General features: G+C 70.8%; 120 protein-coding genes, 4 tRNA genes and 2 pseudogenes (1 of these 126 only partly in view). 83 read left to right on the top strand and 43 right to left on the bottom strand.

The annotated features are described in order from the left end of the window. The 23 genes from ACLBX8_RS08105 to ACLBX8_RS07995 form a co-directional block, all read left to right on the top strand. Positions 1 to 61, top strand: the final stretch of a protein-coding gene (locus ACLBX8_RS08105; RefSeq protein ID WP_447714903.1) for a hypothetical protein. It extends 185 nt beyond the left edge of the window; the window shows 61 of its 246 coding nt (coding positions 186–246); the start codon falls outside the window, past its left edge; the stop codon is at positions 59 to 61. 11 nt (positions 62 to 72) lie between these two features. After that, on the top strand, positions 73 to 261 hold the full coding sequence (locus tag ACLBX8_RS08100) for a hypothetical protein (protein ID WP_091927472.1): 189 nt from the start codon (positions 73 to 75) through the stop codon (positions 259 to 261). Further along, entirely contained in the window at positions 258 to 401 is a 144-nt protein-coding gene (locus ACLBX8_RS08095) for a hypothetical protein (RefSeq protein ID WP_447714902.1), read from the top strand. The genes ACLBX8_RS08100 and ACLBX8_RS08095 overlap by 4 nt, the downstream gene beginning before the upstream one ends. 1 nt (position 402) lies before the next feature. Further along, positions 403 to 576 carry a hypothetical protein gene (locus ACLBX8_RS08090; protein WP_447714901.1) on the top strand — a complete coding sequence of 58 codons (174 nt, stop codon included), beginning with the start codon at positions 403 to 405 and terminating at the stop codon, positions 574 to 576. Beyond that, complete coding sequence (locus ACLBX8_RS08085) at positions 573 to 782, top strand: hypothetical protein (RefSeq protein ID WP_447714900.1); 210 nt, start codon at positions 573 to 575, stop codon at positions 780 to 782. Before ACLBX8_RS08090 ends, ACLBX8_RS08085 begins: the two co-directional genes overlap by 4 nt. A gap of 61 nt (positions 783 to 843) precedes the next feature. Next, on the top strand, positions 844 to 975 hold the full coding sequence (locus tag ACLBX8_RS08080) for a hypothetical protein (RefSeq protein ID WP_280141967.1): 132 nt from the start codon (positions 844 to 846) through the stop codon (positions 973 to 975). A 66-nt stretch (positions 976 to 1,041) separates the two neighbouring features. Next, a complete protein-coding gene (locus ACLBX8_RS08075; RefSeq protein ID WP_091927474.1) occupies positions 1,042 to 1,332 on the top strand; it encodes a hypothetical protein in 291 nt (96 codons plus the stop codon). 78 nt (positions 1,333 to 1,410) lie between these two features. Then, a complete protein-coding gene (locus ACLBX8_RS08070) occupies positions 1,411 to 2,136 on the top strand; it encodes a hypothetical protein (protein WP_447682681.1) in 726 nt (241 codons plus the stop codon). 166 nt (positions 2,137 to 2,302) lie between these two features. Beyond that, complete coding sequence (locus ACLBX8_RS08065) at positions 2,303 to 2,881, top strand: terminase small subunit (protein ID WP_447714899.1); 579 nt, start codon at positions 2,303 to 2,305, stop codon at positions 2,879 to 2,881. Then, positions 2,841 to 4,898 (top strand): phage terminase large subunit family protein, encoded by a 2,058-nt coding sequence (locus ACLBX8_RS08060; RefSeq protein ID WP_447714898.1) that lies wholly within the window; start codon positions 2,841 to 2,843, stop codon positions 4,896 to 4,898. The genes ACLBX8_RS08065 and ACLBX8_RS08060 overlap by 41 nt, the downstream gene beginning before the upstream one ends. Next, positions 4,889 to 5,128, top strand: a complete 240-nt coding sequence (locus ACLBX8_RS08055; protein ID WP_447682678.1) for a phage head-tail joining protein — start codon at positions 4,889 to 4,891, stop codon at positions 5,126 to 5,128. Before ACLBX8_RS08060 ends, ACLBX8_RS08055 begins: the two co-directional genes overlap by 10 nt. Positions 5,129 to 5,174: 46 nt before the next feature. Continuing rightward, the gene (locus tag ACLBX8_RS08050) at positions 5,175 to 6,701 is read left to right on the top strand and encodes a phage portal protein (RefSeq protein WP_447714897.1); all 1,527 of its coding nucleotides are present in this window, start codon (positions 5,175 to 5,177) and stop codon (positions 6,699 to 6,701) included. Then, positions 6,658 to 7,929 (top strand): HK97 family phage prohead protease, encoded by a 1,272-nt coding sequence (locus tag ACLBX8_RS08045; RefSeq protein ID WP_447714896.1) that lies wholly within the window; start codon positions 6,658 to 6,660, stop codon positions 7,927 to 7,929. Before ACLBX8_RS08050 ends, ACLBX8_RS08045 begins: the two co-directional genes overlap by 44 nt. A gap of 82 nt (positions 7,930 to 8,011) precedes the next feature. Beyond that, positions 8,012 to 8,395, top strand: a complete 384-nt coding sequence (locus ACLBX8_RS08040; protein ID WP_447714895.1) for a head decoration protein — start codon at positions 8,012 to 8,014, stop codon at positions 8,393 to 8,395. A gap of 75 nt (positions 8,396 to 8,470) precedes the next feature. Then, positions 8,471 to 9,517: a major capsid protein gene (locus tag ACLBX8_RS08035; protein WP_447714894.1), complete on the top strand. Its 1,047-nt coding sequence runs from the start codon at positions 8,471 to 8,473 to the stop codon at positions 9,515 to 9,517. A 59-nt stretch (positions 9,518 to 9,576) separates the two neighbouring features. Then, positions 9,577 to 9,855: a hypothetical protein gene (locus ACLBX8_RS08030; protein ID WP_447714893.1), complete on the top strand. Its 279-nt coding sequence runs from the start codon at positions 9,577 to 9,579 to the stop codon at positions 9,853 to 9,855. After that, the gene (locus ACLBX8_RS08025) at positions 9,852 to 10,208 is read left to right on the top strand and encodes a head-tail joining protein (RefSeq protein WP_447714892.1); all 357 of its coding nucleotides are present in this window, start codon (positions 9,852 to 9,854) and stop codon (positions 10,206 to 10,208) included. The genes ACLBX8_RS08030 and ACLBX8_RS08025 overlap by 4 nt, the downstream gene beginning before the upstream one ends. Continuing rightward, positions 10,208 to 10,798 carry a hypothetical protein gene (locus ACLBX8_RS08020; protein ID WP_447714891.1) on the top strand — a complete coding sequence of 197 codons (591 nt, stop codon included), beginning with the start codon at positions 10,208 to 10,210 and terminating at the stop codon, positions 10,796 to 10,798. The genes ACLBX8_RS08025 and ACLBX8_RS08020 overlap by 1 nt, the downstream gene beginning before the upstream one ends. A 36-nt stretch (positions 10,799 to 10,834) precedes the next feature. Continuing rightward, positions 10,835 to 11,098, top strand: a complete 264-nt coding sequence (locus tag ACLBX8_RS08015; RefSeq protein ID WP_447714890.1) for a hypothetical protein — start codon at positions 10,835 to 10,837, stop codon at positions 11,096 to 11,098. Positions 11,099 to 11,104: 6 nt separating this feature from the next. Next, entirely contained in the window at positions 11,105 to 12,631 is a 1,527-nt protein-coding gene (locus ACLBX8_RS08010; RefSeq protein ID WP_447714889.1) for a phage tail sheath subtilisin-like domain-containing protein, read from the top strand. A gap of 68 nt (positions 12,632 to 12,699) precedes the next feature. Then, positions 12,700 to 13,059, top strand: a complete 360-nt coding sequence (locus ACLBX8_RS08005; RefSeq protein WP_447714888.1) for a phage tail tube protein — start codon at positions 12,700 to 12,702, stop codon at positions 13,057 to 13,059. Positions 13,060 to 13,061: 2 nt separating this feature from the next. Beyond that, a complete protein-coding gene (locus tag ACLBX8_RS08000) occupies positions 13,062 to 13,394 on the top strand; it encodes a phage tail assembly protein (protein WP_447714887.1) in 333 nt (110 codons plus the stop codon). A gap of 123 nt (positions 13,395 to 13,517) precedes the next feature. Next, entirely contained in the window at positions 13,518 to 16,094 is a 2,577-nt protein-coding gene (locus ACLBX8_RS07995) for a M15 family metallopeptidase (protein ID WP_447714886.1), read from the top strand. Position 16,095: 1 nt separating this feature from the next. Here ACLBX8_RS07995 and ACLBX8_RS07990 read toward each other — a convergent pair whose 3' ends face one another. Next, positions 16,096 to 16,431, bottom strand: a complete 336-nt coding sequence (locus ACLBX8_RS07990) for a hypothetical protein (protein ID WP_447714885.1) — start codon at positions 16,429 to 16,431, stop codon at positions 16,096 to 16,098. 44 nt (positions 16,432 to 16,475) lie between these two features. Here ACLBX8_RS07990 and ACLBX8_RS07985 point away from each other — a divergent pair, with 44 nt between their 5' ends. From ACLBX8_RS07985 to ACLBX8_RS07925, 13 genes are all read left to right on the top strand, one after another. Further along, positions 16,476 to 16,949: a DNA circularization N-terminal domain-containing protein gene (locus ACLBX8_RS07985; RefSeq protein ID WP_447714884.1), complete on the top strand. Its 474-nt coding sequence runs from the start codon at positions 16,476 to 16,478 to the stop codon at positions 16,947 to 16,949. Between the two features lie 6 nt (positions 16,950 to 16,955). Beyond that, entirely contained in the window at positions 16,956 to 17,630 is a 675-nt protein-coding gene (locus ACLBX8_RS07980) for a hypothetical protein (RefSeq protein WP_447714883.1), read from the top strand. 3 nt (positions 17,631 to 17,633) lie between these two features. After that, positions 17,634 to 18,743: a phage baseplate assembly protein gene (locus tag ACLBX8_RS07975; protein ID WP_447714882.1), complete on the top strand. Its 1,110-nt coding sequence runs from the start codon at positions 17,634 to 17,636 to the stop codon at positions 18,741 to 18,743. After that, the gene (locus ACLBX8_RS07970) at positions 18,740 to 19,378 is read left to right on the top strand and encodes a phage baseplate assembly protein domain-containing protein (protein ID WP_447714881.1); all 639 of its coding nucleotides are present in this window, start codon (positions 18,740 to 18,742) and stop codon (positions 19,376 to 19,378) included. Before ACLBX8_RS07975 ends, ACLBX8_RS07970 begins: the two co-directional genes overlap by 4 nt. A gap of 17 nt (positions 19,379 to 19,395) precedes the next feature. Next, positions 19,396 to 19,629, top strand: coding sequence for a hypothetical protein (locus ACLBX8_RS07965; protein ID WP_447714880.1), 234 nt, complete (start codon positions 19,396 to 19,398; stop codon positions 19,627 to 19,629). Next, complete coding sequence (locus ACLBX8_RS07960) at positions 19,626 to 20,150, top strand: phage GP46 family protein (protein ID WP_447714879.1); 525 nt, start codon at positions 19,626 to 19,628, stop codon at positions 20,148 to 20,150. Before ACLBX8_RS07965 ends, ACLBX8_RS07960 begins: the two co-directional genes overlap by 4 nt. A 74-nt stretch (positions 20,151 to 20,224) precedes the next feature. Next, positions 20,225 to 21,298, top strand: a complete 1,074-nt coding sequence (locus ACLBX8_RS07955; RefSeq protein WP_447714878.1) for a baseplate J/gp47 family protein — start codon at positions 20,225 to 20,227, stop codon at positions 21,296 to 21,298. Continuing rightward, positions 21,295 to 22,005: a YmfQ family protein gene (locus ACLBX8_RS07950; protein WP_447714877.1), complete on the top strand. Its 711-nt coding sequence runs from the start codon at positions 21,295 to 21,297 to the stop codon at positions 22,003 to 22,005. Before ACLBX8_RS07955 ends, ACLBX8_RS07950 begins: the two co-directional genes overlap by 4 nt. A gap of 79 nt (positions 22,006 to 22,084) precedes the next feature. Beyond that, entirely contained in the window at positions 22,085 to 23,086 is a 1,002-nt protein-coding gene (locus ACLBX8_RS07945; protein ID WP_447714876.1) for a hypothetical protein, read from the top strand. Beyond that, positions 23,086 to 23,607 (top strand): DUF4376 domain-containing protein, encoded by a 522-nt coding sequence (locus ACLBX8_RS07940; protein ID WP_447714875.1) that lies wholly within the window; start codon positions 23,086 to 23,088, stop codon positions 23,605 to 23,607. The genes ACLBX8_RS07945 and ACLBX8_RS07940 overlap by 1 nt, the downstream gene beginning before the upstream one ends. Positions 23,608 to 23,683: 76 nt before the next feature. Continuing rightward, on the top strand, positions 23,684 to 24,355 hold the full coding sequence (locus ACLBX8_RS07935; RefSeq protein WP_447714874.1) for a hypothetical protein: 672 nt from the start codon (positions 23,684 to 23,686) through the stop codon (positions 24,353 to 24,355). Positions 24,356 to 24,359: 4 nt separating this feature from the next. After that, positions 24,360 to 26,330: a hypothetical protein gene (locus tag ACLBX8_RS07930; protein WP_447714873.1), complete on the top strand. Its 1,971-nt coding sequence runs from the start codon at positions 24,360 to 24,362 to the stop codon at positions 26,328 to 26,330. A gap of 20 nt (positions 26,331 to 26,350) precedes the next feature. Beyond that, the gene (locus tag ACLBX8_RS07925) at positions 26,351 to 26,539 is read left to right on the top strand and encodes a hypothetical protein (RefSeq protein ID WP_447714872.1); all 189 of its coding nucleotides are present in this window, start codon (positions 26,351 to 26,353) and stop codon (positions 26,537 to 26,539) included. Positions 26,540 to 26,594: 55 nt separating this feature from the next. On the opposite strand, the gene ACLBX8_RS07920 is transcribed toward ACLBX8_RS07925, so the two are convergent. Further along, positions 26,595 to 26,762 carry a hypothetical protein gene (locus ACLBX8_RS07920; RefSeq protein ID WP_447714871.1) on the bottom strand — a complete coding sequence of 56 codons (168 nt, stop codon included), beginning with the start codon at positions 26,760 to 26,762 and terminating at the stop codon, positions 26,595 to 26,597. A gap of 107 nt (positions 26,763 to 26,869) precedes the next feature. Here ACLBX8_RS07920 and ACLBX8_RS07915 point away from each other — a divergent pair, with 107 nt between their 5' ends. The 6 genes from ACLBX8_RS07915 (at position 26,870) to ACLBX8_RS07890 (ending at position 30,041) form a co-directional block, all read left to right on the top strand. Further along, complete coding sequence (locus ACLBX8_RS07915) at positions 26,870 to 27,265, top strand: septal ring lytic transglycosylase RlpA family protein (protein ID WP_447714870.1); 396 nt, start codon at positions 26,870 to 26,872, stop codon at positions 27,263 to 27,265. A gap of 14 nt (positions 27,266 to 27,279) precedes the next feature. Further along, positions 27,280 to 27,498 (top strand): hypothetical protein, encoded by a 219-nt coding sequence (locus ACLBX8_RS07910; RefSeq protein ID WP_447714869.1) that lies wholly within the window; start codon positions 27,280 to 27,282, stop codon positions 27,496 to 27,498. A gap of 11 nt (positions 27,499 to 27,509) precedes the next feature. Then, positions 27,510 to 28,565, top strand: a complete 1,056-nt coding sequence (locus ACLBX8_RS07905) for a peptidoglycan-binding protein (RefSeq protein WP_447714868.1) — start codon at positions 27,510 to 27,512, stop codon at positions 28,563 to 28,565. A gap of 29 nt (positions 28,566 to 28,594) precedes the next feature. Then, the gene (locus tag ACLBX8_RS07900; RefSeq protein WP_447714867.1) at positions 28,595 to 29,014 is read left to right on the top strand and encodes a hypothetical protein; all 420 of its coding nucleotides are present in this window, start codon (positions 28,595 to 28,597) and stop codon (positions 29,012 to 29,014) included. Continuing rightward, complete coding sequence (locus ACLBX8_RS07895) at positions 28,950 to 29,261, top strand: hypothetical protein (RefSeq protein WP_447714866.1); 312 nt, start codon at positions 28,950 to 28,952, stop codon at positions 29,259 to 29,261. Before ACLBX8_RS07900 ends, ACLBX8_RS07895 begins: the two co-directional genes overlap by 65 nt. A gap of 141 nt (positions 29,262 to 29,402) precedes the next feature. Beyond that, on the top strand, positions 29,403 to 30,041 hold the full coding sequence (locus ACLBX8_RS07890; protein WP_447714865.1) for a hypothetical protein: 639 nt from the start codon (positions 29,403 to 29,405) through the stop codon (positions 30,039 to 30,041). Between the two features lie 126 nt (positions 30,042 to 30,167). On the opposite strand, the gene ACLBX8_RS07885 is transcribed toward ACLBX8_RS07890, so the two are convergent. After that, positions 30,168 to 30,890, bottom strand: coding sequence for a hypothetical protein (locus ACLBX8_RS07885; RefSeq protein ID WP_447714864.1), 723 nt, complete (start codon positions 30,888 to 30,890; stop codon positions 30,168 to 30,170). Between the two features lie 117 nt (positions 30,891 to 31,007). Then, positions 31,008 to 31,808, bottom strand: coding sequence for a hypothetical protein (locus ACLBX8_RS07880; RefSeq protein ID WP_447714863.1), 801 nt, complete (start codon positions 31,806 to 31,808; stop codon positions 31,008 to 31,010). Positions 31,809 to 32,085: 277 nt separating this feature from the next. Between ACLBX8_RS07880 and ACLBX8_RS07875 the strand changes: the two genes are divergently transcribed. Then, a complete protein-coding gene (locus ACLBX8_RS07875; protein WP_447714862.1) occupies positions 32,086 to 32,457 on the top strand; it encodes a hypothetical protein in 372 nt (123 codons plus the stop codon). 140 nt (positions 32,458 to 32,597) lie between these two features. After that, positions 32,598 to 32,795: a hypothetical protein gene (locus ACLBX8_RS07870; protein WP_447714861.1), complete on the top strand. Its 198-nt coding sequence runs from the start codon at positions 32,598 to 32,600 to the stop codon at positions 32,793 to 32,795. Positions 32,796 to 32,810: 15 nt separating this feature from the next. On the opposite strand, the gene ACLBX8_RS07865 is transcribed toward ACLBX8_RS07870, so the two are convergent. Beyond that, entirely contained in the window at positions 32,811 to 33,065 is a 255-nt protein-coding gene (locus ACLBX8_RS07865) for a hypothetical protein (protein WP_447714860.1), read from the bottom strand. Positions 33,066 to 33,262: 197 nt separating this feature from the next. On the opposite strand from ACLBX8_RS07865, the gene ACLBX8_RS07860 reads away from it, so the two are divergent. Further along, complete coding sequence (locus tag ACLBX8_RS07860) at positions 33,263 to 33,715, top strand: LexA family protein (RefSeq protein WP_447714859.1); 453 nt, start codon at positions 33,263 to 33,265, stop codon at positions 33,713 to 33,715. Beyond that, on the top strand, positions 33,712 to 35,040 hold the full coding sequence (locus ACLBX8_RS07855; RefSeq protein WP_447714858.1) for a Y-family DNA polymerase: 1,329 nt from the start codon (positions 33,712 to 33,714) through the stop codon (positions 35,038 to 35,040). Before ACLBX8_RS07860 ends, ACLBX8_RS07855 begins: the two co-directional genes overlap by 4 nt. A 250-nt stretch (positions 35,041 to 35,290) precedes the next feature. On the opposite strand, the gene ACLBX8_RS07850 is transcribed toward ACLBX8_RS07855, so the two are convergent. The 6 genes from ACLBX8_RS07850 to ACLBX8_RS07825 all read right to left on the bottom strand — a co-directional run bounded on the left by ACLBX8_RS07850 (position 35,291) and on the right by ACLBX8_RS07825 (position 36,567). Continuing rightward, positions 35,291 to 35,494 carry a hypothetical protein gene (locus ACLBX8_RS07850; protein ID WP_447714857.1) on the bottom strand — a complete coding sequence of 68 codons (204 nt, stop codon included), beginning with the start codon at positions 35,492 to 35,494 and terminating at the stop codon, positions 35,291 to 35,293. After that, on the bottom strand, positions 35,491 to 35,679 hold the full coding sequence (locus ACLBX8_RS07845; protein ID WP_447714856.1) for a hypothetical protein: 189 nt from the start codon (positions 35,677 to 35,679) through the stop codon (positions 35,491 to 35,493). The genes ACLBX8_RS07850 and ACLBX8_RS07845 overlap by 4 nt, the downstream gene beginning before the upstream one ends. A 9-nt stretch (positions 35,680 to 35,688) precedes the next feature. Continuing rightward, entirely contained in the window at positions 35,689 to 35,871 is a 183-nt protein-coding gene (locus tag ACLBX8_RS07840) for a hypothetical protein (RefSeq protein WP_447714855.1), read from the bottom strand. 4 nt (positions 35,872 to 35,875) lie between these two features. Then, the gene (locus ACLBX8_RS07835; protein ID WP_447687938.1) at positions 35,876 to 36,025 is read right to left on the bottom strand and encodes a hypothetical protein; all 150 of its coding nucleotides are present in this window, start codon (positions 36,023 to 36,025) and stop codon (positions 35,876 to 35,878) included. Between the two features lie 30 nt (positions 36,026 to 36,055). Then, on the bottom strand, positions 36,056 to 36,316 hold the full coding sequence (locus ACLBX8_RS07830) for a hypothetical protein (protein WP_447714854.1): 261 nt from the start codon (positions 36,314 to 36,316) through the stop codon (positions 36,056 to 36,058). A gap of 173 nt (positions 36,317 to 36,489) precedes the next feature. Continuing rightward, a tRNA-Pro gene (locus ACLBX8_RS07825) sits at positions 36,490 to 36,567 on the bottom strand. A gap of 141 nt (positions 36,568 to 36,708) precedes the next feature. Here ACLBX8_RS07825 and ACLBX8_RS07820 point away from each other — a divergent pair. The 9 genes from ACLBX8_RS07820 to ACLBX8_RS07780 all read left to right on the top strand — a co-directional run bounded on the left by ACLBX8_RS07820 (position 36,709) and on the right by ACLBX8_RS07780 (position 47,148). Then, positions 36,709 to 37,989 (top strand): glycosyltransferase family 4 protein, encoded by a 1,281-nt coding sequence (locus ACLBX8_RS07820; protein ID WP_447714853.1) that lies wholly within the window; start codon positions 36,709 to 36,711, stop codon positions 37,987 to 37,989. A 166-nt stretch (positions 37,990 to 38,155) separates the two neighbouring features. Further along, positions 38,156 to 38,476: a rhodanese-like domain-containing protein gene (locus ACLBX8_RS07815; RefSeq protein WP_427509070.1), complete on the top strand. Its 321-nt coding sequence runs from the start codon at positions 38,156 to 38,158 to the stop codon at positions 38,474 to 38,476. A gap of 145 nt (positions 38,477 to 38,621) precedes the next feature. Continuing rightward, positions 38,622 to 39,776 carry an efflux RND transporter periplasmic adaptor subunit gene (locus ACLBX8_RS07810; protein WP_447714852.1) on the top strand — a complete coding sequence of 385 codons (1,155 nt, stop codon included), beginning with the start codon at positions 38,622 to 38,624 and terminating at the stop codon, positions 39,774 to 39,776. Positions 39,777 to 39,883: 107 nt separating this feature from the next. Further along, on the top strand, positions 39,884 to 43,081 hold the full coding sequence (locus ACLBX8_RS07805; protein WP_447714851.1) for an efflux RND transporter permease subunit: 3,198 nt from the start codon (positions 39,884 to 39,886) through the stop codon (positions 43,079 to 43,081). A gap of 102 nt (positions 43,082 to 43,183) precedes the next feature. Then, complete coding sequence (locus ACLBX8_RS07800) at positions 43,184 to 43,699, top strand: hypothetical protein (protein WP_447714850.1); 516 nt, start codon at positions 43,184 to 43,186, stop codon at positions 43,697 to 43,699. Between the two features lie 74 nt (positions 43,700 to 43,773). Further along, positions 43,774 to 44,553 (top strand): lysophospholipid acyltransferase family protein, encoded by a 780-nt coding sequence (locus tag ACLBX8_RS07795; RefSeq protein ID WP_447714849.1) that lies wholly within the window; start codon positions 43,774 to 43,776, stop codon positions 44,551 to 44,553. A gap of 132 nt (positions 44,554 to 44,685) precedes the next feature. Next, positions 44,686 to 45,132, top strand: a complete 447-nt coding sequence (locus ACLBX8_RS07790; RefSeq protein WP_447714848.1) for a hypothetical protein — start codon at positions 44,686 to 44,688, stop codon at positions 45,130 to 45,132. Positions 45,133 to 45,268: 136 nt separating this feature from the next. Next, positions 45,269 to 46,375, top strand: coding sequence for a DUF2125 domain-containing protein (locus ACLBX8_RS07785; RefSeq protein ID WP_447714847.1), 1,107 nt, complete (start codon positions 45,269 to 45,271; stop codon positions 46,373 to 46,375). A gap of 113 nt (positions 46,376 to 46,488) precedes the next feature. Beyond that, positions 46,489 to 47,148 (top strand): phosphoribosylanthranilate isomerase, encoded by a 660-nt coding sequence (locus tag ACLBX8_RS07780; RefSeq protein ID WP_447698609.1) that lies wholly within the window; start codon positions 46,489 to 46,491, stop codon positions 47,146 to 47,148. Positions 47,149 to 47,158: 10 nt separating this feature from the next. Here ACLBX8_RS07780 and ACLBX8_RS07775 read toward each other — a convergent pair whose 3' ends face one another. From ACLBX8_RS07775 to rpsA, 4 genes are all read right to left on the bottom strand, one after another. Further along, complete coding sequence (locus tag ACLBX8_RS07775; protein ID WP_026604778.1) at positions 47,159 to 47,527, bottom strand: LapA family protein; 369 nt, start codon at positions 47,525 to 47,527, stop codon at positions 47,159 to 47,161. A gap of 18 nt (positions 47,528 to 47,545) precedes the next feature. Further along, the gene (locus tag ACLBX8_RS07770) at positions 47,546 to 47,857 is read right to left on the bottom strand and encodes an integration host factor subunit beta (RefSeq protein ID WP_012319412.1); all 312 of its coding nucleotides are present in this window, start codon (positions 47,855 to 47,857) and stop codon (positions 47,546 to 47,548) included. Between the two features lie 50 nt (positions 47,858 to 47,907). Further along, positions 47,908 to 48,870 (bottom strand): signal peptide peptidase SppA, encoded by a 963-nt coding sequence (gene sppA, locus ACLBX8_RS07765; RefSeq protein WP_020092171.1) that lies wholly within the window; start codon positions 48,868 to 48,870, stop codon positions 47,908 to 47,910. 342 nt (positions 48,871 to 49,212) lie between these two features. Further along, the gene (gene rpsA, locus ACLBX8_RS07760; protein ID WP_010683172.1) at positions 49,213 to 50,925 is read right to left on the bottom strand and encodes a 30S ribosomal protein S1; all 1,713 of its coding nucleotides are present in this window, start codon (positions 50,923 to 50,925) and stop codon (positions 49,213 to 49,215) included. Between the two features lie 543 nt (positions 50,926 to 51,468). On the opposite strand from rpsA, the gene ACLBX8_RS07755 reads away from it, so the two are divergent. After that, positions 51,469 to 52,236 carry a Crp/Fnr family transcriptional regulator gene (locus ACLBX8_RS07755; protein WP_447714846.1) on the top strand — a complete coding sequence of 256 codons (768 nt, stop codon included), beginning with the start codon at positions 51,469 to 51,471 and terminating at the stop codon, positions 52,234 to 52,236. Positions 52,237 to 52,270: 34 nt separating this feature from the next. Here ACLBX8_RS07755 and ACLBX8_RS07750 read toward each other — a convergent pair whose 3' ends face one another. After that, positions 52,271 to 53,119: a transglutaminase-like domain-containing protein gene (locus tag ACLBX8_RS07750; protein ID WP_042671664.1), complete on the bottom strand. Its 849-nt coding sequence runs from the start codon at positions 53,117 to 53,119 to the stop codon at positions 52,271 to 52,273. 361 nt (positions 53,120 to 53,480) lie between these two features. Here ACLBX8_RS07750 and serA point away from each other — a divergent pair, with 361 nt between their 5' ends. Together serA and ACLBX8_RS07740 are read left to right on the top strand one after the other, a co-directional pair. Further along, on the top strand, positions 53,481 to 54,731 hold the full coding sequence (gene serA, locus ACLBX8_RS07745; RefSeq protein WP_447714845.1) for a phosphoglycerate dehydrogenase: 1,251 nt from the start codon (positions 53,481 to 53,483) through the stop codon (positions 54,729 to 54,731). A 154-nt stretch (positions 54,732 to 54,885) separates the two neighbouring features. Continuing rightward, entirely contained in the window at positions 54,886 to 55,365 is a 480-nt protein-coding gene (locus ACLBX8_RS07740) for a hypothetical protein (protein ID WP_056530092.1), read from the top strand. A 3-nt stretch (positions 55,366 to 55,368) separates the two neighbouring features. On the opposite strand, the gene ACLBX8_RS07735 is transcribed toward ACLBX8_RS07740, so the two are convergent. Next, positions 55,369 to 55,521, bottom strand: a complete 153-nt coding sequence (locus tag ACLBX8_RS07735) for a hypothetical protein (RefSeq protein WP_447714844.1) — start codon at positions 55,519 to 55,521, stop codon at positions 55,369 to 55,371. A gap of 305 nt (positions 55,522 to 55,826) precedes the next feature. Between ACLBX8_RS07735 and ACLBX8_RS07730 the strand changes: the two genes are divergently transcribed. Continuing rightward, on the top strand, positions 55,827 to 56,042 hold the full coding sequence (locus tag ACLBX8_RS07730; protein ID WP_020092165.1) for a hypothetical protein: 216 nt from the start codon (positions 55,827 to 55,829) through the stop codon (positions 56,040 to 56,042). A 322-nt stretch (positions 56,043 to 56,364) separates the two neighbouring features. Here the strand turns inward: ACLBX8_RS07730 and ACLBX8_RS07725 are convergent, their stop codons facing one another. From ACLBX8_RS07725 to ACLBX8_RS07715, 3 genes are all read right to left on the bottom strand, one after another. Then, complete coding sequence (locus tag ACLBX8_RS07725) at positions 56,365 to 56,697, bottom strand: hypothetical protein (RefSeq protein ID WP_447698614.1); 333 nt, start codon at positions 56,695 to 56,697, stop codon at positions 56,365 to 56,367. 345 nt (positions 56,698 to 57,042) lie between these two features. Further along, on the bottom strand, positions 57,043 to 57,621 hold the full coding sequence (locus tag ACLBX8_RS07720) for an NADPH-dependent FMN reductase (protein WP_091676658.1): 579 nt from the start codon (positions 57,619 to 57,621) through the stop codon (positions 57,043 to 57,045). Positions 57,622 to 57,693: 72 nt separating this feature from the next. Further along, the gene (locus ACLBX8_RS07715; protein WP_447714843.1) at positions 57,694 to 58,323 is read right to left on the bottom strand and encodes a cell wall anchor protein; all 630 of its coding nucleotides are present in this window, start codon (positions 58,321 to 58,323) and stop codon (positions 57,694 to 57,696) included. 472 nt (positions 58,324 to 58,795) lie between these two features. Here ACLBX8_RS07715 and ACLBX8_RS07710 point away from each other — a divergent pair, with 472 nt between their 5' ends. The 3 genes from ACLBX8_RS07710 to ACLBX8_RS07700 all read left to right on the top strand — a co-directional run bounded on the left by ACLBX8_RS07710 (position 58,796) and on the right by ACLBX8_RS07700 (position 60,171). Further along, a complete protein-coding gene (locus ACLBX8_RS07710) occupies positions 58,796 to 58,978 on the top strand; it encodes a hypothetical protein (protein WP_012319429.1) in 183 nt (60 codons plus the stop codon). A gap of 69 nt (positions 58,979 to 59,047) precedes the next feature. Next, the gene (locus tag ACLBX8_RS07705) at positions 59,048 to 59,365 is read left to right on the top strand and encodes a hypothetical protein (RefSeq protein WP_447698617.1); all 318 of its coding nucleotides are present in this window, start codon (positions 59,048 to 59,050) and stop codon (positions 59,363 to 59,365) included. A gap of 125 nt (positions 59,366 to 59,490) precedes the next feature. Further along, the gene (locus ACLBX8_RS07700) at positions 59,491 to 60,171 is read left to right on the top strand and encodes a BA14K family protein (protein ID WP_447698618.1); all 681 of its coding nucleotides are present in this window, start codon (positions 59,491 to 59,493) and stop codon (positions 60,169 to 60,171) included. 122 nt (positions 60,172 to 60,293) lie between these two features. Here the strand turns inward: ACLBX8_RS07700 and ACLBX8_RS07695 are convergent, their stop codons facing one another. The 3 genes from ACLBX8_RS07695 to ACLBX8_RS07685 form a co-directional block, all read right to left on the bottom strand. After that, the gene (locus ACLBX8_RS07695) at positions 60,294 to 60,536 is read right to left on the bottom strand and encodes a hypothetical protein (protein ID WP_056530108.1); all 243 of its coding nucleotides are present in this window, start codon (positions 60,534 to 60,536) and stop codon (positions 60,294 to 60,296) included. Between the two features lie 126 nt (positions 60,537 to 60,662). Next, positions 60,663 to 60,887: a hypothetical protein gene (locus ACLBX8_RS07690; protein WP_244526756.1), complete on the bottom strand. Its 225-nt coding sequence runs from the start codon at positions 60,885 to 60,887 to the stop codon at positions 60,663 to 60,665. 344 nt (positions 60,888 to 61,231) lie between these two features. Continuing rightward, a tRNA-Asn gene (locus ACLBX8_RS07685) sits at positions 61,232 to 61,307 on the bottom strand. 268 nt (positions 61,308 to 61,575) lie between these two features. Here ACLBX8_RS07685 and ACLBX8_RS07680 point away from each other — a divergent pair. Next, positions 61,576 to 61,812, top strand: coding sequence for a hypothetical protein (locus ACLBX8_RS07680; protein WP_056527886.1), 237 nt, complete (start codon positions 61,576 to 61,578; stop codon positions 61,810 to 61,812). A gap of 318 nt (positions 61,813 to 62,130) precedes the next feature. Next, on the top strand, positions 62,131 to 63,810 hold the full coding sequence (locus tag ACLBX8_RS07675; protein ID WP_447698619.1) for a methyl-accepting chemotaxis protein: 1,680 nt from the start codon (positions 62,131 to 62,133) through the stop codon (positions 63,808 to 63,810). 48 nt (positions 63,811 to 63,858) lie between these two features. On the opposite strand, the gene ACLBX8_RS07670 is transcribed toward ACLBX8_RS07675, so the two are convergent. From ACLBX8_RS07670 to rocF, 3 genes are all read right to left on the bottom strand, one after another. Next, positions 63,859 to 63,932: transfer RNA gene (locus ACLBX8_RS07670), tRNA-Cys, on the bottom strand. A 117-nt stretch (positions 63,933 to 64,049) separates the two neighbouring features. Then, positions 64,050 to 64,910 carry an urease accessory protein UreD gene (locus ACLBX8_RS07665; RefSeq protein ID WP_447714842.1) on the bottom strand — a complete coding sequence of 287 codons (861 nt, stop codon included), beginning with the start codon at positions 64,908 to 64,910 and terminating at the stop codon, positions 64,050 to 64,052. Beyond that, positions 64,910 to 65,878, bottom strand: a complete 969-nt coding sequence (gene rocF / locus ACLBX8_RS07660) for an arginase (RefSeq protein WP_056527896.1) — start codon at positions 65,876 to 65,878, stop codon at positions 64,910 to 64,912. The genes ACLBX8_RS07665 and rocF overlap by 1 nt, the downstream gene beginning before the upstream one ends. Before the next feature lie 415 nt (positions 65,879 to 66,293). On the opposite strand from rocF, the gene ACLBX8_RS07655 reads away from it, so the two are divergent. Further along, positions 66,294 to 68,450, top strand: coding sequence for a methyl-accepting chemotaxis protein (locus ACLBX8_RS07655; protein WP_447714841.1), 2,157 nt, complete (start codon positions 66,294 to 66,296; stop codon positions 68,448 to 68,450). 24 nt (positions 68,451 to 68,474) lie between these two features. On the opposite strand, the gene ACLBX8_RS07650 is transcribed toward ACLBX8_RS07655, so the two are convergent. Beyond that, positions 68,475 to 69,884: an ATP-binding protein gene (locus tag ACLBX8_RS07650; protein ID WP_447681437.1), complete on the bottom strand. Its 1,410-nt coding sequence runs from the start codon at positions 69,882 to 69,884 to the stop codon at positions 68,475 to 68,477. Continuing rightward, the gene (locus ACLBX8_RS07645; RefSeq protein ID WP_020092151.1) at positions 69,881 to 70,636 is read right to left on the bottom strand and encodes a response regulator; all 756 of its coding nucleotides are present in this window, start codon (positions 70,634 to 70,636) and stop codon (positions 69,881 to 69,883) included. The genes ACLBX8_RS07650 and ACLBX8_RS07645 overlap by 4 nt, the downstream gene beginning before the upstream one ends. Before the next feature lie 124 nt (positions 70,637 to 70,760). Here ACLBX8_RS07645 and ACLBX8_RS07640 point away from each other — a divergent pair, with 124 nt between their 5' ends. The 5 genes and pseudogenes from ACLBX8_RS07640 (at position 70,761) to ACLBX8_RS07620 (ending at position 76,395) form a co-directional block, all read left to right on the top strand. Beyond that, a complete protein-coding gene (locus ACLBX8_RS07640; RefSeq protein ID WP_447698622.1) occupies positions 70,761 to 72,005 on the top strand; it encodes an acyl-CoA dehydrogenase family protein in 1,245 nt (414 codons plus the stop codon). Positions 72,006 to 72,131: 126 nt separating this feature from the next. Beyond that, the gene (locus tag ACLBX8_RS07635) at positions 72,132 to 73,997 is read left to right on the top strand and encodes a glycoside hydrolase family 15 protein (protein WP_447698623.1); all 1,866 of its coding nucleotides are present in this window, start codon (positions 72,132 to 72,134) and stop codon (positions 73,995 to 73,997) included. A 130-nt stretch (positions 73,998 to 74,127) separates the two neighbouring features. After that, positions 74,128 to 75,144 (top strand): FAD-binding protein, encoded by a 1,017-nt coding sequence (locus ACLBX8_RS07630; RefSeq protein WP_447698624.1) that lies wholly within the window; start codon positions 74,128 to 74,130, stop codon positions 75,142 to 75,144. Then, positions 75,141 to 75,874 (top strand): annotated as a pseudogene (locus ACLBX8_RS07625) (electron transfer flavoprotein subunit beta). Before ACLBX8_RS07630 ends, ACLBX8_RS07625 begins: the two are co-directional and overlap by 4 nt. Positions 75,875 to 75,882: 8 nt before the next feature. Beyond that, entirely contained in the window at positions 75,883 to 76,395 is a 513-nt protein-coding gene (locus ACLBX8_RS07620) for a prolyl-tRNA synthetase associated domain-containing protein (protein ID WP_447698625.1), read from the top strand. Positions 76,396 to 76,430: 35 nt separating this feature from the next. Here the strand turns inward: ACLBX8_RS07620 and ACLBX8_RS07615 are convergent, their stop codons facing one another. The 3 genes and pseudogenes from ACLBX8_RS07615 to ACLBX8_RS07605 form a co-directional block, all read right to left on the bottom strand. Continuing rightward, positions 76,431 to 77,783 (bottom strand): L-serine ammonia-lyase, encoded by a 1,353-nt coding sequence (locus ACLBX8_RS07615; protein WP_447698626.1) that lies wholly within the window; start codon positions 77,781 to 77,783, stop codon positions 76,431 to 76,433. Further along, entirely contained in the window at positions 77,780 to 78,373 is a 594-nt protein-coding gene (locus ACLBX8_RS07610; protein ID WP_447698627.1) for a sarcosine oxidase subunit gamma, read from the bottom strand. Before ACLBX8_RS07610 ends, ACLBX8_RS07615 begins: the two co-directional genes overlap by 4 nt. Next, positions 78,366 to 78,827, bottom strand: a pseudogene (locus ACLBX8_RS07605) (glycine cleavage T C-terminal barrel domain-containing protein); the annotation flags it as partial. The pseudogene ACLBX8_RS07605 and the gene ACLBX8_RS07610, both read right to left, overlap by 8 nt. 590 nt (positions 78,828 to 79,417) lie before the next feature. On the opposite strand from ACLBX8_RS07605, the gene ACLBX8_RS07600 reads away from it, so the two are divergent. Then, positions 79,418 to 79,930, top strand: a complete 513-nt coding sequence (locus ACLBX8_RS07600) for a CYTH domain-containing protein (RefSeq protein ID WP_091677196.1) — start codon at positions 79,418 to 79,420, stop codon at positions 79,928 to 79,930. 14 nt (positions 79,931 to 79,944) lie between these two features. On the opposite strand, the gene ACLBX8_RS07595 is transcribed toward ACLBX8_RS07600, so the two are convergent. Next, complete coding sequence (locus tag ACLBX8_RS07595) at positions 79,945 to 80,760, bottom strand: dienelactone hydrolase family protein (RefSeq protein WP_447698628.1); 816 nt, start codon at positions 80,758 to 80,760, stop codon at positions 79,945 to 79,947. Between the two features lie 298 nt (positions 80,761 to 81,058). Between ACLBX8_RS07595 and ACLBX8_RS07590 the strand changes: the two genes are divergently transcribed. Together ACLBX8_RS07590 and ACLBX8_RS07585 are read left to right on the top strand one after the other, a co-directional pair. After that, positions 81,059 to 83,734, top strand: a complete 2,676-nt coding sequence (locus ACLBX8_RS07590) for an excinuclease ABC subunit A (protein ID WP_447698629.1) — start codon at positions 81,059 to 81,061, stop codon at positions 83,732 to 83,734. Between the two features lie 231 nt (positions 83,735 to 83,965). Beyond that, positions 83,966 to 84,259 carry a hypothetical protein gene (locus tag ACLBX8_RS07585; RefSeq protein WP_056527929.1) on the top strand — a complete coding sequence of 98 codons (294 nt, stop codon included), beginning with the start codon at positions 83,966 to 83,968 and terminating at the stop codon, positions 84,257 to 84,259. Positions 84,260 to 84,433: 174 nt separating this feature from the next. On the opposite strand, the gene ACLBX8_RS07580 is transcribed toward ACLBX8_RS07585, so the two are convergent. Beyond that, positions 84,434 to 84,706, bottom strand: a complete 273-nt coding sequence (locus ACLBX8_RS07580) for a hypothetical protein (RefSeq protein ID WP_020092139.1) — start codon at positions 84,704 to 84,706, stop codon at positions 84,434 to 84,436. Between the two features lie 508 nt (positions 84,707 to 85,214). On the opposite strand from ACLBX8_RS07580, the gene ACLBX8_RS07575 reads away from it, so the two are divergent. After that, positions 85,215 to 85,394, top strand: a complete 180-nt coding sequence (locus tag ACLBX8_RS07575) for a hypothetical protein (protein ID WP_447698630.1) — start codon at positions 85,215 to 85,217, stop codon at positions 85,392 to 85,394. Positions 85,395 to 86,107: 713 nt separating this feature from the next. Then, positions 86,108 to 88,582 carry a Hint domain-containing protein gene (locus tag ACLBX8_RS07570; RefSeq protein WP_447714840.1) on the top strand — a complete coding sequence of 825 codons (2,475 nt, stop codon included), beginning with the start codon at positions 86,108 to 86,110 and terminating at the stop codon, positions 88,580 to 88,582. A gap of 374 nt (positions 88,583 to 88,956) precedes the next feature. Here ACLBX8_RS07570 and ACLBX8_RS07565 read toward each other — a convergent pair. From ACLBX8_RS07565 to ACLBX8_RS07555, 3 genes are all read right to left on the bottom strand, one after another. After that, positions 88,957 to 89,032, bottom strand: a tRNA-Lys gene (locus ACLBX8_RS07565). A 100-nt stretch (positions 89,033 to 89,132) separates the two neighbouring features. Then, the gene (locus ACLBX8_RS07560; protein ID WP_091676703.1) at positions 89,133 to 90,698 is read right to left on the bottom strand and encodes a 2-isopropylmalate synthase; all 1,566 of its coding nucleotides are present in this window, start codon (positions 90,696 to 90,698) and stop codon (positions 89,133 to 89,135) included. 269 nt (positions 90,699 to 90,967) lie between these two features. Then, on the bottom strand, positions 90,968 to 91,822 hold the full coding sequence (locus ACLBX8_RS07555) for a hypothetical protein (RefSeq protein WP_447714839.1): 855 nt from the start codon (positions 91,820 to 91,822) through the stop codon (positions 90,968 to 90,970). Positions 91,823 to 92,082: 260 nt separating this feature from the next. Here ACLBX8_RS07555 and ACLBX8_RS07550 point away from each other — a divergent pair, with 260 nt between their 5' ends. The 4 genes from ACLBX8_RS07550 to ubiB all read left to right on the top strand — a co-directional run bounded on the left by ACLBX8_RS07550 (position 92,083) and on the right by ubiB (position 96,538). Next, positions 92,083 to 92,820, top strand: a complete 738-nt coding sequence (locus tag ACLBX8_RS07550) for a carbonic anhydrase (RefSeq protein WP_447714838.1) — start codon at positions 92,083 to 92,085, stop codon at positions 92,818 to 92,820. A gap of 115 nt (positions 92,821 to 92,935) precedes the next feature. Continuing rightward, positions 92,936 to 94,045: a 3-isopropylmalate dehydrogenase gene (gene leuB / locus ACLBX8_RS07545; RefSeq protein ID WP_447681422.1), complete on the top strand. Its 1,110-nt coding sequence runs from the start codon at positions 92,936 to 92,938 to the stop codon at positions 94,043 to 94,045. A gap of 113 nt (positions 94,046 to 94,158) precedes the next feature. Next, a complete protein-coding gene (gene ubiE / locus ACLBX8_RS07540) occupies positions 94,159 to 94,944 on the top strand; it encodes a bifunctional demethylmenaquinone methyltransferase/2-methoxy-6-polyprenyl-1,4-benzoquinol methylase UbiE (protein WP_447714837.1) in 786 nt (261 codons plus the stop codon). 31 nt (positions 94,945 to 94,975) lie between these two features. Beyond that, positions 94,976 to 96,538 carry a 2-polyprenylphenol 6-hydroxylase gene (gene ubiB, locus ACLBX8_RS07535; protein WP_132366688.1) on the top strand — a complete coding sequence of 521 codons (1,563 nt, stop codon included), beginning with the start codon at positions 94,976 to 94,978 and terminating at the stop codon, positions 96,536 to 96,538. Positions 96,539 to 96,589: 51 nt separating this feature from the next. Here the strand turns inward: ubiB and ACLBX8_RS07530 are convergent, their stop codons facing one another. Together ACLBX8_RS07530 and zapE are read right to left on the bottom strand one after the other, a co-directional pair. Further along, positions 96,590 to 99,565 (bottom strand): response regulator, encoded by a 2,976-nt coding sequence (locus tag ACLBX8_RS07530; protein WP_447698637.1) that lies wholly within the window; start codon positions 99,563 to 99,565, stop codon positions 96,590 to 96,592. Next, the gene (gene zapE / locus ACLBX8_RS07525; protein ID WP_447698638.1) at positions 99,562 to 100,794 is read right to left on the bottom strand and encodes a cell division protein ZapE; all 1,233 of its coding nucleotides are present in this window, start codon (positions 100,792 to 100,794) and stop codon (positions 99,562 to 99,564) included. The genes ACLBX8_RS07530 and zapE overlap by 4 nt, the downstream gene beginning before the upstream one ends. A 426-nt stretch (positions 100,795 to 101,220) precedes the next feature. Here zapE and ACLBX8_RS07520 point away from each other — a divergent pair, with 426 nt between their 5' ends. Next, positions 101,221 to 101,814: a GNAT family N-acetyltransferase gene (locus ACLBX8_RS07520; protein ID WP_020092128.1), complete on the top strand. Its 594-nt coding sequence runs from the start codon at positions 101,221 to 101,223 to the stop codon at positions 101,812 to 101,814. A gap of 9 nt (positions 101,815 to 101,823) precedes the next feature. Here ACLBX8_RS07520 and ACLBX8_RS07515 read toward each other — a convergent pair whose 3' ends face one another. Both ACLBX8_RS07515 and ACLBX8_RS07510 read right to left on the bottom strand, forming a co-directional pair. Continuing rightward, positions 101,824 to 102,585 (bottom strand): ComF family protein, encoded by a 762-nt coding sequence (locus tag ACLBX8_RS07515; protein ID WP_020092127.1) that lies wholly within the window; start codon positions 102,583 to 102,585, stop codon positions 101,824 to 101,826. Between the two features lie 28 nt (positions 102,586 to 102,613). Continuing rightward, positions 102,614 to 102,859: a hypothetical protein gene (locus tag ACLBX8_RS07510; protein WP_020092126.1), complete on the bottom strand. Its 246-nt coding sequence runs from the start codon at positions 102,857 to 102,859 to the stop codon at positions 102,614 to 102,616. Between the two features lie 149 nt (positions 102,860 to 103,008). Between ACLBX8_RS07510 and ACLBX8_RS07505 the strand changes: the two genes are divergently transcribed. Next, positions 103,009 to 103,899: a methyltransferase domain-containing protein gene (locus ACLBX8_RS07505; RefSeq protein WP_056528928.1), complete on the top strand. Its 891-nt coding sequence runs from the start codon at positions 103,009 to 103,011 to the stop codon at positions 103,897 to 103,899. Next, positions 103,896 to 104,258 carry a DUF427 domain-containing protein gene (locus ACLBX8_RS07500; protein ID WP_020092124.1) on the top strand — a complete coding sequence of 121 codons (363 nt, stop codon included), beginning with the start codon at positions 103,896 to 103,898 and terminating at the stop codon, positions 104,256 to 104,258. The genes ACLBX8_RS07505 and ACLBX8_RS07500 overlap by 4 nt, the downstream gene beginning before the upstream one ends. A gap of 18 nt (positions 104,259 to 104,276) precedes the next feature. Here ACLBX8_RS07500 and ACLBX8_RS07495 read toward each other — a convergent pair whose 3' ends face one another. Together ACLBX8_RS07495 and ACLBX8_RS07490 are read right to left on the bottom strand one after the other, a co-directional pair. After that, on the bottom strand, positions 104,277 to 105,788 hold the full coding sequence (locus tag ACLBX8_RS07495) for a DUF6880 family protein (RefSeq protein WP_447714836.1): 1,512 nt from the start codon (positions 105,786 to 105,788) through the stop codon (positions 104,277 to 104,279). A 52-nt stretch (positions 105,789 to 105,840) separates the two neighbouring features. Then, positions 105,841 to 106,080 (bottom strand): hypothetical protein, encoded by a 240-nt coding sequence (locus ACLBX8_RS07490; protein WP_020092122.1) that lies wholly within the window; start codon positions 106,078 to 106,080, stop codon positions 105,841 to 105,843. Positions 106,081 to 106,217: 137 nt separating this feature from the next. Between ACLBX8_RS07490 and ACLBX8_RS07485 the strand changes: the two genes are divergently transcribed. Next, positions 106,218 to 106,469, top strand: coding sequence for a hypothetical protein (locus tag ACLBX8_RS07485; protein ID WP_042672450.1), 252 nt, complete (start codon positions 106,218 to 106,220; stop codon positions 106,467 to 106,469). A 6-nt stretch (positions 106,470 to 106,475) separates the two neighbouring features. Here ACLBX8_RS07485 and fabI read toward each other — a convergent pair whose 3' ends face one another. Further along, on the bottom strand, positions 106,476 to 107,306 hold the full coding sequence (gene fabI / locus ACLBX8_RS07480; protein WP_091926719.1) for an enoyl-ACP reductase FabI: 831 nt from the start codon (positions 107,304 to 107,306) through the stop codon (positions 106,476 to 106,478). Positions 107,307 to 107,611: the final 305 nt, after the last annotated feature.

Here is a 107,611-nt window from a genome sequence, read left to right as displayed (position 1 = left end):
CGCCGCGTGGGACCTCGTCCACGCCGAGCAACTCGCCGAATCCGTCCGCGTCACCTGCTGAGGCCTGACCGCATGATCGCTGCCGCGCGCGCCGTTTCGCCCGAGCGCACCGTACGGCCGCGCGCCGATGCGCGGTCGGAGCGTCTCATCGAACGCATCCAGGCCGCCCGCGCCGACATCCTCGAGGCGACGCCGACCGAGGAAGTCGTGGACGCGGAGCGCGAGATCCGCCGCGCCGTCATGCAGAGGTTCCGGCTGTGAAGCAGGTGGTGAAGCGCCTCGCCGTGCTGCTGCGCCTCGCCGCGCCGGCCCCGACGCCGTCCTGGCGCGATGCCCGGCCGGTCCTGGTCGGCGCGCCGCTCGTGCTCGGCGCTCCGTTGTCTCGCGGGGAGGCTCCCTGACATGGACGAGCCGTTCCTCGGCGACATCGACACCCAGGTCGCCGCGACCGCACGCGCCGTCGCGCCAGTGCTGATCTCGCCGCCCACCGCGACGCTGATCATGATCGCGCTCGGCATCCTCGCCGTCGTTCTCGCGTTCGACGCGCTGGCGCCGGCCAAGGGCCCGCGCCGATGAATCCGCTGCTCGCCGTCGTCCTCGTCTGCGCGCTGAACACGGCGCCCGACGCCTGCACCCGCGAGACCGCGCTCGACATCGTCGTCGCGCCGGCCTCGACGCCCTTCAACTGCATGATGACCGGGCAGGCCTCGGCGGCCCACGCCGGGCTTCCGGGCGATGGCCGCTTCGCCGTCGTGCGCTGCGAGCGCCGGAGGGCTTCCTGATGGCCGAGCGCATGCAACAGCAGGCACCGCGGCCCCTGCCCCAACCGCAGCAGGTGCAGTGATGCCGCGTCACCGGCTCGACCTCTGGGCGCTTCTCGACGTCTACCGCTGCACGTTCGAGGTTCTGCACGAAGCCGCGCTTCAGTGGCCCTTCGCGGTCGCCGCCGAGGCGGCGCGCTGGTCGAGGGCCTGAACGTGTTCCGCGCCGGCTTCATGCGTTTCGCCCGGGCGCTGATCCGCGCGTTGAAGGACTGATCCGATGTTCCGTTCGACGCTGGCCGCTGTGCTCGCCGCCGCGATGGGCGCGATCGCCGTGCGTCCGGTCGAAGTTGCCTGTGCCGACGCGCTGCTGCCGCGGCCCGAGCTGGTCGCGGTTGGACTGGTCTCGGTCGTCGCCGGTCTGCTCTGGCTGTTCGTGATGCTCTGCCGAGAGCCGAAGCCGGCCCGGCGCGTATCGCTGACCTGCCCGCGCGGCCGGCCGGCGCCGCCGAGCGCCGCCTCGGGCGTGAAGCCTCCGCGCGATGCGGCCGGCCGGTTCAAGGGACGCTGACCATGGCCGCGCAGACGCTGACGATCCTCGATCCGGTCTCGGGTGAGCTGAAGACCATCACCGTCGGGCGCTGATCCCATGCTGGTCCTCGACGCCAGCGAGTTCGGCCTCAAGGCCGAGGCCGTCGGGCGCGCCGCCAAGCAGGTCCCGTTCGTCACCGCCGTCGCGCTGACCAACGCGATGAAGGATGCTCGCGAGGCCGAACGCGAGACCATGCGGTCCGTGTTCGACCGGCCCACGCCCTACACGCTCAACGCGCTGCAGGTGCGGCCGGCCACGAAGCAACGGCTCCAGGCGGAGCTCGGCTTCAAGGAAGGCTTCGGCGGCACGCCCGCCTGGAAGTACCTCGGGCCCCAGGTCGCCGGCGGCGAGCGGAAGCGGAAGCGCTTCGAGATCGCGCTGACCCGGGCCGGCATCCTGCGCTCGAACGAGTACTGCGTGCCCGGCCGCGGCGCCCAGCTCGACGGCTACGGCAACATGAACCGCGGGCAGATCGTCCGCATCCTGTCCGCCCTCGGGGCCGCGTCCGACGCGGCGCAGAACACGATCCGCCGGCCGAAGCGGTCGACCCGCAGGCGCAACCTGGATTACTTCGTCCTGCGCGGGACGCGGGCGCCCGACGGCGTCTACCTGCGCGAGGGGCGCGCCGCGGTACCGATCCTGATCTTCGTGAAGGGGACGAGCTACACCAAGCGCTTCCCCTATTACGAGAAGGGGCGCACAGTGGTGCCGGTCGCCTATCGGAAGCATTTCCGGGCGGCCTGGGAGCGCTTCGTCGTCAACGACGTGCGCCGGAAGGGCTGACCGCGCCGAGGCCGCCAGCGGCACGCGCAGGGCACGGGCGGGGCCGACCAGGCCCCCACCCCCCCAGCCAAATCCAGGGTCCTTCCCGGGAGGGGGTGCCGGTGAGGGGAATTCGGACCCCACCGGTTCACCCTCTAAGAAATTTTGAAATCGGGGGTTGTTGTTGATGTCCGGCGCCATCGACGGCCGGCTCGTGAACCGGGCTGACCTCGCCGGGATCTTCGGCGTCAGCGTCAACACGGTGACGAACTGGATCGAGAAGGGCTGCCCCTACGTCGAGCGCGGCAGCAACGGCGTCGAGTGGCAGTTCGACACCGCCGCCGTGATCGACTGGAAGATCCAGCGCGCCGTCGAGAACGTGGCGATGAGCGCCGGCGACGACGGCACGAAGGACAGCAGCAAGGCCCGGCGCGAAGATGCGGACTGCCGCCGGGCGGTGGCCAACGCCATCGTCGCCGAGATCGGCGCCGATGAGGCGCTGAAGGCGGTCGTGTCCCGACACGACGCGGTCGCCGACATGGCGACCTTCTGCCAGGTCCTCCGGACCGGCCTCTCGAACATGGCCTCCAAGGTCGCCGGGCGGGCGGCCACGATGACCAACGCCTCCGAGATCGAGGCGATGGCCAAGGCCGAGATGAACCGAGCCTTCACGGCCGCTCGCGAGGAGATCGCGCGGCGGTGGTTTGCAGGACGCGACCCCGACGATGACGCTGGCGGAGCGGATCGGAGCCCACCGGCGGGGTGAGTACCCGGCTGGCCGCCACGCGACGCGTACCGAGCTGGACCGGCTCTTCGACGAGGCTCTGGTCTTCAAGCCGCATATGTCCGGCTCGCAGTGGGCCGAGGAGCACGGCCGGATCCCGAAGAGCACCGGATCCGAGAGCGGGCCGGTGACCCTCTACGGGTACCAGCGCGGCCTCATGGACGCGATGTGCGATCCGACGCTGCCGCTGGTGACGGTGCTGAAGGCCGCCCGCGTCGGCTACACCCGGCTCGCCACGCTGGCGATCGGCTACCACCTCCATCAGGACCCGACGCTCTGCGCGGTCGCGCAGCCGGTCGAGGACGATGCGGAGGAATTCGGCGCCACCGAGATCGCGCCGATGCTGCGCGAGACGCCGGTGCTCGCGACGATGCTGCGGCCCGTCCGGAAGGGCGAAAAGCAGGACTCGGCGACCTTCTACCAGCTGTCGAACGGCGCCCTCGTGCGCGTCGTCGGCGCCGCCTCGGACGACGCCTTTCGGCGCTACTCCGCCCGGTTCCTGTTCGCCGACGAGATCGACGGCGACGGCTGGACGCCCGGCGCCAAGACGCAGGGCGACAAGCTCAAGCTGTTCTGGACCCGCGGCGAGACCTTCTACAACCGGAAGCAGGTCAGAGGCTCGACCCCGCTCCTCGAGGAGACCAGCCGGGTCTGGAAGCTCTGGCTGGCCTCGGACCAGCGGCGGTACTTCGTGCCCTGCCCGCAGTGCTCGGAGACCGCCGGCGAGCTCGACGGCTGGCAGTATTTGGACTGGGGCGGCAAAGACACGCCGCACGGTCTGAAGTGGGATCTGAACGAGGACCGGTCGCTCAAGTCCGTCTGGTACCAGGGAACCTGCGGCTGCATCATCGACGAGGGCAGCAAGGCCTGGATGGACGCCCACGGCGAGTGGCGGGCGACCGCGACGCCGAAGACGCCCGGGCACGCCGGCTTCCACCTCTGGACCGGCATGTCGCTCAATGCGAACGCCGCGTGGCCGGTGATCGTGCAGGAGTGGCTGGAGGCCCAGGACGACCCGGCGAACCTCGTCCAGCCGTTCGTCAACCTGCGCCTTGGCCGGCCGTACCGGCAGACCTACGGGCAGGAGATCAAGCCGACGGCGTTCGTGGAGCGCTGCGAGGAATACGGCGCCGAGGTCCCGGATTTCGTCACCACCCTGACGCTGGGCGGCGACGTCCAGTCCGGCGCCAACGCCCGCATCGAGGGCGCCATCTGGGGCTGGGGCCCGGGCCTGGAGAGCGCCCTGATCGGCCATTTCGTCCTGATGGGCGACCCGGCCGAGCCGGGCGTCTGGCAGTCCCTGGACGCCCTGCTGAAGCGGACCTTCCGCAAGGCCGACGGCACCGAGCTACGCGTGAGAGCGGCCGCCATCGACTCCGGCGGCCACCACACGGCCGAGACCTACGCCTTCTGCACCGAGCGCCGGAAGCGCAAGGTCTGGGCGATCAAGGGCAAGTCCGAGGCGCGCGGCGCGCGCACGAAGGTGTGGCCGCGGCTCGCATCCACGAAGCTCGGCTCGTCCTGGTACATGATCGGCGGCAACGCCGCCCGCGACTTCGCCTACGGCTCGCTGCCGCTGGTCGATCCCGGCCCGCGCTACGTCCACTTCCCGTTGGTGCCGGCGCGCGGCTCCCGGCCGATCGACGCCGAGTACTTCGAACAGCTGACCCGCGAGAAGCTCGTGGTACGGCGCCAGGGCTTCACCGAGTGGGAGAAGCCCAAGGCCGCCCACGAGGCAGGGGTGTGCTTCGTCTACGCGTACGTCGCGATGTGCGGGCTCCAGAGCCTGTCCCGCCGCTACGTGGCGCTGGGCAAGATGCCCGACGCGCCCGACCCCTCCGACACGGCCGTGGCCGCCGAGGAGCCCGACGAGGCGCCTCCAGTCGCCGCGTCCGCTCCGGAGGCACCCGCAGCTCCGGCGCCGCGGCCCGCCCCGCCACCACCGCCGCCGGCACCTGCCGCGGCCACACCCCGGATCAGGCGTTCGTCATGGCTGTAGACCACACGGCGCAGATCGTGGCGATGGAGGCCGCGCTCGCGCAGGGCGTCCTGTCGGTGGCCTACGAGGGCAAGTCCGCCTCGTACCGCTCCTTCAAGGAGATGATCCAGGTCATCGCCTACCTGAAGCGGCAGCAGGCCAAGGCCAACGGCCAGGGCCGCGCCGTCGCCGGCGTGGCGGGCTTCTCGAACGGCTACCGGACCCGCGGGTCGGGCTACGGCGGGTACTAGCATGGCCGCCCCCAGGAAGGTGGCCCCCGGACCAGCGCCGCGCCCCGTGCGTGGCGTCCCGGGCAAGATGGCCCGCAGCTACGATGCCGCAGCCTCTACGCGCCTGCGCGAGCCGTGGCTGACGCGGTTCGCCTCGGCGGACACCGAGATCTTCGGGAGCGCGCGCACGCTGCGCGACCGCTCCCGCTACCTCGTCCGGAACAACCCGTACGCGGCCAAGGCGGTCGCATCCCTCGTGTCGAACATCGTCGGCGAGGGCATCGTCCCCCGCCCGGTGACCGGCAACAAGGCGAAGGACAAGCGGCTCCGCGAAGCCTTCGAACGCTGGTCGTTCCGATGCGACGCGGCCGGCCAGCTCGACTTCTACGGCCTGCAGACGCTGCTTTGCCGCGAGATGATCGAGGGCGGTGAGGTTCTGGTCCGCAAGCGGCTGCGCAAGAAGATCGGCGCCGGCGACGTGCCGTTGGAGCTGCAGCTCCTTGAGGCCGACTTCCTCGACCCGGCCCGCAACGGAATGCTGACGCCCGGGACGATCGCGATCCAGGGCGTCGAGGTCGACATCAAGACCCGCAAGCGGGCGGCCTACTGGCTCTACCCGCAGCACCCGGGCAACCTCTGGATCAACACCGGCGAGCCGACCGTCTCGGCGCCGGTGCCGGCCGACGAGGTGCTGCACGTCTACGAGCTGCAGCGGACCCAGACGCGCGGCGTCCCGTGGGGCACGCCGGCGATCGAGAACCTGCAGCTGCTCGCCGATTACGAGCTCGCGGAGATCACCCGCAAGCGGACCGAGGCCTGCATCGCCGGCTTCGTCGTCGACGCCGAGGACGCCGAGGACGAGTCGATCGCGCCCCAGGTCCTGGCGGCCGACGGCTCGGTCTACGAGAAGTTCGAGCCGGGCATGATCGCCCGCCTGCGCGGCGGCAAGGACATCAAGTTCAACGCCCCGAACGCGGTCGGCGGCTACGGCGAGTACAAGGTCAGCCAGCTGCAGACGATCGCGGCCGGCTACCGCGTCCCCTACGAGCTGGTCTCCAACGACCTCTCGAAGGTCAATTTCAGCTCCATGCGCGGCGGCCTCGTAGAGTTCCGCCGCCTGCTGCGCACCATCCAGTGGCACATCCTGATCCAGCTGGCCCTCCAGCCGATCTGGGAGTGGTGGTGCGAGATCGCGTTCCTCGCGGGCGTGATCGACGAGCCCGTGATCCCCGTGCAGTGGGCGCCCCCGAAATTCGAGTGGGTCGACCCGATGGCGGACGCCCAGGCAGCCCAGCTCGCGATGCGTACCGGCATCCGCTCCTACCAGGACGTGGTGTCGGAGACCGGGCGCAACCCGGACGACGTGCTCGACGAGATCAACGACTGGAACACCAAGTGCGATGACCTCGGCATTGTCCTCGACTCCGACCCGCGCGTCACGAACGTCGCCGGCCTTCAGCAGCCGGACCGAGAGATCAGCCCGGGGGACGAGCCGGAGCTCTCCCGCCCGAACCGAGCGGCGCTCGTCCGACTCGAGCGACGACAACGTGGTGCGCCTGCCGCCCGTGCACCGGGACGCCAGCGTTCGGCCTGAGAGCTTCGACGCCAAGGCCAACACGGTCGAGATCGTCTGGAGCACGGGGTCGAGCGTTCGCCGTTACTCGTGGTGGGATGGTGAGGAATACGACGAGGTCCTCTCGATGGAGCCGGGCGCGGTCCGGCTCGATCGCCTGAACGCCGGCGCGGCCTTCGTCGACACCCACGCGACCCACTGCCTCGACAACGTCATCGGCGCGGTGGTGCCCGGCACCGCCAAGATCGAGGACGGGCGCGGCATCGCGACGATCCTGCTCTCGGCCGCCCCCGGCGTCGCCGACACCGTGCAGAAGATCCGCGAGGGCGTGATCCGCAACATCTCGGTCGGGTACTGGCTGCACAAGGTGGTCAAGACCGAGGCCGACGACGGCAGCGTCGCCCGCCACGACGTCGTCGATTGGGAGCCGCTGGAGATCAGCGCCGTCCCAGTGCCGGCCGATGCCGGCTCACAGATCCGGTCCGCTGGGGGTGACGAGGGCGAGGCGATCGCCCGCTCCTCCTGCCTCATCGTGACCCGAACCCCGGCCTCCGGGCCGTCCCCGCAGAGCCGTGGAGACCAATCCATGACCACCCGCACGCCCGCCAAGCCGAAGTCCCAGCGCAACAAGACCCCCGCCCAGATCGAGGCTGAGAAGAAGCGCCAGGCCGAGGCCCGCCGCGCCGCCGCCGAGCGCGCCAAGCGCGACGAGGACGAGGACGAGGACGAGGACGAGTCCGAGCGCGACGAGGAGATGGACGAGGCGCGCGACGGCGACGAGGGCAAGAAGGACGACGACGCGGATGCCGACGACCAGCGCGATGGCGACGACGACGCCGAGGACGACGAGGATCGTGACGGCGACGACGACGAGGACGAGCCCAAGAAGGACGACGAGCGCGCCGCCGGCGTCGCCGCCGCCAAGCGGGCCGCCGAGGCCGCGGTGAAGGCCGAGCGCGTCCGCTCCGCCAAGATCACCGAGATGGCCGAGCGCGCCGGCCTGCCCAAGCTCGGACGCAAGCACCTCGACGCCGGGACCTCGGTCAAGCGCTTCGGCGAGCTCGTGCTTGAGCGGATGCTGAAGAAGCAGGAGGCCCGCGGCAACGAGACCCTCGCCGGTAACGGCACCGAGGAAGTCGGCCGCGACGTCGCCCGCTCCGGCTCGAAGGCCGCCTTCCAGCGCGAGGTCGAGGAGGGCGCGGCCTTCTTCCGCCGTCTCAGCGGCAAGCCCGACCCGAAGAAGAACTGATCCTGCCGGGCGCGCGGGCAACCGCGCGCCGCCCATCCCGACGCGGCCGGCCTGAAGGCGGCCATCCAGGAGACCCGCCCGAATGACCGTCTTCACGAATTTCCACCCGACCGCGCTCTACGCCGGCGACTTCCCGCGCGCGACCCGCTCGCTCGTGATCGCCTCGGGCGCCAACGCCGCCGGCGTGCCCCTGAAGCGCGGCACCCCGCTCGGCCGTGTCACCGCCACCGACAAGTACATCCCGAGCGTGAAGACCGCCTCGGATGGCTCCCAGGTCCCGACGCACATCCTGACCTTCGAGGTCGACGCCAGCGCCGCCGACGTCCGCGTGAAGGCCTACGAGACCGGCGAGTTCGCCGGCGAGGTCATGCCGATCGACGCCTCCTGGTCGATCCAGACGCTGGACGACGCCTTCCGCATCGCCGGCCGGGACATCTTCATCCGCTCCGTCGGCGCGGTCGCCTGACCGCACGCCGCTCCCCGCAACAATCCGGACTGACACAGGGCGCCTCGGGCGCCCTTCTCTTTTGGAGAGCCGCCCGTGCCCCTCGACAACACCTCCGTCTACTCCACCGCGTTCCTGCTTGGCGCCTACGGCGTCATCGACCGGCCGAACCCGTTCCTGTGGAACCTCGCATTCGGCATGGAGCAGCAGTTCGAGACCGAGGAGGTCTACTTCGACAAGGTCGAGCGCGCCCGTCGCCTCGCGCCCCTGGTCCATCCCGGTGACGTCGGCCAGCCCGAGCGCCTGCGCGGCTTCAACGCCGCGAGCCTCGTGCCCGGCTACGTGAAGCCCAAGCACGTGATCGAGCCGAACCGCATGCTGCGGCGCCGACCCGGCGAGCGGCTGCTCGGCGAGTTCTCCCCCGAGGAGCGCCGCGCCATGATCGTCATGGACACGCTCAAGATCCAGGACGACCAGATCACCCGCCGCGAGGAGCTGATGGCCTGTCAGCTCATCCAGACGGGCGGCCTGGTCCTCTCCGGACCGAACTATCCGCAGCGCACCGCGGTCGACCTGCAGCGCAATCCCAACCACACCGTCGCGCTGACCGGCGGCGCGCGCTGGGGTGAGACCGGCGTCGACGCGCTCGACTTCCTGCGCACGTCCGCCGCCACGGTGCAGAAGAATTCGGGCTTCCATCCGAGCGTCGTGGTGCTGGATCCGCTCGCCGGCAACTTGCTGGTGAAGTCGCCCGGCATCCAGCAGATCATGAACTCGTTCCGCCAGACCAAGGGCAACGTCGATCTCGGCGGTGTCGTGGTCGGCGGCGTCGGCCGCGAGGCGAAGTACCTTGGCGACACCGGCGAGTTCGAGTTCTGGGTCTACCAGCAGTACTTCACCGACGATCAGGGCAACGTGACCCAGTTCATGCCGGACTACACCTGCATGATGCTGGATCCGGTCGGCGCGCAGGGCACCCGCCTCTACGGCGCTATCCAGGACGTCCGTGCGCTGCGCGCGATGCCGCGCTTCCCGAAGAATTGGATCAGCGAGGACCCCTCCGCGGAGTACCTCATGACCCAGTCGGCGCCGCTGCCGGTCCTGGGCTGGGTCGACGCGACCTTCTGCGCGACCGTCCGCTGATCCCGCCGGCGCCGCTCCGGCGGCGCCTCTCGCTCCCGCTGAGGTGAGGCCCGGCGTCCATGCCGAAGAAGACCATCGTCACCAAGATCGCCCTCGGCGTCGAGGATCCGGATCACGACGTCGTTGAGGTGCGCGACACCACCGGTACCGTGCTCGTGCCCGCCTCGCGCGGGATCGCGCACAAGAAGGCCGGCGAGGCCGTGACCCTGGACGCCGACGAGGCCGACCGGATCATCGCCCGCTTCGGCGGCGAGGTCCTTGAGGAGATCCCGGACGAGGGGCCGGCCGCCGACGCCAAGCCGGCCGGCAAGGCCGCCGCGAAGCCGGCCGCCGCGTGATCGACCTCGCCGCCCTGGCGCTCGGGCCCGGCATCACCGCGTTCGGGCGCCCGGTCACGGTGACGCCACTGGCCTCATCGCCGGCCCGCCAGCCGTTCGACGCCACCGGCATCTGGACGGTGAAGAACACCAGCATCCAGCTCGAGGGCGACCAGAGCCTGAACACCACGGTGCTGACGCTCGGGATCCGCCTCTCCGACTGGAAGTACGAGCCCGAGCAGTTCGCCCTCGTGCGCATGCCCGCCGCCGGCTTCTACCCAGACGAGGGCACGTTCTGGATCGACGACATCGATCCGGACGGCCAGGGCGGCGCCACCCTCACCCTGAAGCGCGGGAAGCCGCCGGAGCTGTGATGCCGTCACCGTCGACGCTGATCCGCGAGGCGATCATCGAGCGCCTAACGGGTCAGGACTGGCTGGCGGTCAAGGCGCTCCGCCGGCAGCCGCGGCCGCAGATCCAGCCCAACAACCTACCCGCGCTCCTGGTCATCCTCGTCGACGAGCTGGAGACGCCGGAAGACGAGGCCAACACCGGGCCGCCGCGCTTCATCAGCGAGGTGACGATCGGCATCTCGGTCGTGATCGGCCAGCAGCCGCCCGAGCAGCTCGACGCCGACCTCGACGACATCGTCGACCGGATCCGGTCGCACCTCCTGACCGACCCGACCTTCGTGCGCGGGGTCGACCCAAGCAAGGACGAGGACGATCCGGAGCGCTACCCGCTGTTCGAAGCGGTAAGCAAGGTCCGCCGCGGCCGCCTCTTCCCGCAGGAGGGGGAGACGTACTTCGCGGAAGGGCGCCTGGAGATCACCTTCCTGGCGCGCACGAACTACGAGCCGGTGATCCCGGACGTCCTCGAGCACGTCGTCGTCACCGCCCGCCCGGCCGGCGCCGGCCCGGGTACGCCCCCGATCGGGCTCACGATCGACCTTCCCACGACCTGAGCCGGCCCGCGCCGCTCCCATCCAGAGGACATCGCCATGGCCGGATCAGCCACGGTCGCCGTCAGGGCGACCGAGGAGCGCTACCGCGCGCTCAAGCACATGCCGTCGCAGACCGGCTTCGAGGCGGACGGCACCGCCCGCTGGCCGGCCGACCAGTTCACGTTCCGCTTGCGGGACGAGGGCGCCATCGAGGTCCTGGAGGATCTGCACGACGCCGGCGGCCCCGCCGCCGCGCCGACCTCCGCCAAGCCCGCCACCAGCGCGAGCGCCGCCGCGCCCGCCGCCGCTTCGCAGGAGTAAGCCGCGATGGGCATCACGCGCGTTCCGGACAACTACAAGATCCCGGGTCCCAACACCCAGATCGACCCCTCGCGGGCCGGCACCCCGACCTCGCTGAAGTGGGCGCTGCTCGCGGGGGTCCTGACCTCGGCCGGGTCAGCCACGCCGAACCAGGTCGTCGCCTGCGGCACGAACGCGGACGCCGACGCCCTGTTCGGCCCGGGCTCGATGCTCGCGCGCATGTTCAAGACGTTCTTCAAGGGCGTCACGAGCGTGCCGATCTACTGCCTGCCGGTGCCGGAGCCGGCCGCCGGCGTCGCGGCCACGGGCACGATCACCGTCACGGCCGCGCCGACCGTCGCCGGCACCTATCCGCTCTACATCGCGGGTCAGCTCGTGCCGATCGCCATCGTCTCGGCGGACACTACGTCGACGGTGGCCGCCAAGATCGCGGCCGCGATCACCGCGACCCCGGACCTGCCTGTCACGGCTTCCGCGGCCGCCGCTGTCGTCACCCTGACGGCCAAGTGGAAGGGTCTGACCGGCAACGACATCAACGTCCAGGACTGCTACCTCGGCCGCTACGGCGGCGAGCAGCTGCCGGCCGGCCTCGCAGTGACCTATCCGACCGGCAATCAGCTCTCGGGCGGCACCGGCACGCCGGACTTCACCTCGGCGATCGCGGGGCTCGGCGATGCACCCTACAAGTTCGTCGCCCTGCCGGTGAACGACTCGGGCTCCTACAGCGTCTGGGACGCCGAGTACGGCTTCACGGACAGCGGTCGCTGGGGTCCGTACCGCCAGAGCTACGGCCAGATCTTCTCGGCGCGCCGCGGCGCCTACGCCGATCAGGCCACCTGGGGCCCGTCGAACAACTCGGCGGTCATCTCCCCGATGGCCTTCGAGCCGCAGAGCCCGTCGCCGGTCTGGGAGTGGGCCGCCGCCTACACCGCCGCCGCGGCGTTCTCGATCAACGCCTACGCGGCCCAGCCGCTGCAGACGCTGCCGCTCGTCGGCGTGCTGCCGGCGCAGAAGGCCTACCGCTGGAACAAGACCCAGCTGAACGCCCTCGCGCAGGTCGGCCTCGCGATCCAGGGCACGGACCTCTACGGCGGCACGACCAATCAGCCGGTGATCCTGCGCGAGCAGACCTCCTACCAGAAGAACGCCTACGGTCAGGCGGACAATGCGTTCGAACTGGTGACCACGCTCGCCACCCTCGACGAGCGCTACACCCGCGTCCGGCAGCGGCTCACCAACGCCTTCCCGCGGATGGCGCTGGCCAACGACGGGACCAAGTTCGCCACCGGCAAGCCGATCGTCACGCCGCTGATGATCAAGGCCGAGATGGTCTCTGAGTATCGGGACATGGAGTACGACGGTCTCGTCGAGAACGCCGCGCTCTACATCGCGAACCTCTCGGTGACGCGCTCCAATACGGAGCCGAACACCGTCGAGATCCTCGACCCGCCGGACATCGTCAATCAGCTGCGCCGGCTGAACATCCTGGCGCAGTTCCGCCTGCAGTTCCCGCTCAGCGCCTCCGGAACCTGATCGGTCCTCCACGCCTTCCCGTAATCCAACCTGCCCTCTGAGGCGGGTTTTTCTTTGGAGCACCGGCCATGGGCCAGAGGATCGCCGGCACCGCCTTCGTGAAGGCCGGCAACAAGCAGTATGACCTGCGTGGATCGTTTGTCGTGTCGCCCTCGCCGTCGAAGCGTGAGGGCGTGGCCGGTCAGGACGGCGTGCACGGCTTCATCGAGACCCCGCGCGTGCCCTTCATCAAGGGCGACCTCTCGACCACGGCCGGTCTGACCATCTCCGAGCTCGACGCCATGACGGACATCACCGTCACCGCCGAGCTTGCGAACGGCAAGACCTACGTCCTGTCAGGCGCCTGGACCGAGTCCGCCCACGAGATCGATACCGGCGCCGGCAAGGTGTCGGTGAACTGGATGGGCCTCACCTGCGACGAGATCTGATCATGGCAGACCCCACCGAGGCCCCGGCGCGGGACCCGCGCGAGATCACATGGCCGTACGAGCACCAGCTGGCGGCCGCAGTCCGTGCGCACGACGAGATGGTCAAGGTGCTCGTGTTGCGCGAGCCGACCGGCGAGGAGGTGATCGAGTTCGGTCTCCTCGAGGGCCTGTCGGCCGACCAGTTCTTCCCGCTGGTGAGCAAGCTCGCGAGCGTGCCGACCTCGACGCTGAAGAAGATCGGCGCGCGCGACATCCTCTCATTGGGGACCATCCTCAGCCGTTTTTTCGTGTGGGCGGCCCTGCCGCCGGCGCCGTCGACGACTGCCTCCGCCTAGGCCTCGACTTCCACGCGTGGCCGTTCAGCCGGCCGATCGGCACCTTGCCGCCGGCGACCGTGGCTCACCTGATGGGCCGTACCCTGGCGCTTAGGCCACCTCCCGCCCCGCCCGAGGACGACGATGGCTGACGACAAGCTCAAGATCGTCGCCACCGTCGAGGATCAGTTCACCGGGCCGCTCTCGAAGCTCCAGAAGGGGTTGAAGAGCGTCGGCGACGAGACGGCTAAGCAGGGCGCTGCCTGGAAGAAGGACTGGGAGGGCGCGCGCACCGAGGTCGCCAAGTTCCAGGGCGTGCTCGGCGGCTTCACGCCGATCCTGTCGGCGGTGGGCGTGGGCAGCTTCGGCGCGGTGATGTCGATCACCGGCCTCACGTCCGCGATGAAGGCCTTCACCGGCAACACGCAGGGACTGTCGATCATGGCCCGGGAGACCGGCGTCACGATCGACAAATTGCGCGCCTTCGGCGAACTCGGCGAGCGCTTCGGTGTCTCCGCCGACGCGATGAAGAGCTCGATCGGGTCATTCGCGACGACCATGTTCGACCTGCGCCGCCGCTGGGGCGAGGCCTACTCCGGCCTGCAGGCGATGAACCTCGGCAAGCTCGCCGAGGATCTCGTCAACGCGCCGAACATGGAGGCCGCGCTCAAGCGGGCCATGGACGGCCTCCAGAAGATCCCGGAGCCGGAGGTCCGCCGCCGCGTCTCCCGGATGCTGTTCGGCACCGAGGATGTCGGCCGGGTCGCGGCCTCGATCGGCGGCGACATCGGCGCGACGCTCGACGAGATCGCCCACAAGATGGGGCGCACGACCCAGTCGCAGGTTGAGGCCGCGCAGCGCTTCGAGCGGTCGATGTCCGACCTGCGCGCCAATATGGAGGGGCTGAAGACCGGCGCCCTCACGCCCCTGATCGACGAGTTCAACCGCCTCGTCACCTATCTGAACCGGCCTGAGTCGGTCTCGTTTTTCAAGGGCGAGCTCGACCGCGTCGGTCAGGGTTTGAAGGACACCGCGACCGAAGCGCAGCAGCTGATGCAGCTGTGGGAGCGCTTCAAGGGCGTGTTCAGCGACGACGCGCATGCACCGCCGGCGTTCGCCAAGAAGGCGGCCCCCGGCGAGGCGCCGGCCGCTCCGAGCGAGGCCGAGGCGCGTCGCGCTCAGCTCGAAGGCCGCAGGGCCTCCGTCGAGCGCCAGAAGCAGCTCTTGGAGCGGAACCCGGACGCGGCCGACTACCAGCGCAAGCACGACCGGATGGTCGAGGAGCTGAAGCGGGTTGGCGACGAGCTGCAGCGCCTGCGCGAACAGGGCGGTGCGACCGTCAGCCCGTCGAGCTACGGTGGACTGGGTGCGCCCGGCGGGTCGCTAATCCAGAAAGCAGCGTGGGGCGGCGGTGGCCTCGGTGTCGGGGGTGGTTTCGGCGGCGCAGGCATCTACGGCGGCCCAGGCGGCGGTTCGGTCGGCGGCTCTGGTGGCGTGCGTGATGCCCCGGCTGGCGCCGATCTTGGTGACGGCATTCGGGGTCGGCCGTTTGGGAGCAACGGACCGGCCGCCGCATCCGGTCCTATCCGAACCGGCGAAGGTGCGAGCCGGAGTGGCCGTGCGACGATCGGAAATTGGTGGACCTCAGAGCGGCAGCGACATGCGATCGACACCCTCGTGAAGGGCGGTGTCTCTGATCTCGGCGCTCGGGCGCTTGTCGCCCGTTGGTCGGCTGTCGAGGCGCGCGGCGGACCGGGCTCGGTGAACCCCAAAAGCGGCGCGTTCGGTATTGCGCAGTGGCTGGGCCGAGACCGGCTTCCCGGGATCAAGGGTAACACCAACTTCGATGCGCAACTCGCCTACGCGCTGAAGGAACTGCACACCACCGAGCGGAAGTCGCTGGCGCAACTCAACCGGGCGCGAAACCCGATGGAGGCGGCGACCGGCGCATCAATGTTCGAGCGGGCAGAAGGCTACAACGGCCGAACCGGCGTCGATAATTTCACCGGCCAAACTGCCAATGCCATGGGACTTCTCGACGGGGCCAATGCCGCGTCAGGCGCCAACAGGGGCCCGCTTTCGGATCCGGCTGGGCCGCTGTCTGACGGTGGGACCGGCACTCAGGGTGATGGTGCGCCAGAGCCGACCGACGGCCGAGGTGTGAATGCCGACCTGATCAAGGTTCTCAAGCGGGCCCAGCAGCTGAGCAAGGTCAAGTTCCACATCCACGAGGGCCTTCGCACCCTGGAGCGCCAGCGCGAGATGGTACGACGCGGCTGGTCCAAGACCATGGACAGCGAGCACCTCAAGGGGCGCGCCGTCGACGTCCGAGCCGATGGCGACCCGGCAGTCGGCGCCCTAGACCGCAAGAAGTACGAGGAGATCAACCGCGCGATGCGGCAGGCCTCCGACGAGGCCGGTGTCCCCGTCGAGTGGGGCGGCGACTGGAAGCGGTTCAAGGACGTCCCGCACTTCCAGTTCCCGAAGGCCTACAAGGCTCGACCGGAGGCCTACGCGGGCGACGCTCCGGCCTCCAAGTCGCGGGCAGAGGATGCTCCCGGGCCGCGGGCGCCGGGTGGCGGCGCAGGCAAGAGCGGCACCCTGCACATCAAGTTCGAGAACGCGCCGCCTGGGATGCGCACCAAGCACGACATGGACGGGCTGTTCCGTGAGACATCCATCTCTCACGGGCGGTCTCAGATGGACATGAACCGAGCTTGAGCTACGGACCGACGCGCCCACGCAAGGCGTAGCAAAAGGCCTGCTTCAGGTCGTCGGTCCACCCGCAGTAGCGTTCGCGGTTGAATTCATACGCCGCCGCGGGTTTGCCGTTGATCTTCCAGCGATGGAACTGACCCTGATGGTCGGGCCAGTCGATCGTTATGCGCCGCCCTTTAAGCGTGAATACTTGCTCGTACGCGCCGCCAATCTGGGGCTCGGACATGCTGCAGCTGCCCTGCTCAAAGATGTTCGCATCGTAATCGTCGAAGCTGCACTGCACCGCCATGGCCGGCGCGGTGGAGATCAGCAGGGTCGCGAGGATCAGAGCGGGGCGCATGCCGCCAACCTATCCATACCGCTCAGGTTGTCGAGGCCGACCGAATGTCCTGGCGTGACGATCTCCGCCCTGCTTCGTTCCGGGGCGTGCCGTTCTACGTGGCGGCCAACTCCCGGACCAACGGGCGGCGCGGCTTCACCTACGAGTTCGCGAAGGGCGACCGATCGCTCGACGAGGACCTCGGCCGCCGCGTCACCCGCGTTGCGGTCTCGGGCTACGTCATCGGCGACGACTACGATCTGCAGGCCGACGCTCTTGAGGCGGCGCTCAACCGCGAGGGCGGCGGCACGCTGATCCTGCCGACCCTCGGGCGCATGTTCATGCGCTGCGAGTTCGGCCCGCGCGCTGAGCGCAAGGAAGAGGGCGGCATCGCCTACTTCGAGATGGCCTTCGTGGACGCCAGCGGCGGGACGGCGGCGCTGTTCGGCGAGAACACACAGGCGGTCTCGGCCAACTTCGCGACGCAGCTCGCCGACGCCTCGGAACTCTCCGCCGGCACCGACGACGACTGGAGCTAGGACCGCATGACCTTCGCCCAGCGCCGCATCGCCGTCGCGGCGCTGAAGGCCGTGCTCGACGCCCTTCTAGCGTCCGGCGCGAGCGCAGCAGATCAGAACGGGGCGGCGCTCCGTCAGCTCTGCGGCGCGCTCTCGGCCGACGGCGTCGGCCAGGTTCAGGCCGGCACCTTCGGGCCGCCGCTGCGCGCGTGCTTCGCGGCTGCCACCGCGGCCGGCGCCACCTTCGCGGGTATGGATCAGGTCCGGCAGGAAGCGCAGGCCGTCACGGCCCAGGATCTGCCGGTGCAGCGCGTCGCCCAGACCGCGGCGCGGTTTGCTCTCGTCGAGATGTCCCGGATCATCGCGGCGACGACGTTCACGAGCCGCCAGGACGTGGACGCAACGCTCGCGCGGGTTAACGCCGCCTTCGTGCCGGCCGAGGACTTCGCTGCCGGCCAGTTCAACAACACCGTCTGGCGGGCGCTCATCGCTCTCCACGGCGCGGTCGTGCGCGATCTGGGCGCCAGATCCCGGCCACTGCCGCGGATTGTCTCCTACGGCTTCGGCACGCGCATGCCGCTGCTGACGCTCGCCAACCGCCTCTATGGCGATGCGGGCCATGCAGACGAGCTGCTCGCGGAGAACCGCGACACCGTCCACCCGCTGTTTATGCCGGCCGCCGGCCGCGCGCTGTCAGCCTGAGCAATGCCCAGCCCCGACCTGATCTGCGAGGTCCGCACCGAGAGCGGCACCTACCGCGACTGGCTGACGGTCTCGGTGAGCCAGTCCTTCGACGCCGCATGGCAGCGGACTTTCCGTTTGACTTGCGCGGAGCCGAGCCGGAGCTTGGTCCAGCGGCTGTTGCCGGGCGCTCGGGTCGACATCGCCCTCGCCGGGCAGGTTGTGATCCAGGAAGGCTACATCGGCCACCGGCAGGCCGCCTACGACGCCAACCGCCATGGCGTGCAGGTCGACGGCTTCTCAAAGGCCGAGATCACGAGGCGCGCCTCGGCCGACGCCGGCACCGGGCAGTTCCGGGGCTACAAGGTCGACGCGATCGCCAACCGGCTGCTGAAGCCGCACGGGCTGAAGTTCCGGGTAGAGAATGGCCCGGACGGATGGGACACGCCATTCCCGAACGTCATCATCCGGCACGGCGAGACGCCGTTCGATGCCATCTCGCGCCTATGCAATCAGCGCGGGCTCTGGCTCAGAGCCGACGCCAACGGTGACTTCGTTGGTGGCGCCAAGCAGGGCGGCGCCACGGCGATGTTCGAGGAGGGGCTGAACATTCTTTCCGCCAACTGCTCGATCGCCATGCCGTCCGTGCAGGACATCGTGGCGCGGTCGCAGCAGCCGGGGTCGGACAGCCTATTCGGCCGCAAGGCCGCGGAGATCTCGGCCAAGGCGCAGATGTCAGATGGCATCCCGGGGCTGTCCCGGAAGGTGCTTGCGGAGATGCCGCTCTCCCAGAAGGAGCTGCAGCTGCGCACCAACATGGAGGCGCAAGCCCTCGAGGCCGACCTTCTCCGGGTGACCTTGGTCTACCAGGGCTGGCTGAACCCGAACGGCGAGCTGTGGTCGCTCTCCGACTTCGTCACGGTGAAGTCGCCCATGCTGTTCCCGACGGCAGACGGCCTGATGAACCTCAAGCTCTGGGGCTACACCTACACCCAGACGCCCGAGGGGCAGACCACGACCGCGATCGAGCTCGTGAACGCCAAGGCGTTCCAGCAGAAGAACCCCGACGGCCAGGCGTCCGACGGCTTCTACAACCGGCCGGTGACCCCGGCGCAGCCCGAGGCAAGCACGTGAGCACGCTCCGATCCGGCGGCGACGACTCCGCGCGCCGCTCCTACCTTGGCGTGTCCCGGGCCACGATCATCGAGGCCGACGACAAGCCGAAGATGCAGGAGGTCACGGTCCGGGCCCGGTTCGGCGAGCAGTTCTCGAACGTCGAGGCCTGGGGTCACTACGGCATCAGCTACGTGCCGTTGCCGCCGGACAAGGACGGCGAGGCCGAGGTGCTGATTGCCTACCTCGGCGGCAGCCCTGACCACCCGGTCGTGATCGGCGTCGCCGACCGCCGCCATCGCCCGAAGGACATGAAGCCCGGCGATGTCGCCTTCCACGATCACCGCGGCTCGCTCTCGACCTTCACGAAGGACGGGATCACCCATCGCACGCCGCTGACGATCACCCACAACACCGTCGACAAGGACGGCAAGGTGACCTCGTCCGTGGTGCAGGATCCCTCGGGCAAGGTGACGATCACCAACAAGGACGGCGCCACCATCGTGATGGATGGCCCGAACCTGACCACCAAGCCCGGCGCGGGCGGCAAGCACATCATGGACGGCGACGTGTCCGTGAAAGGCGCTCTGGACGCCAGCAAGGCGATCACCGCGCTGTCGATGCTCGCCGGCGGTCTGCCGGTGAAGACGTCCTGAGATCATCGGAGCCGACCATGGGCCTGCGCTACACCCCGCCCGCGCCCTCGTGCGCGAGCTGCCGCCACTTCGCGCTCAACCCGCACCCGGCCGAGTTCGGCGCCTGCCGGCGCCATGCCCCGCGCCCGGCCGAAGGCGGGAGGGTGAAGGCCGCGATCTGGCCTGGCGTGCTGGGCACCGACCGGTGCGGCGAGTACGAGTTCGATCGGGCCCGCGCCAGCGACTACGTGGTCGGCGAGAGCCGCGCGTGAGCGACGTCCGGATCGCGCCGAAGGGCACAGGCCCGGGCCAGCCCTTCCAGGCCGTCGACCTCGACCTGCTGCTCACGCCGGCGGGCCAGCTCGACACCTCGGACGAGCTCGCCACGGCCGTCGTCGTCGCCCTGATGACCGACGCGCTCGCCGGTCCGGACGACGCGCTGCCGGACTCGCGCGACACCGACCGCCGCGGCTGGTGGGGCGACGTCGACGCCGCCGAGATCTGGGACGGCTGGCCGATCGGCTCGAAGCTCTGGCTCCTGTCCCGGACCACGATCACCGGGGCGGCCGCCCGCAAGGGCGCCACGACCGTCCAGGTCGAGGACTACATCCGCGAGGCGCTCCAGCCGTTCCTCGACCGGAAGATCGCGACCCGCCTCGACGTCACGGTGGTCCGCGCCGGCGTCGAGCGGATCGAGGCGCGGATCGTCATGTTCCGCGGCGACGAGCTGCTGCTCGACCTGCGCTTCTCCGACCTGTGGGCCGGGGTCGTCGTCTCCGCGCCGACCGGCTGACCGGCCGCCCACCAATGCCACCGCCCGAGCCGACCCGCTGGAAGCCGCTGCCGCGGCGCGCCTGAGGCTGCCCCATGCCCTTCGCCCTGCCGGACCTGCCGACCGTCCGGCGGCAGAACCGCGACTTCCTGGCCGCCTTCCTGGAGGGCGCCGACGCCTCGGTGCCGAATAGCGCGCTGCGCGTGCTCTCGGATCAGAACGCCGGCGGCGCGTTCCTGAACCTCAAATACCTCCAGTGGCTCGCCAAGAACTTCCTGCCGGACCTGGCGGAGAAGGGCTGGCTCGACCGTTGGGCCAACATCCTGTTCGGCGGCCGCAAGGCCGCGACCTTCGCCTCGGGCACGGTCACGGTGACCGGCACGCCGGGGACGAAGCTCGCGGCCGGCTCGGTCCTGGCGACCTCGGACGGCGTCCAGTACCAGACCGCGACCGACGTCTACCTCTCGGCCGCCGCGACGCCGGTCACTGTGACCTGCCTCACCGCCGGCGCGATCGGCAACCGCGACCCGGGCGCGCCGCTCTCGCTCACGGTCGCGGTCTCCAGCGTCGACGCGCAGGCGACCGTCGTCCTGATCGACGGCGGCGCCGACACCGAGAGCGACGACGACCTGCGCGTCCGGATCCTGCTGCGGATCCGCAACCCGCCGATGGGCGGGTGCGCCACCGATTACGAGCAGTGGACCCTGTCCCTGCCCGGCGTCTCCCGCGTCTGGGTCGCGCCCATGGAGATGGGCATCGGCACGGTCACGGTGCGCTTCGCCTGCGACGTGCTGCGGGCCTCGAACGACGGCCTGCCGACGCTCGACGACTGCGCGATGGCCAAGGCCTACCTCGACACGGTCCGGCCCGTGACGGTCGCGGACCTGTTCGTGGTCGCCGCGCTCCCGCAGGGGATCGTCCCGCGGATCCTCAACCTGTCGAACGACACGCCCTCGACGCGGCTGGCGATCGCGGCCGGCCTCCAGGCGATGCTCCTGGAGAAGGCCGCGCCCGGGCAGACGATCTTCGCCTGTTGGATCTCGGACGCGATCACCGAGGCCGTGGGTGACGCGACCTTCGACCTCGCCACCGGGGACTTCGCGATGGCCAACGCCGGCTCGATCGCCTCGCTCCGGCAGCAGTTCGGCGGCGGGATCGCGTTCACATGAGCGACGCCTTCATCCGGCGCGACGGCGAGGACTACGCGGAGGCGTTCGCGCGGCTCCTGCCCACCGGTGAGGCGTGGTCGCGCGATCCGGCCTCGACCCTGATGCAGCTTGTGCGCGGCCAGGCCGAGATCTGGGGCGCCGTGGTCGACCCACGCGCGGCCGATCTCCTGGAGATCGAGACCGACCCGCGCTTCACGCTGGAGCTGCTCACGGACTGGGAGCGGGCCTACGGCCTGCCGGATCCGTGCGTACCGGTGGTGCAGACGCTGCCCGAGCGCCGTCAGCGCCTCGCGCAGAAGATCGCCATGCAGGGCGGCCAGAGCCGCGCCTTCTTCATCGGCGTCGCGGCCTCGCTCGGCTACGCGATCACGATCAAGGAATACGTGCCCTTCCAGTTCGGGCTGTCGTCGTTCGGGGGCAGCCACGGCCGGCTCAACCCGCCCGGCTTCCGGTACTGCTGGTCGGTCACGGTCTCCGGCGCGCGCCTGACGCGCTTCCAGTTCGGCGTCTCCTCGTTCGGGCGCGATCCGCTCCTGTCGATCCGCAAGGCCGAGGACTTGGAGTGCATCCTCTCGCGCCTCAAGCCGGCGCACACGCTCCTGTTCTTCAACTATGGCGCCCCCGCCCCGACGGTGCGCCAGCAGCGCTTCTCGTTCGGCACCTCGACCTTCGGCGGCGATCCGCTCCTGCGCCTGATCGCGAGCTGACGCGCGCCCGCGCCAACCACCCGCTCACCTGACCCGGCCGCCCGCGCGGCCTCAACCGGCTCCCACCGGAGGCCTCGCCTTGCGCAAGCATTTCCCGCTCAACAGCAACGGCGCCGAGGATGCCGGGCAGCTGCCCTGGAAGGACGGTGTGCCGTCGACCGGCGTCGAGGGCTCCTACCCGGGACAGGCGCTGTTCACCGACTGCGAGGCCGAGATCCTGTCGGCAATCGACGCCGCCGGCCTCGTGCGCAGCGGCCTGGATCTGACACAGCTGATCCAGGCGTTCTCCCGCGGCATCTGGCTCGGCTTGTTCGGGGGCACCGCGACCGCGCTGACGGCGGCGCTGCCGAACTCGGTGGTGTTGCCCTCGCTGCAGGTGGGCATGCGGGTGCGGGGCATCGCGGCCTCCGACTACACCGGGCCCGGCGGTACGCTCGCGATCACCGGCATCAACGCCGCCGGCACGACGGTGAGCTACCCGATCGTCGCCTCGGACGGGACCGCGCTGCCGGCCGGCGCATGGAAGGCTGGGCAGTTCCTGACCTTCGACATCGATGCCTCCAGCAACGCGCGGCTGTCGGGCGGCGCCTCGACAAGCGGGAGCATCTCGCAGGCGCAGGCCGCGAAATCGCTCTTCAACGTCATTCCGTTTCAGAACACGACGCGCACGTCGATGAACGCCACCGGCGCGAACGTGCTGGTCACGCCGTGGAACGGCTTCATCTACAATAAGAAGTCGCCGACCTCGAATATCCTGATCATCGGCAACTTCCAGACCTTCACCCCGGGCAGTTTCGGCTGCACCCGCGTCCGGTTCACGGTCGGAAACCAGATCTTCGATACCGGCCTGTCGAACGGCGTCCTCCAGTCCGCGAGCGGCGCTGCCGGTTCTCTGGCCTTCGGCAACTCTCCCGTCATCCCGATCCGAAATCTGCCGGTGGGCGCGCAGAGCTGCGCGATGTCGTTCTTCCGCACCGATGGTGCGACTTGGACGACGGTCTTCAACCCGACGGCATCCGACGTCGCCGATTACCCGCCGACCAACACGGTGACGCTGCTCCTCATGGAGGTCGAGCCCTGATGACCACGCGCACGCCACTCCCCGCCCTGGATCCGGCGGGCAAGCCCTGGGATGAGGCCGTTCTGCACGGGATCGGGTCGGGCATGATCTTCACCGGACCGGATATCACCGGCGTCGAGATCGAAAATGCCATTGACCTGTCCGGCTACGCCGCCGCCTTGGCGGTCAAGGTCCAGGCCGATCTCGTCGCCTACGCGGCGACCAAGCGCTACGCGGTCGAAACCGGCGGCATCGTGGTCGGCGGCGCCAAGGTCGCCACCGACCGTGACAGCCAGGGCATGATCGGCAACGCCTTCGCCTACGTCACGGCCTCGGGCGCGGCATCCGTGCGGTTCAAGGCGGCGTCCGGCTGGATCGCGCTGTCGGCCGATCAGGTGAAGGCCTTGGCGCTCGCCGTCGGCGCCCACGTCCAGGCGGCGTTCGCGGCCGAGGACGATCTCGACGCCGCGATCAACGCCAATCCGCCCACCGTCACGACGTTCGCGCAGATCGACGCCGCGCCCTGGCCGGCCAACGCCTGACCCCGGCCTCCCAGACCCGTCCGCCCCGCGCCGCCTCCGGGCGGCTTTTTCGTGCCCGTCGCCCTGAGGTGCGCGCGTGTCGAACCTCGCCCTGATCCGACCGCAGCGGGTCGATTTCGACACGCAGCAGGCGTTCGACTGGCTCGACGGCCTGCCGCTGATCGGCACGCCCGGGCCCGGGGGGATCCTGGCCGGCGCAGCCAATGCCGGGAACGGTACGGCCGCACTGGCGACTATCGCCGCCGGCACCGCCTATGGGGCGCACACCGTCGCCGTGACAGCGCTGGCGGGCGGTTTGACTTACCTCAGCGTCACCGATCCGACGGGCTTGGTGACAGGTCAGGGCGTGGTCGGCCTGCCGCTCTACGCGGCCGGGATCTCGTTGACCGTCACGTCGGGCAGCACGCCCTTCGCGGTCGGCGACAGCTTCGCGGTCGCGGTCGTGCCGACGGCCCTCGACGTCACCGGCCTGCAGTTCGACCTCGACGCGCGCGACACCACGGATGCCGCGTCGATCGCCCTCCAGGCCACGAGCGCGGGCGCGAGCCCGACGATCGTCAGCGGCGGAGCAGCGGGCACGATCGCCATGGCGGTGCCGCGCGCGACCATGGCTGCGCTCCCGGCCAAGGCCGATGGCTACCCGTACGTGATCAGCGCCACCGACCCGGCCACGGGTCTGAAGGTGCCGGCCTTCTTCGGCCTCCTCCACCACACCGCCATCGTCGCGCAGATCGGACAGGGAGCCTGAGAGCATGGCCATCCGAGGCTCGTCGCTCGCCGGCGCGATCATCCCTGTCGGCGGTCCTGCTGGCCTTCCCGGCAAGGATGGCAAGGACGGCGTCACTCCCGACGTCTCCGGGCTTCTGCCCCGAACCGGTGACGGCACCGGGCTCTCGGTCACCGTCGGCGGCACCGCGCAGGCGCTTCCGGTTGCGATCGGCGCCCGGGTGCTGTCCACGCTCGTGGCCGCCTCCATTGTCATCGGCCCCGCACCGGCCGCCTTCCTGACCGTGCAGGCGGCCCTGGCGAGCCTCGACGGCCAGATCGTGGGGCGCACCGGGCAGATCGTAATCCAGCCGACCGAGGGGTTCCTCGAGCACGCCTCCACAGTCGCGCTCGATCGCTTCGACGCCGACCGCATCCGGATCCAGGGTCCGGCCCCGACCGTCACCACGCTGACCGGCGTCACCTCGGTGACCGGGGGGGCGGGCGCGTGGGCAGTTACCGCGACCTTCGGCTCGACCACCGGCATGGCGATCGGCGGCTTGGTGCAGATCACCCAGACGGTCGGGGCCTCGCCGCTGCACGTCCTGCACCGCGGTGCCTGGCGGGTCGCATCGATCACGAACGGCACCACCGCGGTCCTGACCAACACGGCCTACAATCAGACGCCGCCGACTGGCGTGACCGGCACGGCGACCATCAACAAGGCCCGCCTGCGGTTCGCCGTGGGCGTCAACGCCTTCGACATGACCAAGCTCGGCGGCCTCAGCAACGTCGACGTGCTCGGTCAGTTCACCAATGACGGCACGATCGGCGTCTGGAACAAGTCGAACGCCAACGGCTCGCACGGCACGCTGATCCTGGGTCCGAGCCTGGCAGTGGCCGGCTTCGGCGCCGATGGCGTGCGGGGGAACTACGGCGGCTCGGTCACCGCGACCAGCGTCATCGCCTCCTCGTGCGGCAACAACGGCTTCATGGCCCGCGACAGCGGCCAAGGCGCCCTGATCGGGTGCATCGGCTCTGGCAACGGCGCCTACAATCCCGGCGGCGGCGGCAATGGCCTGCTCTCGCAGAATGCGTCCTCGGTCTACGCGGGCAACTTCGAGGGCTACGGAAATGCCGGCGCCGGGCAGTTTGCGCGTACCGGCGCGAGCATCCTGAACCAGAACGGCCAGTCCGCCCGGGTCGTCGGCAACGCGGTCGGGTTCAGCGTCGTCTGGGGCTACCTCCAGGACGAGACCGGGATCGCTGCCTACAACGGCACCGACTATTACAACGACAACGGGCGCCTGTTCGTCCCGGCCGCATCGTCCTCGAATGCCCAGGGCAACGCGGTCTCGACGATCAACAATGGCGTGACGACGGCCAATGGCGGCTTCACCGTCACTGCGCCCCTCTACAACGCCTTCATCGCCAGCACGGGCGGTCGGGTCGACGCCTCGGGCTCGAACGTGGTGAGCGTGGGCGGCACGCCCTACTACGAGGATCTCGGCGGGACGATCGTCTCGACCGGCGCCGTAGGGATGTCCGGTCGCTTCAGCGTCGAGGCCGGTCGCATCATCAAGTCGGTTAGCGCCACGCCTTACACCACCAACGTCGACCTAACCGCGACCATCCCGCTCGACGACACGGTCCCTCAGTCGAACGAGGGGACGCAGATCCTCACCCTGACGATCACGCCGACCTCCGCGTCCAGCAAGATCCGGCTGCGGTTCCGCGGTGAGGGCTCGAAGTCGGCCGCCGGCGCCTTCATCGGCGCGATCTTCCGTAGCGGGCAGGCCGGCGCGATCCGACCGGGCTACGTGCAGATCCCCGGGGCGAACGCGACCGCCTCGCTGACGCTGGAGGTCGACGATGCGCCCGCGACCACGTCGCCCGTGACCTACACGGTCAATGTCGGGGCGGACAGCGGGGCGCTGCGGCTCAACGGCAGCGCGACCCAGCGGTTCTTCGGCGGCACGGCGGGCGCGACGCTCGTCGCCGAGGAGATCAAGGTCTGAACGTCGGCGCCACCTACCTCGTGCCGGTCGCCGATCCCGACGGCACCCGGCCCGGCCATACGGGCGTGACCGCCGCGTGGCGGGTCGGCGCGGTGCCGGCGGGGCTGTACCAGCACGAGGTCTGGGTCACTGAGGTCGGAAAAGCGCCGTACCCGGTGACGATCGGGCCGGTCGTGATCCGTGGCACCGTGAAGGGCGCCGCCGCCTGACGCCCGACCGTTCCCGAAGATTTCGGGAACGGAGGCGGCCCGCCGCGCCCCGCGCTCAGCGAAGCCAGGCGATGATAAACAGGAGCGCGCGGGCGAGCTCGGTCACGGCGAACCACGTGCCGAACACGATCCACGCCGCGGTGGCACCGAGACCGACCACGAACAGAACCACCGCGAGCAGCTCGCGCAGCAGCCCCCACTGACGCGTGATCCATCCCGCCATCGCCGTCTCCCGGTGAACGGCATCGCGTGGCCCGAGGCCTGAGGCATCGCTTCTAGCGGTCGATCGGTCGCCCGCCGCCTACCCCTTTCGATCCATCGGAGACCACCATGATCCTCCAGCGCCTCGCGCTGCGGGCGGCGATCGCCTGCGCGCTGCTGCTCGTGCCCGGCCACGTCCGGGCCATGGACGGCATCGCGTCGACCTATGGCCACGAGATCTTCCGCATCAACCCGAAGGGGCTGACCGCCAACGGCGAGCGGTTCCAGCCGATGGGCCTGACCGCGGCGATGTGGGACGTCCCGTTCAACACGCGGCTCCGGGTCACGCATCTCGCCACCGGCCGGAGCATCGTGGTCCGGATCAACGACCGCGGCCCGCATCGTCGGCTCCGCCGGCTGATCGACCTGTCGACCGGCTCCTGCCGGGCGCTCGGCGCGTGCGGCCTCGCCCGGGTGCGGGTCGAGGTCCTGCCGCACGGACGGCGCGTGGCGGACGCGCGCTGAGGCGGGCCCGACGCATGGCGGCGATCGTCGCCGCCCTGGTGGCCGGCGCGCCGGCCGCGGCCGTCGCCCGCCCGCGCATCCCGCACCTGCCGGCCCGGCTCAGTGCCGCGAGCCCCCTGGCCGCGGCGCCGATCGCGCCGAACGGCCTGCTCATCCACGACGCCGGCCGGCTGCGCACCCTCGAGCTCGACGAGCTCGCGCCGCTGCGCCTGCGCCTCTCGACTCCGTTCTGAGGACCTGACCGATGACCGACTGGAAGCGGATCCTCCCCGCCGTGGCGCCGCGCGCGCGCGCCGACGTCATCGCGGCGTTCGTGGCCGCCGACGACCGGATTGCGGCCGCCGAGATCACCACGCCCCTGCGCATCGCCCACTTCCTCGCGCAGCTCGCCACGGAATCGGGCGGGATGACGCGCCTCGAGGAGAACCTGTTCTACACGGCCGAGCGGCTGTGCGTGGTGTGGAAGAAGCGATTCCCGACGCTCGCGTCCGCGCGGCCGTACGCCGGCAACCCGAAGGCGCTCGCCGAGAAGGTCTACGGCGGGCGGCTCGGCAACGTGAAGCCCGGCGACGGCTGGCGCTACCGCGGCGGTGGCCTGATTCAGAACACCGGTCGGGCGAACTACCGCGACGCCGGGTTCGAGGCCGATCCCGACCGGCTGCGCACACCCGCCGGGGCGATCTCGGCCGCGCTGACCTACTGGACGGACCACGACTGCAACGCGCTCGCCGATGCCGACGACGTCGCGGCCCTGCGCCGCCGCGTGAACGGTGGGGACATCGGCCTGCCCGAGTGCCGCGCCTACCTCGGCAAGGCGAAGGCGGCGCTACGGGTCATCCCGGCCCAGGCGAAGCTGAAGGCGCTCCGCTACCCCGTCGGTGCGGTCGACGGCGAGCACGGCGACCGGACGACGGCGTCCGTGCAGCTGCTGCAGAAGAAGGCCGGTCTGCCCGTCACGGGCGAGCTCGACGACGACACGCTCGCCGCGCTCGACACCGCCGAGCCGCTGGCCGCGCCGGCGAAGGACGCGAACCTCGCGCGTAGCCGCACCATCCAGGGCGGCGCGGTCGCGGCCTCCTCCGGCACCGGCCTGACGATCGACAACGCGATCGAGCTCAAGGAGCAGCTGGAGCAGGCCAACAGCCAGATCCAGGCCGGCACCGTGCTGGGGCTGATCGTCGGCGTCGTGATCGTCGCCGGCGCGCTCTACGCCCTCTACGCGCGCTGGGACGATGCCGGCCGGCCCGTGCCGGGCTTCCTGGCGCGCCGCTTCCCCCGTCTCACCGGAGCGCGCGCCTGATGTTCGACTTCTCCTGGACCGGCATCCTCATGGCGGTCGCGTCCTTGCTGTGGGCCGCAATCTCGCCGGTGACGCTGAAAATTCTCAGCGCCGCCCTCGCCCTCCTGGTGATCGGGCGGATCGTTCTGCCCGCGCGCCTGCGCATCGTCACCCAGACGGCCGCCGCCGGCGTCGCGGCCTTCGCCTTCTGCTGGCAGGTCGCCGTGAACGACGGCGCGCGCCGCATGCTCGGGCACGATCACGCCGTGGCGCTGAAGGCCGAGCAGCTGCGCGCGGAGAAGGCCGAGGCGATCACCCGCGAGGCGGTCGAGCTGCGCGCCCGCGACCAAGCTGACCGCCAAGCCGACCTCTCCAAGATCAAGGAACTGACCGATGCGCTCGCCCGTGATCCGCGCCGCGATGGCGTCTGCCTGCCTCGGCTTTGGTCTCAGCGGCTGCGCAAGCTTTAGGGCCGCGCCGCCCGCGATCGATCCGCTCGCGCCGGCCGACATCCGGGTCACGCTGCCCGAGGCACCCGAGGGCGTGACCGACTGCCTGCGCCAATCCTTCCCGGAGATCCCGGATCGATCGCTGACCCGGGGCGACGTCGTGCGCATCATCGGCCGAGCCAAGTTGCTCGACCGGGCGAAGGCGGCGTGCGGCGGGCGGGCGCTTGCCTGGATCAACGCGGTCCAGCGCGACTTCGCCAAGCCCTGACCGGCGCGGCCTGTCCGGCCGTCCGTTGCCTCTCATCCACCGAACGCAAGCCGGTTTGTCTCTCACGAGAGGCCGGTCCGCTTAACACAACGCGCGACCGGAACACCGGCGCGCGGCTCTCCGGCCTTGGGGGCCAGGATTATGACCGCACAGCTCCAACAGCAGCAGATGCTGGGTCAGCAGCAGCCTGTGATGGGCAACCTGGAGGCGCGGCTGGAACGGCAGGAGACGCGCCTCGACGGCTTCGGCCTGACCCTGGACAACGTCGGCAAGGCCGTCGGCGCCCTGAGCGACAAGCTCGATCGCCGCAGCGCCACCCCCTGGGCCGTGATCTGGGGCGCGATGGGAACCTGCGTCACCGTCGCCGCGCTGATCGGCGGCCTCGCGTTCTACCCGCTGAAGGACGGGCAGGCCGACCTCAAGAGCTCGCTCCTGCTCATCCAGGACAAGGCCGACAAGCGCATCGAGGGGCTGGCCGCGAACCAGGTCACCCGGGCCGAGCACGAGGTGCACTGGCGCAGCCAGGACCGGGACTACGACTTCATGCGCGACCGCATCGGCCGGGTGGAGAACCGGGCCGTGAAGGGCCTCGACGAGATGAAGGCGCGGCTCGATCGAATGGAGGATCGCGTCGTCTCCCGCAGCGAGGTGCTTGCGCGCAACGACGCGCAGGATCGGGTCACCAGCATGCTGCGCGGCGAGGTCGACGAGCACGTCCGGGCCTTCAACGACCGGCAGCAGCGCCGGATCGACACGCTGGAGGCCGCGCCGCGGCGGTAGCGCTGATTTCTGTCACGGGCCGTCGATTTTCGTCACGGCGGCCCGGCGGCCATCGGAATTTATCACGGGCGCCCTGGCTTCGGCCGGGGCGCCTTTCGTCGTTTCTGAGCTAAGCACGCAGTTCTATCAACGAGCCTCCGGCTCCTTGAGCTGACTGCTCTTGAGTTCATTCAATTGCAATCTGAATGCAGCCAGAAAAGTTGTGCATAGTTCGTCAAATTCTTCCGCATCATTGTCGCTCAAAGCCTTTTCGTCAGCAAAATGCGCCATGTGGCTTAGATCTCGTATAGTCGAATAAACCTTGTACAGTGGATACGAGCTCTCGAACCTTTTAAGATCATGAAAGATAATATCTGCGGGTATCTTGCGTTTTTCCAGGGGCAATTGCGCAATCATCAACGACATTTGATTTTCAAGTTCGGTGTATCTGTCGCGGATTTTATCTCTCGGCGTATCTATCCGTGGTTTAGGCGCTATAAGCACGGTCGCGCCCTCTTCCTTCTCAACGATAGTGTCCAACTTGATTTGCGCCTCGCGTACCTCGTCACGAAATTTGGCGCCTCCGCCTCCAGGTAGTGATATTTCCTGCAGGCGCTTCGCGAGCGCGCTCAATTGGTGTCGAAGCAAATACAAAAGATAGATCACGACTAGAGGCCAAGCTAAAGATCCTACGATGGCTGATATAAATTGAAGAATATCCACAACACGCTCGCTCTTATAATCAAAACGCTGCCCGCCCGGTCCGCCGGCGCGGGCTATTTCGTGCTTGGTATCCCGGCGCGGAACAGCTCGCTCGCCGGCATCCGCACGGTCCGGTAACCGCGGGACGCCATCCTGACGCCGAGCCAAGTTGCGTATCGGCTCGGCTCACACGCTGGTGAGATCGGACGCTCCCCCGCCCCGTGATCAGATCGGGGCGGGGCCGAGTTGTTTATTGGCGCATTGAAAGTGCGAAGCCAAGTGCATTCAGTCGATCTTCCGGCCAGCCATTATATGGATCACTCCCCTATCCAAATCACTTCCGCCTTCTGCAAGCCCTTTCCAATCTTCAATTTCAAGTATTGTCTTTATGCCGTGCGCATTAAGCGCTTGCGTTAGGGATTCTGCTGGCTGTTTTAGAGTTTCCACTGAGGACGAGTGAATAATGATAACTACATTCTTGGATGAAGTTGTGCCTACGTATTTCCCATTGCCTGCTTTGTAGCGCATCGTATTGCCGCTAAAATCTTCCATTACCCACTGGCCGCCTATTAGTGCGCCGCCAATAGATAATATGAGATCTTCTGTCTCGGGATCACCATAGGTGTAAGCTAGATCAAATTTCGTTCCAGGATATGCTTGTGCCCAAGAGGCGACAGATAACTTTTGTTCCTGATCGAGAGTTCTAGGTGCTTTGATGCGGGCAATCTCTAAGTTCAGCTCGCCTACTCTCACTTCCAACGCAGCGGCGCGCTCACGCGCTTCTGCCGCATCTTTCTCGAGTTGACCGGCTCGTTCATTGCCACGCGCAGCTTCCTTGTTCGCTTCGCCCGCGCGCTCGTCAGCTCGGGAGGCACCCTCTCTAGCCCTCTCCGCTTCAGCGTTGGCACTCGCCGCCTTTGCCTCGTTTGCGGCAATGCGCTCGTCGCTGTACCGTTCTTTGACCGAGCCCATCCAAACTACGCCTAAGGTGCCCAGCAGGACCGCGGCAGCACCCACGCTGAGCACGACGTTTGCGATGTCAAAAAGGAAGTTGGCGAGAGGGGAGGAGATAGTCGGCATGGACATCTTCAACCTCATCAGCATCTTCCTCGTGATGCTTCTAGGGCTTGGGGCGATCGCAACGTCCATCGCCGTAAGCGTGCGTTCTTGGCGGCGCTGGAGACGCAGCGAATTGGCCCAGCGCAGTCGGGATGGAGCCTACTAGGCTTCACATTCCAGTAGAAAAACCCGATCATTACATCATCCATCGGCTGAGTCGCATCTCCGAGGATGACCGGGCCGGGCCGCTGTCACAAGCGCCCGGCCCAGCTTTTATTAACCTCAGGTGCGTACCGCGGCGGTCATGTCCGACCTCCCGCCCGCCGTCGCCTCCTGGCGCGACCAGATCGAGCGCCTGTCCGAGCACGCCTCGCCGTGCCGCTATCTCCTGCCCACAAAGTGGCCGCCCATGCGGGCGAACGCGTTGGCTTTCATCGACGAGTTCGGCGCCGAGGCGCACCGGCTCGGCTGGACCGCGCCGCAGTTGTTTGGCGTTCATCCGGAGCACGGCTTCCTGCGTGTGGAGTATGCCGGCGCCCTGATGGTCAACGACCGGCCGGTGGTCGGCGTCGAGCCGGACCGGATCGTGTTCGATCGCTTCTCCGGCTACCGGACGAAGCCGGGCCAGACCTGGGGGCCGCCGCTCTGGGAATTTGCTGCGAAGGGGCGCGGCTGATCGCGCCTGTGATCTGCGAGGATGTCGGGGGCAACCGCGATGTGAGCCGGCGCAGGATGTTGCGCTGGGCAAGCCATTAACGCCTCAGGCCTTTCCCGAGCGCAAGGTGCCGGCATGTCCACTTGCATACCGAGCCGACCATGCATTTCGAAATCCGATCGACCGGCCGCCACCTTTGGACCTGGGTGCTGCTTGACGCGACGCATCTGACGGTGATGGAATCGGACCGGACATTCCCGTCCGAGGCACAGGCATCCGCCGCCGCGCTGGCCTTCTCGAAGCTCGTGACCCGAGCCGGGAAGACGCTGACCGCGCCGACATCGGGTGGCCTGCTCTAGTCGCTGCGCCGGCCGTCAGCCGCCCTGCAGGCTTTCAGCGAAGTCGTCTGGGATCTCGCCCCACTGGCCGAGGATCGTGACGCCCTCCAGCTCGCCGGTCTCGTCGTCGGCCACCACCTTCAGCGCCGCCGCCCCCGGCATCCGCTTCGCGAGGTTCTCGGCCTTCTTGAGTGCGCCGCTCTCGGTCTGCGCGGGTTCCTGCCGGGCCGGCCGCAGCCGCTTCCGGTGGACCTCGAAAGGCTGCACCACGAACGCCGTCTTCATCGCCATCTTCGTCCCCCGTTCGTCCCGACCCTTCAAACGCTCTTCGCCGACCGCGATGGCCGCTTAAAGTTATGCCACGACAGGCGTTTTCGACCCGAGTTCACATTCGTCCACCGCTCGGAAAGAAACATCTCGCCCGCGGATTGAACCCGGCCGGCCCATCAGCTTTGTTCCGTATTCGTTCTAACACGGCGGAGCCGCGGGTGCACCTCAACCGGATCGACGAGCTGCTGATCCACAGCCCTGAAGCCGTCCGCGTGCCGCTGATCGGGCAGGCGCTGTGCGCCGGCTTTCCGTCCCCCGCCGACGACTTCCTCGAGGGCGCGTTGGAGTTGCCCCGCTGGCTCGTGCCGAACCCGCCGGCCACCTTCCTGTGGCGGATCAGTGGCTCGTCCATGGAGGGCGCCGGCATCTACGACCGAGACCTCGCCTGCGTCGACCGCAGCCTCAAAGCGGGCCACGGCAGCATCGTCGTCGCGGCGGTCGACGGCCAGATGAGCTGCAAGCGCCTCGTGATCGACGGCAACGTCGCCCGGCTCGCCTTCTGCAATCCGGACCTCCCCGCTTTCGCGGTCGACGAACTCGGCGAGGGCGTGATCTGGGGCGTGGTCCGCTTCTCGATCCGCTGGCACGTCGCCCGCGGGCAGCTGTCGTGAGCACCCCCGAGGCCCGGCTGCGCGACCGGATCGGCGGCGGCCGCGCCGTGGCGCTGATCGACGGCAACAGCTTCTACTGCTCGTGCGAGCGCGTCTTCGACCCGAAACTCGCCGCCGTCCCGGTGATCGTGCTCTCGAACAACGACGGCTGCGCCATCGCCCGCACCAGCGAGGCCAAGGCGCTCGGCATCAAGATGGGCGACCCGTACTTCAAGATCCGCGAGATGTGCCGGGCGCAGGGCGTGCGGGTGTTCTCGTCGAACTACACCCTCTACGGCGACATGAGCGGTCGCACCAACGCGGTCTACCGGCAGTTCAGCCCGCAGGTGGAGATCTACTCCATCGACGAGAGCTTCCTGAACCTCTCGGACGTGGCGCCGGCCTTGAGGGTTGAGCTCGCGCGGGACCTGCGCGCCACGGTGCGGACCTGGACCGGGATCCCGACCTGCGTCGGCATCGGCCCGACCAAGACGCTGGCCAAGCTCGCCAACCACATCGCCAAGAGCGTGCCGGTGCTGGACGGCGTGTGCGATCTGACCGATCCCGCGGCCTACGCGCACTGGCTGTGCCGGATCGATGTCGGCGAGGTCTGGGGCATCGGCCGGGCCTCGCTCGTCAAGCTCCAGGCTATGGGCGTCGAGAGCGTGGCGGACCTGCGCGACCTCGATCCGCGGCCGGTGCGCAAGGGCCTGACCGTGGTGGGCGAGCGGATCATCTACGAGCTGCGCGGAGCGGCCTGCCTGCCGCTGGAGATGGTGCCGGCGCGGCGGAAGGGCTGCGCGGTCACACGCTCGTTCTCCAGCCGGATCACCGAGCGGGCGGTGCTGGAGGAAGCGGTAGCCGCGCACGCGACGCGGCTTGGCGAGAAGCTGCGGCGCGAGGGGCTGGGCACCAACCACGTCACGGTCTTCTACCACACGAGCGAGCACGACCGGGGGGAGCCAATGCGGTCGGTCTCGACCACGGTGCAGTTGCCGGAGCACAGCTCGGACACGCTGGCGCTGATCAAGGCGGCGCGGCACGGCGTGGCGCGGACCTGGCGCGAGCCGGACGCGCGCCCGTGGCGGTACAGCAAGGCCGGGATCGTCACGAACGACCTCGTGCCGCTGTCGCACAGCCCGCGGGCGCTGATCGGCGCGCTGGACCGGGCACGCTCGGGCCCGCTGATGGCGGCGATGGATGCATGCAACGCGCGCTGGGGCCGGGGCGCGGTGGTGCCGGCGCGCGCGGGGCTGGTGAGCCGGCGCGACTGGAACACGAAGTTCGAAATGCGCACGCCGCGCTACACGACGCAGGTGGGCGAGTTGCCGGTCGCCTATGCCTGAGGGGACGCGTCGCCGGCTCTCCGCCACCGGGTGACGTTCCGGCGCAGCTCGCTCACCGCGAGACCGTCGGCCTCTAGGCGCGCGAGCGTGCGGGCGGCGTGCATGCCACGCTCCCGGCCAGGGATCCCGGCACGCTCAGCGATCTCGGTAGCGGTCGACGGCTCGGATGTGAGCGCCGCCAGCACGCGCGGGCGGAGATCCTGGCGCGGCCGCGCGCCTCGCGGCGATGGGACTTTCGGCACCAGCCGGCCTACGCTGATGCTACGATCATGCGCTGGCGGGCCGCGTCGAGCTGGTCCTCATCGTCGCGGTCCGGCAGATCAGCGGCGATCTGCTCGACAATCTCCCACGTGGCGGCTTCGTCGAGACCGAGCCCACGGGCGAACCCGCCGAGCCGGCGCATCATGCGCTGGGTAGTGGCCTGATGTCGTAGAAGCTCGGCCTCGTCGCTCAAGGCTTTGTCACCCGGCGGCGCCGCTTCGGCGGCAGGGCCTTATCGACGATTTGTTGGATCATCTGGATGATCGGCTCGGCCCGTGTCCCGTAAGTCGTCTCGCACGAGCCCTCGATGAGCGCCCTGATGCGCTTGAGCGCTTCGACCGGATCTATCGGCGGCGGGGGATCGGTCTCTGCTGACATGGATCAGACCTATTGCCGGTCGCTCGGCGAGTCGATGAGGCCGAGCCGCGCTGCCATCGCGAGCAGCTCCCTGCCGCTCAACCCCTTGCCATCGACGATTGAGAACGCGAAGCCGGCGCCCATAGGCTCGACCGAGTGACCGGCAGCGATCAGCGCCTCTGCGGCCTTCGTGGTCGGATCGGTCTCGCTCATCCCCTCAGCGACTGAGGCGACGCCGGCTCGGCCACCAGAAGCGCGGGTTAACGAGGACAACCAGCGCCAGGATGTACAGGCCAAGCCCGGCCAATGCTCCGAGCCTGAAGGCCTCGAAGCCGAGCGCCAGTCCGGCCACCAGGATCGCGATCATCCATCCGAGAGCAGTTGGGTTCATCCTCGCTCATCCCTTCACCGGATGCGCCAGCAAGATCGCGGTCCGAACCATGTTGCGCTTCCAGGCAGGCTTGTCGGTGGTCAGCGCCTCGGCCGCGCGGGTGTTCGTCCGGAGCGTCTCGATGAGGTCGAGGGTCCAGCCCTTCGCGAGTGGGTAGGTCTCCGTCGCCAGATCGGCGAGCACGGCGTCGACAGCGGCGTCGATCTCCTGGTCGGTGATCTCGGCGGCCTTGCGCAGCTCGGAGACGGTCGCGGGGTCCTTGGCCATCGGCTCGGGCTACCCTCCATCGCGAGCGGCGCACCAACCGAGAACAGACCGTGGGGGATTCCGTGGGTGGTTTTCGCACCCCATGGTCCCCACGTGCACCGTCCGTTCCGCTTCGGCTTACCGGCGTCCGGTCGGTCGATTGTAGAAAAAGCCTTTCAGCCCAAAGGCTTTAATGGTCGGAGTGGCGGGATTCGAACCCACGACCCCTAGTCCCCCAGACTAGTGCGCTAACCGGGCTGCGCTACACTCCGACGCCGCTAGGGCTCGCGGCTCTTAGCCTCCGCGCCGCGCCCGCGCAAGCCCTTCGGCGCGCGCGGGCCGCGCGGATGTGCTGGCTCTCGCGGGTCAGGCCCGCTACGGGGAGGCCTCGCCCCCGCGATTGCCAGAGGATCATGACGGACCGACCGATCGCCTTCGATCTCACGCGCCTCGTCACGCGGCTGCGCCACGCGAGCCCGTCGGGCATCGACCGCGTCGACCTCGCCTACGCGCGCGCCTATCTCGGCCGGGCGGAGACGGGCGTCGGCGTCGTCTCCACGGCGTTCGGGCCGCGCATCCTCGACCGCGCGCAGGCGCTGGAGATCGTCGAGGCCGTGGCGGCCGGCTGGGTCGAGGATCGGGACGCCGCGTCGGACCCGGTCTACCGGCGGCTCGCGTCCCGCTGCGGCGATCCCGCCGCCGCGCCGCCGCCCGTCACCGCACCACAGGCCGGGTCCACCGACCGGCGGCGGATCCAGGCGCGCAAGACCGTCGACATCGCGCTGCGCGGCCGGTCGGTCGCGATCCTGCCCCGGGACGCGCTCTATTTGCACACCTCGCACCTGCGCCTCGACGACCCGCGGCGGTTCGACTGGCTCTATACCCGGCGGGACGTCCGGGCGGCGTTCTTCGTCCACGACCTCATCCCGATCACCCACCCGGAATACGGCCGGTCCGGTGAGGCCGACCGGCACCGGGCGCGCCTGCGCACGATCGGGCGGCACGCCTCCGCCATCCTGGTGAATTCGGAGGATACCGGCCGGCGCACCCTCGCGCATCTCGCCGCCGAGGGGTTCGGGCGGCCGCCGGTGGCCGTGGGCCATCTCGGGGTCGAGACCGCCTTCGGCCACACCGGGCCCCGATTCACCCCCGACCGGCCGACCTTCCTGGTCTGCGGCACCATCGAGTCGCGCAAGAACCACCTGCTGCTGTTCCAGATCTGGCGGCTCCTGGCCGAGCGCCACGGGGCGGCGGCACCCCGACTCGTCGTGGTCGGGCGCCGGGGCTGGGAGGCGGAGAGCGCCATCGACATGCTGGAGCGCTGCCCCGGCGTGCGCGCCCACGTCATCGAGGCCTCGGGATTGTCGACCCACGGTCTGGCGGCGCTGATGCGCAGCTGCACCGCCCTGCTGATGCCGTCCTTCACCGAGGGCTACGGCATCCCCGTCGTCGAGGCCGCGGCCTCGGGGCTGCCGGTGATCGCCTCCGACATCGCCGTCCACCGCGAGATCGCCGACGGCTTCGCGCTGTTCCGCGATCCCCTGGACGGTCCGGGCTGGATCGAGGCGATCGAGGCGCTCGCGCGGCCCGACGGGTCGCTCCGCGCCGAACTGGCCGGCCGTCTGGCCGGGTACCGGCCGCCGGACTGGCCCGCGCATTTCGCGGCCGTGGCGCCGACCCTCGCGGCGCTCTGACGGCGACCGCCGATCCGCGCCGGACCCAGACGCCTGCCCGCCGGCCGACGGTCGCGGCCCGCGACCGCGGGACGACGACGCACGTTGCGCCGCCGGAGTCTGACGAATAAGGAAAAGCGTCAGTCAGCCAGCCTGGCCGAGAGCGGGCGGAACGGAGATCCTGCCGATGCGGGTGGTCGACCTCGATCGCGAGACGGTCAAGCAGGGGCTCGATGACGGCTCGATGCTGATCATCGACGTCCGTGAGCCGCACGAGTACGAGGCCGGGCACATCCCGGGCGCCGTCTCGCACCCGCTCTCCGGCTTCGACCCACAGGCGGTCGCGGCCCTCGTAGCGGAGGACGGCCGGCGGGCGGTGTTCTCGTGCGCCTCGGGCGTCCGCTCGGTTCACGCGCTCATGGCGGCGCAGAATGCCGGGCTCGACCTCGCCGAACACTACAAGGGCGGTTTCAAGGACTGGTACAGCGCGGGCGAAACGGTCGCCTGATCTGCCGTTTCAATCCGGCTCGCGGGACCGTGATGTGCGTTCGCGCACAAGCAACACCGTCGACCGCGGGTTACGGCGCACCCGCGGCGGAACAATCGTCAAGCTCGGCGCGACCGGACGGTCGGCCAACGGACAGCAGGACCCGATGCGCAGCCGGCTTCCCAGCCTACTCACCGTCTTGTCAGGCCTGATCGCGGCTCTCGCGGCAGGCCCCCTCGCGACTCCGGCCCGCGCGCAGGCGCCGGGCGGCCCGCCGCCCAAGGTCACCGTGGCCAAGCCCGTGGTGCGCCAGATCGTCGAGCAGGATCAGTATACCGGCCGCTTCGACGCGATCGATTACGTCGAGGTTCGCGCCCGCGTCACCGGCTACCTCGAGAAGATCAACTTCGTCGACGGCCAGACGGTGAAGAAGGGCGACGTCCTGTTCGTGATCGACCGGCGCCCCTACAAGGCGGCGCTGGAGCAGGCCCAGGCGGCCCTGGCCTCCGCCAAGGCGCGCCAGTCCTTCTCGCAGACGGACCTGGAGCGCGCGCAGACCCTGTCCCGCAGCGGCAACATCTCCGAGCAGGTCACCGACCAGCGCCGGCAGGCCTCGCAGACCGCCCAGGCCGACGTCGACAGCGCCCAGGCCGCCCTCAACAACGCCCAGCTGAACTACGACTTCAGCGAGGTGAAGGCACCGATCAACGGCCGCATCAGCCGCCGCCTGGTGACCGAGGGCAACATCGTCAGCGCCGACCAGACCATGCTGACGACGATCGTGTCCCTCGACCCGATCTATTTCAGCTACACCGTCGATGAGAAGTCGTTCCTCAAGTACCAGAACAGCCTCGGCATCGGCATGGGCCAGACCCAGCAGGGCAAGGGCGTGCCGATCCTGATCGCCCTGTCCGGCGAGGCGAAGCCCACCCGCAAGGGCACGCTCGACTTCGTCGACAACCGCGTCGACAACGCCACCGGCACGATCCTGCTGCGCGCGACCGTCCCGAACCCCGACCTGTTCATCAAGCCCGGCCTGTTCGGCATCGTCTCGATGCCGGCGACCAAGCCGTTCCAGGGCATCCTGCTGCCCGACGACGCCGTGGCGGCCAACCAGGACAAGCGGATCGTCTACATCGTCGGGCCCGAGAACGTGATCCAGCAGAAGGACGTCGTGCTGGGACCGAAGGTCGACGGCTACCGGGTGATCCAGTCAGGGCTGAAGGGCGACGAGACCGTGGTGGTCAACGGCCTGTCCCGTGTCCGTCCGGGCGCGAAGGTCACCCCCGAGAAGATCGAATTGCCCCCGAGCAAGACCTGAGCCCCCGGGGCTCGACACGAACGCCTTCGTGCGCGCCGCGCGGCGCGCCCCGCACCGACGACGCAGGGCCCCGTCCGGGAGACCGGCGGGCCTCAGAGGTTTGACCGATGCGTTTCGCCCATTTCTTCGTCGACAGACCGATCTTCGCGTCCGTCACGTCGATCGTCTTCCTGATCCTCGGCTTCGTGGCCTACGAGAGCCTGCCGGTCTCGCAGTACCCCGAGATCGTGCCGCCGACCGTGACGGTGCGCGCCTCCTATCCGGGTGCCAACGCCGAGACCGTGGCCGCCACGATCGCGACGCCGATCGAGCAGGAGGTCAACGGCGTCGACAACATGCTCTACATGACGTCGTTGTCGACCAACGACGGCAACATGCTGCTGACCGTGACCTTCAAGGTCGGCACCAACCTCGATATCGCGAACGTGCTGGTGCAGAACCGGCTGTCGGTGGCGCAGCCGCGCCTGCCGCCGGACGTGCGCAACCTCGGCGTCACGGTCCGCAAGGCCTCGCCCGACCTGATGCTGGTCGTGCACCTGCTCTCGCCGAACAAGACCTATGACCAGAACTACCTCGCCAACTACATCTACCTGAACATCCGCGACGAGCTGCTGCGCCTCGACGGCGTCGGCGACATCACGATCTTCGGCGGTAACGAGTACGCCGAGCGCGTCTGGGTCGACCCGAACAAGCTCGCCGCCTACGGCCTCTCGGTCACCGACGTCACCGCGGCCCTGCAGGAGCAGAACGTGCAGGTGGCCGCCGGCCAGCTGAACGGTCCGCCAGCCGCCAAGGGCGAGGCGTTCCAGCTCGTCGTGCAGTCGCAGGCGCGGTTCAAGACGCCCGAGCAGTTCGCCGAGGTCATCATCAAGGCGCAGGACGGGCGCCTCGTCCGGGTCAAGGACATCGCCCGCGTCGAGATGGGCCAGAAGGACTACACGACCAACTCGTTCCTCAACGACACGCCCGCGGTCGGCATCGGCGCCTTCCAGCGGCCAGGCACCAACGCCCTCGACGCGGCGGCGTCGGTCAAGAAGGTGATGGAGGAGGTCAAGAAGAACTTCCCGCCGGACGTCGAGTACCGCATCGCCTACAACCCGACGGAGTTCATCGAGGAGTCGATCCACGAGGTCTACAAGACCCTGTTCGAGGCGGTCGGCCTCGTCGTCATCGTGGTCCTGGTGTTCTTGCAGAGCTGGCGCACCGCGATCATCCCGGTGATCGCGATTCCGGTCTCGCTGATCGGCACCTTCGCGGCGATGGCGGCCTTCGGCTTCTCGCTGAACAACCTGACCCTGTTCGGGCTCGTGCTCGCCATCGGCATCGTGGTCGACGACGCCATCGTGGTGGTGGAGAACGTCGAGCGCAACATGGCCGAGGGCCTGTCGCCGGGCGACGCCGCCCACAAGACCATGGACGAGGTCGGCGGCGCGGTCATCGCCATCGCGCTGGTGCTCGCCGCGGTGTTCGTGCCGACGGCGTTCATCCCGGGCATCTCGGGACAGTTCTACAAGCAGTTCGCGCTCACCATCGCGGCCTCGACCCTGATCTCGGCCTTCAACTCGCTGACCCTGTCGCCGGCGCTCTGCAAGCTGCTGCTGGTGCCCCACCACGCCCGCAAGGAGCCGAAGTTCTTCCTGACCCGGTTCGTGAACTGGCTGGCGAACGGCTTCAATCGCGCCTTCGACGCCACGTCGAACGCCTACGGCCGGACGATCCGGGTGCTCACCGGCGGGATCGTGGGCTTGGGCGTGATGCTGCTGGTCTACGCCGCGGTGATCGCTGGCACGCTCCACCTCGCGCAGACGACCCCCACGGGCTTCATCCCGGACCAGGACCAGGGCTACCTGATCGGCGTCGTCCAGCTCCCCTCCGGCTCCTCCCTCGACCGCACCACGGAGGTGTGCCTGCGCGCCGCCAAGCAGGCCCGGACTGTCGACGGCGTGGCCAACGCGGTGATCATCGCGGGCTTCGACGGCGCGACCTTCACCAACACGACCAATGCCGGCGTGATGTTCCTGACCCTCAAGGGGGCGAAGGAGCGCGCGGAAGTGGGTCGGAGCGCGGCCGTCATCACCGGCGACGTGCTGAAGGCGACCTCGGACATCCAGGAGGCGCGGGTCATCGTCATCCCGCCCCCGCCCGTCCGCGGTCTCGGCAACGGCGGCGGCTTCAAGATGCAGATCGAGAGCCGCCAGTCCTCGGATATCGGCCCGCTCATGGCCGCCGCCGGCGAGGTGATCGCCCAGGCGAACCAGAGCGCGGACGTGCAGCGCGTGTTCACGACCTTCGACAACTCGACGCCGCAGCTCTTCCTCGACATCGACCGCACCATCGCGCGGATGCTCAACGTGCCGCTGGCCAACGTGTTCTCGTCGGTCCAGGCGGATCTCGGCGGTACCTACGTCAACGACTTCAACACCCTGGGCCGCATCTACCAGGTGCGCCTGCAGGGCGACGCGGCGTTCCGCACGTCGGTGCAGGACATCTCGCAGATCAAGGTGCGCTCCTCCACCGGCGCCCTGGTGCCGATGGGCACCCTCGCCTCGGTGCGGGACGTGACCGGTCCGCAGATCGTGCAGCGATTCAACCTGTACTACTCGGTCCCGGTGCAGGGCGTGGCCAAGCCCGGCGTCTCCACCGGACAGGCGCTCACCGCCATGGAGGAGATCGCCAAGAAGGCGCTGCCCGACGGCTACTCGTACGACTGGACCGAGATCGCCTACCAGCAGAAGGCGGCGAGCGGCACGGCCGGCGCGGTCTTCGCCCTCGGCGTGTTGCTGGTCTTCCTCGTGCTCGCCGCGCAGTACGAATCCTGGGCGCTGCCGCTCGCGATCCTGCTGGTGGTGCCGACCGGCGTGCTCGCCGCGCTCGCGGGCGTGCAGTTCCGGGGGCAGGACAACAACATCCTGACGCAGATCGGCCTGATCGTGCTCATCGGCCTCGCGGCGAAGAACGCGATCCTGATCGTCGAGTTCGCGCACGACATCGAGCAGCGGGAGCATCGCGGCCCGGTCGAGGCGGCGGTGGAGGCGTGCCGTCTGCGCCTGCGCCCGATCCTGATGACCGCCTTCGCGTTCATCCTCGGCACCCTGCCGCTGGTCGTGGCGACCGGCCCCGGCGCCGAGATGCGCCAGGCGCTCGGCACCGCGGTGTTCTTCGGGATGATCGGCGCGACCTTCTTCGGCCTGTTCCTGACCCCGGTCTTCTACGTGGTGATCCGCCACTTCTCGATCTGGCTGGGCCGGTTCCGGAAGAAGCACACGCACGGCGATCCCGGCGGCGCGGCCCCGGCCCACGGCTGACGGCACACGCCCCCCGGAACATTGGAAGCCGCGCCGGATCCGCGAGGATCGGGCGCGGCTTCCGCGCGACGGGCGGGGGCGCCCGATGTAGAGGCTCGCGGCATGCACGCCCTCGGTCGCCTGATTCTCGGGGCCTTCGCCCTCCTGCTCGCCGTCCCCACGGGCCTCGCGGTCCTGGTCCTGGCGCTGCTCGTCGACCCGGCCGCGCAGGCGTGGCTGACCGGCGGGGCGCTCGCCGGACTCGACATGGCCCTGTCGGACCTCTCGGCCGGGCTGCCGCCGGAGGGGCTCGCCCTGCTCCTCGCCGGCCTCGCCAAGGCGCTGTTCGCGCTGCTGTTCGTGCCCCCGGCCGTGATCGGCCTCGGCGGTGAGATCCTCGGGCGCCGCGGGCTGCTGTGGTACGGCGCCGGCTGCGGGCTGCTCACCGCCGCCCTCCCCTGGCTGACGCGCGGCGCGCTCCGGTCCGGCGGCGCCCGCGACGCCGCCCTCCTCGCGGGCGAGGCGCGCCTGACGCTGATCCTGTTCGCGGTCGGTGCCAGCGCCGGCCTGGTCTACTGGCTGGTCGCCGGGCGCGGCGCGGGGCTCCTCCGGGACGGGCATTGCCCCGAGGGGACCTGACGCCGCCCGGCACGTCGCCCTTGGCCGCGGACACGCGGGCGCGCTACAGGGGAGCCGCCACGACACGGTTCCCGATGCTCGCCCTCCGCTCTCTCGCCTTCAACGTCTGCTTCTACGCCGTCACGACGGTCCTGGCCTTCGCCGGCCTGCCCATGCTGGTCTCCGGCCGGTCGGTGCTGCGGCTCGCCCGCGCCTGGGGGCGGATCACCCTGTGGCTCCTGCGGGTCGTCGCGGGAACGCGGGTCGAGTTCCGCGGGCTGGAGAACATCCCGGCTGGCCCCCTGCTGGTGGCGGCCAAGCACCAGTCGGCCCTGGAGACGCTGGCCCTCTGCACGGTGCTGCCGAACTTCGCCTACATCCTGAAGAAGGAGCTGCTGCTCATTCCGCTGATCGGCTGGTACCTGTCGCGCAGTGGCATGGTGGCGATCGACCGGTCGAAGGGCAGCCGGGCCATGAGCCTGATGAACGCCGCCGCCGGCGCGGCGATCCGGGACGGCCGCCAGCTCATCATCTTCCCCGAGGGCACCCGGCGTCCGGTCGGGGCGCCGCCCGCCTACAAGCAGGGGCTCTCGCACCTCTACACCGCCCTGAACGTCCCCTGCCTGCCCGTGGCGCTGAACACCGGCCTGTTCTGGTCGCGCAACAGCCTCGTGCGCCGGCCGGGCCGGGCGGTGATCGAGTTCCTGCCGCCCATCCCGCCGGGCCTGCCCCGCCAGGAGTTCCAGGCTCTGGCCCAGGAGCGGCTCGAGACGGCCTCGAACGCCCTCGTCGAGGGCGGCCACCAGGGCCTCGCGGGCGAGGGGCACGCCGTGCCGGCCGACGAGGCGCCGGCCGCCGCAGACGCCCGACGCTGAGCCGTTCGCGAGCGCGGTTTTCCGCGTCGGACCGGCGCCCGGCGGCTTGTGGATAACGGGCATCGTCCCCACATCTCGCTCTAGGAACGTCGCCCTTGACGCCTGTGGATATCGCGCGTTAGGTTGGAACAAATGGCGAACAAAAGAGCCCTGTCCTGGTCGGCCGCGCTCCGCGACCTGAAGGACGATCGCACCCGGAGGCAGGATGTGCGTGAAGAACGCCTCAAGACGACCGCGGGTCTGCGCGGCTCCCCAGCGCTCCCGCTCTCGGCCTGGCGCGGCCGCTCCGGCCGGCGCTACGTGGTCGGTGTCCACCCGGCCGGCGGCTTCGACCTCGACGAGATGGCGCAGGCCGTGGTGATCGCCGTCCGCCGGGACAACGCCGGCATCGCCGAGATGGTCTCGGTGGCGAGTTCCAGCGAGAGCCCGCGCGACCATCTGCGCCGGACCTGGCTCGACCGTGTCCGCCGCCGGGGCGCCACCGAGATGCACGTCCACCGCCTCGCCGAGAACGAGGCCGAGCGGACGGCGATCGTCGAGGATCTGCAGGTCGACACCGTCGAGCCGGCGCAGGTCTGACCGGGAACGCGCCGCGCGCGGACGGATCGCGTCCGCGGCGGTCGACCCGCGGTGGTGCTGCCCCAGTTTCGCCCCTTGCGTGGCCACAAGCCGGGGTCACGATGTCCCCGCGGGGACGGGTCGGGGAGCGGAACGCATGGTGCAGGATCGGACGCGGCCGGAGGGTGCCGCTGAGACAGCTTCGGTACGGGGCGCGCGGCGATCCCGGCGGGGGCTGTTCCTGCCCTACATCCTGCTCGCCCTCGTGGTCGTGGGCTGGTCGGCCGGCTGGCTGTGGATGCGGGAGCGCGCGGCCAGCGAGATCGACGGCTGGATCGCCCGCGAGGCGACCGCCGGACGCACCTGGACCTGCGCGGACCGATCCCTCGGCGGCTACCCGTTCCGCCTGGAGCTGCGCTGCAGCGCCGTGACCCTTGAGCGCGCCGACGGGCGCTTCCGGCTCGGCCCGAGCACGGCGGTGGCGCAGATCTACCAGCCCCGCCTGGTCGTCTTCGAGAGCGCGGGCCCGTTCCACGTCGAGCAGGGCCCGCTGACCGGCGACGCGTCCTGGACCGCGTTCCAGGGCAGCTTCCACGGCGCCGCGGGGGGCTTCAGCCGCGCGTCCCTGGTCGTCGACAAGCCCGACATCACCGTGAAGGGCGCCGAGCCCGGCCCGATCGCGGTCTCGGGGCGGCATCTCGAGCTGCATGCCCGGCCGAGCCCGGGCCGCTTCGACTCCGACGGCGCCGTGGATGTCAGCCTGCGCCTGAACCAGGCGGCGGTACCGCAGCTCGACGCCGTCACTGGAACGCAGGATCCGGCCGATCTGGCCCTGGACGCGACCCTGACGCAGGCGACCGTGCTGCGCACCGGGACGGTGGCGCGCGAGCTGGAGCGCTGGCGTCAGGCGGGCGGCGCCCTGGACCTGACGGCCCTGTCGCTGGCCAAGGGGGCGCAGCGCGTCCAGGCGAAGGGCAGGCTCGCCCTCGACGCCGCCCACCGGCCCGCCGGGCAGATCGACCTGCGGGCGGCCGGCGTCGACGCGCTGGTCGGCAGCATCGTCGGCCAGCGCTTCGGCTCGGACCGGGGCGCCCTGGTAGGCCAGCTGGTCGGCGGGCTCCTGGGGCTGGCCCAGCGCCCCGGCCCGGACGCGCCGGCCGACGGGACGCCGCTGAAGGCGCTCCCGCCCCTGCGGCTCGTCGACGGCAAGCTCGTCTTCAGCGGCTTCCCGATCCCGAACGTCTACGTGCCGGCCCTGTACTAGGCGAGCGGCCCTGCCGGCCGGCACTGCCGGGTGGGCGGTGCGGGCGCGACCGGTATGACCGCTCGGCGCGCCGCGGGCCTGCTCGTCGGTGCGGGATCGGCTATAGGAGGCCGATGGCCTCCTCCCCGTCCCCGACCCGCGTGAAGATCTGCGGGCTCAGCACCGAAGCGACCCTGACCGCCGCTCTGGAGGCCGGGGCGGACTGGATCGGCCTCGTGCACTTCCCCCGCAGTCCCCGGCACGTGGCGCTGGCGGGGGCCGCCGCGCTGTCGGCCCTGGCCCGCGGCCGGGCCGAGCGGGTCATCCTGCTCGTCGATCCGGACGACGCGCTTCTCGCCGCGTCCGTCGAGGCGGTGGATCCGGATCTGGTCCAGCTCCACGGCCGGGAGAGCCCGGAGCGCGTCGCGGCGATCCGTGCCCGGACCGGGCGGCCGGTGATGAAGGCGCTCGGCATCGCGACGTCGGCGGATCTCGCGGCCCTGCCGGCCTACGCGGCGGTCGCCGACCGGATCCTGCTGGACGCCAAGGCGCCGCCGGACGCCGCCCTGCCGGGCGGCAACGGCCGGCGCTTCGATTGGGAGATCCTGCGCGGCGCCGCGCTCCCGCCCGGGACCATGCTGTCGGGCGGACTGGATGCCGGAAACGTGGCCGACGCCCTCGCACGCACGGGGATCGGCGCCGTCGACGTCTCGTCGGGGGTCGAGACGGCGCCCGGGGTGAAGGATCCGGCGAAGATCGCGGCCTTCGTGGCGGCCGCGCGCGGCCGGCGCTGAGGGGGCCGCCTCAGCGCGGGGCCGGCAGGGCCGTCCGGCCGGTATTCGGGACCGTGTAGACGCCCGAGGTCTCGGTCTCCGGCGCGTAGGCCCGCAGGCGGGTCGCCTCGCGCTCGTGCCGGACGGCCTCGCGGCGGTGATAGCGCGCCCGCGCGCGGGTCTTGCCCTGGCCGAGCCACGTGAAGATGCCGCCCACCACGATGCCCAGGGCCACCGCGCCGAACAGGATCGCGTAGAGCGGGAGATCGACGCTGAAGACCGGCGCGTCCACGTTGAACGGATCGAAGGAGAGCCGCACCGGCGCGCGATTGGCCACCGCCAGGAGGATCACCAGGGCGGCGATCGGCAGCAGCACGAGGCTCTTCAGGAAACGGATCATCGCGCTCACAGGTCCTTCCTACTCGGCGGCCGAGGCATTCTCGCCGATCCCGGCGGCGTTCAGGCGCTGGCGCATCTCCTTGCCGGTCTTGAACACGGGGATCGCCTTCTCGGACACGGCAACGGCGGCACCCGTGCGCGGGTTGCGTCCCCGGCGCGCCTCCCGGCGCTTGACCGAGAAGGCGCCGAAGCCGCGCAACTCGACCCGGTCGCCGCGGGCCAGCGCGTCGGAAATGGTGTCGAGGATCGCGTTGACCAGGATCTCCACGTCGCGCTGGTAGAGATGCGGGTTCTGCTCGGCGATCTTGAGGACGAGCTCCGACTTGATCATGGCGTGGGATCTTCTCGCGGGATCGGGGCGGGCTGCGCGGCGGCGGTCGTTCAGGGTTCCGGGCGCCAGAGGGCGAGCATCCCGCCCCGGGCGGCCTCGGCCTCGGCGCCGACGGACCGCAGCCGCGCCGCGAGGCCTTCCAGGCCGAGGAGGTCGGCGCCGATCCCGGCGGCCGACCACAGGGAGAACCGGCTCTCCGAGGCGGGCTTCCAGTCCTTGATCGGCAGGTTCGTCTGGACGCCGCGGGCGCTCTCCAGCCACGCCACCGCCTGCCGCTCGCCGCCGAGCTCGTCGACGAGCTTCAGCGGCACGCTCTGGCGCCCGCTGAACACCCGTCCGTCCGAGACGGTGCTGAGCTGGGCCGGATCCATGCCGCGGCGCTCAGCGACGAGGCCCTTGAACCACGCGTAGGTGTCGCCCACCACGGAGGCCAGCGCGGCGCGCGCCTCCGGCGAGGTCGGGGTGAAGCCCGAGGGCTCGGCCTTGAGCGGCGACGACTTCACCGACTCGACCTTGACGCCGACCTTGTCCAGCAGGCCCGAGAAGTCGGGGTACTGGAACAGCACGCCGATCGAGCCGACCAGGCTGGTCTCGCGCGCGACGATGTGATCGGCCGCGATCGCGGTGATGTAGGCGCCGGACGCGGCGGTGCCGTCCACGAAGGCCACGATCGGCTTCTTGGCGGCGAGCGCTCGGAGGTTGCGGAAGATCTCCTCCGAGCCCGTAGTCGTGCCGCCCGGCGAGTTGATCGAGACGATCACGCCCTTCACGGCGTCCGAATCGCCGACCCGCTTCATCAGCTTGGCGGTGGCCTCGCTCCCGGCGATGAAGCCCGAGACGGAGATGCGGGCGATCTGGGGCTGCACCGCGAAGGCGCCGTCCGCGCCCGTCCGCACCCGGTACCCGAGGGCCCCGACCGCCACGATGAGGCCGCCGACGCCGAGCACGCGCCAGAGGGACAACCTGCGGCGCAGGCGCCGCCGGTCAATCAGCAGTTCGGCATCGGCTGCCATGCTGTCGCTTCCCCTAAAGCACCCCGACCGGCCCCTCGACGGGGTGCGGGAGGCGTACCCCCGCGCCGGGCAAGTCCTTGGTTTCCTTCGGCTCGCCCGGCCCGAGCCGAGCGAGGCCGGTGTTCTAGAGCATTTTCCGCGGGCCTGGATACGGGGCGCGCGAAGAAAATGACGGGGCCGCCCGTCGCTGTCGCGTCGGGCGGCACGACCGGACCGGCCGCGCGCTCCTGGCAACCTTGGATTGCCGGCGCCCAAAGAAAAACCCGCGCGGGACCGGGGTCCCGCGCGGGTCTCAACCGTCGGCTCCGCCGCCCGGACAGGCTGGGCGGCAGAGCCGGTGTCTCACTCGTCGTCGGAGCGCTTCTTGTTGAAGGCGGCACCGAGGATGTCGCCGAGGGAGGCACCCGAATCGGCGGAGCCGAACTGGGCCATGGCCTCCTTCTCCTCGGCGACCTCGAGGGCCTTGATCGAGACCTGCACGCGGCGGGCCTTCCGGTCGAACTGGACGACGCGGGCGTCGAACTTCTCGCCGGTGGCGAAGCGCTCGGGGCGCTGGTCGCCGCGGTCGCGGGCGAGTTCAGCCCGGCGGATGAAGGTCTGCATGTCGGTGTCGACGATCTTCACCTCGACGCCGGCATCCTTCACCTCGACCACCTCACAGGTGACGATCTGACCCTTCTTGATCTCGCCGGCCTCGGCGAAGGGGTCACCGCCGAGCTGCTTCACGCCCAGCGAGATCCGCTCCTTCTCGACGTCGACGTCGAGAACCTGGGCGCGGACCATGTCGCCCTTCTTGAACTCCTCGATGACCTGCTCGCCGGGACGGTTCCAGTCGAGATCCGACAGGTGGACCATGCCGTCGACGTCGCCCTCGAGGCCGATGAACAGGCCGAACTCGGTCTTGTTCTTGACCTCGCCCTCGACCTCGGAACCGACCGGGTGCTTCTCGGCGAAGGCCTCCCAGGGGTTCTGCAGGGTCTGCTTGAGGCCCAGCGAGATGCGGCGCTTGACCGGATCGACCTCCAGGATCTGAACCTCGACCTCCTGGGAGGTGGAGACGATCTTGCCCGGATGGACGTTCTTCTTGGTCCAGCTCATCTCGGAGACGTGGATCAGGCCCTCGATCCCCGGCTCCAGCTCCACGAAGGCGCCGTAATCGGTGATGTTGGTCACGCGGCCCTTGAGCTTGGCGCCCTCCGGGTAGCGGGCGGCGATGCCCTCCCACGGATCGGCGAGCAGCTGCTTGATGCCGAGCGAGATGCGGTGCGTCTCGTGGTTGATCTTGATGATCTTGACCTTCACGGTCTGACCGATCGTGACCACCTCGGACGGGTGGTTCACGCGGCGCCACGCCATGTCGGTGACGTGCAGCAGGCCGTCGATCCCGCCGAGGTCGACGAACGCGCCGTACTCGGTGATGTTCTTGACGACGCCGTCGATGACCTGACCTTCCTCGAGGTTGGCCACCAGCTCGGAGCGCTGCTCGGCGCGGCTCTCCTCGAGGACGGTCCGGCGCGACACGACGATGTTGCCGCGGCGGCGATCCATCTTGAGGATCTGGAACGGCTGCGGGGTGCCCAGCAGCGGGGTGACGTCGCGGACCGGGCGGATGTCGACCTGCGAGCGCGGCAGGAACGCCACGGCGCCGTCGAGGTCGACCGTGTAGCCGCCCTTGACCTGGTTGAAGATCGTGCCGGTGACGCGGTCGTTGTTCTCGAACGACTTCTCGAGCTTGACCCAGCTCTCCTCGCGGCGCGCCTTGTCGCGCGAGATGACGGCCTCGCCGAGCGCGTTCTCGATCCGGTCGACGTATACCTCGACCTCGTCGCCGACCTTCAGCTCGCCCTCGCGGCCGGGACCGGTGAATTCCTTGAGCGCGACACGGCCTTCCGTCTTGGCGCCGATGTCGATGACGGCCACGTCCTTCTCGATCGCGACGACGCGACCCTTGACGACGGAGCCTTCGGTGATCTCGTGTTCGAGGAAGCTCTCCTCGAGGAGGGCTGCGAAATCCTCGCGGCTCGGGCCACGCCCCAGAGCGGTACCTGCGGTCATTCTGTCTCCTGAACGGCCCCCGGCGGAGGCCCGTTGCGTCGGCGGCTCGCGTTGCAGGCGCCCCCGTTCGCCGCGGCCTTCCCGGAGTCTTTCGGGAGAGGCGACCGGTCCCGCGGGACCCGGTTTGCCGACGCGTCGATACGGATGACGAGGGCGGTCCGTCCGGCGGCCCGGCGGGCGCGCCAGAAGACGAGCGCGCGAGGGCGGATCCGGGAGGACGCGCGTCCCTTACAGCATCGGCCTTGCGACTTCAACCGATTAGGGTTTTAGGCTCGCGGGGCGGAGGACGGTCCGCGGGGGCCGGGTGATATCGGTGGTCTTGCCGCTGGCCGCAGATCCGGCAAACTTGTCCGCCGTCGAACGTTTGCGGTCGCGCTTCCGCCGGCCGACGGGGCAATCCCGCTCGACCGAGGTCCGCGCCGGTCGGCGATCCGGGGCGTAAGGGGGGATGAAGCGTGGGTTGTCCTGATCTCGACTCTCGGGCTGCCGGCCGTCGGCGCGGCGGCACCGCGCGCTCCGTGCGATCCGGGGCCTGAGCCCCCGATGCCGAACGGGTACAACACCCCGATGGAGATGCTGGCGCGCAAGCTCGACAGCATCGCGCGCCTGTCCGATTCCGACCGCGCGGCGCTTCTCGATCTGCCGCACACGGTCCGGAACCTGCCGGCCCGCCACGACATCGTCCGGTTCGGCGACCGGCCGACCCAAAGCTGCCTCGTCCTGCAGGGCTGGGTCTACCGCTACGCCGCCCTCGCCGAGGGCGGGCGGCAGATCCTGTCGTTCTACATCGCGGGCGACGTGCCGGATCTTCAGAGCCTTCATCTGCACCGGATGGATCACAACCTCGCCACCCTGACGTCCTGCGTGGTAGCGCTGATCGCGCACGACGACCTGCGCGCGGTCCTCCTGCGCAATCCGGGGCTCGCCGGCACCCTCTGGCGCGACAGCCTCATCGACGCCGCCCATTACCGCGAGCGGATCACCAGCCTTGGGCGGCGGCAGGCGCTGGGCCGCGTGGCCCACCTGTTCTGCGAGCTGTACCTGCGGCAGAAGGCGGTCGGGCTCGCGCGCGGCCTGAGCTGCCCGCTGGTGCCCAAGCAGTCCGAACTCGCCGACGCGCTCGGCCTGACCAGCGTCCATCTCAACCGGGTCCTGCGCACTCTGCGTGGACGCGGGCTCGTCACGCTGAGCGGCGGCATCCTGACCATCGAGGATTGGGACGCGCTGACGGAGGTCGCGGAGTTCGACCAGACGTTCCTGCACCTGGCGAACAACCCGGCGCCGGCCCGAGAGACCGCCGAGGCGATCTAGCGGGTGGGGCCGGGTGACGCGGCGGGCGCGCGCCTCAGGCGGCCCGGGCCAGGGTCTCCGGCGGCTCGACCACCGCGTCGGTGTGGACGTCGAACCGGACCAGATGGGCGGCACCGAAGCTCGTCGTCAGGGCGCAGTCGGTGGCGTCGCGGCCGCGGGCCATGACGATGCGGCCGATGCGGGGCCGGTTGTGGCGGGCGTCGAACGTGTACCAGCGAGGCCCCTCGGGCCCTTCGAGGAAGACCTCGAACCACGCCGAGAAGTCCATCGGCGCCGGGTCCTTCGGCACGCCGATATCGCCGAGATAGCCGGTGGCGTAGCGGGCCGGGATGTTCATGCACCGGCACAGGGTGATCGCCAGATGCGCGAAGTCCCGGCACACGCCGACGCCCTGCGTGTAGCCGTCGAAGGCGGTGCGGGTCGCGTCGGCCTGCTGGTAGTCGAAGCGCAGGCGGGTATGGGCGAAGTCGACGATCGCCTGGACGCGGGCCCAGCCCTCCGGCGTGCCGCCGAACAGGGACCACGCGATGCCCGACAGCTTGTCGGTGTCGCAGTAGCGGGAGCCGAGCAGGTACGGCACGACCTCGTCGGGCAGGTCCTGAACGGCGATCTGCCGGGCGCCGGGGGCCTGATCGTCAGGCAGCCCGCTGTCGGCGATCGTGAAATCGGCCGCCATGGTGATCCGGCCGCCCGGCGCGACGATGCGCGTGCAGACGTTGCCGAAGGCGTCGACGTGCTGCGACGCCGCGACCGGCGGATCGAAGGCGATCACCTCCGGCGTCAGGAGGTCGCCCCGCCGCTCCGGGCGCACGTTGAGGAGCAGGTTCATCGGCGTGGGGCCGAACGTGTCGAAGGCGATCGAGAAGCCGGTGCGGATATGCATCGTCGGGGACCGTGAGGAAGGACGCCGGCCGGCGGAGCGGCAGGCGGGTCGTTACAGTACAGGGCCCAATAAGCCGCGAGCCGGGGTCGAGTTCCGTCGATCAGGTCAGTTCAAGACGGTTTGAACTGCCCGAATATTTGGCAGAGTGGTGCCCGCGACGTTCGTGCCGCGCCCGGACCGGCCGGCATCCGATGAGATATGCGGAGCCATGCGGCAGGCCCGGGGCGGGGCTGCGGTCAAGCGGGGCGGTCCGTTACCGCGCCATGTTGCAACGCACACGGCGCCCTCTTATCCCAGGCCGCTCGACTCCATGGCCTGCCGGCACCGCCCGGCCCGGCCTGCTGCCAGACGATCGACGCCCATGACGCCCGACAAGCTTTCCCTGCCGAAGGACAAGATCCGCGTCCTGCTGCTCGAGGGCATCAACGACAGCGCCGTGGCGCTGATGCGGGCGGCCGGCTACACCAACCTGACCCGCCTGCCGAAGGCGCTGGACCGGGAGGCCCTGCACGAGGCGCTCCAGGGCGTGCACATGGTGGGCATCCGCTCGCGCACGCAGCTCGACGCGGCCGCCTTCGAGGCGGCGGACCGGCTCCTGGCCGTGGGCTGCTTCTCGGTCGGCACCAACCAGGTCGACCTGGACGCGGCGCGCCACCGGGGCATCCCGGTCTTCAACGCGCCTTTCTCCAACACCCGCTCGGTGGCGGAGCTGACGATCGGCGAGATCGTGATGCTGCTGCGCCGGATCGTTCCGCGCTCGGTGGGCGCCCACGCGGGCCACTGGGACAAGTCGGCGGTGGGCTCGCTGGAGGTGCGCGGCAAGACGCTGGGCATCGTCGGCTACGGCAATATCGGCACGCAGCTCTCGACCCTGGCCGAGGCCATGGGCATGCGTGTGCTGTTCTACGACCACACCGACAAGCTGCGCCACGGCAACACCGAGCCGGTCGAGACGCTGCACGCTCTGCTGGCGCAGAGCGACGTCGTCTCGCTGCACGTGCCGGAGACCGACGCCACCGCCAACATGATCGGCGCCGCCGAGATCCGGGCGATGAAGCCCGGCGCCTTCCTGATCAACAACGCCCGGGGCACCGTGGTCGATCTCGAGGCGCTGGCCGCGGCCCTGCGCGACGGCCATCTCAAGGGCGCGGCCGTCGACGTCTTCCCTGTGGAGCCCGGCTCGAACGCCGAAGCGTTCGTGAGCCCGCTCCAGGGCCTCGAGAACGTGATCCTCACCCCGCATATCGGCGGGTCCACCGAGGAGGCGCAGGAGCGGATCGGCTCCGAGGTGGCGCGCAAGCTCGTGGACTATTCCGATATCGGCTCGACGGTCGGCGCGGTGAACTTCCCGCAGGTGCAGCTCCCGGCCCGTCCGACCGGGACGCGGTTCATCCACGTCCAGCGCAACCTGCCCGGCATGCTCGGGCGGCTCAACGACGTGTTCTCCCGCGGCCACGTCAACATCGCCGCGCAGTTCTACCAGACCGACGGCGAGGTCGGTTACGTGGTGCTGGAGACCGACGCCACCGACGCGGATGCCGAGGCGCTGCTCACCGAGATCCGCGCCATCCCGGGCACGATCCGGGCCCGCCTCCTCTACGAGCGCCGCTGATCCCGAGGCGCGCGCGGGAATTTACGATGCGCGCGTGAACGCGGCGGGTCTTGCCGCGTTCGTCTTGCGCGGCCAAGCTGGCCGCTGTTCAAGTCAGGGACGGCACCATCGACGGCCTCGGCCGGTCGAGCGCCCGGCCGGCGGAGGAATTGCGGTGACGAAGCGTGTAGCGTGCGCATGGGCCGGCCTCGTGCTCGGCATCGTCGGGTCGGTCTCGGTCGTCTCCGGCGCGTCGGCGGATTGCCTGCGCCGGGTCTACAACCGGTCGAACCTCGTTCTGGTCGCCCGTCAGGACGGCGGCCCGCCCGCCACGCTGCTGCCCGGCCAGTCGCTCCCGGTGCGGCTGGCGCGGCCGGGCCAGATCGACATCGCGGCCTATTGCGGTGCGCCGGGCGCGGGCGGAACCCCGGTCACGCAGCGGACCTTCGATTACGAGGCGGTGCTCGACCGCTGCTTCGTCCGGTTCGGGGGCGACCTGTTCGTGCCGCAGATCGGGCGCGGCTTCATCGGTCTCCAGGAGACGGCCCCGTTCACCGTCAACAACCCGCGCCAGGGCGACATCATCCTCGGGCCCGCGGCCGGCGCGTCTTGCCCGCTGCCGGCCGCCGCTCCCGTGCTGAGCCGCCGGGGTTGAGCGTCAGAGATAGTGCCGGAAGACGACGCCCGCGTCGTCGCTCGCGGCCGCTTGCGCGGGCGACACCGGCCCGATGAACGGGCTCGCGAGGCGCAGGGCCACGAGGCCGAGGGCCGCGAGCGCCGGGGCGAGCAGGCGGAACGGGCGAGCGAGCATGGACGCCTCCGTCGCGCCGCCGATCCCGCCCGCGTCGTGCGGACAGACTGGGTGCGCCTGTGAAGGATCGCACCTTACGGCCGAGCTGGACGTGCCGAAGCGCACATGGGTAACGTTAAGGTCGTGCCCGGATCGCGGGGCCGGCGGGGACGACGTGACGGTCGGGCGCTTGCGTCCATCACCTCGCTGGCAAGTCCGCCGATGCCCTCCTATGCTGCCCACATCGGGGGCTGCCTGGGATCGCGCTGCACGGGCCGCGGCGGCGCTTCCCGGGTAGAACCGACTGCGTGAACGAGGACGCGCGTATGCTGACCCAGACAGGCAACTCGATTCTCCGAGGCGATCTCGGCGTCGAGGAGACCACCGAGTCCGACAACATCGTCCGCTGGGACGGCGAGCGGCTCTACGTGGAGCAGGACGTCTACCACAACGGGCAACTGGTTCACCGCAAGTACCGTCGCACCGTCACCGAGCCCGTCGCCCACGCGCTCTGGGCGATCATCAACCGCGCCAAGCAGTGAGCTGGCAGTGAGCTGGCGGGCGCGTCGCGGACGCGCCCGCCCGATCCGGGCTTCCGCCAGCCCCGGCCGCGCCGGAGCGGAGCCTCGCGAACGTGTCCGGTGAGCCACGGCGAGTCGGGGACCGGATCTTCGAGCGGTGCGGCAGGAGACGCCGCCTGTATCGGTTGCGCGGCGGGGCGTTCGGTCCCGGATTCCGGTCCCTACGTTCCGGATCCCCGCTATCCTCGACGATCCCGCGGCGGTGCGTCCCAGCCCGAGGCGCGGCCGCACCGGCATCCCGTCCGCGCCGGGCGCTCCGGGCTCAGCCCGAGACCGCGCGCAGCTAGGCGGCGACGGCCGCCGTCGGTGCGACGAGGGTGAGATGGGCCGGACGCAGCGCCTCGAGGCGGTCATGGGCGTTGTCGAACGCGGCTCGGATCGTCGTGCCCGCGTCCTCGACGGCGACCAGCACCGCCAGCTTCTGGGCGGTGGCCCGATCGGCGAGACCGCGCGCGGCCGTGACGAGCGACTGCTCCAGGCTCAGGAATTCCGTCTCGGCATCTTTCCCGGCCTCGCGCGCCACCGACGCGAGGCGGTCCAGTACGGCTTCCAGGGCGTGGCGCAGGACAAGCGTCCGCACGCGCTCCTGCAGGAGCGCCCTCTCGTCGATCTTCATCGGAATCGGTCCGGGTTCGGGAACACGGCCAAGCTCTCATACTTCGGGGCTGTGTGCAGCCACCTTTTTGCAACAGCGCAATACTGTCTCGCGACATGAGCGCTCCGCGGGTTCAACGTCTCGCGGGCCCGATCCGGCACAGTTGTTCTACAATCGTGTGCCGAGTATTTGGGCATTTCCAGAATCGAATGCGCCGTCTCGACAGATTCAGCGCACAGAAACGCCCGCGTGGAGGCCCGGTTCGCCGTCCGAATACCTCCGCTCCGGCAGGGGCGATGCTGGGGGCCGCATCGCTCGAGCCACCGTCCGACCCGGGCCCGCGGCGTCCGGAGGGCGCTCCGCGGGTCAGTACGGCGTGCCGCCCCGGCGCCGCTCCCGCAGGGCCTCGGCGTGCCATTCCAGCTCATCGAGGAAGCGGCCGGCCGCCGCCGCGAGCCAGGGCTCGGCGGGGACGCCCTGCGCGTCGATGACCTTCTGGAGTCGGGGGATCGGCAGAAGGGAGGGGATGCTGGACATGCCCATCTCGGCGAGCATGGCCCGCAGCGGCATCGCGGCCCGGACGCCGCCGAACTGGCCGGCCGAGTAGCAGCAGATGGCCGAGGGCCGCCAGAAATACTCCTCGAGGAAGTGATCGAGCGTGTTGGATAGTGCCGGCGGCACACCGTGGTTGTACTCGGCCGTGACGACCAGGAAGGCGTCGGCGCGGCGGAAGAGGTCGGCGCAGCGCTGCAGGGGCTCCGGCGCCGTCCCAGCCGGGTATTCCTTGTACATCCTATCGAGGAGCGGGAGCGCCAGCTCGGCCGGATCGACCAGGGGGGCGGCGTGGCCGCGGGACTCCAGCTGCGCGATCAGGAAGCGCGCGGCGCGGATGCCGATGCGGTCGGTCCGAACGCTGCCGAGGATCACGGGGACGGTCAGGGCCATGGCGCTCTCCGGTTCCCCCGATCATGCCAGAGGCGGCCGCGCCGCTCCAGCCGCGGGCCGGGCCCGGGATCGTCAGGCCTTGGTGGTGCTGGTCAGCGCGGCCGCGATGCCGAGCGGTCCGCCGGCCGCGTAGGCGGTCACCGCCTTGGTCACCTGCTGCAGGAAGGATTGCAGGTCGCTGCCGCTGTCCGTCGCCGTCGCGGTATCGGCGGTCGCGGTGGTGGACGTGCTCGCGGACGTGCTCGCGGACGTGTCGGTCGCGGTGCCGGCCTGGGCAGCACCCTCGCTCTGCTCGGCATCCGAGACCGGCCGGTGGCCGTGATGGCCGCGATGGTGATGGACGGCGGAGGCGCCGCCCGCGGCCTGACCGGGCGCCGTACCGGTGGCGGTGCCGGTCATCGACGTGTCGTCGGCGTTGGCCGCGGCTTCCGCGGGCGCCGTGACGCCGGTCTGCAGCCCCATCTGGCTGAAGTCCGACTGCAGCTGGAGGAGCGACGCCATCAGGTCGTTCGACAGGGTCGGCGTCGAGGCCCTCCCGGTCGACGGGGCCGTGTCGTCCGCGGCCGCCTGCTTGCCGGTCTCCTGGTTCGCCGTCGCGGCGGTGCCGACATCGAGGCGGGCAACGTTCGCCGCCCGCGCCTGCCTGAGGGCGCTGACGAGGTCCCGCTGGAGTGAACTGCCCGAAACCGTGTTGACCGACATGGTACGCCTCCGCGACCGCCCTCACGGTGGTCAGGCACGGGTCGTTCCAGAATTTTCCCAATGATTTCAGCGGCGGGTCCGGGCTCTCGGCCGGCAGGATCGGCCGAGCGGCAGAATCTGCCGGCCGCGCCGGCCGACAGATTCCGCATCGGCACGGATCCGGTCGGGTCGCGCGCCGGTCGTCGCGACGGCGCGGTTCTCGGGCGGTGTCGCCGTCGCCGCCACGGAGATCCGGGCCCGTTCGCATCGTCTCGTGCGGTTCCCGAACAGCCGCGACGTGCCGCCGTCGTCGCGCGATTGTCTGAAGTAGAACAGTAGACCAATTGCTCCATCGCGGTCGCGATGAGCGGAGGTGCGTCTGTTGTTCTATTCGCGCGCCACGGCTCAGCTCTCGAGCGTGGCCGGAACAACTGCGCCCGGAACGATGAGGACCCTGTCGGGTTGGCTCCGTACTGGTCACCACGAGGTGCACATGACGACCAAGCCACCGCCCGTTCCGCCGGCCAACCGGTCCGACAAGGGCCCCGGCAGCGCCACGGAAGCGCCGCTCACGCAGGGGCGCGCCGGATCCCAGACCAAGGATCCGGATAAGGTCGGCCAAGCCGGAAACTCCAAGGTGAACACCACCAACCAGGGCTATCAGCAGGATCGCTGACCGCCCGATCCGCGCGGGCACCGCGAGCCGCCGTGCCCGAGACGTGATGATCCGCATCGGAGAATGATCATGGCGAATGCCAGTCGGCACAAAGTCGGTCCCGGCGCCCAGGGCAAGGGAACCGGATCCGGGGCCATGTCGGACCTGCCCGAAGGCGTGCTGCCGGAGAACATGGTGCTCAGCAACCGCGACAAGTCGCGGCACAGCGACGAGCGCGGTCTGGACAGCAAGAACGTCCAGACCGAGCAGTACCGGGACCACGCCGGCAACCGGCAGGTGGTTGCCGAGACGGGCGCCGACACCGACGGCAACACGAGCGGCCTCGCGAACCCGACGACGGACGAGTCCGGGGCGCGGAGTAGCCTCAAGGCCCAGCAGCACTCGTAGGTCTCCGGCTCACGAGCGGCGCGGCGCGCCGCTCTCCGATCTGTCGCGGGACAAAAGGAAGCGGGATTGGCCGTCTCGGGCGCGACGTTGATCACAGTAGACGCAACAGAGCCTGAGTGGCGACCATGAACACGACAGTCACAGCGATCGCGTCGGCAATCCTTGCCGGCGCTCTTCTCGGGGCGCCGACCGGAGCCCAGGCGCAGGCGGGCAGCTTCGCCAACCACGGCTTCGGCAACCACAATTTCGGAGCCGCGGCCGTCGGCGGCGGCGGCTTCAGCAGTCCCGGTGTCGGGGCTGGCGCCGCGGGCGGCGGCTTCGCCAACCGGGGCTTCGGCAATCACGCCTTCGGGCCGGCTGCCGGTGCCGGAGGGGGTAGCTTCGCCAATAACGGCTTCGGCAACCACAATTTCGGCCGACCGGCTGTCGGCGGCGGATTCGCCAATCCCGGGTTCGGGCACGGACTCGGCGCCCACCGGGGCTACGGTCATCATCGCCATTACGGCTACAACCGCGGCTACTACGGCCGCCCCTATGGCTACGGCTACGGACGGGGCGGATACGGGCTCGGCGGCCTCGGCCTCGGCGTCGCCGTGGGCGGTCTGTACGGCGGCTACGGTTATCCGGGATACGGCTACGACACCGGGTACTACGGCGGTTACGCGCCCGTCACGTACGGCTACGCCGACACCGAGACCTACCGCGTCGCGGACGACGACCGTTACTGCGCGCGCCGGTTCCGATCCTACGACCCGCAGAGCGGAACCTATCTCGGCCGGGATGGACGTCGCCACCGCTGCCGGTGAGCCGCGACCGTCCTGACGACGGCCGCATCCGGCTCGGACCATCCCCGCCGACGCCACGGCGTCGGCGGGGATGAAGGTGCCATCATCACGACCGGCCGGATCGGCGCGGCGTATCGCCGGCGCTAGGCGTCCGCCTCGCTCGCGTCATCCCCACCGGTCGCACCCAGTGCGGGCCCAGGCCGATACGCGTCGAGCGTCGCATAAGCATCGGTGTCGGTGAGCCCGAGCCGTTCCATGTCGGTCAGGAAAGACAGGATATCGGCGTCGACCGGCTCGCCGCTCTCCTTGCGCTCGATCAGGGTATTGACCAGCTCGAGGGCGCTGATCGACGTGGCGCTGGGTTCGTTCGCATCGGGGAAAGCCATGGCCGGTCTCTCGCAGGAGGGCTCCGGGAACTAGGTCACCGCGAGGCCATCGGCCACACGTGACGGCCGTCGCGGTCAATCGAGGTCGATGTCGCCGCGCGCTCCGACAGCGCCATGCCGCATCCGTCACATCGTCGGATGCGACGTCGGCGCGCTCTCGCGGTACAGGGCCTCGTGCTGCCACGTGGGATGGTGCGCGTCCGGTCCGACGTGCCGGCCGACATACAGGGACGCGAGCAGGCCGAGCAGGAGGAACAGGCCGATGGTCACCGCGTCCGGATGCCGGCGCGCGCTGTGGATGCCGAAGCACCCCAGCGTGAAGACGGCCGCCAGGGCCAGGGAACCGAGCATGCCGCCCGACATCGGGATCACCGCCTTGCCTGTCGTCGTGGCTCAGCGCGCCGCGCCGCATCGGGGCGGGCGGCGCGGGCGCACGACGTAGACGTTCGAAAGCGCGCGAAACATCCCGCCATCCGTCGGCGCCACCGCGCGCCGGATCCCGCGGGGAGTGTGGAGGATCGATCTGCGACGGCACCGGTCGGCAGAGGCGCCGGCACGCCCGCATCGCGCCAGTCGAACACGGCACGTCGCACGTATTGACGGATGCCGGAACGGCAACGCTGTTCCCGAACCTCAGAACCCGAGACGGGTGAGAGAGCCGAAAACTCAGTTCGATCAAGATGTTGGTAAGTGGATGGCTCCCCGAGCAGGACTCGAACCTGCGACAAGGCGATTAACAGTCGCCTGCTCTACCAACTGAGCTATCGGGGATCACGAGGGGGTCTCTACACACCGGGATGGCGGGACGCAAGGGCCTCGATGCACGATCCGCGTCCAAACCGACGCGCTGCGCCCCCCGACACAGCGCGTGGCGCCTCCCGCGGAGGTCGGGAAGCCCGGAATGTGACTGATCGGCAACATCGTCGCCGAGGCCCGTCGCCGGCTCTGCCGGTCCGCGGCCGGTGGAAGTCATCCGTCTGTCGTCTCCCGCTCCTACGGGAACCGCCTGCCGGCGCGCCGGTGTGACGACCCTGCCGCTATGCCGACCCATCGCTGCCTCGACCCACAGGACCCCTACGCCGAACGCGAGGTGCGCGTCGCCTTCGAGTGGAGCGCCGACCATCCCCGCCTGATCGCGGCCCTGGACGAGCACGAGGCCGATATCCTCCCCGACCTCGTGGAGGCCCAGCGCGACGATCTCCGTCGCGAGATCGTGGCCGCCCTACCGCTTCCGGAGCCGTGCATCCCAGGTCGGACCGAGATCCGCCTGCCGTGATCGCCGACCCGTGTCCCGCGCGGTCGGGCGCGCGGCGATCCAGCTTCGTCCGGGCGAAACAGTCCTCCTGCCTGCCGGCGCATCTGCCGACAGCGCTCGCGAGACTGAACTGACAATCCGGCACCGGCCGAGATCCGCGAATTCTTCCTCCGATGTGCCCCTGGATGCTGAGGTTGAGCCGGGCTGCGCGATGGCAAAAATCTCGGAGCTTCGGAGTATAAGATAAATGTTTTTGCCGGCTATATTTACCTGTTCAAAAAGATTTGCTTCGATATAGCTGCGGTCACACGAATCTCCGGCCAGAAGCGGCTCGTCGCCATGCGCATCTCACTCGGCCTGAAGCTCTCCGCGGTGATCGGGCTGCTGGCCCTGGTGGCGATCGGCATCGCTGCCTTCGCGGTTCGACAATCGAACTGGGAGCAGGAGCGGGCGGCCGCCACCGACCGGATCTGGAACGCCGGCCTTCAGGCGGGCGCCCTGGGGCAGGCGATCGAGCACGCGGTGGTGCAGGCCACGGCCCTCTACACCGCGGAGGACACGACGGAGGCGCGCACACGGCTGTCGGCGCTCCACGACGCCCTCGCCACCGTGGAGCAGGTGCGGGCGCCCTTCCTCAAGGCCATGGAGGATCAGCTCCCCGCCGATCGACGGCGGCGGTTCGACCTCTTCGTCAAGGAATTCATCGCCTACCAGACCGATACGGCCGAACTCGGCCTCACGGTCTCGCCCAAGGCCGCGCTGATCCAGGCGACCGACGAGGCGACCGTGAAGAACCGCGAGCGCATGGTCGCCGAGATCGGCATTCTCGGACGGGAGGTGCTGAACCGCCTGAACGCCCGCCGCGCCGCGGACGCGGCCGACCGCCGTCGGGCGCGGATCACCCTTGTGGCCGTGCCGGCCGCGGCACTGGCGTTCGGCCTCCTCGCGGCGATCTGGATCATCGTGAGCCAGGTGCGGCGGCCGCTGCATCGGCTCAAGGACGGGATGACGGCGCTCGCCGCCAACGATCTCGGCCGCGCGATCCCGTTCACGCATCGCCGGGACGAGATCGGCGAGATGGCCGCCGCCATCGCGGCGTTCCAGACGGCGCTGATCGAGAAGCGCGACCTCGACGCCGAGGCGCAGGCGCGGCGCGACCGCGACCGCAGCCGGGCGGAGGCCCTGGCTGCGGCCACCCGCACCTTCGAGGCCGAGACGCACCGCGCCGTCACCGATCTCGCCGACTCGGCCGAGGCGATGCAGGCGGCGGCCGACACGCTCTCGGGCAACGCGGGCGCGATGGCGGCCGAGTCGGCCGTCGTCGCCGGAGCGTCGCAGCAGAGCGCGGGCCTCGTCGACAGCATCGCCAGCGCGGCCGAGGAGCTCTCGGCCTCGGCGCGGGAGATCGAGGCGCGGGTCCGTCACACCAGCGCGATCGCCACCTCGGCCCTCTCCGACACGCAGGGGCTCAAGGAGACGGTGATGAGCCTCTCGCAGGCGGCCGAGGAGATCGGCGCCGTGGTCACGCTGATCCGCGAGGTGGCCGAGCAGACGAACCTCCTCGCGCTCAACGCCACGATCGAGGCGGCCCGGGCGGGCGCCGCGGGGCGGGGCTTCGCGGTGGTCGCCGCGGAGGTGAAGGCGCTGGCCGGCCAGACGGCGCTCGCCACCGACCGCATCACCGGGCAGGTCGGGGCGATCCAGGGGGCCGCCGGGCGCACGGTCGGCGCCATCGGCACGATCGGCGAGACCATCGCCCGGATGAGCCTGATCGCCTCCGAGGTCGCGGACGCCACCGACCAGCAGGGGCAGGCCAGCCAGGAGATCGCGCGGGCGATCTTCGGCGCGGCCGCGGAGGCCCGGCAGGTCTCCGAGAGCGTGGCGGGCGTTCAGGCCGCGGCCGCGTCCAACGAGGCGCAGGCCGGGCAGGTGCGCGGCAGTGCCGCCCGGGTCAATGCCGGGACCCACAGCCTGCAGCGGGCGATCGAGACCTTCATGGTGGAGGTCCACGGCGCCTGACGGGCGCGCACCGGCCCGTCACGGCCGGCACAATCTGTCTGGGAAGGATGGAGGCCTCGCCCGGAATCGAACCGGGGTGCAAGGATTTGCAGTCCTCTGCGTAACCACTCCGCCACGAGGCCTTCCCGAACGGCGCTGCCGTCCCGTCCGGAGCTTGGCGGACAGCTCCGGGTGCGCGTCTCTAGCAGAGGTCGGCGGTCGCAGGCAACGGCCCCGAGGCCCGGATCGCGCGGACCGCGTCAGCTCTGCCAGACCCGCGGCATCGGCAGGCCGCGGTAGCCCGCGAGGAAGCGGGCGACGAGCCCGCGCAGGGGCCCGACCGCGTCGCCCAGCGCGCGGACCGCCAGATGGCCGTTCCAGGCGCTCGCCGCCGCCGTCGTCCCGGGCGACGCGGCCTCGGCCAGCCGGGTCCGCGCCTCCTCGAGGCGCGCCTCCGCCCCGGCGGAGAGGTCGAGGATCGTCGCGCAGGCGCGGGCGCCGCCGCCGATGGCCGGGCGGGCGAGGTGGTCGCTGATCGGCCCCTCCAGCAGGAGGTCGTCCGCGTAGGCGAGGCGCCCGCCCCGGCGGATCCGCCAGGAATCCGCGAACAGCCCGTCGGCGATCCGCTCGCCCCGGGCGGCGCGGCCGAACGCCACGACCTCCACGGCGAGCAGCGCGGCCCCCTCGGCGAGATCTGCCACGAAGCGCCGCCGCACCCGGGCCCGATCGAACAGGATCGTCTCCTGCGGCAACCAGGCGAGGCCGGCCCCCTCCCCCAGATGCAGCGTGTTGACGATGCGGCTCACGGGGCCGTCCGAGCGATAGATCTTCTCGGCCGCCGTCGTGGTCAGAACCAGCTCGGCCCCCGGTTCGAGCGTGAGGTCGATGGCGAAGGTGTCGCCGCAGGCGACGCCGCCCGCCGTGTTGACGAGGACCGCCTCCGGCGCGCCGGTCCCCCGGGGGAAGCGCAGCCGCGACGGCCCGGCTTCCGCCAGATCCAGGATGCGCGTCCCGCCACCCGGACGGGCCAGTCCGACACGCAGGTGGACGCGCCCGTCCGAGCGCTGGCGCGCGGGCGCGGTCATCTCGGGCGCGGATGAGGGCGCGAGAGGGCCGTGCATCAGGCGCGCCCGGCCGGCTCTGCCGGCACGGCCTCGATCGGCAGGGTCGGCCGGTCGAGGATGCGCCGGCCGAACAGGCTGGCCACCAGCTCGACCAGCACCCGGGCGCTGCGGCCGCGCTCGTCGAGGAAGGGGTTGAGCTCCACCACGTCGAGGGAGCGGACCAGACCGGAATCGTGGAGCATCTCCATGATCAGATGGGCCTCCCGGAAGGTGGCGCCGCCCGGAACGGTGGTGCCCACGGCCGGGGCGATCGACGGATCGAGGAAGTCGATGTCGAGGCTGACATGGAGGTGCGCGCCCCGCGCGGCGACGCGGTCGAGCACCCGCCGCAGGGGCGCCACGACGCCGAACTCGTCGATCGTGCGCATGTCGGTGACGCCGACCCGGCGCGCCGTCACGAGGGCGCGCTCGCCGGCATCGATCGACCGGAGGCCGAACAGGTGGACGTCGGCGGGCGGCAGGGGCGCCGGCGCTGGCTCGGCGAAGAGCGGCGGGAAGCCCGGCTCGCCGCACAGGGCGGCGAGCGGCATGCCGTGGACGTTTCCGGAGGGCGAGGTCGCCGGCGTGTTGAAGTCGGCGTGGGCGTCGAGCCAGAGGACGAAGACGGGCTGGCCGCGCCGCGCGCAGTGCCGCATCACCCCGTCGACGGAGCCCAGGGACAGGCTGTGGTCGCCGCCGGCGGTCAGCGGCAGCGCCCCCGCGTCGAGGGCGTCCTCCACGGCGCGGGACAGGGCGCGCGTCCAGGCGGCGACACCGTCCAGCCCGCGCGTCCCGGCGGGCCCGTCCGGGGCGACGTCGCCGCGATCCGCGATCGCGTGGCCGAGTTCGGCGAGCGCCCGCACCAGCCCGGCCGTGCGCAGGGCCGCCGGGCCCATGAGGGCGCCGGCCTCGCTGGTCCCGACCTCGATCGGGGCCCCGATCAGCGCGATGCTGCGCGCCCGGTCCGGCTGGTCTTCGCCGCTCATCCCACCTCCATCGCCGTCGCGAAGCGCCCGTGCTCCGCGGTCGCTCTACCACCCGGACTCATAAACGGCCGATGACGCCGACCGCGAGACGGGATCGGCCAGCAAGATCCGTGACGGTGTGTCCGGGGCGGCCGCGGGACGACGGGCTGCCCGAAACGGGCTGGCCGAAACTTGGCCGGATGCCGCGCATCCCTCAATGCCGCGCGGGCGTCCGTGACGACCCGCGCGGCGAAATCTTGCCGGAACGGGCGCTCGACCATTCACAACTTGGAATCATGGTGCCAAGACTGTTCTTTAAGTTGTATGTTCCGCATGCGCTCAAGTTTTGAGCGGTGTATCGGTGTTTACGAGATTTTTATAAGGATTGGGCGATTGGTTCACGTCAAACCAATCTACCAAAGAATACAGGGGCATCATGATCTCGCTATCGCGGCTGAGCACGCGCCTTCCCGCGACGACCGTCGGCCTGGCGCTCCTGAGCGCCACCGCCATGGGCGGATTCAGCTGGTACTCGGCGCGGGCGGGCCTGATGACCGCGGCCCACGAGCGCCTCGAACTCGCCGCGGCGGCGCGCCGGGACGCGATCGAGCTGGTGGCGGATCGGGCGCAGGCCGACTTCCTGGCGGTGGCGGCCCACCCGCAGATCGTCTCGAACTTCCCCGACCTGCTCGAGAACCTCGACCCGGCGAAGCCCGACACCGAGAGCGTCATCGCGGCGTTCCGCGCGCCGCAGACCGCCGAGGCGCGGGTCGCCCTCGACGGCAGCGGCATGTCGTCGATGTATGCCCGCCGGCACGTCAAGGTTCAGGAGGTGGCGCGCAAGCTCGTCGCCCAGCCGGGCTACGCCGACCTGATGTTCATCGATGACAACGGCCGGATCGACTACACCACGACGAAGGGCGCCGATTTCGGCAAAGCGGTCACGGAGGACGGCTTGGCGGGGACGGCGCTCGCGCGCCTCGTCGAGCGCCTGAAATCCGCCGACCCGGGCGCGGTCCTGTACGAGGATTTCGCCGCCTACCCGGTGGACGGGGTCCCGGCCGCCTTCCTCGGCCGCGCCATGATCAAGCGGGCCAACGTCGCCATGGGCACCGCGCAGGCGGCCGAGCGGATCGGCTTCATCGTCATGCGGGTCACGCCGGCCCTGTTCGACCAGACGCTGTCGAAGCGGACCGGGCTCGGCGACACGGGCCAGATCCTGGCGGTCGGCGCGGACGGCCTTCTGCGCAGTAACCCGCCGCTGAACCCCGGCATGCGTGCCGGCGCGGGCCTCGCCGGGATCGGCCTCGCCGCCGACCGGGTCAAGGCCGGCGGTCCCGTCGACTTCGCGGCGGAGAACGGCACCCACATGGCGGCCGCCTCGCCGGTGACTGTCCTGGGCGCGCCCTGGACGGTGGTGGCGGAGCAGACCCAGGCGGAGGCGATCGACGCGGTCCAGGCCCTGTCGCGCACGCTGATCCTGACCGGCCTGTTCGTGCTCGCCGGAACGGCCCTGCTCGGCCTGCTGCTCGCCCGCTCGATCGTGGCGCCGCTCGGTGCCCTCACCCGCGCCCTCAAGGCCCTCGCCGATCGCCAAGCGCTGACCGACGTGCCGGGCAGCGCGCGGCGGGACGAGATCGGCGACATCGCCCGCGCCGTGGTCACGATCCGCGACATGTCGCTGGAGGAGGCCGCCCAGCAGCTCCAGACCACCGAGGCCGCGCGCCTGCGCGAGGAGCAGAGCCGGCGCGCCATGCTCAAGCAGCTGGCCGACGGCTTCGAGCACTCGGTCGGCGGCATCGTCGAGGGCCTGACCGGCGCCGTCACGGAGCTCCAGGGCGCCTCGGACACGATGCGCGCCGCGGTCTCCAGCACCTCCGAGCGCTCGACCAGCGTCGCCGGGGCCGCGCAGCAGACCTCCGACAACGTCAACACCGTGGCGGCCGCGGCCGAGGAACTCGGCGCGACCGTCCAGGAGATCGGCCGGCAGGTCGAGCAGGCCGCCGGCATGTCCGCCACCGCCGTCGGCGAGGCCCGCCGGGCCGAGCAGACCATGACCGACCTCGCCGCCGCCGCGACGCGCATCGGCGACGTGGTCGGCATGGTCTCGACCATCGCCGGGCAGACGAACCTGCTGGCGCTCAACGCCACGATCGAGGCCGCCCGCGCCGGCGAGGCGGGCCGCGGCTTCGCGGTGGTCGCCGCCGAGGTCAAGGAGCTCGCCGCCCAGACCACCCGCGCCACCGAGGAGATCAGCCGTCAGGTCGCCTCGATCCAGACGGTCACGGGCGACGCGGCCGGGGCGATCCAGGGCATCACCGCCCAAATTGAGGCGATGAACCAAGTGTCGACCAGCATCGCCGCCGCGGTGGACCAGCAGGGCGTCACCACGCAGGACATCGTGCGCAGCATGGGGCAGGCGTCGGCCGGCACCGGCACGATGACCCTCGAGATCGCCGAGGTCGCGCGGGTCGCTGGCGATGCCGGCGAGGCCGCGGACTCGGTCGCGCAGGCGTCCGACTCGCTGGCGACCCGCTCGGAGCAGCTGCGCGCCGAGGTGGCGCAGTTCCTCCGCAACGTGCGGGCGGCGTAGAAGCGGACGGGACTCGAGGCGGCCTCAGGCCGCCTCGGCCGGGAGCGGCACGGGCTTCTGCGCCGCGCGCCCCGCGAAGGCCTGGGCGGCCAGGGGCAGCTCGATCGCCGCGCAGAGGCCGCCCTCGGGGCGGTTCTCCAGCCGCAGGCGCCCGTTATGGGCCTCGACGATGGCCTGCACGATCGAGAGGCCCAGGCCGAAGCCGCTGGCCTCGTTGAGATTGCGCGCCCGGTCGCCGCGCACGAAGGGCTGGAGCATCGCCTCGCGCTCCGCCTCCGGGATCCCCGGGCCGTTGTCCAGGATGCAGACCCGGACGCCGCGCTCGGAGGCCTCCATCTGCACGTCGGCCCGGCCGCCGTACTTCACGGCGTTGTCCACGAGGTTGGTCACCGCCCGCTGGAGTTCCTCGGGCCGGCCCTGGACCAGGACGTGCCGGCTGCGGCTGACGCTGACCGGGGCGCCGAAATCCGAGAAGTCGTCGCAGACCGTCTGCACCACCGAGGCGAGATCCACGAGGCTGTGGCTGTTCGCGTCGCGGATCTGGCCGTCGCGCACGAAGGAGAGCGCCGCCTCGACGAGGCCGTTCATCTGGTCGAGGTCGCGCAGGGTCGAGGCCCGGGCGTTCTCGTCCTCGATGAACTCGGCGCGCAGGCGCAGCCGGGTGATCGGCGTCCGCAGGTCGTGGCTGATCGCCGCCAGCATCTGCGTCCGGTCGTCGATCAGGCGGCGGACGCGCGACCGCATCCGGTCCAGCGCCCGCGACACGGCGAGCACCTCGCGCGGCCCCGCCTCCGGCAGCGCCACGTGGTCGTCGCGGGCGCCGAAGGCTTCCGCCGCGCCTGCGAGCCGCTTCAGCGGCGCCGTGAGGGCGCGCGTGGCCCAGACGCAGAGCAGCGCCAGCGTCAGCGCCAGGAACACCACGGTGAAGATCAGCGCCCCCTGGCGGGGTCCCCGCAGAGGATCGTTCGGCAGCGTCGCCTGGACCCGCACACCCGCCGGCGTGACGATGCCGATATGGAGGCGGCCGTCCGACTTGTCGCGCGCCGGGTCGGCCGCGGCGAGGTCGGTGATCGTCACCGGCCGGCCGGCGCCGTAGCGCAGCTTGCGGATCACCGGCAGGTCAGGAGCCGGCTTCGCCCCCGACGGCACCGTCCCGTCCCAGGGCTCGACTTGGATCAGCGGCAGGCTGCGGCCGCTCGCCAGCAGCGCCGGTCGCGCCGCCGGGTCGGCGGCGTCCATGAGTCTCACCAGAACGCCGAGGCGGCTCGCGGCCACGCCCGGCAGCGTGTCGGGATTCTGCGACTCGTGCAGCATCAGGAACGCCGCGGTGGCGACCACGTGCGCCACGGCGATGCCGGCGACCACGAGGAGCGCGATCTGGCCCGCGATGGTCTTCGGACGCAGCCGCGCGCGGAGGCGCCCCAGACCGCTCATGACCGCGTGACCTCGGGCGTGAACAGGTAGCCCCCGGACCGGATCGTGCGGATGAACTCGGGGTTGCGGGTGTCGCGCTCGATCTTCTGGCGGATCCGGGAGATCAGCACGTCGATGCTCCGCTCGAACGGGCCCGCGGCCCGGCCCTGGGTGAGGTCGAGGAGCTGGTCCCGCGACAGCACCCGCCCCGGCCGGAGGCAGAGGGCGTGGAGGAGGTCGAACTCCGCACCGGTGATCGAGATCCGCGCACCCTCGGGCGAGAGAACCTGACGCAGGGAGACGTCCAGCGTCCAGCCCGAGAAGTGCAGGCGCCGCCGCTCGTCGGCGTCCGGCGCCTCGGCGGCGACCCGGCGCAGGATGGCACGGATGCGGGCGAGCAGTTCCCGCGGGTTGAACGGCTTGGCGAGGTAGTCGTCGGCGCCGAGTTCGAGGCCGAGGATCCGGTCCACGTCCTCGGATTTCGCGGTCAGGATCAGGATCGGGATCTGCGAGGTGCCGCGCAGGCGCCTGCACAGGCTCAGGCCGTCCTCGCCGGGAAGCATCAGGTCGAGCACGATGAGGTCGATCCGCGCTTCCGCCAGGACCCGGTCCATGTCGGCGCCGTCGCCGGCCAGCGTGACGCGACAATCGTTGCCGCGCAGGTAGCGCGCGATCAGCGCCGAGATCTCCCGATCGTCCTCGACGACGAGGATGTGGGGTGTTGCGGGTGCGCTCATCGCGAAGGAGTCGGTCTGCGGTTCGGCCTGCATCATCAAGCTATTATGACCCCGTCCGCCGATTATTCGAAGATGGGGCACGGAACCATTTTGTAAGCGCGTGTTTCCCGCACGGACCTGAACTGAGTTGCCGCACGGCGTCACATCACAGGGGGGAACGATGACCGGAACCGAGGATCGGAAGGACCTGATCGCGCCGCGGCCGCCGGAACTCGCCTCGCCCTGGCACACCGAGGCGCGGGCAGCGCTGCAGGACGAGGCCCGCGCCTTCGCCCGCGACACCGTCCTGCCGCTCGCCGACGAGCTCGACCGTCACAAGGCCGAGATGCCGCGTTCGCTCATCGACGCCATGGCGGAGAAGGGCTGGTTCGGCATCACGATCCCGGCGGAGCACGGCGGCCTCGGGCTCGGCGTGTTCGAGTACTGCCTCGTCTCGGAGGAGCTGGCCCGGGCCTGGCTCTCGGTGGGCAGCATCCTGGCCCGCGGCCAGGGCCTCGGCACCCAGACCCTCGACCCGGACCGCCGGGCGGAGCTGATCCGGCGCTCGGCCCGGGGGCAGTGGATCGGCTCGATCTCGCTGTCGGAACCCGATGCCGGGTCCGACCTCGCCGGCGTGCAGACCCGGGCGGTGCGCGACGGCGACCGGTGGCGGATCACCGGGACCAAGCGCTGGGCGGGGTTCGCCAAGGGCGCCGACTTCATCGAGGTCCTGGCCCGGACCCGCGACCCGGAGCCGGGCGAGTCGCGCTCGGCCGGCCTCGAGCCGTTCCTCGTGCTCAAGGAGCGCGACAGCTTCCCGCCCGGCGTGACCGGCCGGGTGATCGACAAGATCGGCTATCACGGCTTCCAGACCTTCGAGCTGAGCCTGGAGGACGTGTGCGTGCCCGAGAGCGACCGGCTCACCGGGCTCTACGGCGACCAGGGGGCGGACGCGGATTCCGGCGGGTTCGCCGCCGTCCAGCGCGGCCTCAACATCGCCCGGGTGCACACGGCGGCGCGGGCCGTCGGGGTCGCCCGCGCGGCGGTCGAGGATTGCCAGAGCTACCTGCAGGAGCGCGTCCAGTTCGGACACCCGATCGGCGACTTCCAGGCGCTGCGCTTCGCGCTGGCCGACATGGCCGCCGAGGTCGCGCAGGCGCGGGCCTTCTGGCATCAGGTCGCCCACCTCCTCGACCAGGGCGAGGCCGCCGAAAGCGAGTCGGCGATGGTGAAGCTCTTGGCCACCGAGATGGCGGTGCGGGTCACCAACCAGGCGATGCAACTCCACGGCGGCAACGGCTACACCACCGAGCGCCGGGTCGAGCGCTACTGGCGCGACGCGCGGCTGACGACGATCTTCGAGGGCACGAGCGAGATCCAGCGGCGGATCATCAGCGACCGTATGCTGCCGCGGCCCGGGGCCTGACCGACCGGGAGCGATCGCGCGCGGCCGTGCGGCGAATCGTCGATCGGGACTCCCCGCCCGGCGCCGCCCTGCTACCTCAGGACTCTGTCCTGCCCGGCGGACCGGGTGCCGCCATCCGGAAGCCCCGTGTCGAAGCCCATCAGCGATTACGCCCTCATCGGTGACACCCATTCCTGCGCGCTGATCGCCCGGGACGGCTCCATCGACTGGCTGTGCTGGCCGCGCCACGATTCGCCGGCGCTGTTCGTGAAGCTCCTCGACGACGAGAAGGGCGGATCGTGCAGCCTCGCCCTCGACGGCCCGACCGGGAGCGCGCGCCGCTACCTGCCCGACACCAACATCCTGGAGACGACCTTCACCACGGAGACCGGCCGGGCGCGCCTCGTCGACCTGATGCCCGTCAACCCGCCGAGCCCGGAGCCCGACGAGGGGCCGGACGGCGAGAGCGAGAGCCGCCTGATCCGGCTGCTGACCTGCGAGCAGGGCCGGGTCTCGGGCGTGTTCCGGGTCCGTCCGACCTTCGACTACGCCCGTCGCCCCTGCACGCCGCTGGTCGAGGGCGGGTCGGTCCTGTTCGAGGCCGGGGACTGGCGCGTCCGGGTCAACGCGCACGCGTGCCCGACCCTCGCGGGCGACGCGGCCGAGGTCCACTTCGACCTCGCGGAGGGCGAGACCGCCTACCTGGTCCTGACCCACGGCGAGGATCAGGACGAGGCCTGCATCGAGGATTTCGCCGGCGCTCAAAGGCGGCTGGAGTCGACCGCCGATTACTGGCGCCGCTGGTGCGCCCGGAGCACCTATCGCGGCGCCTACCGGGACGCGGTGATGCGGTCCGCCCTGTGCCTGAAGCTGCTGACCTACTCGCCCTCGGGCGGGATCGTCGCGGCGGCCACGGCCGGCCTGCCCGAGGCGGTTCCGGGCAACCGCAACTACGATTACCGCTTCACCTGGATGCGGGACGCCGCCTTCACGGTCACCGCCTTCGTGATGCTGGGCTACGTCCGCGAGGCGTCCGAGTTCCTGCGCTTCCTGCGGGAGCGCGACGGCACCTTCGGGCGGGAGACTCGGCTCATGTACGGCATCGCCGGCGACATGCCGCCGGAGGAGGCCTTGAGCCACCTCGCCGGCTGGAACGGGGTGGGGCCGGTGGTGATCGGCAACATCGCCGAGTGCCAGGACCAGCACGACATCTACGGCGAGCTGATCCGGGCGCTGTGCGTCTTCCTCGAGGCGGTCGATTACGACCCGCCCGAGAAGGTCAACGATCGGCTGCCGGAGGTGCTGGACAATCTCACCGCCCGCGCCATCCGCCACCGCCACGACGCGGATAACGGCATCTGGGAGCTGCGCACCGGGCCGCGCCAGCAGGTCCACACCAAGGCGATGATCTGGGTCGCCCTGCGGGACGCGGCCCGGATCGCCCGCAACATCGCGGGCGTGCCGGAGGCGACGATCGCCGAGTGGGATCGGATCGCCGCCGAGATCCGGTCGGAATACCTGGAGAAGGGCTGGAACGCCGAGAAGCGGGCCTATGTCGGCGCCTACGATTCGCACCACCTCGACGCCGCGGTCCTGCGCGTCGCCCTGTTCGGGGCCCTCGACCCGCGGGAGCCGCGCATGCGCGCGACCCTGGCGGCGGTCGAGCGCGAACTGGGCGTCGGCGACCTGATCTACCGCTACCGCATGGAGGACGGGCTGGAGGGCGACGAGGGCACGTTCACGGCCTGCGCGTTCTGGCGGGTCGGCTGCCTCGCCCTCGACGGGCGGACCAGCGAGGCCAGGGCCGCCTTCGAGCGCCTGATCGCCCGGTGCAACGATGTCGGGCTGCTCGCCGAGGAGATCGACCCGGCCACCGGGGCGCAGCGTGGGAACACGCCGCAGGGCTTCTCCCACATGGCCCTGATCAACGCCGCGCTGCGGCTGGAGGACAGCATCGCGCGCTTCGGCGTGGACGACGGGGCGGAGACCGTCACGCGGTCGGCCGCCGAGTAGCGGCGCCCCGGCCCCCGGCACGGGCCGGTCCACGCCACGTCGCCGTTGACCAAGCGAGTGTCGCTGGCGTGGCAGCGGGCGGCCGGTCCGGCGACGATAGTTTCGGGGCCTGAATGGCTCCGGAGGTCCCATGCTCGACGTGACGCCGACCCCTCTGCAGCGTCTCTGGTGCGAGCGCCGTCGCGGCTACAGCCTGCCGGCCGAGTTCTACCTGAGCCCCGAAGTCTTCAAGGCCGACATGGCGGTCATCTTCGGCCGCCACTGGATCTACGTCGGCGTCGAGCCCGACGTGCCGGAGGCCGGCGACGTCATGGTCGTCGACATCGGCAAGACCTCGGTGGCGATCGTCCGGGACGACGACGGCGCCGTGCGGGCCTTCCACGATAGCGCCTACGATCCCGCCGGCCGGGCCGCCCGGATCGCCGCGGCCCTGACGGCGCTCGATCCGCGGCACGTCCTGTTCCCGGAATCCATCGACGGCGGCGACGTCGCCCGCCGGGTCGCGGTCCGGCTCGGCGCGCTGCTGTTCACCCAGGCCGAGGGCGTCTCCGCCTCCGGGCTGGTCCGCCCGGCGCGGGGCCGCAGCGTCGAGCAGCGGGCCGCGCCGGGCCTGCTCGCCACCGTCGCCCCAGACGCGGTGGCCGAGTATGCTGGGCCGCCCTGGGAGGCTCGGCCGCTGGCGGTCGCGGTGGCGAAGCCCGCGCTCGCCGGGACGGCGGTCCTCTCGGTGCGGCACGTCCAGGCCGATCCGGCCAGGGTGCCGCTCGCGCTCGCCGCGTTCGTCACCGCCGCGGGGAACGGGGTGACCGACCTCGACGCGTTCCGGCAGCTCGTCGCGGCGCTCCGCGCGACCCCGGGCGCAAGCCGGGTCCTGTGCGATTCCGGGCAGATGCCGCGCCGAACCCAGGTCGGCGCCTCCGGCATCGTCCTGGCGGCGACCTGCTACCTCGCCCTCGGCATCACGGGGGCGCCGCAGCACCTGCAGGGTATCGCGGGCTGCGAGCACGTCGTGGCGATCAACACCGACCTGCACGCGGCGATGATCGAGCGGGCGGGCCTCGCCATCGTGCAGGACGCGCAGGCGGTCATGCCCGCCCTGCTGCGGCTCCTGGCCGAGGAAGCCGCGTGCCCGGTGGGCAGCCCGTGACCAGCGTCGTGCTCCTCTCCGCGGGACGGCATCCGGTCTCGGGCGCGACGGCCCTGCCGCGGCTGGAGGCCCAGGCGATCCGTCTCGCGACGGGCCTCGGCGAGGCCGTGGGCCTCCACGCCGGGCCGGCCGCGGCCGCCGTCGCGGACGCGCTGGGCCACGGCCTGTCCCGGATCGTCCACGTCCGCGTGCCGGCGGGGGCAGATCCGGTGCCGGCCCTCTCCGCGCGCCTCGCGGGGATGGCGCCCGGCCTGATCCTCGCGGGCCGTCGCGGCCAGGGGGCGACGAGACCGGGATGGTTCCCTACGCGGTCGCGGAGGCCCTCGACTGCCTCCTGATCCCCGATATCGTCGCCCTCGCGCCCGGCGACGCGGGCGAATTGTCCCTCGACCAGACCCTCGGCCGCGGTGCCCGCCGCCGCGTGCGCCTGCGCGGTCCGGTCCTGGCCACGATCCATCCCGACGCGCCCGCGCCGCTCCCCTTCGCCTACGGGCAGGCGCCGCACGGCGTGATCGAGACCGTTGCGGGCGACCCGGCCGCGGCGGCGGCCCCCGTCCCGGTCTTCGAGGAGCGCCCCTATCGCCGCCGGCCGAAAATCGTGAAAGGTGCGCCGTCCGGCGGCTCGGCGGCGGAGCGGCTGAGGGCGGCGACCGGAGAGGCCGCCCGGGAGATTCTGGCTCACCTGCGCCGGATCGGCGTCCTCGGTCCGCCGGCCCGCGAATCCCGATGAGGAACCCGATGGCTATGACCTCCGACGATCTCCTGGCCCGGCTGCGCGCGCTCGGGGTCACCTACAAGCTCAACGAGCACGCGCCGGTCCTGACCGTCGAGGCGATGATGGCGGCCTGCGGCGACATCGTCGGCGCGCACACCAAGAACCTGTTCCTTCGCGACGGCAAGAAGACGTACTTCCTCGTCACGCTCCGTCACGACGCCCAGGTGGACCTGAAGGCGTTCCGGGCCGTCCTCGGCGCGCGGGGCGGCCTGTCCTTCGCCAGTGCCGAGGCGCTCGGCGAGCAGCTCGGCGTCGCGAGCGGCGCGGTCTCGCCGCTCGCCGCCCTGAATGCCGCGCCGGACAGCGTGCGGATCTTCGTCCAGGACAGCCTGCTCGCGGAGGCGCGGATCAACGTCCATCCCCTGGTGAGCACGCGCACCCTCAACCTCGCGCCCGACGACCTGCTGGCCGCGCTCCGCGCGGAGGGTCACGCGCCGGAGCCATTCGCGCTGCCGGGGGCGTCGCAGGTGGCCTGACACGGTCCCCTGCGAGGCCGCGCGGGACGTCGCGCTCAGCAGGCGGCCACGTTGACCGCAAGGCCGCCGAGGGAGGTTTCCTTGTACTTGGCCTGCATGTCGTGGCCGGTCTGGCGCATCGTCTCGATGACCTGATCGAGGCTGACGAAATGCACCCCGTCGCCGTGGAGGGCGAGGGATGCGGCCGCCACCGCCTTGTTGGCGCCGAAGGCGTTGCGCTCGATGCAGGGGATCTGGACGAGCCCGCCGATCGGGTCGCAGGTCATGCCCAGATGGTGCTCCATGGCGATCTCGGCGGCGTTGGCGACCTGCCGCGCGTCGCCCCCGAGGACGGACGCGAGCCCGGCGGCCGCCATGGCGGCCGCGGAGCCGACCTCCCCCTGGCAGCCGACCTCGGCGCCCGAGATCGAGGCCCGGCGCTTGATCAGGCCGCCGATCGCCGCGGCGGCGAGGAGGTAATCGCGGCCGCGCGCCTCGCTCCAGCCGGGATAGAAGTCGACGATGTAGCGCAGCACCGCCGGCACGATCCCGGCCGCGCCGTTGGTCGGCGCCGTGACGATCCGGCCGCCGGACGCGTTCTCCTCGTTCACCGCCAGGGCGAACAGGCTGATCCAGTCCATGATCTCGTGGGCCGGCCGGCTGTTCGTGAGGCGGGTCGCCTCGAGGGTCTCGTGCAGGCGCTTCGCGCGCCGCCGGACCCTGAGGCCGCCGGGCAGCTCGCCGTCCATGCGCAGGCCACGACTGATGCAGGCCAGCATGGCGTCGCGGACGGCGTCGAGCCCGGCCTCGATCTCCGCCTCGGTGCGCAGGGCACGCTCGTTGGCCATCTGGACCTGCGGGATGGTGAGGCCGGTCTCGGCGCAGATCTGCAGCAGGTCGGCACCGCTCTCGAACGGGTGGGGCACCGCGACGGCGCCGGGGCCGCCGGTCTCCCCCGCCCCCTCCTCCTCGACGAAGCCGCCGCCGACCGAGTAGCAGACCACCTCGTCCAGCACGGCGCCGTCGGCGTCATGGGCGCGGAAGCGCATGCCGTTCGTGTGGCGGGGCAGCACCTCGGTGAAGTTGAAGACCAGGTCCTTCGTCGGGTCGAAGGCGACGCTCGGCAGGCCGATGGCGCCGGTCTCGGCCAGGTCCCGCGTGTAGCCCGCCACGGCGTCCGGATCGACGGTCGCGGGCTCGTGGCCGAGCAGGCCGAGGAAGATCGCCACGTCGGTGCCGTGGCCGCGCCCGGTCCAGGCGAGGGAGCCGAAGATCTCCGCGGACACCCGCGCGACGCCGGACCGGCCGGCGATGCGGTCGCGGAAGCGGCGCGCGGCCACCATGGGCCCGATCGTGTGGGAACTCGACGGGCCGATCCCGATCTTGAACAGATCGAAGGCGCTGATCATCGCGCGGCGGCTCTCTCCAGCGGGCCGGCCCCGAAGGCGGCTTCCTTCAGCAAGCCATACACGTAGGTCGCGAAGGACCGCCAGCACGCAACCCGGTATATCGGGACCGGGCCGGGGCGACGGATCAGCACGATCTCGGCCTTGGCGAGGAGCGTGCGGGTGGCGCTGCCCGCCGGGAAGGCGGCGTCGCCGAGGTCGAGGGGGCATCCGGCGTTGAGGGCGATCGCGGCCGCGTCCCCGCGGACGTCGATTTCGACGTTGCGGTGCGACACGTCCACGAGGGCGTGCGCCCGGCCGGCGAGGTCGGCGGTCGCGGCGGCGGCCAGGATGTCGGCATCGGTCTCGGGCGCGCCGATCCGCCACTCGTCGGGGCCGAGGCGGGCGATCCACCGGGTCTCGTCGCCCGACAGGGTGTTGATCGGGCGGTCGAGGGGGAAACCGGCCGCCAACCCGAGGGAACCGCGCAGGCGCAGGGAGAAGCGCGCCTCGGCCGCGGCCGGCCGGATCAGGAGGCCGGCGCCGACCGGCGCGGGCGCTTCGGTGCGGCCGAGCGGGAGCGCCCGGGCGGTGCGGTAGCGTGCCTCAAGCATGGATGCGCTCCCCCTTGGGATCGAAGGACACCGGCTCGGCCACGGTGGCGGTGGTGAAGCCGTCCGGGGTCGTGACGTGGAGGGTCTGGCCAAGCAGGTCGCGCCCGCCCGCCACGAGGGCCAGCGCGATGGAGCGCTCGCAATTCGTGCTCCAGTAGCTTGAGGTGACGTGGCCGAGCATCCGCATCGGGATCGGCTGGTTCGGGTCGGCGACGACCTGGGCGCCCTCGTCGAGGACGCATCGCGGGTCGTCGGTGACGAGCCCGATCAGCTGCTTGCGGCCGGAGGCGACCCCGTCGGGCCGGGCGAGCGAGCGCTTGCCGACGAAATCCGTCTTCGCCTTGGCGATCATGCCGGCCAGCCCGACAGCATCCGGGGTGACGGTCCCGTCCGTCTCCTGACCGACGATGATGTAGCCCTTCTCGGCCCGGAAGACGTGCATCATCTCGGTCCCGGGTCGCGAGGCCCTCGCGCAGCTCCAGCCGAAGATCTAGCTCACGACCGCTAAGGTAATACGACCCATGTGGTTACGATCTCTGCGATCTATTGCATTTTACAGTCGTCGATTATTACCCTGAGCTGAGCGAGCCTTATATCAATGACAATGAAAAGCTACCGGCGGGCCCCTCACGGGCTTGCCTTTCTGCGACGCTTTCTGGCGGGAAGACGACACGTCCGGAATTTTACCGTCATGAATTCACAATGCACTGCAGCATTGGTACCGATTTAGACAGCGATGAGAACATATTGTGCAGGAACGGCCGCGTTCCTTTGCAGGCCCATCGTTCGCGGCGCCGCCGCTTGTTCTTACGCTCCCGCGATCATCGACTCGGTCACGCCGACGGCACGGTTCGCGCCCGGGCACGACGTCGCCGGATCGACGGCGATCCGAGAGGCTGACGATCGTTCTGCCGTAACGGTGAGCGGCACATCTGCGTCGAGGCCGAGTCCCGTTCCCGCGCGTCCGCACCGGATGCCCCAGTCCGCCTGACTCGGCGGCCCCGATGGGCTACGAGGCGTCCGGCCGAAGCAATGGACGCGTGAATGCGGTTAGAGATCGAGCGGAAGTTCCTCGTGGCAGGCGCGGGCTGGCGCGACGCGGCCACATCCATTCGGCACCTGAAGGACGGCTTGGTCGGTCATTTCGCGCGCGGGAAGGTCCGGGTGCGGCTCGACGGCGAGCGTGCCTGGCTGACGGTCAAGGGCGCGCGCGAAGGCATCGCCCGCGCGGAGTTCGAGTACGAGATCCCGCATGCCGACGGCGCCGCCATGGTCGATCAGGTGTGCACCGGCAACGTGATCGAGAAGATCCGCTACTGCGTGCCGCACGACGGACTGACCTGGGAGGTCGACGTCTTCCAGGGTTCGCTGGCCGGGATGGTCCTGGCCGAGGTCGAGCTCGCGCGGGCCGATCAGTCCTTCAGCAAGCCCGCTTGGCTCGGCGAGGAGGTGACCGGCGACCTGCGGTTCCGCCAGTCCACACTGCTCCATCTCTGCTGCGAGGCCGGCCGGCCGATCACGATGGACGACGTGCTGCGGCTGCCGGTGGCCGCTTAGCGACGCGGCCGCGCTCAGCCCGTGCTGCGCAGGGCGCGGTCGAACAAGGCGCCCATCGCCGCCAAGCCGCGCTCCGCGGCCGCGCGATCGTGGACGGGGAAGTCCGGCATCATCCAGCCGTGCGCGGCGGGATAGGTCTCCGCCGCATACCGGACACCGGCTCGCGAAAGCGCCGTCTCCAGCCGCTCGGCCATCGCGGACGGGTAGCTTCCGTCGTTCTCGGCGGCCGCGATATACACCTCGGCCCTCAGCGCGGGCGCCAGATGATGCGGGCTCGCGGGTTCCTCGGTCGCGAGATTGCCGCCGTGGAAGCTGGCGACGGCGGCGAACCGGTCCGGATACGTGCCGGCCGCCGTGATAGCCATGCGGCCGCCCATGCAGAAGCCTACCGCCCCAACCGCACGCCCCGCGACGTCGTCGCGCGTGTCGATATAGGCGAGGAGCGCCGCTGTATCGGTCGCGGCCTTGAGATTGTCCGTCGTCGCCATCAGCGGGCCGAGGATCGCTCGGAAATCGCCTTTGAACACGTCCGCGGGGACGAAGGGGCCATAGGGCCCGTAGCGGTAGAAGAGGTCCGGTAACAGAACGAGATAGCCGCCGGTCGCGAGCCGCCGCGCCATGTCGACGAGGGCCGGTCGGATACCGCCGGCATCCATGTACAGGATCACGGCCGGCCAGGGCCCCGCGCCGTCCGGCGCGACGACGTGCGTCCCGCATACGCCGTCCTCGGTCCGGATCGCGACGTGCTCGTTGACCATGCTCGGTTCCTCGACGGGGCGCCCACACGTTCTGCGCCCGCCTTCGGAAAATCGCCAGGCCGTCGACCGCACCCCACGTCTCGGGCCGCCGATCGCCAGGAGCGAGGAGAAGGCCCGTGACCTGATCCGGTCCGGTGGTGCTGCGGCGACGGTCCACGCCTGCGACCGTGCTATCCCGGTCGCTCCGCCGCGAAGCCAGCTGTCTGACGCGTTCCCGGCGCGGTCCGGCTTCGGTTTGTGGGCCGGACGGTATACGGGTCGCCACGGCGGCCCGCGCGGTGACGGCCCCGTCGCCCGCGCCGGTCTCCGGTCTCCGGTCTCCCGATTTCACGATCCGCGGGGGCGCCGGCCTCCTTCGAGAAGGCTGCTCATGGACCAAGCGAAACCCCGGCGCGACACGACGATCGCGCGGGCGGGTGCGGGGCGGACGGGCTACGTCACGGTCCGGGGCGCGCGGGAGCACAACCTGCGCGACATCGACGTGGAGATGCCGCGCGACGCGCTCGTCGTGTTCACGGGCGTCTCCGGATCCGGCAAGTCCTCGCTGGCCTTCGGCACCCTCTACGCGGAGGCGCAGCGCCGCTACTTCGAATCGGTCGCGCCCTACGCGCGGCGGATGATCGACCAGGTCGGCGTCCCCGACGTCGACGCGATCGAGGGCCTCCCGCCCGCTGTCGCGCTCCAGCAGCAGCGCGGCACCCCAAGCGCGCGTTCCTCGGTCGGCAGCGTCACGACCCTGTCGAGCCTCGTGCGCCTGATGTACTCGCGCGCCGGCACCTACCCGCCCGGCCAGCCGATGCTCTACGCCGAGGACTTCTCGCCCAACACGCCGCAGGGCGCCTGCCCATCCTGCGGCGGCCTCGGGCGGGTCTACCAGGCGACGGAAGCCTCGATGGTGCCGGACCCGTCCCTGACGATCCGCGAGCGGGCCGTCGCGGCCTGGCCGCAGGCCTGGGGCGGCCAGAACCTGCGGGACATCCTTGTCAGCCGGGGCGTCGACGTCGACACGCCCTGGAAAGCGCTGCCCCGGACGCTCCGGGACTGGATCCTGTTCACGGACGAGCAGCCGCAGGAGCCGGTCTATGCCGGCCTCACCCCGGAGCAGACGCGGCTCGCCCGCCGCCGCGGCCTGGAGCCGAGTTACATGGGCACCTTCACCAGCGCCCGCCGCCACGTGCTCGGCACCTTCACCAACTCGCAGAGCGCGCTGATGCGCCGCCGCGCCGCGCGCTACCTCGTGAGCGAGGATTGCCCGGCCTGCCACGGCAAGCGGCTGAAGCCCGAGGCGCTCTCGGTCACGTTCGCCGGGCTGGATATCGGCGCGCTCTCACGCATGCCGCTCTCGGCGCTCGCCGAGGCCCTGAGGCCGGCGGCCGAGGACCGGCAGCCCGAGGCCGACGCCGCACCCGCCACCCTCGACCGCGCGGTGGGCCGGAAGGACCGCGCCGAGCGTGCCGCGTCCGGTGGCTCGGCCCATGCGGGCGCGCCGGACGTGCGCGTCACGCCGAACCTGTCGATCGAGAAGCGCCTCGCCGCCCAGCGCCTGGCCTCGGACCTCATCGCGCGCATCGGGACGCTCGCGGATCTGGGCCTGGGCTACCTCTCGCTGGACCGTGTCACCACGACCCTGTCGTCGGGTGAGCTGCAGCGCCTCCGCCTCGCGACCCAGCTGCGCTCACAGCTGTTCGGCGTCGTCTACGTGCTCGACGAGCCCACGGCCGGTCTGCACCCCGCCGACGGGGACGCCATGCACGACGCGCTGGCCGAGCTGCGCGCCGCGGGCAATTCGCTCTTCGTCGTCGAGCACGACATCGGCACCATGCGCCGCGCCGACTGGCTGGTCGACGTCGGGCCGGAAGCGGGCGAGAACGGCGGCACGATCCTCTACAGCGGGCCGCCGGAGGGCCTGCGTGACGTCGCGGCGTCCCGGACGCGGCTCTACCTGTTCGGGCTGGTGGAGGCGCCCCCGCGGCCGTCGCGGGAGCCCGCGGGGTGGCTGCGCCTCGAAGGCATCGTTCGCAACAACCTGAAGGGCGTCTCGGTCCCCTTCCCGATCGGGTGTCTCACCGCCGTGACCGGCGTCTCGGGCTCCGGGAAGTCGAGCTTGGTCAGTCAGGCCCTGCTCGAGCTGGTCGGCGAGCGTCTCGGCCGGCCGGTGAAGACCGAGGACGAGCCGGACGATCCCCTGGACGAGGTGCCGGGCCCGTCGGAGGGCCGCATCGCCGGCGGCATGGACGGGATCGGGCGCCTGGTGCAGGTCGACCAGAAGCCCATCGGGCGCACGCCGCGCTCGAACCTCGCCACCTACACAGGACTGTTCGACGCCGTCCGCAAGCTGTTCGCCGCGACCCCGGAGGCTCGGCGGCGCCGCTACGATGCGGGCCGCTTCTCCTTCAACGTGGCCAAGGGGCGCTGCCCGGCCTGCGAGGGCGAGGGCTTCGTCAGCGTCGAGCTGCTGTTCATGCCGAGCGTCTACGCCCCCTGCCCGACCTGCCACGGCACGCGCTACGCGCCGGAGACGCTGGCGGTGACGTGGAACGGGCTGAGCATCGCGGACGTGCTCGCGCTAACCGTCGACCGGGCCTGCGCGGCCTTCGCGGACGAGCCGTCCGTGCTGCGGCCGCTCACCGTGCTGCGCGATCTCGGCCTCGGCTACCTGCGGCTCGGCCAGCCGGCGACCGAACTCTCCGGTGGAGAGGCCCAGCGCATCAAGCTCGCCACCGAGCTGCAGCGCGGGCAACGCGGCGGCACGCTCTACGTCCTCGACGAGCCGACGACCGGCCTGCACCCGACCGACGTCGACCGCCTCATGGTCCAGCTCAACGGTCTGGTCGACGCGGGCAACACCGTCGTCATGGTCGAGCACGACATGCGCGTCGTCGCCCGGGCCGACCACGTGATCGACATGGGCCCCGGCGGCGGCGACCAGGGCGGCACCGTCGTGGCCGCCGGCCGGCCCGAGATCGTCGCCGCGGCCGCGGCCGGCCGCACGTCGCCCTATCTGCGCGAGGAACTCGCGACGGTCCGCACGCGGCCGCCGGGCTGAGGTCACCCACCGCGGCCGGCACAGGGCTCGGAGGACGAAGGCGTGCCGCGCGCACGCGTCACGCGCCGGGTTGCCGGCACTGGTCCGACGGTCTGACGGGTCGATCGTGTTCCGCGTCTTGCGCGCCGGAGAACGCGCTGCGGTGCAGTATCGATTAAAGTGAGGTCTGCGGGATCAGTACTGAGCTGCCGGAGTTTCAACCGTTACTGCTGAATTCTCCGGAGGATCGCCATGGGCCTCACCGCGTTCGCCGTGTTCGTCATTCCGTGGGTGCTGCTCGCGGTGTTCCTCACGCGGTCCCCTTCAACGCTTCGCCTGGGAACCGCTTCGGCGCCGTGGCGGTCCATCCCGACCCACAAGGAGATGGCCCGCGCCGACCGTCACGCGCTGCACCCGCATGGGCAGCGGGCGGGCGAGACGGACGGAGTCTCGGGCCGGGACCAGCGCGGTCGGACCGATCCGCCCGCGGGCGGTGCGCTGGGCACGAGCGTGGAGCCCACGGAGCCCGACGACAAGCTCAGCTAAGGGATCCACGCCGGGCATTCCGGCCGGACGTCGCCGGCCGATCCAGCGCCGTCGGCGTGCCGCGCGGCGGACGGTTGGTCAGGCCCTGACCCGTATGCGCCGCCGCGGACCCGACTTTCAGGGTGGCCCCCCCGTGCGGGCCACAGCGCCCCGCCGAGCCCGGAGAAGCGCCGGTCACGCGCCCACGGTCGCGTGCGGCCTGCAGTAGCTGTCGCGCACCGCGGGAATGTCGTCGTAGCCGTCGACGGTGCAGAAATACGTGCACACCAACCAAGCAGCCAGGGCGAGGCAGAGAACGCCGTTGTAGACCCACAGGCCGATCACGCGCCGGCTCGGCAGGTTCGGCAATCCAACGACGGAGCCCGGTACCCAGTCGACCGCGAACACGATCGTGCAGAAGGCCCCCAGCACGCCGGCCATCATCACGGCGAGAGCGGTGGACGTCATGTCCCCTCCCGATCCCGCTCTCCGCCGGACATGCAGGGCTTTACGCCGACGCGACCGGCGCGGGCACGACACCTTGGGGCGGACACGCGCAGCCGAACTCCTGTCACAGCTCCCTCCTGACCCTCCGATCCGTGCCACACCAGCTAACCGGGACGGCGCCCCCACGTCGAGATCGGAAAACGCGCCGCACCTTCGTAGGACGCGCCGAAGGCAAGAAAGGTTGGCGGAGCACGCTGCCGAGCGGTTCGGCCATGGTCCTCGAAGGCTCGGTGGGCGCGCTGGGGTTCGAACCTGGGACCCGCTGCGTAAGAGGACGACGCTCCGGGCGCCGAGACGCGCATGTTCTGCTTGCCGGCGTCGCCGACAGCTTGAGCGCGCTCTTGAAATCGATGGACCCGCCGATTGTCCAACGCGGGGCACCGCTGAAGACGCTCTGCCTGCTTGCCGGAAGTCGCCTCGCCGAACAGACCGCTGCCGCCGCGAACTCGCGGTCGGAAAAGATCGCCTCGTGGTGTTCGACGACCTCCCTGTCTTCGGCCTGCGCACCGGCGCGGGCGGCTCGCGGCAGCGGATCGTCCAGTACCGCAGCGCCATCGGTCAGACCAAACGGGACACCTTCGGCCGGGGCGTGCTGCTCTCGCCGACGAATGCCCGGCGAGCGGCGAGCGAGCGGTTGGTGCTGGCTTAGCTCGGGTAGGATCCGCACGACGAGGAGCATTTCGCCGAGGCGCGGGCCGTCGTGACGTTCGGATCGAAGACCGAGCAGCCACTTGGAAGCCGCTGCACAATGAGGCGCTTCTCTCTTTGACCCGGGTGACAGTCGCCAAGCCCCTCGGGGTGATCTCGAAGGCGAGCGGGCCTGACGCGGCGAATCGGGCGCGGGCCACGCTCTGGCCTTCTATGCGTAGCTGATCGGGAACGGCATGGCCGAGCCCAATTCGGAAATCGGCGCGATCGAGACATAGGAAGGAGAGGCGCCGCCCGCGCGCAGACTAAGCTCCCGACCCTGAGCCGACCTCAGCCCCGCCGGCATTCGTCGCGCGGGGCTTCGCCGAATCCATTCTGAGATATGTCGCACTGCGGACGGGCCACATCTGGATCGACCCCTGCGCTGGGGCGCAAGAGTGGCGTGCGAACCAACCTGTCGACTTGTTGATAACTATTCTTCCCAGCAGAGGGGCATGAAAGGCCATCAAATCAGTTTCCGTGCCAGATCAGTCTGACCTCCTGTCGCGGAGAGAGCACAACGGATCAAAAAGCGCTGTCTCGAGCCCGGCGATCACCGATTAGGCGACGCTGCATCCTCGACTCCGAGGGCCTACAGGCGTCACGCTGACGGCAAGCACCCGCCCGCGCAAGATTGCGGATGGCGGGTCGATACGGATGGTTGGGAACGCGGCGATGTCGGGCGGTCAGGGCGGGAGCGGCGCAGATCCGGTCAACGGCACCGGCGGTCAGCCCGGGGCGGACGAGGTGGCGAACGGCACCGGCGCGGCCGGTGGAAACGGCGGCGCTTCTGCCCAGGGGAGCGGCGGAGGTGCGGGCGGTGCCGCGGGCTCGGTCGGAGGCGCCGGCGGCAACGGGGGCGCGGCGGCTGGTGGAACTGTCACCAACACGTCGGGAACGGGTGGCGCCTACTCGACCAACACGGGCTCCAGCTTTTTCGGGGGGGCTGGCGGGGCTGGCCTCGCCGGTCCGAATCCCGGCGACGGCGGCGGTGGCGGCGGCGGCGGCAGCCACGGCCAGTACCTCTCCAACACGGGGAATGGCGTAGGCTTCACCTTTTCCCGGACCGGCGGCACCGGTGGAACGGGCGGTGCCGGCAACGGGACGGGCGGAGGTGGTGGCGGCGGCAGCGGTGGTTACGGCTTCGTGGAGCCCGGCCCCGGATCCTTCATCGCGAGCGCTCAGATCACCGGCGGGAACGGCGGTGCCGGCGGTGCCGCCGGCGGTCCCGGCGCTTCCGGCGGTGGCGGAGGTAACGGCGGCATCGGACTGTTCCTCTACGGGAGCACGGGCACGAACACCGGCCAGATCACGGGCGGAAACGGCGGACTGGGCGGAGCCGCGAACGGCGGGACGGCGGGCGTCGCGGGCCAGGGGGGAGCTGGTCTGTCCGGCGCGAACATCGCCATCACCAACACCGGCACGATCTCGGGCGGCTTCACCGGCGGCAGCACAACCGTCCGGGCCGTCGCTATCAACGTCACGGGTGGCACCAACAGCCTGACCCCCAGCACGGGAATGCTGAACGGCGGCCTCGGGATCGCCGGCGGCGCCACGACATTGCGCGTCCTCGGCAACGCTCCCAACAATCTCGGACCCGTAGCCAACGCCGGCACGTTCGACATCTCGGGGACGACGGCCGGTGCCTCGATCACCACGCTCTCGGGCACCGGCGGGACGACGCTCGGTGCGCAGGCCCTGACCATCACCAACGGTTCGACCAGCTACAGCGGCGCGATCTCCGGTACCGGCGGCGTGGCGGTCAACGGTGGCACGCAGACGCTGACAGGGGTCAGCACCTACTCCGGCGGCACCACGATCGGTTCGAACGGCGGCGCGGTGTCGAGCACCCTTCAGCTCGGCGGTCCGACCTCGGCCGGCACGGGGACGATCACCTTCGGCACGATGTCGGGCACGGCGACAGCGCGCCTCGGGCTCAACGTGGCCGCTCAGCCGATCAATGGTGGCACCTTCGCCAACACCATCTCCAATTTCGGTTCGGGCAACGAGATCGCGCTCGCCGGGCTGACCAACTCCAGCGTCAGCTACAACAGTGCGAACAGCTCGATCACCATCACCGGGACACGCTCCGGTGGCGGGCAGGTGAGCGAGAATTTCGTGCTGTCGGCCCCCCGCACGACCAGCTTCGCGGCGGTGTCGGACGGCCAGGGCGGCACGATCGTGCGCGCCGCTACAGCCCCGAACCCCACGAACCCCTCTCAGCCGGCCAACCCAGCCCCCTGCTACGTGACCGGGACGCGGATCCGTGTCCTGCGCGATCGGGTCATCTCGGACGTGCCGGTGGAGCAGCTCGCGGTGGGCGATCTCGCCATCACGGTTGCCGGTACGCCGCGCCCGATCCGTTGGATCGGCACCCGCGCGTACCGGGGATCGATGGTTCCCCCGGCCGAGCGCCCCGTCCGCATCCGGGCCGACGCACTGAGCGAGGGCGTGCCCGCCCGCGACCTGTTTGTTTCTCCAGATCACTGCCTGTGGCTGGACGGGCTGCTCGCGGCCGCGGGACATCTGGTCAACGGCTCGAGCATCACGCGTGGCGAGGCGGTGGCGGATCTGACCTACTGGCACGTCGAGTTGGACACCCACGACCTGCTGCTTGCGGAGAATGCTCCGGCGGAGAGCTTCCTGGCGGCGCCCGGCGTGCGCGGAGGCTTCGATGGCGTGCAGGCCCTCGACGTCGGCACCGGGCGCATGCCCTACGCTCCGCGCGCCGAACTCGGCCCCGACTTGGCCGCGCTGCGCGGGCGCTTAGCCCTCCGCGCTGTCTCGTTGGACGGTGCGGCAGAGCCGGGCCCGGTGCGAGCGTGGCTGGACCGATGCGTCGTGACGGGCGATGGCCTGCTGCACGTCGGGGGCTGGGCGCGCGACGAGGCGCATCCGGACACCCCGCTGTGCCTGGACGTGTTGGTGGACGGTGCCGTCGTCGCGTTCGCGGTGGCGGCCGAGTTCCGGTCGGACCTTGCTGCGGCCGGCTACGGCGACGGGCGATGCGGCTTCGACCTCGGTGTGCATGTACGCTTCGCTCCGCACGTGCATCATCGTGTCGAAGTGCGTCGCTCGGCCGATGGCCTCTTGATGTGCGCCAAGCGGATGGATGCGGCAGGGTCTTGGATTGCGCTGTTGGCCGCGTAGCGTCGATCGGGATATCCAGCGCCGACCCTCAGCCCCGCCGGCACCGCCGCGCGGGGCTTTTTCGGCGGCTTGCCCGCGACCGAGTGGATGTGGGCGAGGCGCATCGTGCGACGGTCACGATCGTGAACCAGTCCCCTCCATTTGCGCGCTCATCTTCGAAGTCGACCGTCAGAATTCAATGCTCGAAGCGTTGCGATGGCGTGGCGAACCGAAGCCCTCAGCCGTGAAGCGAGCTTCCGCGGACCTCGCTCGCCCGTCGAGGTTTGGCGGACGGAGAGCGCTTCAACGCTGCGATGAAGATTGCCGGCCGGTCTGCCTTGTCACCGCGCGCTCCACGGGATTGAGATCCTATGAGCCCGCAGTAGGCTAAGTCTTGGTGGGCGCACTAGGGTTCGAACCTAGGACCCGCTGATTAAGAGTCAGCTGCTCTACCAACTGAGCTATGCGCCCGATCGCTTCTGCGACCGCCCGGTGGCCACCAAGTCCGTCCGGGGTGGCGGGCTGATACCAACGCGGCCGGGGCCTGTCCACCCCCGGCCGCCGCTTTTTCTCATTCCGCCGCCGCATGCTGTGCATGCACGCGCACGGAATGGGCCGACAGCTTGTTCAGCGCCGACAGATACGCCTTCGCCGACGCCACGAGCGTGTCCGGATCGGCGCCGCGCGCGGTGACGCTGCGCTCGCCGTCCCGCAGCCGCACCGAGACCTCCGCCTGCGCGTCCGTCCCGCCGGTCACGGCATGGACCTGATAGAGCTCCAGCTGCGCCTGATGCGGGACCAGCGCCGAGATCGCGTTGAACACCGCGTCGACCGGCCCGTTGCCGTCCGCCTCCTCGATCCGCGTGCCGGTCTCGTCGGCGATCCGCAGCGTGGCGCGCTGCGGTCCGCGGGTGCCGGCGATGACCGACAGCGAGACCAGCCGGATGCGGTCGTGGGCCGTGGCGAGGTTCTCGTCGACCAGCGCCTCGATATCCTCGTCGTAGACGTGCTTCTTCCGGTCGGCCAAGGCCTTGAACCGGTCGAAGGCGTCCTGGAACTGGTTGTCCGACAGGTGCAGGCCGAGGTCCTCCAGCTTGGAGCGGAACGCCGCTCGGCCGGAGTGTTTGCCCATCACGAGGGAGGTCTTGGTCAGCCCCACGGAGGCCGGCGTCATGATCTCGTAGGTCTCGGCGTTCTTCAGCATGCCGTCCTGGTGAATGCCGCTCTCGTGCGCGAAGGCGTTGCGGCCGACGATTGCCTTGTTGAACTGCACAGGGAAGTTCGTGGCGTGGCTCACGAGCTTCGAGGCGCGGGTCAGCATGGTCGACTCGACGCCGGTCTCGTAGGGCAGCACGTCCGCGCGGGTGCGCAGCGCCATCACGATCTCCTCGAGCGCCGCGTTGCCGGCCCGCTCGCCGATGCCGTTGATCGTGCACTCGACCTGCCGGGCGCCACCCTCGATGCCCGCCAGGGAATTGGCGATCGCGAGGCCCAGATCGTTGTGGCAATGGACCGAGAACACGGCCCTGTCGGCATTCGGCACGCGCGCGCGGACGTTCGCGAACATGTCGCGGTACTCCGACGGCGTGGCGTAGCCGACTGTATCGGGGAGGTTGATGGTCGTGGCGCCGGCCTTGATCGCCGCCTCGACGCAGCGGCACAGGTAGTCGAGCGGCGTGCGGGTCGCGTCCATGGCCGACCACTCCACGTCCTCGACGAGGTCGCGGGCCTGGGCCACGGTCTTGAGGATGATCTCGACGACCTCGTCCTGGCTCTTGCGCATCTGGTGCGCGAGATGGATCGGCGAGGTCGACACGAAGGTGTGGATCCGCGCGCGCTTGGCGTGGCGCACGGCCTCGCCGGCCCGGGCGATGTCGGCGGGGATCGCGCGGGCGAGTCCGGCGATGGTCGCGCGCTTGGTCCTCCGGGCGATCTCCGAGACCGCTTCGAAATCGCCGTTCGACGCGATGGGGAACCCGGCCTCGATGATGTCGACGCCCATCGTGTCGAGCAACTCGGCGACCGCGAGCTTCTCGTCGAAGGTCATGGTGGCGCCGGGGCACTGCTCGCCGTCGCGGAGCGTCGTGTCGAAGATCAGGATCCGGTCGCGGGCGGAAGCGGTGCTGGTCGTAGTCATGGCATTACCCTGTCGCGGGCCGCCCGGCACGTGATGGCGCGGCGCGGCGTGGTGCCCTCGCGGGCGGATTCGCGAATGAAAGAACTCCCCTGAAGGCCCAGGCGCGCGCCCGGACGGCCCTCAGGGGCGGGTAAGCAGAAGCGGAAGAAGGAGCCCGGAGCGGCGCGCACGGGACCGAAGCGCCGTAGAGGCGGCGCGGGCGGTCTCGATCGCTGAGCCGGCTCTGGCCAAGGCTCGTCTCTCCTGTCGGCGACCCGCGCGGGACGTTCTCACGGCGCGGTGCCGCCCGTAGGTATCCCCGGATCGACCGGAACACAAGCGAGACCGGCGCGTTCGGAGGAGCGGACCGGGGCGGGCGCGGCCGGCGCCTCCGCGAGGATCGCCGCCGCGAGATCGTCGTAGAACAGCATCTGCCCGGCGGCCCAGACCTCGAACTCCGCCAGCAGCGTCGGGTCGAAGGCGGTCAGGTGGCCGCCGGCGATCCGGATCCATCCCGCGGTCTCGGCCTCGCCGAGCAGGTTGCCGACATGGGCCCGCGACACGTCCAGCCGCTCGGCGAGGCTGCGCAGGCTGAGCGACACCGCCGCCGGCGCGCCGGGCACCGTGGCGGCATAATGGGCTCCGACCAGGGCCGTGAGCAGCGGGTAGCCGCAGTCCCGTCCGGCGAAATGGAGCACCCGCGGGAACGCCGCGATGAGCGTGCCGTGCCGCAGCACGTGGGCGGCCGAAAGGCGCATTAGCTCCCCGAGCCGGTCGGGTCCGTCGAGCATCCCGGCGTGGCCCGGGTCGCGACGGGTCACCGCGTCCATGGCGGCGACGAACAGGCGCCCGCTCCGCGCGATCTCGGTCACCAGGGCCGGCGCCGCCTGCAGGCATTTCACGCGCCCGTCGCCCCGATCCGCCACCGCGGTGACGAATCGCCCGGCCTTCAGGGCCGACACGAAGCCGGCCGTCTGCCTCGGGCTCGATCCCACCATCGCCTGGAGGACCGTCAGGGTGGGACGCGGGCCCCCGTGATGGCGCCACGCGTAGTCGTTGTGGATCAGCATGAACGAGACCACGTAGCGCCCGATCTGATTGAGCAGCTTGTGGCTCGGCCAAACAATCTGCGCCGGTTCGATCATGCCCTGGCAGTAACCGGCGACCGCCGGGCGGAAATCGCGCTCGGATCGAAGCAAAGTGATCCGCGCCCGGAAATGATCGTCCAACATCCGCGCCCCGACTCAGCCGGATCCCGACCGAAGGGATGCCGCGCGCCCGGCCTTCGGTCCAGGATTTCATGCAAAGTTTGGACTCGGTGGTGAAGAACGCGCCGGGATACGACTCGCAGTGCTTGTCTCAGCGCTGCCGGAGCGAGCGGTCCGCCGGGCCTTGCCGGCGTCAGATGCGAAGGGGACCGTCCACCGTGTGCGATCTGCATCGACCCTCTCTCTCCCGGCGCGGCCTGCTGGCCGCGGCCGCGGTCGGTACCGTGATGGGGGCTTCCGCCGGGATCCGGCGGGCCGAGGCGGCCCCCGACGGCGCGCGATCGAACGCCATCACGCCCGAGGCGGCCCTCACGCGGCTGCGCGACGGCAACAGCCGCTACGTCGCCAACACATCGACGAACCGGGACTTCTCGGCCGGTCGCGCCGCGCGGGCCGCGGCGCAGTATCCGATCGCGTGTATCGTCGGCTGCGCCGATGCCCGGGTCGCCCCGGATTTCATCTTCGACCAGGGACCGGGCGATCTATTCGTCGTCCGCGTCGCCGGCAACTTCGTCACCACCGACGGTCTCGCCAGCCTCGAATACGGCGTGTCGGTCCTGGGCGCGCCGCTGATCCTCGTCCTCGGCCATTCCGATTGCGGGGCCGTGAAGGCGACGATCGACGTCATGAAGACCAACGCGACCCTTCCCGGTCATCTCCCCGTGCTGATCGACGCGATTCGCCCGGCGGTCGATCTGGCGGAGAAGGCGCGTGCGCAGGATCCCCTCGCCGAGGCCATCGCCCAGAATGTCCGGCACAGCGTCCGGCGCCTCGAGCAGGCCGGCCCCATCATCGCGGAGGCCGTCGCCGCCGAGCGGGTGAAGGTCGTGGGCGGCTTCTACGACATCGGCACGGGCCGGGTCGTGATCCTCTGACCGCGGTGCGCGATCCGCCCCGGCGTGCGGGCGGGCGCTGCGCCGAAGCTTGCCAATGACGGTGCAGCCTCGATAAAGCCCGCCGGCACGTCGAGACCGAACCCGCGAGACCGTCATGGCCAGCTACAAGCTCCTGCTCCTCCCCGGCGACGGGATCGGCCCGGAGGTCGCCGGCGGCATGCAGGTGGTGCTCGACACCCTCAAGGAGACCGGTCTCGCGACCTTCGAGACCGAGACCGACCTCGTCGGCGGCAGCGCCCTCGACGCGCACGGCGTCCCGCTCGCGGACGCGACCCTGCAACGCGCGAGGGACGCGGACGCGATCCTGCTCGGCGCGGTCGGCGGACCAAAATGGGCCGGTGTCGCCTACGAGAACCGCCCCGAAGCCGGCCTGCTGCGCCTGCGCAAGGAGCTCGACCTCTTCGCCAACCTGCGGCCGGCGATCTGCTACCCGGCGCTGGCGGAGGCCTCGGCGCTGAAGCGCGAGCTGGTCGAGGGACTCGACATCATGATCGTGCGGGAGCTCACCGGCGGCGTCTATTTCGGCGAACCGAAGGAGATCACCACGCTGGAGGACGGCTCCAAGCGGGCGGTCGACACCCAGGTCTACACGACGGCGGAGATCGAGCGGATCGCCCACGTGGCCTTCGACCTCGCGGGCAAGCGCTCAGGCCGGGTCGCCTCGGCCGAGAAGCACAACGTGATGAAGTCGGGCGTTCTCTGGAAGGAGGTCGTCACCAAGGTGCACGCCGAGCACTACGCCGACCTGCAGCTCGAGCACGTCCTCGCCGACAACTGCGCCATGCAGCTGGTGCGCCGGCCCAAGCAGTTCGACGTGCTGGTGACCGACAATCTGTTCGGCGACGTGCTCTCCGACATCGCCGCCATGCTCACCGGCTCGCTGGGCATGCTGCCGTCGGCTTCCCTCGGCGCGGTCGACGCGAGCGGCCTGCGCCGCGCGCTCTACGAGCCGGTCCACGGCTCGGCGCCCGACATCGCCGGCCAGGACAAGGCCAACCCGATCGCCATGATCGGCTCGCTCGCCATGTGCCTGCGCTACTCCTTCGGCCTCGGCGACGCGGCCGACGCCCTCGACGGCGCCATCACCGACGCCCTCGCGGGCGGCGCGCGCACCGCCGACATCGCCGGCGAGGGCACGAACCCGATGGGCACGCGCGCCATGGCCAGCGCGGTGGCGGACGCGCTCCGCACCCGGGTCGGCTGAGACACGTCTTCGGCGCGTCGCAGCACCGGGGTCGGTCCCCAGCCGCGTGTTTCGACGCATGGCGGTCGGGCGCGACCTTCGCTATGACGCGCCCATCGAGGATTGGGAGCGTCATGAAGGCCGGAGACGGGGCGTCTGAGCGCGCGAGCGCGGATTTCGGCTTCGAGCGCGTGGCGCTCGACGAGAAGCAGGGGCGCGTCGACAGCGTCTTCCACTCGGTCGCCCGCCGCTACGACATCATGAACGACCTGATGTCGGCGGGCCTGCACCGGGCCTGGAAGGCGCAGCTCGTCTCGATGCTGCGGCCGCCGCAGAACCGCGCCTTCGCGCATCTCGACGTCGCCGGCGGCACCGGCGACGTGGCCTTCCGGGTGCTGGCCGCGGGCGGTCCGCGCACCCGCGTCACCGTCCTCGACATCAACGAGTCGATGCTGCGGGTCGGCGCCGAGCGGGCGCGGGAGCGCAAGGTCGACGAGGCCGGCGACCGGATCGCCTTCGTGACCGGCAACGCCGAGGCGCTGCCGCTGCCGGACGCGTCCTTCGACGCCTACACGATCGCCTTCGGCATCCGGAACGTGCCGCGGATCGAGACGGCGCTGGCCGAGGCGCGGCGGGTGCTGAAGCCCGGTGGGCGCTTCCTCTGCCTGGAATTCTCGGCCGTCGACATCCCGCTGCTCGACCGCATCTACGACGCCTACTCGTTCAACGTGATCCCGCGCATCGGCGCCCGGGTGGCCGGGGACGCCGAGTCCTACCGCTACCTCGTGGAGTCGATCCGGAAGTTCCCGACGCGCGGCGCCTTCGCGGGCATGATCGAATGCGCGGGCTTCCGGCACGTCACCGACCGGGCGCTGACGGGCGGGATCGTGGCCATCCATTCGGGCTGGAAGGTCTCTTGACCGCCGCCGCGCGCGACGGGAGCCAGCACCGGTGATCAGCGCCGCCGTCAATTTGTTCCGCGGCGCGCGGGTCGGCTTCGTGCTGGCCCGCGAGGGCGCCCTCGCCCTCGTCGACCCCTCCGAGCTGCCCCCGCACCTGCGCCTCGCCCTGCGGATCGGCCGCTCCCTCGAGCGGCCCGGCCTCGACGACGGGGCGGCCCGGCTCTCTGCGGCGATGACGCGCCTCGGCCCGTCCTACGTGAAATTCGGCCAGTTCCTGGCGACGCGGCCCGACATCGTCGGCATGCGCGCGGCCTTCGACTTGGAGAAACTGCAGGACCGGGTGCCGCCCTTCCCGCAGGCGGTCGCGCTTCGCACCGTCGAGGCCGCCCTCGGCAAGCCCGTGAGCGCCCTGTTCGTCTCGTTCAGCGAGCCGATCGCCGCCGCCTCGATCGCGCAGGTCCACAAGGCGATCGTGCAGGATCCCGACGGCACGCAGCGCGCCCTCGCCGTGAAGGTGATGCGGCCTGGCGTCCGCGAGCGCTTCATGCGCGACCTCGAGGTCATGCGCTTCATGGCGCGGGTGGTGAACGCCCTGTCGCCGCAGGCGGAGCGGCTGCGCCCGCGCGAGGTGGTGGAGATCCTCGCACGCTCGGTGCTGATGGAGATGGATTTCCGCCTGGAGGCGGCGGCCGCCTCCGAGCTCGCCGAGAACACCAAGGACGATCCGGACTTCCGTGTGCCGAGGCCGGAATGGGAGCTGACCGCCCGCGAGGTGTTGTCGGCCGAGTGGATCGAGGGGACCCGCCTGCACAGCGCCGCGGAGCTCGCCGCCCGGGGGCACGATCCGCAGACAATCGGCCGGACCGTCATCCAGAGCTTCCTGCGGCACGCGATCCGCGACGGCTTCTTCCATGCGGACATGCACCAGGGGAACCTGCTGGTCGATGCCGAGGGCCGGCTGGTCGCGGTCGATTTCGGCATCATGGGCCGCCTCGGCCCGAACGAGCGCCGGTTTCTCGCCGAGATCCTGCTGGGCTTCATCCTGCGCGATTACCGCCGGGTGGCGAAGGTCCATTTCGAGGCGGGCTACGTGCCGGCCCACCACTCCGTGGAGGATTTCGCTCAGGCGATCCGCGCCATCGGCGAGCCGATCCACCAGCGCCGGGCCGACGAGATCTCGATGGCCAAGGTCCTGACCCTGCTGTTCGACGTCACGGCCCTGTTCGACATGAGCACCCGCACCGAGCTGGTGATGCTCCAGAAGACCATGGTGGTGGTGGAGGGCGTCGCCCGCTCCCTCGACCCGCGCCTCGATATGTGGACCACGGCCGAGCCGGTCGTGCGCGCCTGGATCGCCCGCAACATGGGGCCGGTCGGCCGGGCGCAGAGCGGCCTGGACGCCCTCAAGGTCGTCTCCGACGTCGTCGGCGACATCCCGGACCTTGCCATGCGGTTGAAGCGCGTGCTGGTCCGCCTCGACGAGGCCGGCACCGGCGATGCCCGCCGGCTGGAGCGCTTCGCCCGCAACGAACGCTACCGCGCGATCTGGTCGACGCTGGCCCTGTGGGGCATCGCCGTCGGCGCGCTGATACTGGCGTTCCGGGGTCTCTGACGCGGCACCATCCCCGATCCGGGACCGGGACCGCGCGTCGTCCGCGGGCGCTCAGCCGGGCTCGGGTCCCTGGGCGGGCGCGTCCTCCGTCGCGGGGACCAGGGCACGCAGCTCGCGGGCCAGCTCCTTGAGCCCGGTCGAGCCCTTGGCGAGCACCCGGTCGGCCTGACCGGCCAGACGGCGCCGGTCCTCGGCCGTGACGTCCTTGGCGGTGAGCACCACCACCGGCACGTCGCGGCTGTCAGGCCGGGCCCGCAGCGCCCGGAGGAACGCGAAGCCGTCCATCTCGGGCATCATCAGGTCGAGCAGGATGAGGGACGGACGCTCCGTCTCCAGGGCTGCCAGGGCACGCAGGCCGTTCTCGGCCTCGCGGACCGGGAAGCCCTCGCGCGCGAGATAGGCGCAGACGTGCTCGCGGACGTCGGCCTCGTCCTCGACGACGAGGATCGCGCCGTCGCCCGAGGCGAGGCGGAAGCGGTCGACGATCTGGCGCAGGCTTCCCCAGTCGATCGGCTTCTGCAGGTAGTCGGTGGCGCCGAGGGAGAAGGCGAGGTTCTGCTCGTCCAGGACCGTTACCATCACGATCGGCGTCGCGCCGATCTCGGGATCGGCCCGGATGGCCCGCAGCACCGCCCATCCGTCCATCTGCGGCATGGTGACGTCGAGGAGCACGGCCCGCGGATGCAGGCTGCGAGCGAGATCGAGCCCGCGCCGCCCGTCCTCGGCGACCGTCACCGAGAAGCCCTCGCGCTCCAGGAAGCGCGCCAGCAGATCGCGGGTCGCGGCGTCGTCGTCGACCACCAGGATCGTCCCGCGGTCGCCGCCTCCCGATGCGGCCGGGTCCGCGTCCTCGGCCGCGGCGGCCTCGAAACGGTCCGGCAGCGTCAGCGTGAAGGTGGTGCCCTGCCCCTCGCGGCTGTCCACGGTGATCGAGCCGCCCAGCATCTCGGCGAAGGCCCGGGTGATCGCGAGGCCGAGCCCGGTGCCGCCGAACCGGCGCGTCGTGGAGGCGTCGGCCTGGGTGAACCGCTCGAACAGCTTGCCGACCTGCTCCCGCGTCATGCCGATGCCGGTGTCGGCCACGCAGAAGCGCAGCGCACCGTCCGCCCGGGCGACCGCCAGGGTGATCCGGCCATCCTCGGTGAACTTCGCGGCGTTGCTCAGGAGATTGATCAGGCACTGCCGCAGCTTGGTCACGTCGGTATGCGCGCTGCCCAGGCCCGGCTCCAGCTCCAGCGCCAGGGTGTTGCCCTTCTTGGCGACGAGACCCTCGACCGTGACCGCGACCTCCTGCACCACGGCGGCGACCTCGAAATCCTCCGCGTAGATCTCGACCCGGTCGGCCTCGATCTTCGAGATGTCGAGCACGTCGTTGATCAGGCCGAGGAGGTGGCGGGCGTTGGTCTCGATCTTCTTCATGTCGGTGACGAGATCGGCCTCGCCGATATCCTCCAGCTCCTCCTGCACCATCTCGGAATAGCCGATCACCGCCGAGAGCGGGGTGCGCAGCTCGTGGCTCATATTGGCCAGGAACTGGCTCTTGGCCGCGTTGGCGGCCTCGGCCGCCGCACGCGCCGCCTCGATCGCGGCCTCGGCCTCCTTGCGCTCGGTGATGTCCGTGTGGGTCCCGACCCACTCCCGCAGGGTGCCGTCGGGTTCGAGGATCGGGACGGCGCGCACGCTCATGTGCCGGTAGGTCCCGGAGGCGGCGCGGATCCGGTGCTCGGTGGCGTAGGGTTCCAGGCTGGTGACAGCGCGGGTCCACGCGGCGCGGGTATGCGCACGGTCCTCCGGGTGGACCGCGTCAAGGAAGCCGAGTCCCGCGTAGGCGGCCTCGTCCTGGCCGGTGAAGCGGGTCCAGGCCGTCTGGCGGCGATGGAGGCTCCCTTCCGGGTTGGCGGTCCAGACGATGGCGGCGCTCGCCTCGATCAGCGAGCGGAAGCGCTCCTCGCTCCGGCGCAGCCGGGCCTCCGCGAGGTGGCGGATGGTCTCGTCGACCACCACGAGGCCGACGCCCTCGACGCTCTGGTCGGCCGCCGCGCTCTCCTCGCCCCGGAGCGGATAGAAGCTCATCGAGAAATGCCGCACGCCGCCCGGCGCCGAGGGGGTCGGCACCGCCACCGGCACGTTCGGCGAGACCAGGCCTTCCGTTAGGGCCGCGGCCAGCTTCGGGGCCAGCTCCTCCCGCAGCGTCGGGAGCATGGCCCAGATCGGCGCGCCGAGATCGGCCCCGAAGCCGCGCTCGCTCATGGTGGCGAGCGCCCGGTTCATGTGCCGGATCTTCAGGTCACGGTCGAGGAAGCCGAGCCCCACCGGCGCGTTGGCCAGCACCCCGTCGAGGAGGCGGGACATCCGCAGGGATTCCTGCCGTCGCACCAGGGCGAGGCGCGCCAGCAGCACGATCGCTCCGAGGGCCGCCGCCGCGGAGAGGAGGAACAGAAGGAGTCCGCGCCACGCTTCGCGCGCCTGGATGGTCGCGAGCTGCTCCAGGGTCGCGGCCTGCCGGGCCGCCGACTCGGCGCGGATCGCGTCCATCAGCTGCTTGCCCTCGCCGGTGCGGACGAGGTCGATGGCGGCGTCGAAGCCCCGGTTCCGCCGCGCCTCCACCACCCGGGCGGCGAAGTCGCGCTTCTGCGCGATCAGCCCGGCGAGCGACGGGCCGCCGGCCCGGACCGACTCCTGCGCGGCGGCGCCGAGGCCGGTCAGCTCCGTGTCGATCTTGGTGAGGGCGGTCGTGTAGGGTCGGAGGTAATCCTCGCTGCCGACCAGAACGAAGCCGCGCTCCCCGGTCTCCAGGTCCTTGACCTCGGAGATCAGGCGCTCGATCCCGGCGATCGTCGCGTTCGCACGGGCGGTCGCGGCCCGGTCGGTCTCGCCGGTCACGTAATTGGCCGTGCCGCTGCCCAGGGCGACGATCAGCAGGATGAAGGCGACGGGCGAGCCGAGGAGCCAGCCCAGCGGGCCGGCGCCGCGCCAATTGCGCCGGCGCAGGCCGAAGATCGATCCGGCGCGCGACGGGGCGCTCACGTCTCCACCAGCCCGGTGGTGGCGCCCGACGCCTCGGAATCCGGCCGGCCGTGCGGCTGGCCGAGATATTCCCGCGACCGCATCTCGATGAGGCGCGAGACGGTCCGGTCGAACTCGAAGGCCTCGCGGCCGGTCCGGGCGGTGTAGAGGTCCTGCGCTTCGGCGGCCGCGGAGGCCACGAGCTTCACGTGCCGGTCGTAGAGCGTGTCGACCAGCGTGATGAAGCGCTTGGCCTCGTTCCGCTCCGCCTCGCCCATCACTGGGATCCCGTCGAGGATCACCGTGTGGTAGGCGCGGGCGAGTGCCATGTAGTCGGAGGCGCCGAGGGGCTGGCGACAGAGATCGTCGAAGCCGAACCGGGCCACGCCGGTCGCCTGCTCGGGAACCGCCACGGCCCGGCCGTGGACCGTGACCGTCGCCGGGAGGCCGCGAGCCTTGCCGGTCAGGGCCTTGAAGGCGGCGTCGAGGGCCGCGCGCGCCGCCGCGTCGGCGGGGACATGGTAGACCGCCGCGCCGCCGAGCTTCTCGAGCCGGAAATCCGTCCGGGAGTCGAGCCGGACGACGGTCACGCGTTCCTGGAGGTTCGCCACGAAGGGCAGGAACAGCGCCCGATTGAGGCCGCCCTCGTAGAGTCGGTCTGGCTCGACGTTCGAGGTCGCGACGACGGTGACGCCGCGCCGGAACAGATGGTTGAACAGGCGACCCAGGATCATCGCGTCGGCGATGTCGGTGACGGTGAACTCGTCGAAGCACAGCAGGGTCGCCTCGTCGGCCAGCTGGTCGGCCACCGGTCCGATCGGGTCGTCGCCCTTGACGGTGCCGGCCTTCAGCGCCTGACGGTAGGCGTGGATCCGCTCGTGCGCGTCGGCCAGGAAACCGTGGAAATGGACGCGCCGCTTCGGCTCCGGCGCCGCCTCGTGGAAGAGGTCCATCAGCATGGTCTTCCCGCGCCCGACCGAGCCCCAGATGTACAGGCCCTTGATCGTCTCGGCCTCGTCCTTGCGACGGAACAGCCACCCCAGAGCGCTCGTCTTGCTGGCCCGCTTGCGGCGCTGGAGGTCGACGACCAGCCGGTCGAGGGCGCGCACGAGGTGCGCCTGGGCGGGATCGCGCTCGATGGCGCCGGTGGCGACCAGCGCCTCGTAGCGCTCGTGGACCGGGCCGGGCGAGACCGCACCGGCGAGCGCCGCCGGCGACGGGGCGATGGGCTTGCCGGATCTGTCGTTCACGCCGCCGGTTCCTCGCTGCTGATCGCGGTACCGGTTCGGCACCCCCTGCACCCGCATCGGCGGTCAACGACCCGGGGCCTGTTCCAGTGCCGCGCAAGCTCGGCCTGAATCAAGCCCGCGGCCGAACAGCCGCGGGCAAGCGTCCCATCGAGGCGTCCCATCGAGGCGTCCCATCGAGGCGTCCCATCGAGGCGTCCCATCGAGGCGTCCCATCGAGGCGTCCCATCGAGGCGTCCCATCGAGGCGTCCCATCGAGGCGTCCCATCGAAGCCTCCCATCGGTCCCACGCATGGCAGGCCCGCGGCCGGCCGGCCCCGCACTCTGCTGCATTGCACAATGAATTCGGGGATGCGACATCCCGGCGGTCTCTTGGGAGGAGCGTCCGGATCACCCCGCGCGGCAGCGCGCACGAACCGGAGCTTCATCATGGCGGTACAAGCCCTCGATGGGCCGACCCACACCATCCGGCGTCTCTGGCCGGCGGACCGCGCTGCGGTCCTCGACTATTTCCTGCGGCTGGATCCGGAGACCCGGGCGAGCCGCTTCATGGGCAATGTCAGCGAGGCCGGAGTCCGGGCCTACGCCGCGCAGGCGCTGACCGCGGAGGGCGTGATGTACGGCGCCTTCGTGGGCGGCGTGTTGCGCGGTCTCGCCGAGTTGCGGCCGATGGGGCCGGGGGCGTCCCGCTACGCCCTGGGGCCGCACGCTGAGGCGGCCTTCGCGGTCGAGCAGACCTTCCGCCGCAAGGGGATCGGGGCCGCCCTGTTCGCCCGGATCGCCCGCGCGGCGCGGCATCGCGGCGTCAAGGATCTCCACGTCCGCTGCCTGTCGGGAAACGGGCCCATGCTGCGGCTCGCGGCCAAGCACGGGGCGGCCCTCCAGCACGAGGGGCGCGAGACCGAGGGCGCCCTGCACCTCGCGCGTCCGACGCCGTTCTCGCTCTGGTACGAGGGGATCGCGGAGGCGTTCGACTTCACCCTGGCGGCGGGCTTCCCGGAGCGGGTGCAGGCCGGGCGCTGAAAGCAGGCTTCAGCCGGCGATGTCGCCGACGAGGGCGAAGGTCAGGAGATCCACGGACGTCGCCCCGCCGCGCAGGAGCGCGCGGGCGGCGGCGTTGCCGGTGGCGCCGGTGGTCATGACGTCGTCCACGAGAAGGACCCGGCGCCCGCGGACGCGGTGCTGCTCGGCGGAAGCGACCCGGAAGGCGCCGCTCAGGTTCTCGGCCCGCGCCGCGCGGCTCAGGCCGACCTGGGATCGCGTGGCCCGCACGCGCACGAGGGCCGTGGCGACGCACGGCCGCCCCGCCGCATCCGCGATCGCCCGCGCCAGCAGGGCGGACTGGTTGAAGCGCCGCCGCCACAGGCGTCCGCGATGGAGCGGTACCGGCACGAGGCACTCGGCCTCGGCGATCAGGGTCCGGCCGCTCGCGGCCATCATCCGGGCCATCACGCCGGCGAGATCGAGCCGGTCCTCATACTTCAGGCGATGGACGAGCCGCCGCGCCACGGAATCGTAGAGGGCGACCGCCCGGGCGCGGCCGAAGACCGGCGGTTCCGCGATGGCCCGGGGCGACACCAGCGGGCCGACCCCGAGGTCGACCGCGAAGGGCGTACCGTAGCGCTGGCACACCGGTTCCTCGATCAGGCGCAGGCTCGACCAGCAGGACGGACAGAGGGCGCCCGGATCGGCGGTGGCGCCGCCGCAGCCCGCGCAGGTGGGCGGGTAGATCAGGGAGACGACCCCGCGCGGCAGACCGCGCAGGGCCGTGGCGACGGCCTGGAAGGCCGTCATGCGCGCGACGCGCTCCCGCAGACCCGGCTTACTGGGCCGAGACGGGGCGCGCCTGCGGCGCCATCTGCTGCCGCTCGACCTGACGGTCGCGAGCGTTGGCGCGGTGGCGGCCGATGGCGCAGCCGGCCGCGGCGCCGACGAGGCCGTGATGGCCGGCGTAGTGACCCGCGATGCCGCCGACGATGGCGCCCTTGATGCAGCCCTTCGCCTCGGCGCCGCCCGCGGCGGCCAGGGTGGTGAGGGCCACGGCGGCCCCGACGAGCATGCGCTTCATGATGTGTGCTCCCTGAGGAATCTCGGCCGTTGGGCCGGTTGCAGCAGGAACAGCGACGCTCCCGAGTCGTTCCAGCATCCTAGCGCAGCTCACGAGACCGTGCGCGGCGACGGTGGCGCGACGCGACCGCAGATGCCATCTGCCCCCCGATGGATGCTCCCGCCGCCCTGTTCGACACGCGCCTCGCCCGCCGCCGCCTCGCCCGTGCCGGGCGCCTCGGCTACCCGGGCTTCCTCCTCGACCGCCTCGCCGAGGATCTCGACGACCGGCTCGGCGCCGTCCTGCGCAGCTTCGTCTCTGTTCTCGACCTCGCCACGCCGCGTCCCGTGGCGACCCGGCTGCTCGCCGCCCGCTATCCGGCGGCGCGGCATGTCCGCCTCGCGGCCCTGCCGGAGCCGGGCGGCGACCTGATCGTCGGAGATCCCGAAGCGCTGCCGCTGGCGACCGGGAGCCTGGACCTCGCCGTGTCGCTGCTGGCCCTCCACGCCGTGAACGACCTCCCCGGCACGCTGATCCAGCTGCGCCGCGCCCTCCGTCCGGATGGGCTGTTCGTCGGCTGCCTGCTCGGCGGCGCGACGCTGACGGAGCTGCGCCAGAGCTTCGCCCAGGCCGAGAGCGAGGTCGAGGGTGGGGTCAGCCCCCGCGTGGCGCCCTTCGCGGCGGTGCGCGAGGCCGGCGGCCTGCTGCAGCGGGCGGGCTTCGCGCTGCCGGTGGCCGATACCGACACGCTGACGGTCCGCTACGCCGACCCGTTCGGCCTGATGCGCGACCTGCGGGCCATGGGCATGACCAACGTGCTCACCGAGCGGCGGCGGACGCCGCTGCGGCGGGCGACGTTGCTGCGCATGGCCGAGATCTACGCCGAGAGATTCTCGGACCCGGACGGTCGCGTGCGGGCGACCTTCGAGGTGCTGTGGCTCTCGGGCTGGGCGCCGCACGAGACCCAGCAGAAGCCCCTGCGGCCCGGGACCGCGAAGACGCGCCTCGCCGACGCGCTCGGGACCGTCGAGTTGAAGCCCGAGGGAGGGAACACGCCATGAAGCTGCCCGGACCGGACCACCCGATCACCGTCGAGCCCGAGTCCCGCCGCGTCCGCGTCGTCGTGGCGGGCGCCGCGGTCGCCGAGACCCGGAACGCCCTGCGGCTGCAGGAGGCTCGGTACCCACCGGTCTTCTACGTGCCGCGAAGCGACATCCGCGCCGATTGTTTCGTCGCCTCGGCGCGGACGAGCCACTGCCCGTACAAGGGCGACGCCCACTATTTCGACCTCGTCGTCGACGGCGATCGGCGCCCCGACGCGGTCTGGAGCTACGGCGACCCGTACCCGGCCGTCGCGGCAATCCGCGACCACGTGGCTTTCTACCCGGACCGGGTCGACGCCATCGTGCTGGAGGACTGAGCCGGCCGCGCGTCCGGTTCAGTCGCGCACGAGGCTCCAGAACCCGTGCTTGCGGCCGTGCGCCCGCCGCAGAGCAGCGCGGTAGGCCTGCGGATCCGGATCGACGTCGCCGGTCGCGAGGCGCCCCGCCAGGGCGTCGAGCTCCGCGAGGTAGCGCGCGCCGTGCGGGTAGGCGGCGCTGCGGCCGGTCTCGAGGATCGAGTCGAGGAGCCGGCGATACAGGATCGTCGCGGCCTGGGGGTGATCCTGCGCCAGCGCCTCGGCGACCGGCGCCAGCACCGCGTACTGGTCGCCCTGCCAGGTCTCAGGCCGCGCGACGACCAGCGCGGCCGCACGGCGCAGATCCGGCCAAGCCGCCAGGAAGGCGAGCGCCCGATGCGGCTGCGGGAAGGCCTCGGCGTGGTCGAGGGCGCGCCGGAGCGCCTCCTCGTCCTCGAAATCCGGAAGCTTGGCGAGGAAGGTGCGCAGCATCGGCGCGTCGAGTTCGCGCTCGAACCGCCCCCAGCGCAGGGCCTGCGCCTCATCGCCCTGGCCGAGCGCGTCGAGGATCTCGATCTCCAGCGCCTGCCGCTCCCGTTCCGGTCCGCGCAGGTCGAAGCCGGCGATCAGGTCGGCCCGGGTGGCGATGCGCAGACCCGGATCCTGCATGCGTCGGATCCAGTCCAGCGCCTCGGTGGCGCGCCCGGCGTCGAGGAGCCGCCGGGCGATCGCCACGCGGTTCTCCCGCCCCGGCAAGGTCGCCCGCTCCAGGGCGATGAAGGTGTCGGTGTCGCCGCGCCGGTCGGCGACGGCTTGGCGCAGGCGCAGGATCTGGATCCGGGCCGCCTGCCGGTGATGGGTCGCGTCGCGGCGGGGATCCCCACCCTGCGGCAGGGCCGCCTCGGCGGCGGCGAGCCGGTCGTCGATCTCCGCGAGGGATGGCTCGGGCAGCGCCGGGATCATCTCGCCGAGGACGGTTCTGAGGGGGCCGAACGGATCCGCCGCGAACGGCTCGACGAGGCGCGCCGCTACCCGGGCGGCGTCCTCCGGCGGCAGGGCGCCGGCGATCTCCACGAAGGCTGCTGAGGCGCGGTCGAACACGCCCTGCACGGCGCCGGTGCTGTCGTCCACGCGGTTCAGGACCGCGTCGGCGCCGTCGAGAAAGCGCCGGAGCCGGTCGAGCGCAGCCCCCGCATCGAGGGGCCGCAGTTCGTTGAGGATCACCGTCACGGTCGTGTTAAGATCGGCCGCGAAGGTCCGGCGCTTCTGCCAGTCGATGTAGCCCTGGGCGCCCTCGAGGGCCGTCAGCCGCCGGTCGACGATCGCCGCGACGGCCTCGGGGCCCTGGAGCGAGGCGAGCGCGGCGCTCACCAGCTTCTTGAAGGCCGGGTTGCGCCCGGTCTCGCCGAGGATCAGCGCGATCAGCCGGTCCGGGCCGAGCGCCGCCAGCGTCTCCGGCGACGGGGTCGTCCGCCGCGCGCCCTTCGGCAGGGCGGGCGCCCTGCGACCGGCCGGCGCCGCGGCCGGGGTTACGCGCCGCGCACGCGCCACGAGATTTCCCGCCGTTGCGGACGATCGCGCATGTCCGTCCCGTCCGCCGCGGCTACTCCACGACCCGGGCGCGGGGCCGGTCGCTGCCCTGCGCGGTCTCATCGTGCCAGCCGCCGGCCTGATCCTGATAGCGGATCCCCTCGGTCGACCCGGGGACCTGCTGTTCCGCCGCCGCGGCCTGCGCCGCCTGCAGCGCCTCCTCGCGGCTCGGGAACGTCTCGGAGAACACGTCGCCGACCTTGTAGGCGAAGCCGCCGTCGTGCTCGACGATGCGATAGGTTACCTCGGACATCACGCCTCCTGTACGCGCCCTCATCGTTGACCGCGAACCCGCCGGACGCGCCGGGGTTCCAGGCGACGGGGACTCGGCCTCCGATCCGCCGGAAAGTGGCCCTAACCCGGCACGGTCCCGGCACGCAGACGACGACGATGCAGCTTCGCCCGATCCTCGCCCTCGCCCTTCTCTTGGTCGCCCGACCCGCGAGCGCCGAGGAGGGCTTCCTCGACAAGCTGTTCGGCGGCTCCGGGCGCGGGGCGCCGCCCAACCCCTTCGCGTCGAACTATCCCTCGGCGCCGCCGACCGCGGAGGAGGCGCGCGCCGCCCGGGAGCGGCGCTCGGTCCGCGGCGAGCGCGGTTCGCCGGCCGGTCCCCTGCCCCCGGGGCGTATCCCGGAGGAGTGAGGCGCCTCAGGCGTCCCCGACGACGCCGGCCTCGTCCTGCGCCTGCAGCACGTCCGGGCGCGGCATCGAGATGATGTTGTAGCCGGCATCCACGAAGTGGACCTCGCCGGTGACGCCGCCCGAGAGCGGCGACAGCAGGTAGAGGGCCGAACCGCCGACATCCTCCAGGCTAACCGTGCGCCGCAGCGGCGCGTGCGCCCGCTGGTGGTTGAACATCAGCCGCGCGTCGGCGATCCCGGCGCCCGCCAGCGTCCGCATCGGGCCGGCGGAGAGCGCGTTCACCCGGATCCCGTCCGGGCCCAGGTCGCTCGCCAGGTAGCGCACCGAGGCCTCGAGCGCCGCCTTGGCGACGCCCATGACGTTGTAGTTCGGCATGACCCGAGTCGCGCCGCCGTAGGTCAGGGTCAGCAACGAGCCGCCCTGGTTCATCCGCTTGGCCGCGCGCTGCGCAATCTCGGTGAACGAGAAGCACGAGATCGTCATCGTGCGCACGAAATTCTCGCGCGTCGTCACGTCGACGTAGCGGCCCTTGAGCTGCGCCTTGTCGGAGAAGCCGATGGCGTGGACCACGAAGTCGAGGCCGCCATCGAATCGAGCGTCCAGGGCCTCGAAGGTCGCGTCGACCGAGGCCAGATCCTCGACGTCGCAGGGCAGGACGATGTCCGAATCGAGCTTGGCGGCGAGGGGCGCCACCCGGCGGCCCAGGGCCTCGCCCTGGTACGTGAAGGCCAGTCGCGCGCCCTGGGCGTGCAGCGCCTTGGCGATTCCCCAGGCGATCGAGTGATCGTTCGCGACGCCCATGATCAGGCCGCGCTTGCCCGCCATCAAACCCGTCATGCCGACTCACATCCTGACCGAGCACGCCGGACCCGCGAAGCGGGTCCGGATCGCGGTCGCGACCAGCGAACCGCGGCAGGCTGCCTTAACGCGGCTCGCGCCGCGATCCAAACGCGACACCGGCAGACGGCGGGCAAAAAAAAGCCCCGCCGGCGGGCGGGGCGTTCGTGGCGTCGTGGGTCGGGCTCAGAAATGCCCGTCCGTGTGGGAATCCGCTTCTTCCAGCGCGGCCTGCTTCGCGTAGATCGCCGCGACACCGGCGATCATGAGGCCGCCCAATGTTCCGAAGATGAAAGTCCCCATCG

This window comes from Methylobacterium sp. D48H, assembly GCF_053345715.1.
The sequence above is the reverse complement of the archived record's forward strand: the minus strand, read 5'-3'. Positions and strand labels throughout refer to the sequence as shown.

Coding starts and splice junctions, on each gene's coding strand:
- ACLBX8_RS07815 (WP_427509070.1), top strand. CDS start 38,156: ATGCGGGTGGTCGACCTCGATCGCGAGACGGTCAAGCAGGGGCTCGAT.
- ACLBX8_RS07865 (WP_447714860.1), bottom strand. CDS start 33,065: ATGGCGATGAAGACGGCGTTCGTGGTGCAGCCTTTCGAGGTCCACCGG.
- ACLBX8_RS08090 (WP_447714901.1), top strand. CDS start 403: ATGGACGAGCCGTTCCTCGGCGACATCGACACCCAGGTCGCCGCGACC.
- ACLBX8_RS07845 (WP_447714856.1), bottom strand. CDS start 35,679: ATGTCAGCAGAGACCGATCCCCCGCCGCCGATAGATCCGGTCGAAGCG.
- ACLBX8_RS07800 (WP_447714850.1), top strand. CDS start 43,184: ATGCACGCCCTCGGTCGCCTGATTCTCGGGGCCTTCGCCCTCCTGCTC.
- ACLBX8_RS07600 (WP_091677196.1), top strand. CDS start 79,418: ATGCGGTTAGAGATCGAGCGGAAGTTCCTCGTGGCAGGCGCGGGCTGG.
- ACLBX8_RS07705 (WP_447698617.1), top strand. CDS start 59,048: ATGGCGAATGCCAGTCGGCACAAAGTCGGTCCCGGCGCCCAGGGCAAG.
- ACLBX8_RS08005 (WP_447714888.1), top strand. CDS start 12,700: ATGGGCCAGAGGATCGCCGGCACCGCCTTCGTGAAGGCCGGCAACAAG.
- ACLBX8_RS08030 (WP_447714893.1), top strand. CDS start 9,577: ATGCCGAAGAAGACCATCGTCACCAAGATCGCCCTCGGCGTCGAGGAT.
- ACLBX8_RS07780 (WP_447698609.1), top strand. CDS start 46,489: ATGGCCTCCTCCCCGTCCCCGACCCGCGTGAAGATCTGCGGGCTCAGC.
- ACLBX8_RS07710 (WP_012319429.1), top strand. CDS start 58,796: ATGACGACCAAGCCACCGCCCGTTCCGCCGGCCAACCGGTCCGACAAG.
- ACLBX8_RS07700 (WP_447698618.1), top strand. CDS start 59,491: ATGAACACGACAGTCACAGCGATCGCGTCGGCAATCCTTGCCGGCGCT.
- ACLBX8_RS07500 (WP_020092124.1), top strand. CDS start 103,896: ATGAAGCTGCCCGGACCGGACCACCCGATCACCGTCGAGCCCGAGTCC.
- ACLBX8_RS08000 (WP_447714887.1), top strand. CDS start 13,062: ATGGCAGACCCCACCGAGGCCCCGGCGCGGGACCCGCGCGAGATCACA.
- ACLBX8_RS07720 (WP_091676658.1), bottom strand. CDS start 57,621: ATGGCCCTGACCGTCCCCGTGATCCTCGGCAGCGTTCGGACCGACCGC.
- ACLBX8_RS07725 (WP_447698614.1), bottom strand. CDS start 56,697: ATGAAGATCGACGAGAGGGCGCTCCTGCAGGAGCGCGTGCGGACGCTT.
- ACLBX8_RS07730 (WP_020092165.1), top strand. CDS start 55,827: ATGCTGACCCAGACAGGCAACTCGATTCTCCGAGGCGATCTCGGCGTC.
- ACLBX8_RS07690 (WP_244526756.1), bottom strand. CDS start 60,887: ATGCTCGGTTCCCTGGCCCTGGCGGCCGTCTTCACGCTGGGGTGCTTC.
- ACLBX8_RS07980 (WP_447714883.1), top strand. CDS start 16,956: ATGACCTTCGCCCAGCGCCGCATCGCCGTCGCGGCGCTGAAGGCCGTG.
- ACLBX8_RS07630 (WP_447698624.1), top strand. CDS start 74,128: ATGCTCGACGTGACGCCGACCCCTCTGCAGCGTCTCTGGTGCGAGCGC.
- ACLBX8_RS07790 (WP_447714848.1), top strand. CDS start 44,686: ATGGCGAACAAAAGAGCCCTGTCCTGGTCGGCCGCGCTCCGCGACCTG.
- ACLBX8_RS07655 (WP_447714841.1), top strand. CDS start 66,294: ATGATCTCGCTATCGCGGCTGAGCACGCGCCTTCCCGCGACGACCGTC.
- fabI (WP_091926719.1), bottom strand. CDS start 107,306: ATGACGGGTTTGATGGCGGGCAAGCGCGGCCTGATCATGGGCGTCGCG.
- ACLBX8_RS08020 (WP_447714891.1), top strand. CDS start 10,208: ATGCCGTCACCGTCGACGCTGATCCGCGAGGCGATCATCGAGCGCCTA.
- rocF (WP_056527896.1), bottom strand. CDS start 65,878: ATGAGCGGCGAAGACCAGCCGGACCGGGCGCGCAGCATCGCGCTGATC.
- ACLBX8_RS08015 (WP_447714890.1), top strand. CDS start 10,835: ATGGCCGGATCAGCCACGGTCGCCGTCAGGGCGACCGAGGAGCGCTAC.
- ACLBX8_RS07755 (WP_447714846.1), top strand. CDS start 51,469: ATGCCGAACGGGTACAACACCCCGATGGAGATGCTGGCGCGCAAGCTC.
- ACLBX8_RS07820 (WP_447714853.1), top strand. CDS start 36,709: ATGACGGACCGACCGATCGCCTTCGATCTCACGCGCCTCGTCACGCGG.
- ACLBX8_RS07645 (WP_020092151.1), bottom strand. CDS start 70,636: ATGATGCAGGCCGAACCGCAGACCGACTCCTTCGCGATGAGCGCACCC.
- ACLBX8_RS07775 (WP_026604778.1), bottom strand. CDS start 47,527: ATGATCCGTTTCCTGAAGAGCCTCGTGCTGCTGCCGATCGCCGCCCTG.
- ACLBX8_RS07955 (WP_447714878.1), top strand. CDS start 20,225: ATGCCCTTCGCCCTGCCGGACCTGCCGACCGTCCGGCGGCAGAACCGC.
- ACLBX8_RS07610 (WP_447698627.1), bottom strand. CDS start 78,373: ATGCTTGAGGCACGCTACCGCACCGCCCGGGCGCTCCCGCTCGGCCGC.
- ACLBX8_RS07615 (WP_447698626.1), bottom strand. CDS start 77,783: ATGATCAGCGCCTTCGATCTGTTCAAGATCGGGATCGGCCCGTCGAGT.
- ACLBX8_RS08040 (WP_447714895.1), top strand. CDS start 8,012: ATGACCGTCTTCACGAATTTCCACCCGACCGCGCTCTACGCCGGCGAC.
- ACLBX8_RS08080 (WP_280141967.1), top strand. CDS start 844: ATGCCGCGTCACCGGCTCGACCTCTGGGCGCTTCTCGACGTCTACCGC.
- ACLBX8_RS07995 (WP_447714886.1), top strand. CDS start 13,518: ATGGCTGACGACAAGCTCAAGATCGTCGCCACCGTCGAGGATCAGTTC.
- ACLBX8_RS07590 (WP_447698629.1), top strand. CDS start 81,059: ATGGACCAAGCGAAACCCCGGCGCGACACGACGATCGCGCGGGCGGGT.
- ACLBX8_RS07570 (WP_447714840.1), top strand. CDS start 86,108: ATGTCGGGCGGTCAGGGCGGGAGCGGCGCAGATCCGGTCAACGGCACC.
- ACLBX8_RS07715 (WP_447714843.1), bottom strand. CDS start 58,323: ATGTCGGTCAACACGGTTTCGGGCAGTTCACTCCAGCGGGACCTCGTC.
- ACLBX8_RS07490 (WP_020092122.1), bottom strand. CDS start 106,080: ATGTCCGAGGTAACCTATCGCATCGTCGAGCACGACGGCGGCTTCGCC.
- ACLBX8_RS07990 (WP_447714885.1), bottom strand. CDS start 16,431: ATGCGCCCCGCTCTGATCCTCGCGACCCTGCTGATCTCCACCGCGCCG.
- ACLBX8_RS07785 (WP_447714847.1), top strand. CDS start 45,269: ATGGTGCAGGATCGGACGCGGCCGGAGGGTGCCGCTGAGACAGCTTCG.
- ACLBX8_RS07795 (WP_447714849.1), top strand. CDS start 43,774: ATGCTCGCCCTCCGCTCTCTCGCCTTCAACGTCTGCTTCTACGCCGTC.
- ACLBX8_RS07965 (WP_447714880.1), top strand. CDS start 19,396: ATGGGCCTGCGCTACACCCCGCCCGCGCCCTCGTGCGCGAGCTGCCGC.
- ACLBX8_RS08100 (WP_091927472.1), top strand. CDS start 73: ATGATCGCTGCCGCGCGCGCCGTTTCGCCCGAGCGCACCGTACGGCCG.
- ACLBX8_RS07695 (WP_056530108.1), bottom strand. CDS start 60,536: ATGGCTTTCCCCGATGCGAACGAACCCAGCGCCACGTCGATCAGCGCC.
- ACLBX8_RS07515 (WP_020092127.1), bottom strand. CDS start 102,585: ATGACGGCCTTCCAGGCCGTCGCCACGGCCCTGCGCGGTCTGCCGCGC.
- ACLBX8_RS07930 (WP_447714873.1), top strand. CDS start 24,360: ATGGCCATCCGAGGCTCGTCGCTCGCCGGCGCGATCATCCCTGTCGGC.
- ACLBX8_RS07735 (WP_447714844.1), bottom strand. CDS start 55,521: ATGCTCGCTCGCCCGTTCCGCCTGCTCGCCCCGGCGCTCGCGGCCCTC.
- sppA (WP_020092171.1), bottom strand. CDS start 48,870: ATGGCAGCCGATGCCGAACTGCTGATTGACCGGCGGCGCCTGCGCCGC.
- ACLBX8_RS08070 (WP_447682681.1), top strand. CDS start 1,411: ATGCTGGTCCTCGACGCCAGCGAGTTCGGCCTCAAGGCCGAGGCCGTC.
- ACLBX8_RS07835 (WP_447687938.1), bottom strand. CDS start 36,025: ATGATCGCGATCCTGGTGGCCGGACTGGCGCTCGGCTTCGAGGCCTTC.
- ACLBX8_RS07665 (WP_447714842.1), bottom strand. CDS start 64,910: ATGCACGGCCCTCTCGCGCCCTCATCCGCGCCCGAGATGACCGCGCCC.
- ACLBX8_RS07585 (WP_056527929.1), top strand. CDS start 83,966: ATGGGCCTCACCGCGTTCGCCGTGTTCGTCATTCCGTGGGTGCTGCTC.
- ACLBX8_RS07915 (WP_447714870.1), top strand. CDS start 26,870: ATGATCCTCCAGCGCCTCGCGCTGCGGGCGGCGATCGCCTGCGCGCTG.
- ACLBX8_RS07880 (WP_447714863.1), bottom strand. CDS start 31,808: ATGTCCATGCCGACTATCTCCTCCCCTCTCGCCAACTTCCTTTTTGAC.
- ACLBX8_RS07505 (WP_056528928.1), top strand. CDS start 103,009: ATGGATGCTCCCGCCGCCCTGTTCGACACGCGCCTCGCCCGCCGCCGC.
- ACLBX8_RS07810 (WP_447714852.1), top strand. CDS start 38,622: ATGCGCAGCCGGCTTCCCAGCCTACTCACCGTCTTGTCAGGCCTGATC.
- ACLBX8_RS07805 (WP_447714851.1), top strand. CDS start 39,884: ATGCGTTTCGCCCATTTCTTCGTCGACAGACCGATCTTCGCGTCCGTC.
- ACLBX8_RS08085 (WP_447714900.1), top strand. CDS start 573: ATGAATCCGCTGCTCGCCGTCGTCCTCGTCTGCGCGCTGAACACGGCG.
- ACLBX8_RS07910 (WP_447714869.1), top strand. CDS start 27,280: ATGGCGGCGATCGTCGCCGCCCTGGTGGCCGGCGCGCCGGCCGCGGCC.
- serA (WP_447714845.1), top strand. CDS start 53,481: ATGACGCCCGACAAGCTTTCCCTGCCGAAGGACAAGATCCGCGTCCTG.
- ACLBX8_RS07510 (WP_020092126.1), bottom strand. CDS start 102,859: ATGAAGCGCATGCTCGTCGGGGCCGCCGTGGCCCTCACCACCCTGGCC.
- ACLBX8_RS07675 (WP_447698619.1), top strand. CDS start 62,131: ATGCGCATCTCACTCGGCCTGAAGCTCTCCGCGGTGATCGGGCTGCTG.
- ACLBX8_RS07560 (WP_091676703.1), bottom strand. CDS start 90,698: ATGACTACGACCAGCACCGCTTCCGCCCGCGACCGGATCCTGATCTTC.
- ACLBX8_RS07640 (WP_447698622.1), top strand. CDS start 70,761: ATGACCGGAACCGAGGATCGGAAGGACCTGATCGCGCCGCGGCCGCCG.
- ACLBX8_RS07890 (WP_447714865.1), top strand. CDS start 29,403: ATGACCGCACAGCTCCAACAGCAGCAGATGCTGGGTCAGCAGCAGCCT.
- rpsA (WP_010683172.1), bottom strand. CDS start 50,925: ATGACCGCAGGTACCGCTCTGGGGCGTGGCCCGAGCCGCGAGGATTTC.
- ACLBX8_RS07770 (WP_012319412.1), bottom strand. CDS start 47,857: ATGATCAAGTCGGAGCTCGTCCTCAAGATCGCCGAGCAGAACCCGCAT.
- ACLBX8_RS07650 (WP_447681437.1), bottom strand. CDS start 69,884: ATGAGCGGTCTGGGGCGCCTCCGCGCGCGGCTGCGTCCGAAGACCATC.
- ACLBX8_RS07975 (WP_447714882.1), top strand. CDS start 17,634: ATGCCCAGCCCCGACCTGATCTGCGAGGTCCGCACCGAGAGCGGCACC.
- leuB (WP_447681422.1), top strand. CDS start 92,936: ATGGCCAGCTACAAGCTCCTGCTCCTCCCCGGCGACGGGATCGGCCCG.
- ACLBX8_RS08065 (WP_447714899.1), top strand. CDS start 2,303: ATGTCCGGCGCCATCGACGGCCGGCTCGTGAACCGGGCTGACCTCGCC.
- ubiE (WP_447714837.1), top strand. CDS start 94,159: ATGAAGGCCGGAGACGGGGCGTCTGAGCGCGCGAGCGCGGATTTCGGC.
- ACLBX8_RS08075 (WP_091927474.1), top strand. CDS start 1,042: ATGTTCCGTTCGACGCTGGCCGCTGTGCTCGCCGCCGCGATGGGCGCG.
- ACLBX8_RS07900 (WP_447714867.1), top strand. CDS start 28,595: ATGGCGGTCGCGTCCTTGCTGTGGGCCGCAATCTCGCCGGTGACGCTG.
- ACLBX8_RS07840 (WP_447714855.1), bottom strand. CDS start 35,871: ATGAGCGAGACCGATCCGACCACGAAGGCCGCAGAGGCGCTGATCGCT.
- ACLBX8_RS07620 (WP_447698625.1), top strand. CDS start 75,883: ATGGCTATGACCTCCGACGATCTCCTGGCCCGGCTGCGCGCGCTCGGG.
- ACLBX8_RS07985 (WP_447714884.1), top strand. CDS start 16,476: ATGTCCTGGCGTGACGATCTCCGCCCTGCTTCGTTCCGGGGCGTGCCG.
- ACLBX8_RS07950 (WP_447714877.1), top strand. CDS start 21,295: ATGAGCGACGCCTTCATCCGGCGCGACGGCGAGGACTACGCGGAGGCG.
- ACLBX8_RS07580 (WP_020092139.1), bottom strand. CDS start 84,706: ATGACGTCCACCGCTCTCGCCGTGATGATGGCCGGCGTGCTGGGGGCC.
- ACLBX8_RS08055 (WP_447682678.1), top strand. CDS start 4,889: ATGGCTGTAGACCACACGGCGCAGATCGTGGCGATGGAGGCCGCGCTC.
- ACLBX8_RS07830 (WP_447714854.1), bottom strand. CDS start 36,316: ATGGCCAAGGACCCCGCGACCGTCTCCGAGCTGCGCAAGGCCGCCGAG.
- ACLBX8_RS07550 (WP_447714838.1), top strand. CDS start 92,083: ATGCGAAGGGGACCGTCCACCGTGTGCGATCTGCATCGACCCTCTCTC.
- ACLBX8_RS07905 (WP_447714868.1), top strand. CDS start 27,510: ATGACCGACTGGAAGCGGATCCTCCCCGCCGTGGCGCCGCGCGCGCGC.
- ACLBX8_RS07750 (WP_042671664.1), bottom strand. CDS start 53,119: ATGCATATCCGCACCGGCTTCTCGATCGCCTTCGACACGTTCGGCCCC.
- ACLBX8_RS07875 (WP_447714862.1), top strand. CDS start 32,086: ATGTCCGACCTCCCGCCCGCCGTCGCCTCCTGGCGCGACCAGATCGAG.
- ACLBX8_RS08060 (WP_447714898.1), top strand. CDS start 2,841: ATGACGCTGGCGGAGCGGATCGGAGCCCACCGGCGGGGTGAGTACCCG.
- ACLBX8_RS07940 (WP_447714875.1), top strand. CDS start 23,086: ATGACCACGCGCACGCCACTCCCCGCCCTGGATCCGGCGGGCAAGCCC.
- ACLBX8_RS07520 (WP_020092128.1), top strand. CDS start 101,221: ATGGCGGTACAAGCCCTCGATGGGCCGACCCACACCATCCGGCGTCTC.
- ACLBX8_RS07920 (WP_447714871.1), bottom strand. CDS start 26,762: ATGGCGGGATGGATCACGCGTCAGTGGGGGCTGCTGCGCGAGCTGCTC.
- ACLBX8_RS07555 (WP_447714839.1), bottom strand. CDS start 91,822: ATGATCGAACCGGCGCAGATTGTTTGGCCGAGCCACAAGCTGCTCAAT.
- ACLBX8_RS08010 (WP_447714889.1), top strand. CDS start 11,105: ATGGGCATCACGCGCGTTCCGGACAACTACAAGATCCCGGGTCCCAAC.
- ACLBX8_RS07485 (WP_042672450.1), top strand. CDS start 106,218: ATGCAGCTTCGCCCGATCCTCGCCCTCGCCCTTCTCTTGGTCGCCCGA.
- ACLBX8_RS07870 (WP_447714861.1), top strand. CDS start 32,598: ATGCATTTCGAAATCCGATCGACCGGCCGCCACCTTTGGACCTGGGTG.
- ACLBX8_RS07680 (WP_056527886.1), top strand. CDS start 61,576: ATGCCGACCCATCGCTGCCTCGACCCACAGGACCCCTACGCCGAACGC.